Annotated in this window: 88 protein-coding genes (2 of these 88 cut by a window edge); 33 read left to right on the forward strand and 55 right to left on the reverse strand. The window is 60.3% G+C overall.

Annotation, left to right across the window (positions count from 1 at the left end):
- A protein-coding gene (locus tag AC24GY_RS04290) for a metallophosphoesterase (RefSeq protein ID WP_422323014.1) crosses the window boundary here: on the reverse strand, positions 1–475 show its 5' portion. It extends 299 nt beyond the left edge of the window; 475 of the gene's 774 nt are visible here — the first part of the coding sequence; the start codon lies at positions 473–475; its stop codon lies off the left edge, out of view.
- An 83-nt stretch (positions 476–558) separates the two neighbouring features.
- Here AC24GY_RS04290 and AC24GY_RS04295 point away from each other — a divergent pair, with 83 nt between their 5' ends.
- A complete protein-coding gene (locus tag AC24GY_RS04295; RefSeq protein ID WP_487680593.1) occupies positions 559–1,320 on the forward strand; it encodes an ABC transporter ATP-binding protein in 762 nt (253 codons plus the stop codon).
- Here AC24GY_RS04295 and AC24GY_RS04300 read toward each other — a convergent pair whose 3' ends face one another.
- From AC24GY_RS04300 to sqr, 3 genes are read right to left on the reverse strand one after another with little or no spacing between them, the layout of a single operon-like run.
- Positions 1,321–1,848, reverse strand: coding sequence for a DsrE/DsrF/DrsH-like family protein (locus AC24GY_RS04300; protein ID WP_487680595.1), 528 nt, complete (start codon positions 1,846–1,848; stop codon positions 1,321–1,323).
- A gap of 19 nt (positions 1,849–1,867) precedes the next feature.
- On the reverse strand, positions 1,868–2,179 hold the full coding sequence (locus AC24GY_RS04305) for a TusE/DsrC/DsvC family sulfur relay protein (RefSeq protein WP_487680597.1): 312 nt from the start codon (positions 2,177–2,179) through the stop codon (positions 1,868–1,870).
- Between the two features lie 21 nt (positions 2,180–2,200).
- Positions 2,201–3,430 carry a type III sulfide quinone reductase, selenoprotein subtype gene (sqr, locus tag AC24GY_RS04310; RefSeq protein WP_487680599.1) on the reverse strand — a complete coding sequence of 410 codons (1,230 nt, stop codon included), beginning with the start codon at positions 3,428–3,430 and terminating at the stop codon, positions 2,201–2,203.
- 85 nt (positions 3,431–3,515) lie between these two features.
- On the opposite strand from sqr, the gene trxA reads away from it, so the two are divergent.
- A complete protein-coding gene (trxA, locus tag AC24GY_RS04315; protein WP_487680601.1) occupies positions 3,516–3,974 on the forward strand; it encodes a thioredoxin in 459 nt (152 codons plus the stop codon).
- Positions 3,975–4,004: 30 nt separating this feature from the next.
- Positions 4,005–4,250 carry a hypothetical protein gene (locus tag AC24GY_RS04320; RefSeq protein WP_487680603.1) on the forward strand — a complete coding sequence of 82 codons (246 nt, stop codon included), beginning with the start codon at positions 4,005–4,007 and terminating at the stop codon, positions 4,248–4,250.
- Positions 4,251–4,317: 67 nt separating this feature from the next.
- Here AC24GY_RS04320 and AC24GY_RS04325 read toward each other — a convergent pair whose 3' ends face one another.
- The 12 genes from AC24GY_RS04325 to AC24GY_RS04380 all read right to left on the reverse strand — a co-directional run bounded on the left by AC24GY_RS04325 (position 4,318) and on the right by AC24GY_RS04380 (position 14,060).
- Complete coding sequence (locus tag AC24GY_RS04325) at positions 4,318–4,995, reverse strand: class I SAM-dependent methyltransferase (protein WP_422323002.1); 678 nt, start codon at positions 4,993–4,995, stop codon at positions 4,318–4,320.
- Between the two features lie 19 nt (positions 4,996–5,014).
- The gene (locus tag AC24GY_RS04330; RefSeq protein ID WP_487680605.1) at positions 5,015–5,707 is read right to left on the reverse strand and encodes an ABC transporter ATP-binding protein; all 693 of its coding nucleotides are present in this window, start codon (positions 5,705–5,707) and stop codon (positions 5,015–5,017) included.
- Positions 5,704–6,918, reverse strand: a complete 1,215-nt coding sequence (locus AC24GY_RS04335; protein WP_487680607.1) for an ABC transporter permease — start codon at positions 6,916–6,918, stop codon at positions 5,704–5,706. The genes AC24GY_RS04330 and AC24GY_RS04335 overlap by 4 nt, the downstream gene beginning before the upstream one ends.
- A complete protein-coding gene (locus AC24GY_RS04340) occupies positions 6,915–7,838 on the reverse strand; it encodes an efflux RND transporter periplasmic adaptor subunit (protein WP_487680609.1) in 924 nt (307 codons plus the stop codon). Before AC24GY_RS04340 ends, AC24GY_RS04335 begins: the two co-directional genes overlap by 4 nt.
- A 10-nt stretch (positions 7,839–7,848) precedes the next feature.
- Positions 7,849–9,519, reverse strand: coding sequence for an FAD-dependent oxidoreductase (locus AC24GY_RS04345; protein WP_487680611.1), 1,671 nt, complete (start codon positions 9,517–9,519; stop codon positions 7,849–7,851).
- Complete coding sequence (locus tag AC24GY_RS04350; protein ID WP_487680613.1) at positions 9,516–10,091, reverse strand: DUF6691 family protein; 576 nt, start codon at positions 10,089–10,091, stop codon at positions 9,516–9,518. The genes AC24GY_RS04345 and AC24GY_RS04350 overlap by 4 nt, the downstream gene beginning before the upstream one ends.
- A gap of 4 nt (positions 10,092–10,095) precedes the next feature.
- Complete coding sequence (locus AC24GY_RS04355) at positions 10,096–10,617, reverse strand: YeeE/YedE thiosulfate transporter family protein (protein ID WP_487680615.1); 522 nt, start codon at positions 10,615–10,617, stop codon at positions 10,096–10,098.
- A 21-nt stretch (positions 10,618–10,638) separates the two neighbouring features.
- Complete coding sequence (locus tag AC24GY_RS04360) at positions 10,639–11,121, reverse strand: DsrE family protein (protein ID WP_422322988.1); 483 nt, start codon at positions 11,119–11,121, stop codon at positions 10,639–10,641.
- Positions 11,118–11,543 carry a rhodanese-like domain-containing protein gene (locus tag AC24GY_RS04365; protein ID WP_422322986.1) on the reverse strand — a complete coding sequence of 142 codons (426 nt, stop codon included), beginning with the start codon at positions 11,541–11,543 and terminating at the stop codon, positions 11,118–11,120. The genes AC24GY_RS04360 and AC24GY_RS04365 overlap by 4 nt, the downstream gene beginning before the upstream one ends.
- A gap of 20 nt (positions 11,544–11,563) precedes the next feature.
- Complete coding sequence (locus AC24GY_RS04370) at positions 11,564–11,914, reverse strand: ArsR/SmtB family transcription factor (protein WP_422322984.1); 351 nt, start codon at positions 11,912–11,914, stop codon at positions 11,564–11,566.
- Positions 11,915–12,053: 139 nt separating this feature from the next.
- Complete coding sequence (locus AC24GY_RS04375) at positions 12,054–13,661, reverse strand: bifunctional metallophosphatase/5'-nucleotidase (RefSeq protein ID WP_487680618.1); 1,608 nt, start codon at positions 13,659–13,661, stop codon at positions 12,054–12,056.
- Positions 13,662–13,709: 48 nt separating this feature from the next.
- A complete protein-coding gene (locus AC24GY_RS04380) occupies positions 13,710–14,060 on the reverse strand; it encodes an ArsR/SmtB family transcription factor (RefSeq protein ID WP_487680620.1) in 351 nt (116 codons plus the stop codon).
- A 68-nt stretch (positions 14,061–14,128) separates the two neighbouring features.
- Here AC24GY_RS04380 and AC24GY_RS04385 point away from each other — a divergent pair, with 68 nt between their 5' ends.
- The 6 genes from AC24GY_RS04385 (at position 14,129) to AC24GY_RS04410 (ending at position 19,672) form a co-directional block, all read left to right on the forward strand.
- A complete protein-coding gene (locus tag AC24GY_RS04385) occupies positions 14,129–14,626 on the forward strand; it encodes a hypothetical protein (protein WP_487680622.1) in 498 nt (165 codons plus the stop codon).
- Positions 14,627–14,666: 40 nt separating this feature from the next.
- Positions 14,667–14,873 carry a YgaP family membrane protein gene (locus AC24GY_RS04390; RefSeq protein ID WP_422322976.1) on the forward strand — a complete coding sequence of 69 codons (207 nt, stop codon included), beginning with the start codon at positions 14,667–14,669 and terminating at the stop codon, positions 14,871–14,873.
- 71 nt (positions 14,874–14,944) lie between these two features.
- Positions 14,945–15,961, forward strand: coding sequence for an efflux RND transporter periplasmic adaptor subunit (locus tag AC24GY_RS04395; RefSeq protein ID WP_487680624.1), 1,017 nt, complete (start codon positions 14,945–14,947; stop codon positions 15,959–15,961).
- The gene (locus AC24GY_RS04400) at positions 15,958–19,245 is read left to right on the forward strand and encodes an efflux RND transporter permease subunit (RefSeq protein ID WP_487680626.1); all 3,288 of its coding nucleotides are present in this window, start codon (positions 15,958–15,960) and stop codon (positions 19,243–19,245) included. Before AC24GY_RS04395 ends, AC24GY_RS04400 begins: the two co-directional genes overlap by 4 nt.
- A 6-nt stretch (positions 19,246–19,251) precedes the next feature.
- Complete coding sequence (locus tag AC24GY_RS04405) at positions 19,252–19,482, forward strand: YgaP family membrane protein (RefSeq protein WP_422322970.1); 231 nt, start codon at positions 19,252–19,254, stop codon at positions 19,480–19,482.
- 22 nt (positions 19,483–19,504) lie between these two features.
- Positions 19,505–19,672, forward strand: coding sequence for a DUF6132 family protein (locus tag AC24GY_RS04410; protein WP_487680628.1), 168 nt, complete (start codon positions 19,505–19,507; stop codon positions 19,670–19,672).
- 111 nt (positions 19,673–19,783) lie between these two features.
- Here the strand turns inward: AC24GY_RS04410 and AC24GY_RS04415 are convergent, their stop codons facing one another.
- Together AC24GY_RS04415 and AC24GY_RS04420 are read right to left on the reverse strand one after the other, a co-directional pair.
- Positions 19,784–20,185 carry an RNA recognition motif domain-containing protein gene (locus tag AC24GY_RS04415; RefSeq protein WP_487680630.1) on the reverse strand — a complete coding sequence of 134 codons (402 nt, stop codon included), beginning with the start codon at positions 20,183–20,185 and terminating at the stop codon, positions 19,784–19,786.
- A 269-nt stretch (positions 20,186–20,454) separates the two neighbouring features.
- Positions 20,455–21,393, reverse strand: a complete 939-nt coding sequence (locus tag AC24GY_RS04420; RefSeq protein WP_422320533.1) for a sugar phosphate isomerase family — start codon at positions 21,391–21,393, stop codon at positions 20,455–20,457.
- Positions 21,394–21,570: 177 nt separating this feature from the next.
- On the opposite strand from AC24GY_RS04420, the gene mazG reads away from it, so the two are divergent.
- The 3 genes from mazG to AC24GY_RS04435 all read left to right on the forward strand — a co-directional run bounded on the left by mazG (position 21,571) and on the right by AC24GY_RS04435 (position 25,441).
- Entirely contained in the window at positions 21,571–22,362 is a 792-nt protein-coding gene (gene mazG / locus AC24GY_RS04425; RefSeq protein ID WP_487680632.1) for a nucleoside triphosphate pyrophosphohydrolase, read from the forward strand.
- Between the two features lie 29 nt (positions 22,363–22,391).
- On the forward strand, positions 22,392–22,646 hold the full coding sequence (locus tag AC24GY_RS04430) for a hypothetical protein (protein WP_422320531.1): 255 nt from the start codon (positions 22,392–22,394) through the stop codon (positions 22,644–22,646).
- 65 nt (positions 22,647–22,711) lie between these two features.
- Positions 22,712–25,441 (forward strand): DEAD/DEAH box helicase, encoded by a 2,730-nt coding sequence (locus AC24GY_RS04435; RefSeq protein ID WP_487680634.1) that lies wholly within the window; start codon positions 22,712–22,714, stop codon positions 25,439–25,441.
- Here the strand turns inward: AC24GY_RS04435 and AC24GY_RS04440 are convergent.
- Genes AC24GY_RS04440 through AC24GY_RS04450 form a run of 3 tightly spaced genes read right to left on the reverse strand, consistent with a single transcriptional unit; the run spans position 25,428 to position 29,045 of the window.
- Positions 25,428–27,869, reverse strand: coding sequence for an MFS transporter (locus tag AC24GY_RS04440; protein ID WP_487680636.1), 2,442 nt, complete (start codon positions 27,867–27,869; stop codon positions 25,428–25,430). The genes AC24GY_RS04435 and AC24GY_RS04440 overlap by 14 nt on opposite strands.
- A 9-nt stretch (positions 27,870–27,878) precedes the next feature.
- A complete protein-coding gene (gene ispD, locus AC24GY_RS04445) occupies positions 27,879–28,544 on the reverse strand; it encodes a 2-C-methyl-D-erythritol 4-phosphate cytidylyltransferase (RefSeq protein ID WP_487680638.1) in 666 nt (221 codons plus the stop codon).
- Between the two features lie 48 nt (positions 28,545–28,592).
- Positions 28,593–29,045, reverse strand: coding sequence for a GatB/YqeY domain-containing protein (locus AC24GY_RS04450; RefSeq protein WP_422321578.1), 453 nt, complete (start codon positions 29,043–29,045; stop codon positions 28,593–28,595).
- Positions 29,046–29,348: 303 nt separating this feature from the next.
- On the opposite strand from AC24GY_RS04450, the gene AC24GY_RS04455 reads away from it, so the two are divergent.
- Positions 29,349–30,197 (forward strand): PIG-L deacetylase family protein, encoded by an 849-nt coding sequence (locus AC24GY_RS04455; RefSeq protein WP_487680640.1) that lies wholly within the window; start codon positions 29,349–29,351, stop codon positions 30,195–30,197.
- 274 nt (positions 30,198–30,471) lie between these two features.
- Here the strand turns inward: AC24GY_RS04455 and AC24GY_RS04460 are convergent, their stop codons facing one another.
- From AC24GY_RS04460 to AC24GY_RS04510, 11 genes are all read right to left on the reverse strand, one after another.
- Positions 30,472–30,963 carry a peptidylprolyl isomerase gene (locus tag AC24GY_RS04460; RefSeq protein ID WP_422321580.1) on the reverse strand — a complete coding sequence of 164 codons (492 nt, stop codon included), beginning with the start codon at positions 30,961–30,963 and terminating at the stop codon, positions 30,472–30,474.
- A gap of 830 nt (positions 30,964–31,793) precedes the next feature.
- Complete coding sequence (locus tag AC24GY_RS04465; RefSeq protein WP_487680642.1) at positions 31,794–34,361, reverse strand: M16 family metallopeptidase; 2,568 nt, start codon at positions 34,359–34,361, stop codon at positions 31,794–31,796.
- Complete coding sequence (locus tag AC24GY_RS04470) at positions 34,358–34,771, reverse strand: Minf_1886 family protein (protein ID WP_422321575.1); 414 nt, start codon at positions 34,769–34,771, stop codon at positions 34,358–34,360. The genes AC24GY_RS04465 and AC24GY_RS04470 overlap by 4 nt, the downstream gene beginning before the upstream one ends.
- 34 nt (positions 34,772–34,805) lie before the next feature.
- Complete coding sequence (locus tag AC24GY_RS04475) at positions 34,806–36,110, reverse strand: glycosyltransferase family 4 protein (protein ID WP_487680645.1); 1,305 nt, start codon at positions 36,108–36,110, stop codon at positions 34,806–34,808.
- A gap of 351 nt (positions 36,111–36,461) precedes the next feature.
- Positions 36,462–36,803 (reverse strand): hypothetical protein, encoded by a 342-nt coding sequence (locus AC24GY_RS04480; protein ID WP_487680647.1) that lies wholly within the window; start codon positions 36,801–36,803, stop codon positions 36,462–36,464.
- Between the two features lie 22 nt (positions 36,804–36,825).
- A complete protein-coding gene (ilvN, locus tag AC24GY_RS04485; RefSeq protein ID WP_422316128.1) occupies positions 36,826–37,371 on the reverse strand; it encodes an acetolactate synthase small subunit in 546 nt (181 codons plus the stop codon).
- A 19-nt stretch (positions 37,372–37,390) separates the two neighbouring features.
- On the reverse strand, positions 37,391–38,176 hold the full coding sequence (locus AC24GY_RS04490) for a DNA-methyltransferase (RefSeq protein ID WP_487680649.1): 786 nt from the start codon (positions 38,174–38,176) through the stop codon (positions 37,391–37,393).
- 38 nt (positions 38,177–38,214) lie between these two features.
- A complete protein-coding gene (gene ilvB, locus AC24GY_RS04495) occupies positions 38,215–39,942 on the reverse strand; it encodes a biosynthetic-type acetolactate synthase large subunit (RefSeq protein WP_487680651.1) in 1,728 nt (575 codons plus the stop codon).
- Between the two features lie 262 nt (positions 39,943–40,204).
- Complete coding sequence (locus tag AC24GY_RS04500) at positions 40,205–40,447, reverse strand: hypothetical protein (protein WP_487680653.1); 243 nt, start codon at positions 40,445–40,447, stop codon at positions 40,205–40,207.
- 33 nt (positions 40,448–40,480) lie between these two features.
- Positions 40,481–41,032, reverse strand: a complete 552-nt coding sequence (locus AC24GY_RS04505; protein WP_487680655.1) for a hypothetical protein — start codon at positions 41,030–41,032, stop codon at positions 40,481–40,483.
- Between the two features lie 261 nt (positions 41,033–41,293).
- Positions 41,294–42,571, reverse strand: coding sequence for a PQQ-binding-like beta-propeller repeat protein (locus AC24GY_RS04510; protein WP_487680657.1), 1,278 nt, complete (start codon positions 42,569–42,571; stop codon positions 41,294–41,296).
- Positions 42,572–42,698: 127 nt separating this feature from the next.
- Here AC24GY_RS04510 and AC24GY_RS04515 point away from each other — a divergent pair, with 127 nt between their 5' ends.
- Positions 42,699–43,124 (forward strand): hypothetical protein, encoded by a 426-nt coding sequence (locus tag AC24GY_RS04515; RefSeq protein ID WP_487680659.1) that lies wholly within the window; start codon positions 42,699–42,701, stop codon positions 43,122–43,124.
- A 142-nt stretch (positions 43,125–43,266) separates the two neighbouring features.
- Here AC24GY_RS04515 and AC24GY_RS04520 read toward each other — a convergent pair whose 3' ends face one another.
- Both AC24GY_RS04520 and AC24GY_RS04525 read right to left on the reverse strand, forming a co-directional pair.
- Positions 43,267–45,309 carry a carbon starvation CstA family protein gene (locus AC24GY_RS04520; RefSeq protein WP_487680661.1) on the reverse strand — a complete coding sequence of 681 codons (2,043 nt, stop codon included), beginning with the start codon at positions 45,307–45,309 and terminating at the stop codon, positions 43,267–43,269.
- 111 nt (positions 45,310–45,420) lie between these two features.
- Positions 45,421–46,359 (reverse strand): ThuA domain-containing protein, encoded by a 939-nt coding sequence (locus AC24GY_RS04525; protein WP_487680663.1) that lies wholly within the window; start codon positions 46,357–46,359, stop codon positions 45,421–45,423.
- Positions 46,360–46,469: 110 nt separating this feature from the next.
- On the opposite strand from AC24GY_RS04525, the gene AC24GY_RS04530 reads away from it, so the two are divergent.
- Positions 46,470–46,964, forward strand: coding sequence for a peptidoglycan endopeptidase (locus AC24GY_RS04530; RefSeq protein WP_487680665.1), 495 nt, complete (start codon positions 46,470–46,472; stop codon positions 46,962–46,964).
- Positions 46,961–47,431 (forward strand): RNA pyrophosphohydrolase, encoded by a 471-nt coding sequence (locus AC24GY_RS04535; RefSeq protein WP_487680667.1) that lies wholly within the window; start codon positions 46,961–46,963, stop codon positions 47,429–47,431. The genes AC24GY_RS04530 and AC24GY_RS04535 overlap by 4 nt, the downstream gene beginning before the upstream one ends.
- A gap of 5 nt (positions 47,432–47,436) precedes the next feature.
- On the opposite strand, the gene AC24GY_RS04540 is transcribed toward AC24GY_RS04535, so the two are convergent.
- From AC24GY_RS04540 to AC24GY_RS04550, 3 genes are all read right to left on the reverse strand, one after another.
- Positions 47,437–47,844, reverse strand: coding sequence for a hypothetical protein (locus AC24GY_RS04540; RefSeq protein WP_487680669.1), 408 nt, complete (start codon positions 47,842–47,844; stop codon positions 47,437–47,439).
- 105 nt (positions 47,845–47,949) lie between these two features.
- Positions 47,950–49,056: a recombinase RecA gene (recA, locus tag AC24GY_RS04545; RefSeq protein WP_487680671.1), complete on the reverse strand. Its 1,107-nt coding sequence runs from the start codon at positions 49,054–49,056 to the stop codon at positions 47,950–47,952.
- Between the two features lie 134 nt (positions 49,057–49,190).
- Complete coding sequence (locus tag AC24GY_RS04550) at positions 49,191–50,186, reverse strand: type II secretion system F family protein (RefSeq protein ID WP_487680673.1); 996 nt, start codon at positions 50,184–50,186, stop codon at positions 49,191–49,193.
- 134 nt (positions 50,187–50,320) lie between these two features.
- Here AC24GY_RS04550 and ribD point away from each other — a divergent pair, with 134 nt between their 5' ends.
- Positions 50,321–51,385: a bifunctional diaminohydroxyphosphoribosylaminopyrimidine deaminase/5-amino-6-(5-phosphoribosylamino)uracil reductase RibD gene (ribD, locus tag AC24GY_RS04555; protein WP_487680675.1), complete on the forward strand. Its 1,065-nt coding sequence runs from the start codon at positions 50,321–50,323 to the stop codon at positions 51,383–51,385.
- 76 nt (positions 51,386–51,461) lie between these two features.
- Positions 51,462–52,013, forward strand: coding sequence for a D-glycero-alpha-D-manno-heptose-1,7-bisphosphate 7-phosphatase (locus tag AC24GY_RS04560; RefSeq protein WP_487680677.1), 552 nt, complete (start codon positions 51,462–51,464; stop codon positions 52,011–52,013).
- A gap of 17 nt (positions 52,014–52,030) precedes the next feature.
- Here the strand turns inward: AC24GY_RS04560 and AC24GY_RS04565 are convergent, their stop codons facing one another.
- Positions 52,031–53,452 carry an N-acetylmuramoyl-L-alanine amidase family protein gene (locus AC24GY_RS04565; protein ID WP_487680679.1) on the reverse strand — a complete coding sequence of 474 codons (1,422 nt, stop codon included), beginning with the start codon at positions 53,450–53,452 and terminating at the stop codon, positions 52,031–52,033.
- Positions 53,453–53,666: 214 nt separating this feature from the next.
- On the opposite strand from AC24GY_RS04565, the gene gpmI reads away from it, so the two are divergent.
- The 3 genes from gpmI to AC24GY_RS04580 are packed head-to-tail and all read left to right on the forward strand — an operon-like array spanning position 53,667 to position 56,068.
- Positions 53,667–55,217: a 2,3-bisphosphoglycerate-independent phosphoglycerate mutase gene (gene gpmI, locus AC24GY_RS04570; protein ID WP_487680681.1), complete on the forward strand. Its 1,551-nt coding sequence runs from the start codon at positions 53,667–53,669 to the stop codon at positions 55,215–55,217.
- Between the two features lie 9 nt (positions 55,218–55,226).
- Positions 55,227–55,733, forward strand: coding sequence for a hypothetical protein (locus tag AC24GY_RS04575; RefSeq protein ID WP_487680683.1), 507 nt, complete (start codon positions 55,227–55,229; stop codon positions 55,731–55,733).
- Complete coding sequence (locus AC24GY_RS04580; RefSeq protein ID WP_487680685.1) at positions 55,730–56,068, forward strand: low molecular weight protein tyrosine phosphatase family protein; 339 nt, start codon at positions 55,730–55,732, stop codon at positions 56,066–56,068. Before AC24GY_RS04575 ends, AC24GY_RS04580 begins: the two co-directional genes overlap by 4 nt.
- A gap of 98 nt (positions 56,069–56,166) precedes the next feature.
- On the opposite strand, the gene AC24GY_RS04585 is transcribed toward AC24GY_RS04580, so the two are convergent.
- The 3 genes from AC24GY_RS04585 to AC24GY_RS04595 all read right to left on the reverse strand — a co-directional run bounded on the left by AC24GY_RS04585 (position 56,167) and on the right by AC24GY_RS04595 (position 61,525).
- Positions 56,167–58,758, reverse strand: coding sequence for a VWA domain-containing protein (locus AC24GY_RS04585; RefSeq protein WP_487680687.1), 2,592 nt, complete (start codon positions 58,756–58,758; stop codon positions 56,167–56,169).
- Between the two features lie 261 nt (positions 58,759–59,019).
- A complete protein-coding gene (locus AC24GY_RS04590) occupies positions 59,020–60,150 on the reverse strand; it encodes an aminotransferase class V-fold PLP-dependent enzyme (protein ID WP_487680689.1) in 1,131 nt (376 codons plus the stop codon).
- A 454-nt stretch (positions 60,151–60,604) separates the two neighbouring features.
- Positions 60,605–61,525, reverse strand: coding sequence for an alpha/beta hydrolase (locus AC24GY_RS04595; RefSeq protein WP_487680691.1), 921 nt, complete (start codon positions 61,523–61,525; stop codon positions 60,605–60,607).
- Between the two features lie 517 nt (positions 61,526–62,042).
- Between AC24GY_RS04595 and AC24GY_RS04600 the strand changes: the two genes are divergently transcribed.
- Complete coding sequence (locus AC24GY_RS04600) at positions 62,043–62,435, forward strand: transposase (protein ID WP_487680693.1); 393 nt, start codon at positions 62,043–62,045, stop codon at positions 62,433–62,435.
- 166 nt (positions 62,436–62,601) lie between these two features.
- On the opposite strand, the gene AC24GY_RS04605 is transcribed toward AC24GY_RS04600, so the two are convergent.
- The 3 genes from AC24GY_RS04605 to AC24GY_RS04615 all read right to left on the reverse strand — a co-directional run bounded on the left by AC24GY_RS04605 (position 62,602) and on the right by AC24GY_RS04615 (position 67,462).
- Complete coding sequence (locus AC24GY_RS04605) at positions 62,602–66,117, reverse strand: PVC-type heme-binding CxxCH protein (protein WP_487680695.1); 3,516 nt, start codon at positions 66,115–66,117, stop codon at positions 62,602–62,604.
- A gap of 129 nt (positions 66,118–66,246) precedes the next feature.
- On the reverse strand, positions 66,247–66,618 hold the full coding sequence (locus AC24GY_RS04610) for a four helix bundle protein (RefSeq protein ID WP_487680697.1): 372 nt from the start codon (positions 66,616–66,618) through the stop codon (positions 66,247–66,249).
- A 154-nt stretch (positions 66,619–66,772) separates the two neighbouring features.
- On the reverse strand, positions 66,773–67,462 hold the full coding sequence (locus AC24GY_RS04615; RefSeq protein ID WP_487680699.1) for an RNA polymerase sigma factor: 690 nt from the start codon (positions 67,460–67,462) through the stop codon (positions 66,773–66,775).
- A gap of 86 nt (positions 67,463–67,548) precedes the next feature.
- Between AC24GY_RS04615 and AC24GY_RS04620 the strand changes: the two genes are divergently transcribed.
- The gene (locus AC24GY_RS04620) at positions 67,549–68,076 is read left to right on the forward strand and encodes a hypothetical protein (protein ID WP_487680701.1); all 528 of its coding nucleotides are present in this window, start codon (positions 67,549–67,551) and stop codon (positions 68,074–68,076) included.
- 668 nt (positions 68,077–68,744) lie between these two features.
- Here the strand turns inward: AC24GY_RS04620 and msrB are convergent.
- From msrB to AC24GY_RS04635, 3 genes are all read right to left on the reverse strand, one after another.
- Positions 68,745–69,338 (reverse strand): peptide-methionine (R)-S-oxide reductase MsrB, encoded by a 594-nt coding sequence (gene msrB, locus AC24GY_RS04625; protein WP_487680703.1) that lies wholly within the window; start codon positions 69,336–69,338, stop codon positions 68,745–68,747.
- Positions 69,339–69,402: 64 nt separating this feature from the next.
- Complete coding sequence (locus AC24GY_RS04630; protein WP_487680705.1) at positions 69,403–71,895, reverse strand: SUMF1/EgtB/PvdO family nonheme iron enzyme; 2,493 nt, start codon at positions 71,893–71,895, stop codon at positions 69,403–69,405.
- Positions 71,896–71,958: 63 nt separating this feature from the next.
- Entirely contained in the window at positions 71,959–72,639 is a 681-nt protein-coding gene (locus AC24GY_RS04635) for an RNA polymerase sigma factor (protein ID WP_422316843.1), read from the reverse strand.
- Between the two features lie 256 nt (positions 72,640–72,895).
- Between AC24GY_RS04635 and zwf the strand changes: the two genes are divergently transcribed.
- The 4 genes from zwf to AC24GY_RS04655 all read left to right on the forward strand — a co-directional run bounded on the left by zwf (position 72,896) and on the right by AC24GY_RS04655 (position 77,056).
- Positions 72,896–74,437, forward strand: a complete 1,542-nt coding sequence (gene zwf, locus AC24GY_RS04640) for a glucose-6-phosphate dehydrogenase (protein WP_487680707.1) — start codon at positions 72,896–72,898, stop codon at positions 74,435–74,437.
- 32 nt (positions 74,438–74,469) lie between these two features.
- Complete coding sequence (locus AC24GY_RS04645; protein WP_422316839.1) at positions 74,470–74,637, forward strand: hypothetical protein; 168 nt, start codon at positions 74,470–74,472, stop codon at positions 74,635–74,637.
- A 35-nt stretch (positions 74,638–74,672) separates the two neighbouring features.
- On the forward strand, positions 74,673–75,683 hold the full coding sequence (locus AC24GY_RS04650) for a glucose-6-phosphate dehydrogenase assembly protein OpcA (protein WP_487680710.1): 1,011 nt from the start codon (positions 74,673–74,675) through the stop codon (positions 75,681–75,683).
- Between the two features lie 443 nt (positions 75,684–76,126).
- Positions 76,127–77,056: a UbiA family prenyltransferase gene (locus AC24GY_RS04655; RefSeq protein ID WP_487680712.1), complete on the forward strand. Its 930-nt coding sequence runs from the start codon at positions 76,127–76,129 to the stop codon at positions 77,054–77,056.
- Positions 77,057–77,071: 15 nt separating this feature from the next.
- Here the strand turns inward: AC24GY_RS04655 and AC24GY_RS04660 are convergent, their stop codons facing one another.
- The 3 genes from AC24GY_RS04660 to AC24GY_RS04670 all read right to left on the reverse strand — a co-directional run bounded on the left by AC24GY_RS04660 (position 77,072) and on the right by AC24GY_RS04670 (position 80,226).
- Positions 77,072–77,536 (reverse strand): response regulator, encoded by a 465-nt coding sequence (locus tag AC24GY_RS04660; RefSeq protein WP_487680714.1) that lies wholly within the window; start codon positions 77,534–77,536, stop codon positions 77,072–77,074.
- Positions 77,537–78,115: 579 nt separating this feature from the next.
- Positions 78,116–78,802 carry a response regulator gene (locus tag AC24GY_RS04665; protein WP_487680716.1) on the reverse strand — a complete coding sequence of 229 codons (687 nt, stop codon included), beginning with the start codon at positions 78,800–78,802 and terminating at the stop codon, positions 78,116–78,118.
- A complete protein-coding gene (locus tag AC24GY_RS04670; protein ID WP_487680718.1) occupies positions 78,799–80,226 on the reverse strand; it encodes a sensor histidine kinase in 1,428 nt (475 codons plus the stop codon). The genes AC24GY_RS04665 and AC24GY_RS04670 overlap by 4 nt, the downstream gene beginning before the upstream one ends.
- Before the next feature lie 797 nt (positions 80,227–81,023).
- Here AC24GY_RS04670 and AC24GY_RS04675 point away from each other — a divergent pair.
- The 3 genes from AC24GY_RS04675 (at position 81,024) to AC24GY_RS04685 (ending at position 85,532) form a co-directional block, all read left to right on the forward strand.
- Entirely contained in the window at positions 81,024–82,178 is a 1,155-nt protein-coding gene (locus AC24GY_RS04675; protein ID WP_487680720.1) for a 3-dehydroquinate synthase, read from the forward strand.
- A 910-nt stretch (positions 82,179–83,088) separates the two neighbouring features.
- On the forward strand, positions 83,089–83,355 hold the full coding sequence (locus tag AC24GY_RS04680; protein WP_487680722.1) for a hypothetical protein: 267 nt from the start codon (positions 83,089–83,091) through the stop codon (positions 83,353–83,355).
- A 233-nt stretch (positions 83,356–83,588) separates the two neighbouring features.
- Entirely contained in the window at positions 83,589–85,532 is a 1,944-nt protein-coding gene (locus tag AC24GY_RS04685; RefSeq protein WP_487680724.1) for an AAA family ATPase, read from the forward strand.
- 163 nt (positions 85,533–85,695) lie between these two features.
- Here AC24GY_RS04685 and AC24GY_RS04690 read toward each other — a convergent pair whose 3' ends face one another.
- The 3 genes from AC24GY_RS04690 to AC24GY_RS04700 all read right to left on the reverse strand — a co-directional run bounded on the left by AC24GY_RS04690 (position 85,696) and on the right by AC24GY_RS04700 (position 90,003).
- Positions 85,696–87,687, reverse strand: a complete 1,992-nt coding sequence (locus AC24GY_RS04690) for a YfjI family protein (RefSeq protein WP_487680726.1) — start codon at positions 87,685–87,687, stop codon at positions 85,696–85,698.
- Between the two features lie 6 nt (positions 87,688–87,693).
- Entirely contained in the window at positions 87,694–87,966 is a 273-nt protein-coding gene (locus tag AC24GY_RS04695; RefSeq protein WP_487680728.1) for a helix-turn-helix domain-containing protein, read from the reverse strand.
- Positions 87,967–88,248: 282 nt separating this feature from the next.
- Positions 88,249–90,003: an SMP-30/gluconolactonase/LRE family protein gene (locus tag AC24GY_RS04700; protein ID WP_487680730.1), complete on the reverse strand. Its 1,755-nt coding sequence runs from the start codon at positions 90,001–90,003 to the stop codon at positions 88,249–88,251.
- A gap of 82 nt (positions 90,004–90,085) precedes the next feature.
- Here AC24GY_RS04700 and AC24GY_RS04705 point away from each other — a divergent pair, with 82 nt between their 5' ends.
- Together AC24GY_RS04705 and AC24GY_RS04710 are read left to right on the forward strand one after the other, a co-directional pair.
- Entirely contained in the window at positions 90,086–90,769 is a 684-nt protein-coding gene (locus AC24GY_RS04705; protein WP_487680732.1) for a lipoate--protein ligase family protein, read from the forward strand.
- Positions 90,766–91,122: a gamma-glutamylcyclotransferase family protein gene (locus AC24GY_RS04710; protein ID WP_487680734.1), complete on the forward strand. Its 357-nt coding sequence runs from the start codon at positions 90,766–90,768 to the stop codon at positions 91,120–91,122. Before AC24GY_RS04705 ends, AC24GY_RS04710 begins: the two co-directional genes overlap by 4 nt.
- Positions 91,123–91,587: 465 nt before the next feature.
- Here AC24GY_RS04710 and rpoD read toward each other — a convergent pair whose 3' ends face one another.
- A complete protein-coding gene (rpoD, locus tag AC24GY_RS04715) occupies positions 91,588–93,447 on the reverse strand; it encodes an RNA polymerase sigma factor RpoD (protein ID WP_487680736.1) in 1,860 nt (619 codons plus the stop codon).
- Between the two features lie 35 nt (positions 93,448–93,482).
- Complete coding sequence (gene dnaG / locus AC24GY_RS04720; RefSeq protein WP_487680738.1) at positions 93,483–95,324, reverse strand: DNA primase; 1,842 nt, start codon at positions 95,322–95,324, stop codon at positions 93,483–93,485.
- A 319-nt stretch (positions 95,325–95,643) separates the two neighbouring features.
- Between dnaG and AC24GY_RS04725 the strand changes: the two genes are divergently transcribed.
- On the forward strand, positions 95,644–115,343 hold the 5' portion of the coding sequence (locus AC24GY_RS04725; protein WP_487680740.1) for an autotransporter-associated beta strand repeat-containing protein. 10,213 nt of this gene lie beyond the right edge of the window; the window shows 19,700 of its 29,913 coding nt (coding positions 1–19,700); it begins with the start codon at positions 95,644–95,646; its stop codon lies beyond the right edge, outside the window.

Raw genomic sequence — 115,343 nt, forward strand, 5'->3', positions numbered from 1 at the left:
CATGGGCAAAGATATGCGTGTCGTTCATATGCCAGCGGCGCAGGCGCTGGCTCAGGAAGTCCCAGTGCTCCTGCGGGATGGCGTTCCAGTCCGGGAGGTCCATGACGCCGTAGGACTGCATGGTCTGCCTGCCGCCAACGCCATACCATGAACCGGGATCAATCAGCTGGCTGCGGGCATCGAGCATGAGAATCTCATGATTGCCGAGCAGCGGGACGAGCTGGACGCTTTTTTCCAGTTCCAGCAGACGGTCCAGCACGCCGCGGGTGTCCGGGCCGCGGTCCACGTAGTCGCCCAGGGTGACGATCACGTCGTCTTTCTGCGGGGCCAGCTCCTGCAGCATGAGGTCAAACGCGGTCGAGCAGCCGTGGATGTCACCAATGACCAGAGTGCGCCCGCAGCTGCGTTCACGTGTGGGGAGTTGGACTCTTGACGTATGAATGTCGGGAGTGTCGTCGCTGGCCAAAATGGGCATCGTCCAATCTTGCGCGATGAGAGCCGGACGCAACCACCGATCATCGTGTTGGCACAATCCCTTTCGCCATGCAAGGTAGGGGAATGCCACTTCCCCAGCAGCCCAGCACCAAGAACCCCGGCCAGTCGTATGCTGAGGGCGCTCAACCTATCTTTGCGGCCCGTGGGCTGCGCAAAGTGTACCACACCGGAGATCTCAATGTGGTGGCGCTCCAGGGGGTCGATCTTGATTTCCACCCCGGTGAACTGGTGGTGCTGCTGGGCGCGTCCGGCAGCGGCAAGTCCACCCTGCTGAACATTCTCGGCGGGCTGGACATCCCCACCTCCGGCTCCCTGCGCTACAAAGGCTGGGATCTCTCCGGCGGCGGGGAGCGCACATTGACACAATTCCGCCGCAACTGCGTGGGCTTCGTGTTTCAGTTCTACAACCTCATCCCCAGCCTCACCGCCCGCGAAAACGTGGCCCTCATCACGGACATCGCCCCGGACCCGATGAAGCCGGAGGATGCGCTGGACCGCGTGGGCCTGAGCCACCGCTTGGATCATTTTCCATCTCAGCTCAGCGGTGGCGAGCAGCAGCGCGTGGCCATCGCCCGTGCCATTGCCAAAAAACCCGAGGTGCTGCTGTGTGACGAACCCACCGGCGCTCTCGATGTGACCACCGGCATCACCGTGCTGGAAGCCATCGAACGCATCAATCGGGAGCTCGGCACACTGACCGTCGTCATCACACATAATGCCGCCATGGCCGCCATGGCCGACCGCGTGCTGCACCTCTCCGATGGTCACATCGTCAAGGAAAGCCGCAACGAGACGCGCGTGGACGTGTCCACCCTGCAGTGGTGATCAGGTGAAAAGGATGTGCGTCCCCGCACCGGCGGACTCCTCATAAAACTGACCCACGGTCAGCACGCCATCCACGCGGTCCATCAGGTCTTCCTTCTTCAGCTTGAACATGTCCATGGCCAGTTTGCAGGCGAAGATCTTGCCGCCGGAGTCGGAGATGAGTTCCAAGAATTCCCGCACGGGCGGGATGTCGAGCTTCTCCATCTCTTTGTTCATGAGATGCGTGGCAAAGGCGGATACGCCGGGGATGGCACCCATCACCGTGGGGAAGGGCATCGTGATGGGCAGGCCGAGCATGGGCATGGCCATGTTCAGCGCGGCATTGCCCACGGTGGAGACCTTCAGATGGTCCAAGGTCTTGTTGGCCAGGGCATTCAGGCCGAAGAAGGTGAAGAACAGCGAAGCCTCGATGCCCTCCATGCGGGCGCCGTTGGCCATGATCAGCGCGGGATAGATGCCATCCAACGAGCCGCGGCTCACGATGATGGACATCTTCTTCACGGGTTGTTTGTCGTCTGGGGTGCTCATGTTCGGAAGAGATGGGGGATTAAATGCAGCCGACGGGCTTGGGAATGCCGGCAATCTTGGAGGACTTCTTCAGCGGGCCGCCGGGGAAGAGATCGTAGAGCTCCTTCGTCGTCACCACGCCGCTTTTGCCCATGCTGCGGATGGTCAGGGCCGCGCCTTTCGCCTGCTGCTCGCGCAGGTAGCGCACCACCTTCATGTGGGCGTCCGTCAGTGCGCCGATGCCTTCCTCTGTGGCGATGGCGGCGGCTATGGCTTCATTCCACTGGGAGGCGTCGGTGAGGTAGCCCTCCTCGTTCACGTCGATTTCAGTTCCTGCGATGGTCTTTTTCATGATGGTTGGTGTGGTTGATCATTACGCTTCGGCTGGCTTCTTTTTCTGCCTGCTGATCCCCGGCAGCGGCCAGCCGCGGAGCAGGACGTTCCAGTAGATGTGGCGGAAGGCCAGCTTGCCCCAGTGGTTCACGCGGCTTTCTTCCAGCAGTCGCATGGGGCCGAAGGCGAAGGGAAACGGTCCTTCATGCGGCTCGTATTCGTAATTGAAATCAATCAGCAGCGCCTTGCCGTTGCCGGATTCAATGAAGCAGTTGGAGTGTCCGTCGAACTCCTCCTTGAGCGGCTTGCCGGCGATGTGCAGCAGAATGTTGTCCGCCAGAGTCTCGCTTTCAAAATGGGCCACGGAGCCCGCCTTGGACGCGGGCAGGTTTGTCGCATCGCCGATGATGAAGACGTCCTTGTACTCGACGGACTGCAGCGTGTGCTTTTGCGTGGCGATGAAATCCAGGTCATCCCCCAGAGCGGAGCGGCGCACGGCTTCGTCTCCCATGTTCGTCGGTGTGGTGACGAGCAGGTCATAGGGCACCTCGCGACCGTCAAAGCATACCAGCTTGTTGTTTTCTTGATCCACCTTCTCCGCCACGAAATCGGTCACGAGTTCGATGCCTTTGTCTCCGAGCAGATGCCCCAGCTTTTTTGACGCTTTCGGTTTGGTGAACGCACCGGACAGCGGCGTGACGTAGGTCAGGGTGACTTTGTCACGGATGCCCTGCTCGCGGAAAAATGTGTCTGCCAGGAAGGTGAACTCCAGCGGGGCCACGGGGCACTTGATCGGCATCTCATTGATGTGCACCACCACACGCCCGCCGGTGAAGGTTTTGAGCTTCTCGCGCAGCGCGCGTGAGCCATCCAGCGTGTAGAAATCATGCACGTTCACCCGCCACTTCGGTCCCAGCATGCCTGCCGTCTCCTCCGGTGCCGTGCGGCAGCCGGTGGCGACGATCAGCAGATCGTATTTCAGCGTACGCCCGTCCTTGATCGTCACGGCATGGTCTTCGGGGATGATTTGATCCACCTCCGCCTGCATGAACTCGACCCCTTCCGGAATGAAGTCGCGGGTTTTGCGGATGATCTCGCTCTCCTCATACTTGCCGAAGGGCAGAAAGAGCAGCCCCGGCTGGTAGAGATGCCTGTCCGAGCGGTCCACCACCGTCATGCTCCATTCGGAGGCAGGCAGCCGCCTGCGCAGGTTGTTGGCCATGATCGTGCCCGCAGTGCCGCCGCCGAGGATAAGAAGGTGCTTGCTCATGGAGAATTGGAAGGTTGAGTTGCAGTACATCTATATGCGTGTATGCGTATATACAATAATTAATCCCAACTCATTTTTGTCATTCATGAACTCTCACCTGACCGCCGATGAGCGCGGCATCATCCTGACCTGTCCCGCCTGCGGCACCTCCAACCGCATCGCCTACGCCAAAGCCGCACAGCAGGGCCGCTGCGGCACCTGCAAGGCGGAACTGCCCCATGTGGCCGCACCTGTCGAGATCACGAGTGCGGCCGACTTCGCCGCCCTCATCACGCAAAGCTCGCTGCCCGTCGTCGTTGATTTCTGGGCCCCTTGGTGCGGCCCCTGCCAGATGATGGCTCCGGAGTTTGCCAAAGCCGCCGCCAAGGCCGCAGGCACCGCCATCCTTGTCAAAGTGAACACCGACGAGCGGCAGGACATCGCCGGCCAGTTCCGCGTTCAGGGCATTCCCGCCTTTGCGCTGATCAAAGACGGCAGGCTGGTCTCACAAACCACCGGCTTTCAACCGGCGGAGCGTCTGCTGGCGTGGATGCGGCAGAGTTGAAATCCAAAGCTGTCGTGAGAACATGAGCGTATGAAATGGCACTATCGAGACAGAGTTTTTCAGGCGTACCGTTGCGAGTTGATCGGTACGCTGCTGTGGGCGTTGGTCATCGAAGTGCTCATCGCCATTGCTCTCAAGGTGATCTCTCCAGAATTGGAAGGCGTCATACCGAAATTCAATGAGGGGACAACTGCCATTCTGGGCATGATTCTAACGGGATTCACCATCTTGTTCTCCCTGCTTGCTGCTCCGCTGATGACAACCCCAATGAAGTGAGACCGGCACAAGAGCCACTTAGTGGGATGAAGCGCCCCTTGCCGCGTCTTGTGCAATCCTCACTCCATCACTTCCGCCGAAACTTCACGAAGTAGTTTTCCTTCAGCACGTCCTTCACCTCGTCGATTTTTTCAAAGCCGGCGGCGGTGATCTCGGCTTCGAAAACTTCCTGTCCGGCGCGGACGTGGCCCATCACGAAATCGCTGCTTTCACCGGGGATGCGTTTGAAGTCGATCAGCACCAGCACGCCTCCGGGCTTCAGTGCTTTGTGCAGCGTGGCGAGGCTGGCCTGCGGGAACTCGAAATGGTGATACACATCGCAGATGAACGCGAGCTCGACGCTGGCCTCCGGGAGTTCGACGCTGCGCCCGGTGCACTGAATCGTCTGCACATTCGCCGCATGGGCCTTCGTGGCTCTTGCCTGGATGTGTTCGAGGAAGTTCTTCGCGATATCGACCGCATACACTTTGCCACTTTCCCCGACCGCCTGTGAAAACGGCAGCGTGAAGAGCCCCGTGCCCGCGCCGATGTCCGCCATGGCCATGCCGGGCTTCAAACCGACGGCGGCGGCGATCTTCGCCCGCTGGTGGTAGATCTCGCGGCTCTCGGTTTCAAACTTCTGTGTCCACTCACCGACCTTGAGCTTGGGATCGAGGAACTTGTCGTTGATGCCGGGCTTCACGCTCGCGTCTTGCGCGAAGGAGGTCGTGACGAGAAGGCAAAGGAGCGGGAGGATGCGTTTCATGAAGATTGGAGGGGTGGAGTCAAAGAGATCGCTCATGGATCATGCCATCTTCCACATCCACGATGCGGTCAAAGACATCGAGCGTGCGGTGATCGTGAGTCACGACAAGGACGCCTGCGTTGCGCTCGTGGGCGACTTTGGCAAAGAGTTCCATCACCTGGCGTCCGCGCTGGCTGTCGAGCGCGGCAGTGGGTTCGTCGGCGAGGATGAGGCTGGGGTTGTTGGCCAGCGCACGGGCCACGGCAACACGTTGCTGCTCGCCACCGGAGAGGGCGACGGGCAGGTTGCCGGCTCGCTCGCCGACACCGAGGTAGTCGAGCAGTTCCATCGCGCGTGCGCGAGCGGCCTTCGGGGCGGTGTCGTTGACTTCGAGGGCGACCTGCACGTTTTCCAATGCGGTGAGAAAGGGGATGAGGTTGGCCTTTTGAAACACGAACCCAAGATGCTGGCGGCGAAAGGCGCGCAGATCGACGAGCGCCTTCGGACCATCGAGCACGGCCGCGCCACCGATCATCACCTGTCCTGAAGTGGGAGGATTGATCAGCGCCATGGCGGTGAGGATGGTGGACTTGCCGGAGCCGCTGGGGCCGAGCATGCCGACGATCTCTCCGCGTGCGATGGTCAGCGAGGCATCGCGGATGGCGACGACTTCGGTGTGGCCGCTGCCATACACTTTGCGCAGATGCTGGACTTCGACGGCGGGAGCGCTCATGCGGAGAGGACGGTGTTGGGCTCCACGCGCAGGGCTTTCCAAATGCCGAGCAGGCTGGCGAGTGTGGAGATGACGAGGACGATGAAGCCGAGTGAAATGAGGTCTGACGGCTCCACGACGACGAGACGCGGAAAGTGCGGAAACGTGAACTGCCCGATGACCCACGCCAGCGCATAACCAAAAGCGCCCATGAGAAGCGACTGCTGCAGAATGAGGCCGCCGATGACTCCATTGCGGGCGCCAATGAGCTTCAGCAGGGCGATGTCGCGAATTTTATCGAGCGTGAGCGTGTAGATGATCAGTGCGATGATGATGGTCGAAATGATGATCAGAAGAACTCGGAAAAGGCCGAGCTGACGCTTCGCCTTGTCCACCATGCCGGAGAGCAGCAGGTCCTTTTGCTCCTGAGTGGAGAAAACCGAGATGTCCGGCCAGTTCGCGAGCGTGGCACGAACGGCTGCGGCATCCGCGCCAGGCTGCAAGGTCACAAGCACGGCGCTGACCTGCGGCTTCGACAGCGCGGGAATGCTGCCGGAAGGTCCGGCGGCGCGATCCAGCAGCAGTGGCTGCAGGCGGCCGATCTCGATGCTCTCCAATCGTGCACGTCGTGCGGCGCGTTCCAGCCGCACGGCTTCTCCCGGCACGTCAGATTGAATCGCCAGCGCATCGCTCACAGTGAAAAAAGTCAGTCCGTCGCCACTGGTGCCGACCATGCCGCGCGTGTGGCCAACGACTTCATAGACATCCTTGCCGAGCCTGACTTTTTCACCCAAAGGCAGGTGCAGTGACTGATCGGCGATCATTTCATAATGCGCCTGCCGCAGCGCACGCCCTGCCACCAGCGGAATCCACGCGCCGCGATCCTCCGGCCACGAAAGGCCCTGAACCACCATGCGCAGCGGCCTGCCCTGATGCATGCGTTGAATCGTGTGCGACACGAAGCGCCGTGCTTGGGCCACGCCCGGCACCGCGCGCACGCGATCCTCCAGGCTGGCAGAAATCCGCGAGATCTCCGCAAACGGCCCGCGCGTGCCGCCCTGCACGACCCACAGATCCGCGCCCACACGGTCCACCAGCAGCGTTGCTTCATGGATGAGACCACGATAGATGCCGCCCATGCCCATCACAATCATCAGCAGCAGGCCGATGCCCAGCGTGGTAAACACAAAGCGGCCCGAGTTGTGCCGGATGTCGCGGACGGCGAGGTTCATGGCATTTGAATGAACACCTCCGCGCGCTGGCCGATGGTCCATTTCTTTGGCAGTTCATTGACGCGTACATCGACGAGAAACTCGCGCGTCTCGCGGTCTGTCTCGCGGCCGATGCGGGAGACCACGCCGGGGTAGTCCTTGCCGCTTTCGGAACGGAAAACGATGCGCGCCTTCTGGCCGGGCGCGATTTTCGAAATGGCCGTTTCATCGACCCACGCACTCACCCAGATTTCTTCCAGCGAGATAAGTTCCATCAGTGAGCCCCCCGGCACGAGCATGTCGCCCGGCTCGCGACTGCGCCGGATGATGAGCCCGTCGTAAGGTGCGCGAATTTCCGTGAAGGCCATCTGCTCCTTGCGATACAGCAGCGTCTTCTCCGCCACCAGCACCTGGGCCTGCGCCTCGGCGATGGTCGCGTTCGAGCGATTCAGATCAGCCTCCGCCACATGCAGCGCTTCCGAAGCCTTGTCCTCGTCCGTCTGGGAAACTGCGTTGGAGGTTCGCAGTCCGGTCATGCGCTTGTGATCGAGCCGGGCCTGCGCCAGCACCGCCTCCGAGCGTGCCAGATCCGCGCTCACTCGCGCCGCTGTCTGCCGCGCCGCTGCCAAAGTCGCTTCCGCGATGGCCACTTGCTGCTTGATCTCCGCGTCATCGAGCCGGGCGAGCAGCTGCCCGGCTTTCACCGCATCTCCCTGATCCACCAGCACCTCCGCCAGACGCTCTTGAATGCGTGAGCTCACCGTCGTCTTCACGCGCGCTTCCAGCGTGCCGGTGCCCATCACCTCATGCGTGATGCTGTCTTGACTCAGCCTGGGCAGCTCGACTGGCGTCGGAGCCAGCTTGAACTTGTAGAACGCCGCTCCGACCACGGCGATGACTGCAAACCAGGGCAGGAGACGACGAAGGAAGGTGTTTTTCATACAGTTCGTATCAGCGGGTTGCGGTGCTGAAGGTGCGCCATGAGCCGGCGAGGTTGCGCACTTTGAAGCCATGCTGCACGAGAAGGCGGCATGCGAAGTAGCTGCGCTGACCGCTCTGGCAGGAGGCAATGATCTCCTTGTCCTTCGGCAGTTCGCCCAGGCGTCCGCGCAGCTCATCCAGCGGGATGTGCACGGAACCGGGGATGCAGCCCTTGGCGCGCTCGTCGGCCCTGCGCACGTCCAGCACGAGGGACTTGTCAGGATCAAGCGTGGCAATCTCATGCCACTGCGCGAGCGCCACATCTCCGGCGAGCACGTTTTGCGCGGCCATGCCGGCGAGATTCACGGGATCTTTGGCGGAGCCAAACGGCGGCGCATAGGCGAGCTCCAGTTCGGCGAGATCATCCATGGTCATGCCGGCTTTGAGCGCGGTGGCCAGGACGTCGAGGCGCTTGTCCACGCCATCGCGGCCCACAGCCTGAGCGCCGAGCAGCTTGCCCGTGCCTGCATCAAAGAGCACCTTCATCGCGATGGGTTCCGCGCCGGGATAATAGCCTGCATGAGACATCGGGTGCAGATGCAGCGCCTGGTAGTTTCTGCCAGCGGCACGCAGCGTCTTTTCATTCGCGCCGGTGCAGCCTGCGGTGAGTCCAAAGAGCCTCAGCACGGCTGTGCCCTGCGTGCCGTGGTAGGCGGAACTGCGGCCCATGATGTTGTCCGCAGCGATACGGCCCTGGCGGTTCGCCGGACCAGCCAGCGGGATCAGGCTCCATTCGCCGGTGATGACATCGCGCACTTCCACGACATCGCCGACGGCATAGATCGCCGGATCGCTGGTCTGCATGCGCTCATTGACGCGGATGCCACCGCGACCGCCGATCTCCAGACCGGCGGCTTTGGCCAGGGCGCTTTCAGGTTTCACGCCCATGCCGAGAACGACGACATCCGCAGGCAGACGGCGGCCATCTTTGAGGACCACGATGGAGGCGCGCGCAGGTTCGGCATCGGTCGGTGCTTCAAATGCGGCCACGGCGCTGCCGGTGCAAAGTTCGACGCCATGCTGCTTGAGTTCCAGGTGCAGCCACGCGGCCATTTCAGGATCGAGCGGAGCCATGACCTGCGGCAATGCTTCGACAAGTGAAACGGAAACCCCGCCATGCCGGACGAGCTGCTCCGCCATTTCCAGACCGATGTAACCGCCGCCGACCACCACGGCCCGGGTGTCCTCGGTCTCGCTCATCCATGATTTGATCCGCACCACGTCAGGCACATTGCGCACCACGAAATGGCCCTCGCGCTGGATGCCGGGAATCGGCGGGGTCAGCGGTGCGGCACCCGTGGAAATGACAAGTGCGTCGTAGGGAAGGGCGTATTCGCGGCCATTCGTCAGCTCGCGGACGTTCACCACTTTGGCCTCGCGATCAATCGACACGACCTCGCTGTGCACACGCACGTCGAGGTTGAATCGCGCGTGCAGGCTCTTTGGAGTTTGCACCAGCAGATCCTCCTCATTCGGGATCTCACCGCCGACGAAGTAAGGCAGGCCGCAGTTGGCAAAGGAGACGTGGGGGCCGCGCTCCAGCACGGTGATTTCACAGGTTTCGGACAGGCGGCGTGCACGTGCGGCGGCACTGGCACCACCGGCGACACCTCCGATGATGACCAGACGTTGGGGCTTCATGAGGATTTGGATTGGGTTCTTTCAAAACGTGCGACGAGCGCAAAGACAACGGCCGCCAGCACCACCAGTCCCGCATACCACACCCATTCCGGCAGCGTGGTGAGTTCAGGCAGGCGCTTTTTGCCCAGATCCGCCACCGGCAGGATGTTCGCGGCGATCCAGTCGTAGCACAGCGCATAAGCTGCTGCGCCGACGAGCATTCCCAGGAAGCCCACGAGCGCATCCAGCTTGCCGGTGGCGATGGCGGCGATGCCCGTGCCGGGGCAGTAGCCGTAGATCACCATGCCGATGCCAAAGAGCAGCGCGCCAAGGATGACCGCGAGCATATGGGCGGGCTTGATGTGCCAGTTGGACAGCTCCTGCCCGTGCAGGATGAACAGGCCCACGCCACCCACGACGATGGCGGTGAACATGACCTTGAGCACGGTGAAGTCACGAAACAGAAACTGCTTAACGATGACATTGAAGTCCGTGACACCGCCGCGATGCAGCAGCACGCCAAAGATGAAACCAAAGAGCAGTCCGGCCCAGAGCAGACTGGAGCCGGTGATGAAGGCGAGGAATGTTTGCATGAGATCAGGATTTGGAGGTGCTGCGGAAGAGGAGGAAGGCGGTGACGATGCCGCTGATGAACATGGCGATGAAGAAGGTCCAGCTGCTCACGGCGAGCTGCAGCGAACCACTGATGCCGTGGCCGCTGGTGCAGCCATCCGCCAGCCGTGCGCCGAAGATGAGGACCACGCCGCCGAGGAAAGCGGCGAGGAATCGTTTGCCAACGGACGGGCCAAAACGCTCGCGCCAGATGGTCGGCACGCTCTCCAGCTTGAAGCTGCCGCTCACCAGCGCACTGGCCAGAGCGCCGAAAAAGGAGCCGAGCACAAACAGGCTGCCGTAGTCCCAGGCAGGCACCGCTTTTTTGGCCCAGTATGTGTTGGCCGCCACGCCATCCGCGCCCAGCACTGGCAGTGCACACGCGCCAGAAGCCTGCGCGATGCCGGTGGAGATGCCAATGGGCTTGTCAGCCAGCGTAAAGGTGAGGATGCTCAGCACGCCGATCAGCGCGCCAACGAGGTAGGGATTCCAGCGGTGAGTTTTCATGGTTGGCGGAGAGAAGAAAGGTTATTCAAACTTGATGTAGGCGAAGCCTTGCAGCTGCAGATCGATCAGACGCGGGAAGGCGCCCACGACGAGTTTGACGCCGGGCATCAGTTCGGTGGGCTTCACGCCTTTCTGCTGCATCGTGTTTTCACACAGCTCCACCTGCACGCCGCGCTTGATGAGTTCCGCAAGGAACTCGCCGTTCGGGTTGGCCGCATCCACGCCGAGGCGTTTGCGGGCTGCATCATTCACCACGGCGGCGATGCCGGTGCCGTGATAGACGAGATGCAGGTGCACCTGGTCTGCGGCGATGCCGTGTTTCTCATAGGTGTTGATGAGTTTGCGGGCGTAGAAGAGGCCCTTGTTTACGCCGTCGTGGGCCACGTCATCGGTGACCTGATAAACGATGCGCAGGTTCTCGCGCACCTGGATCGGAATGACTTCCGGTTCGGCGGCAGAGGTGGAGACGGTAAGGGCGAGGAGGGTGTAGAGCAGGTGTTTCATGGTTGGGATTCGGGTTGCCACGACATGTAGCCGCGGTGGATGTGCTGGATGTTGCGAAAGCCGAGCTGTTTCAGGACGATCACGGCCTTGCGGCTGCGAAAGCCGCCGGCGCAATACACCAGCACGGGCTTGTCCTTGTTAAGCGCGGCCACCTTGGTTTCGAAGGCTGCGTCGCCGATGGAGATGTTCACCGCGCGGGGCAGCGCGCCGCCTTCAAATTCGCCGGAGGAGCGCACGTCCAGCACCTGCGTCTCGGGGTGGTCGCGCAGCCACGCATTGGCCTGGCCGGCATTGAGGTTGGCACACACGGAGCCGGGGGCCGCTTTGAAGAGACGGCGGTCCCAGTCTCCTTCATACCAGTACCAGCCGACGATGACGGCGATGAGAATAACAAAGGTCCAGATCATATTTCGAAGGGGCATGGGGGGATGAAACAGGCTGCTCAGGCACCGCCGAGTTTTTTCACCTGTTGAGAGAGACGTTTGAGGAGGTTGTTGCAGACGTTGTCGCACAGTTCGGTGATGCTCGGATCGGCGATGAAGCAGATCGCGGTCAGGCCTTCACGGCGGCGGCCGACCATCCCCGCGTCCACCAGTGACTGCACATGGCGCGAGACATTCGCCTGCGTCAGGCCGGTGGCGGTGACGAGTTCGGTGATGTTCTTTTCGCCCTCTTCCAACGCGCGCAGAATTTTCAAGCGGCTGGGTTCGGAGAGCGTGCGGAACCAGGAGGCGATCAAAGTGAGGGCCTCCTCGGAGACCGGTGGCAGGGATTTTTTGGTGCGTGAGGCCATGGGGGATGGAATGTTTACACGTTGAATCTATATGAATGTTTACGCATATAGTTGCGTAACTGGAACAGCATGAGAGTGGTTCCGTCCACCAAAACCTTGGCCTTTGGCGTGCTTTGAAGTGTGGTGAAAAGGTGCATGGTCAGTTGATAAACTGGCTGCGGACGGCCGGAGAGATGTCCAGCGAAACGATCCGGCCGGGCTGGCCCATGATGACGGGGGAGTGCTCCTTCAAATAGCGGCGCACCGCCTGGTGTGCGTCCACATCGAGCACCTGGACATCCATCACATCGCGCATGCGGCAGACGGTGCTTTCCACATCGCCTTCGCGTTCACAGGAGGTGAGGGTGTAGAGCCGGTCCGCCTGCACCGGCTGGCCGTTGATCCGCATGTCGCTGATACGCCGGCCTTCAGGCCTGCCGGCATGGAAGCTGAAAGTGAGTCCGGATGTTCGTGGCACCCAGCCGCCGAAAAGGCGCTTCGTATTCTTGGAGAAGACATTCTCAAGCTCACGCTCGAAGAACTGCTGCAGCTGCGCGCCGCTGACCCTGCCGGTCTTCAGCCGTGAGTTGATCGGATAGTAGTTCCACAGGTCGTTTTCAGTGATGTTCCCCACGGGAATGGGGTAGGCGAAACGGAAGCCGTTGGAGAGCGCGATCTCGGTGCCGCCTGCCGCGCGCAGCGCATCGGCAAGCACGGCGTCCGCAGGCGTCTCCACCGGCGCGTAGCGGAACAGCGGTGACCGGGTGCTGCCAATGACGCGGTTCAGATTGTCGCGATAAGGCGCGAGGGATTTTTCCGCCAGTTCCTTCACAGCGGCATCCTCCTCATAGTGGCTGGCGCGGAGTTCGATGAGATTCCAGTCCCGCCGTGTGATCCTGCCATCCTGAACGAAGATTTCCAGCTTTCCCAGATGAGAGCCGAAGGCCCCTGCTTCCACCACCCAGGTGCTGCCTCGGATCACCGCCTCTTCCGTGCGTTCATGGGTGTCGGCGGAAAGAATGACATCGACACCTTTCAGGGTTTCCGCCAAAGCAATGGCTTTGGGCAGGCCAATGTGGGTCATCAGTACCACGAGATCGGCCTGACCCTCTTTTCTTGCCTCGTCCACCAGCGGCTGAAGTATGTCTGTCTCTTCATAGCGAATGCCTTTGCTGAAGGACGGGGGCTGACGCATCGGGACATCCGGATCGGTGAAACCGATGAGGGCGACTTTCAGTCCGGCAGCGTTGTGAATGACGTAAGGCTTGAACAGGCGCTGCTGCGTGTCCTCATCACGCATGTTGGCGACGACCGCCGGAGCCGTGAGCTTCTTGCTGATGTTCAGCAGCACCTTTTTGCCAAAGATCACCTCCCAGTTTCCAGGCAGCCAGTAGTCGAGTTTCAGCGCATTGATGGGATCCACCATGGTGACGCCCTCGCTCATCGCGACATGTCCGGAGCCCTGGATGGTGTCGCCAAGGTCAAGCGTGATGGTGCCCTCGGGATTGGCGGCGCGGATCTCGCGCATGAGTTTCGCGATACGCGCCACTCCTCCGGCGGTGACGATTTCATCCTTGCCTCCAGCCCAGTACATTTCCGGGTGTTCTTCCAGCTGGCCGTGGATGTCGGCGAAAAACGCGAGGGTGATTTTCTTTTCGGCGGATGGCGTCCCGGCGCGTGAAAAAGAAGCGGATGCCAGTGCCGCGAGAGTCGCGCCGCACATTTTTCGGCGCGTCAGTGTGGAGGAGGGAGTCGTGTGTTGTTGCATGCAGAGGGGGGGGATTTATCGAAATGAAATGCGTGACTGTCTCATCAATCACGAACCGCCGAGCCCCTTCACCTGATGGGTGAGGCGCTTCAGGAGGTTGTTGCAGACGTTGTCACACAGCTTGGTGATGCCGGGGTCGGCGATGAAGCAAATCACTGTCAACCCCTCGCGGCGACGTCCCACGATGCCGGCATCGACGAGAGTCTGGGCGTGGCGGGAGACGTTTGCCTGGGAGAGGCCGCTGGCCTCGACGATTTCAGAGATGCTTTTCTCGCCCTTCTCCAGCGTGCGCAGGATTTTCAGGCGGCTGGGCTCGGAGAGCGTGCTGAACCATGAGGCGACCATGCCGAGCGCCTCATCGGAGACGGTGTGGTGTTTTTTCTGGCTGCGGGCGGACATGGCGGAAAAATTGTTTGCGCTGAGTGTTTATATGCGTATAGAATCATATAGTCAAACAAAGAAACATCATGAAAACAAATTCAACCTTCGGGGTCCTGTTCATCTGCACTCTGTTCAGCACGCTCGCGGTGCTGCCCTCCTGCGCCCAGCAGGGCGGTGGGCGCGGGATGCCGCCTGAGGCACGCGAGCAGATCCACACCCTTTTTGACAATCACGCCAGCATCCACCGCGAGGTGAAGTTCACCGCCGACGGCTACACCGCCGTCACGGAAAGCGATGATCCGAAGGTGGCCGCCGCTTTGAAAAAGCATGTCGGGCAGATGCAGACGCGGCTTGCGGATGGGCTGAGCGTGCGCCGCTGGGATCCGGCCTTTGCCGAATACTGCGACCACTATACGGATATGGACCACGAATTCACGCCTACGGCCAAGGGCGTGCGCATGACAGTCAAAGGACGCACAGCAAACGCCGTCAAAATTGCTCAGAATCATGCCAAGGTCGTTTCTGCCTTTGCCGCACATGGGTGGAGCGAGCACGACAAAAAGCATGACGCCGTCACCCGCTAAATTTGCCCCCACCCAAAACTCAACCACACACACTCTCACCATGAAACTCGAAAACGCCATCCGCGCCCTCGCCGGCACCATGATCCTCGTCAGCCTGGCCCTCAGCCACTTTGTGAATCCGAACTGGCTCTGGCTCACCGCCTTCGTTGGCGCGAATCTGCTGCAGTCCGCCTTCACCGGCTTCTGCCCTGCTGAAACGATTCTTAAGAAACTCGGCGTGGGCGGTTCCTGCTGCGGAAAACACTAAATAAGAGGAGCGCTGCACAGCCTGCTTCTGTTAGCCTGAACAAGAATCCAGCCCCGCTTTTTATGACCGTCATGAAACGATTTCTCTCCTTCAGCGTACTGCTCGCCCTTGCCGCCTGTGGCAGGCATGAGGCCGCCCCTCCCGCCACGACAACCCTGCCCAGCGTCACGGTGAAAGTGCAGGTGGCCCGGCTGCAGCCGCATGTGGCGGCCGAAGAAGTCGTCGGCACGGTGCGCTCCAAACTGCGCGCTCAGGTGGAGGCCAAGATCAGCGGGCGTGTGCTGGAATACACCGCCACGCCCGGCGCGGCGGTGAAGGCGGGGGACTTGCTCGCTCTCCTGGAAAACCAGGAAATTCAGGCCAAGGTGGATCAGGCCAAGGCGTTGCTCGATCAGGCTCAGCGTGACTTTGCGCGGCAGAAGGAACTCGTCGCCAGCAATGCCACCACGCGGCAGGACTTCGATGCGGCTGATGCGCGTGTCAAAGTGGCCACTGCGGGTGTTCATGAAGCCGAAACGATGATGGGCTACGCTCGCGTGACTGCGCCCTTTGATGGCGTGGTGACACGCAAGCTCGCCGACGTGGGTGATCTGGCCATGCCGGGCAAGCATCTGCTCGAAATGGAAGCGCCGACCACGCTGCGCTTTGAAGCTGATCTGCCCGAAGCCATTCTGGACCGCATCACCATGGGGGCGAAGATGCAGGTGAAAATCGCCTCCGTGGCTAAGCCGCTCGAAGCCACGGTGAGTGAGATCGCACCGGTGGCCGATCCCGTGAGCCGCACGTTTCAGGTGAAGCTGGATCTGCCGGCGGCGGAGGGGCTGCGCACCGGCCAGTTTGGCCGTGTGGCCGTGCCGATGGCGGAAATGCAGCTGCTGATGGTTCCCAGGGCCAGCGTGATCAAGCGCGGACAGATGGAGCTGATTTTCGTTGTCAAAGAAGGGCATGCCAACCTGCGCCTCGTAAAAACGGGCAAGGCGATCAATGGCAGCATCGAAGTGCTGTCCGGCCTCGAAGAAGGCGAGCAGGTCGTGATCAGTGATGTCAGCAAACTCGCCGATGGCCAACCCGTGACGATCCAGCCATGAGCGAACCTTCCCATCATTCTGAGAACCTGGGCGTCGCCGGCCGCATCGCCGCGATGTTCATTGACTCCAAACTGACCCCGCTGGTCATCATCGCCTCTGTCATTCTCGGCGCGGCGGCCATCGTGCTGCTGCCACGTGAAGAGGAGCCGCAGATCAAGGTGCCCATGGTCGATGTCATGGTGTCCATGCCCGGCTCATCCGCGAAGGAGATCGAAGAACGTGCCACGCGGCCGATGGAAAAGCTGCTGTGGGAGGTGGCCGGGGTGGAGTACCTCTACAGCACCTCACGCGACAGCGAGAGCCTGGTCATCGTGCGCTTCAAAGTGGGTGAAGACCCCGAGCGCAGCCTGGTGAAGATCACCGAAAAACTGCGCGCGAACTTCGACCGTATCCCAATGGGAGTCACGCCACCGCTGATCAAGCCGAAAAGCATTGATGATGTGCCAATCCTCGCGCTCACCTTCCACAGCGCACGCTATGACCACCTCACGCTGCGTCGGCTGGCGGCCCAGGTGGATGAATCCGTCAAACAGGTGCCGCTGGTGGCGGAAACAAATCTGCTGGGCGGCGCGCGCCGTGCGGTGCGGGTGATGCTTGATCCCGTGAAGCTGGCCTCGCGCAATCTCAGTCCTGCGGGCCTGGTGCCCATGCTGCAGCAGGCCAACCGGCAGTTTCGCGCAGGCGGCCTGACCACCGGCAACAACGAGGTGCTCGTGGAAACCGGGGCCTTCCTGAAAACCGCGCACGATGTGGGCGATGTGGTCGTGGGCGTGTTCGGCGGCAGACCGGTGTATCTGCGCGAAGTGGCCGAGATCCATGATGGCGGCGAGGAGGCCGTGCAGTACGTACTTCATGGCACCAAGACGGACGAAGAACCTGCCGTCACGCTCAGCATCGCCAAACGCCCCGGGGCAAATGCCATCTCCGTGGCTGACGAAGTGATTCGCAAGGTGGACCTGCTCAAGGGCTCGATCATTCCCGCCGATGTCACCGTGAGCGTCACACGCAACTACGGCGAGACCGCATCGGAGAAGTCCAACGAACTGCTGCTGCACATGGGCATCGCCGTGTTCAGCGTGGCCATCCTGATCTGGCTGACTCTCGGCTGGCGGGAGAGCGGCATCGTGGCCGTGGCCATCCCGGCCACGCTGGCGCTGACGCTGCTCGTTTTTTATCTCTACGGCTTCACGCTGAACCGCATCACCCTCTTCGCGCTGATCTTCAGCATCGGCATCCTGGTGGATGACGCGATCGTCGTGGTGGAAAACATCGTGCGTCATTTCCACCTGCCGCAGAACAAGGGACGGGACTGGTCAAAGATCGCCGTCGAAGCCGTGGGCGAGGTGGGCAATCCCACCATCCTCGCGACCTTTGCGGTGATCGCCGCCGTGCTGCCGATGGCTTTTGTCGGCGGTCTCATGGGGCCCTACATGCGACCGATCCCGATCGGTGCCAGCGCGGCCATGTTCTGGTCGCTGCTCATCGCCTTCATCGTCACGCCCTGGGCTTCCATCCGCATTCTGCGCTGGGGTGGCAAGTATTCCAAGCTGACGGAAGGCGTCGCGGTGGATGACGGCCACAAGCATCTCTCGTCTGAGCACGCCGAGGACTTCTTCACCAAACTCTACCGCCGCATGATGAGTCCGCTGATTCATCACACCGGCTGGCGCTGGATGTTCCTCGTCGGCATCACGGTTCTGCTGCTCGGGGCCATGGCGACGGTCGGCCTCGGCTGGGTGAAGGTGAAGATGCTGCCCTTTGACAACAAGAGCGAGTTTCAGGTCATCCTGAACATGCCGGAGGGCACTTCGCTGGAGCAGACGACCGCCGTGGCGCGGGAGATGGCGGCGGCGATCCGCACGGAGCCGGAAGTCACCGACTACCAGATCTATGCTGGCGTTGCCTCGCCCTACAATTTCAACGGTCTGGTGCGCCACTACTTCATGCGCCGTGGCGCCAACGTGGCGGACATTCAGGTGAACCTCGTCGGCAAGCATGAACGCAAGGCGCAGAGCCATGACATCGCCAAACGTGTGCGCCCTGCTGTCGCCGCCATCGCGGCACGCTATGGCGCACGGGTCGCCATTGCTGAAGTGCCGCCGGGGCCGCCGGTGCTGCAAACGCTCGTGGCCGAGATCTACGGGCCGAACGAAGAGGCTCGTCTGAAACTCGCCGAAAAGGTGAAGAACATCTTCAAGTCCACGCCCGGCGTAGTCGATGTCGATTGGTACATCGAAGCCGACCAGCAGAAGGCGCGCTTCGTCATCGACAAGGAAAAGGCCGCGCTGCACGGCATCAGTGCCGCCACGATTTCACAGACGCTGAAAATAGCCGTGGATGGCGAAACGGTCGATCTGCTGCATCAGCCTGAGGAGAAGGAGGACGTGAACATCCGCCTGGAACTGCCGCGCTCCGCCAAGACCACACCGGAGGAGTTGCTCGCGCTGCGCGTGCGCTCTGGCGACGCGAATGCGCTGCCTGAGCCGGGAGCATCTGGCTCGCCGCTGGTGCCGCTGCGCGAACTGGTGAAGGTCGAGCACGTCACGGTGGAGAAGAGCCTCTATCACAAGAACCTGATGCCTGTGACCTACGTCATCGGCGATGTGGCCGGCGTGGTCGAAAGCCCCGTGTACGCCATTTTCAAGATGAACGAGGCGCTCAAGAAACTCGACACACGCGAGTTCGGCGGCAGCGGCGCGGAACTGCAGATCCTCAATGCCTCCATGCCCTTCAGCGATGCCGAACCCGCGCTGAAATGGGATGGCGAGTGGCACATCACCATCGAAGTTTTCCGTGATCTCGGTGCCGCGTTTGGTGCGTGTTTGATCCTCATCTATGTGCTCATGGTCGGCTGGTTCCGCAGTTTCATCACGCCTGCCATTGTGATGATCGCCATTCCGTTCTCACTGGTAGGCATTCTGCCCGCACACGGTCTCATGGATGCGTTTTTCACGGCCACCAGCATGATCGGCTTCATGGCAGGAGGTGGTATCGTGGTTCGAAACTCCATCATCCTGGTCGATTTCATCGAGCTGCGCATTCAGGAAGGCATGCCGCTGAGCGAGGCCGTGATCGACGCGGGAGCCGTGCGCTTCCGCCCCATGCTGCTGACCGCCATGGCCGTCGTCGTGGGTGCGGCGGTGATCCTTGCCGATCCCATCTTCCAGGGCCTCGCCATCGCGCTCATGGCCGGGGAGATCGCCAGCCTCTTCATCAGCCGCATGGCCGTGCCGGTGCTCTACTTCATGGCCAACAAGCATTCTCATCCTGAACCCCAAGCCTAAAACACTATGAAACCCAACATCGGAACCGTGGACCGCGCCCTGCGCGTCATCGTTGGCCTCGGCCTCATCGCCTACGGCATCGTCAATCACACCTGGCTGGGAGCCCTCGGTGCCGTCCCTCTGCTCACCGCATTCATCCGCTTCTGCCCCCTCTATGCCCCCTTCGGCATCAGCACCTGCGGCAAAGGAGGCAATGGTAAAGGTGGTGGCTGCTGCGGAGGCGGCAAGTGCTGCTGAGTCACTCCCCATTCATATTTCCATGGTACGCTTTCTCATTCCCATCGCCATCGGTGCCGCCATTGGCTCGGCATTGGGCTACTTTGGCCAGTGCAGTTCAGGCACCTGCCCGCTTACCTCGACGTGGTGGCGCGGAGCCATCTACGGCAGCGTGATGGGACTGCTGATGGCGCTTGGCTCGGGGCGCTAAGAGGACAGGCCACGTCGCAGTGTCGTTACGACACGAAAAAGCGGCATCCTGTTGCCAGGATGCCGCCGTGAATTTTCTTGGGGCCTTTGGTTGGAAGGTCAGAGGGGACGCTTAGTAGCGACCGCCACCGCCGCCGCCACCACCGTAGCCGCCACGGCCACCGCCGCCGCCGCCGCCACTCTTGCCGCCGCCACCACCACCGTAGCCGCCACGGCCACCGCCGCCGCCGCCGCCACCGTAGCCGCCGCCGCCTGCTGGACGATCTTCCTTCGGACGAGCTTCATTGATGGTCAGGTTGCGACCGCCGTAATCTTTTTCATTGAGGCCACGGATGGCTTCATTCATGGCGGTTTGGGAGTCCATGGTCACGAAAGCAAAGCCACGAGGACGACCGGAGTCGCGGTCCATCGGAAGGTGGATGTCGGTAACGGTGCCGTAGTCGGTGAAGAGAGCGCGGACGTCGTCTTCTGTGGCGGTGAAGGGCAGGTTGCCCACGTACATTTTAGTATTCATATCGATTTTCTTGAGTTCAGCCAGCCTCAATGAGGGCCGAGTAAGCTCCGTAATCGGATTTAAGAACACCAAAGGAAACGACCTGATGAACGACTTAGCTTAGCCTTTATCAGGTTAACTTGCGAGGTGACCCTCGTCCCCATTGGGGGAATAGCAAACGTTAGTTTGGATTTCGGCGAATGAGGCCGGAATGACCAACTTTGCAGCGCTCAGCAGCGCCGGGCAGCGAATGACGAATGGGCTTCCATTCGTCATTCCGCCCCAGACGATCAGTGCATTTCCACATCGCATTGGCCCAAGCCGCCGCGGTAGTAGTTGAACTGCACATTCGGATGTTCAGCGAGCAGCGACATCGGCACGGAGGCATCTGCGAGACGCTTGGAGATCAGAAGTGCGGTGAGCCGCTGACCCAGAGGATTGTCATGCTGGCCGGCATGCCAGACGCTGACTTTTTCAGCCATCCAGGTTTCCTTGGGGCCCACGGTGATGGCCTTCTGCGGCACCAGTGTGAGATTGCCCCCACCTGAGGTGCGGGCATTCTGCATGAGGGTCACCGGATGCAGATCCACGAGGCGCGTGGTCAGTTTGCGAAACTCCGCAGGCGGAGGCGGCTCGTTTTTGAATTTGCCCGTGCGCTTGGGCGGATCATTGAAGGCCCAGTTTTTGATGTCGCCTTGGCCACACTGCATCACTGCGCAGCGCACACCGCTCTGCCAGCTCTTGATGTAGGCCGCCGTGTCGGCTTTCGGGAAATGCAGCTGTGTGTCCGGCATGCAGAGTTTCTTTTGCATGCGATCAAAGCAGAGGTCGCGGTTTGCTTTTTCAAAGGAGAGCGGATGCTCCAGAGTCACTTCCTTCTTCGTGTGCTCGTCATACCACTCGTCCATGCCCCAGAAGTGGCCGTCTTTGATCGAAATGCCGAGATCATTGATCAGACGTGCCACGAGCGGGAGCTGCTCCGTGGGGCCCACCGGGCCGCAGATGCCAGCCGGGTTGTCCGGGGTGGCCTGCTTCCAGGCGTGGATGTATTCCAGCGCCTCAGCCAGGTAAAAATCCTCCAGGGTGTCAAACATCACCACTTTGAATCCAGGACGGGAAAGCTGGCGCAGATCTCGTTCCGTGAGCCGGGCGGCATCATTGATGAGATCATCTTCTAACGTGGTGTAGTCCCACCACTCCGGTGCGATATGGCTGATTTTACGCGGCATGGTATGGTTTGGTTGTTACGGGATATTCAGGGAGAACGCCCGTTTTGCCAAGCTCTCATCATGACAGGCTAAAAAAATCTCGGGGGTGCCGGGGGGAGACGATGAGGTTTAGGGCGCCCGACCACATCTTGACGGGCGCAGCCTTGACCATCCCGACGCACCGCACTACCTGCCTGCATGGACGAAATGCTCAACCACCCCGATGCCCTGACCCGCCTGCGTTACGTCGTGCACCGCCTGCGCGCACCCGGCGGCTGCCCCTGGGACATGGAGCAGACGCACACCTCCCTCATCCCCCATGTCATCGAAGAAGCCTACGAGGTGGCCGATGCCATCCGCAGCGGCGATCCGGCCCAGATTTGCGATGAACTCGGCGACATCCTACTCCAGCCCGTGCTGCATGCGGAGATCGCCAGCGAGACCGGAGCCTTCGACCTCGACACCATGGCGCACGGCCTGACTGAAAAGCTCATCCGCCGTCATCCGCATGTGTTTGGCGACACCAGCGCCGCCACCTCCGATGCCGTACTGAAGCAGTGGGATGCCATCAAACGCACCGAAAAAGGCACCGAGCACGAAGGCCTGTTGCATGGGACCGGCAACGGCCTGCCCGCGCTCATGCGCGCGCAAAAGCTGCAAAAGAAAGCCGCACGCGTCGGCTTCGACTGGCCGGATGCCACGCCCGTCTTCGCCAAGATCCGCGAAGAAGCCGCTGAACTCGAAGATGCCATCGCCTCAGGTGACAAAGCGCACATGGAAGAAGAACTCGGCGACCTGTTCTTCAGCGTCGTCAATCTCGCCCGCAAACTCGGCATTGAATCCGAGCCCGCCCTGGCCGCTGCGAATGAAAAATTCACACGCCGCTTTCACGCCATGGAAACGCATCTGCGCGAGCAGGGGCATGAACTCGGCAAGCTTTCGCTGGAGCAGATGGATGCCGCGTGGGATGAGGTGAAGCGCGGGGTTTGACAGCTCTGGAAAAATATCAATGGTCGTGCATGAAAATCACGTTCGATTTTGATGACGACAGCTACGCGGCAATAGTGGCCGCTGCTCGGCACCAAAAATGCGCAGTAGTGGATCTGCTTCTCAATGCCATCATTAGTATCCCACAACTCGAACAGCCTTTGCTTAAGTCGAGAATTGCCTGCTCAATTGATTATAAGATTTCAGTTTCAGAAGGGACTCGTCCCTTTACGATGGAAGATGTTTATGCTGTGGAAGATGACAACGATATGCGAGGTCAATCATGATTGGGCTCATTGAAGGCGACGAAGGCATGGTCGCGACCTATCCAAACGACGCTGTGCTGATCTAAATGGTCATCGAAGATTTCTCATTCCCCAAACTCTGGGCGCAGGTGCGCACGAAATCATGGCTGTGGCTGTTTCGGCGGCAGCAGATTGAGGAGGGCGGGCGGCTGCTCAAGCATGGGGACATTGGCTTCGCGGGGGTCCATGTGTGCGCGGAAAATGAAGTGGAGTTGATCGCGGGCATTGGCACGGGTTTGTTCAATTCAGCCTCCGTCACGGCGCATCTGCGGCTGCGGGAAGACGGCAGCATGGCGATGACCTCCCACTGCACCTGTGCGGTGGGCACGTTGTGCCAGCATGCGGCGGCGCTGATGCTGATGCTCGATCATGAGGAAGGACGCAGGCGCATCGAAGCCATGGCGTGCGTGCGGGAGAAAACGTCAGTTGCCACTGATGACGGATCGGAATCTCAGGTGGAACCGAAAGAGATCGAACTGCCACCGTCAGAACCCAAGCCCATCCTGCTGGTGCGGCGCATGATCGTGGACATGCCGCAGATCACGGCCAAGCGAAACATCGGCGGCTGGGCACCACGCAGCATCGCCTTCATTCAGCCCTGCGCGGAATACGACGACTGCCCGCTGCGCTTTGAGATGCTGGTCCGCAGTCCGGCGCATCAATGGCTGGATGAAAACGAGACGCGGCATACACTGGTGCGCAATCTTCGCTCGGAGCGGCTGCTCCTGACGGACTTGTCCGGCCTGGGTTTCAAATCATTCTCCGAAGCGCTGCCGGGGGCCAAGGCACCGGAGTCCACGCTGGGCTTCATGGCGGTGGCGGGTGATCAGGCCTTGTTCTGGTCGCAATTCCTCAAGGACCAGATGCCCAAGCTGCGCGAGTCCGGCTGGCGGGTGGAGGTGCCGGAGGACATCGGCTTTCAAATCCATGATGCCGGTGAAGATGCGTGGTTCACGGATCTCGCGGGGGATCAGGACGGGCGCGAATGGTTCTCGCTGGATCTCGGGGTCGAAATCGAAGGACGTCGCATTTCGATGGTGCCGCTGCTCGTCGATTGCATCGATCAGGGCCTCACCGCCGCTGTCCTGGAAAAGAATCTTGATCAACGATTCCTCCTCTCACTCGGCGGTGACCAAGGCGATGTGCTTTCTGTGCCAGCGCATCGGCTGGTGGTGCTGCTGCGTTTCTTTGATGAACTCCTCGCCACCCGGCCCGTGCGCAAGGATGGCAAGCTCCAGCTCGACAAACTGCGCGCCGCACAGCTCGCCACGCTGGATGGTCTGCCGATTCGTGCGCCCGCTGAACTGACTGCGCTCAGTCAGCAGCTCGGCAGCTTCCGTGAGATCGGTCTCATCACACCACCGGCTGGTTTGAAGGCCAGCCTGCGCGACTACCAGCGCGAGGGTGCGTCATGGATGCAGTTCCTGCGCGAGTTTGGTCTGCATGGCATTCTGGCCGATGACATGGGCCTGGGCAAAACGCTGCAGACGCTCACACACATCCTGATTGAGAAAGAAAGCGGGCGCATGAAGCATCCCTGCCTTATCGTGGCACCGACCAGCGTGCTGCGAAACTGGATCAATGAGTCGATCAAATTCACGCCCTCATTAAGCCTGCTGCTCATGCAGGGGCAGTCACGCAAGAGCGACTTCAAGCACCTCAAGCAATACGATCTCGTCGTCACCAGCTTCCCGCTCCTTGTGCGCGATGCCGATGTCATGCAGGCGCAGGAGTGGCACATCGTCGCGCTGGATGAAGCGCAGAACATCAAAAATCCCAAGAGCCTCGCGGCGCAGACCTGCAGCGGATTGAAGGCCAAGCACCGTCTTTGCCTCACAGGAACGCCGATGGAAAATCACCTCGGCGAGTTGTGGAGCCTCTTCAATTTCCTCATGCCCGGCCTGCTGAGCGATGCCGACACCTTCCGTCAGCACTATCGCAATCCCATCGAGCGTGAAGCCGATGCGGAGCGCCAGAAGCAGCTCAGCACTCGCATTCAGCCGCTGCTGCTGCGCCGCACCAAGGATGCTGTGGCCAAGGAGCTGCCGCCGAAAACGGAGATCCTGCACAGCATCGAACTCGGTCAAGCGCAGACGGATTTGTATGAAACGATCCGTGCGGCGATGGACAAGCGTGTGCGCGAAGCCATCGAGGTGAACGGGTTGGACCGCTCGCAAATCGTCGTGCTCGATGCCCTGCTCAAGCTGCGGCAGGTGTGCTGCCACCCGCAGTTGCTCAAGCAGGAGACTGCGCGTGATGTCACCGACTCAGCGAAAACTGCCTTCCTCATGGATGAACTGCTGCCCGAGCTCATTGAAGAAGGCCGCCGCATTCTCATTTTTTCGCAATTCACGGAAATGCTCGCCATCATTGAGGCCCGGTTGAAAAAAGACGGGACGCGCTATGTGAAGCTCACTGGCAGCACGAAGGATCGCGAAACACCGATCCAGGAGTTTCAGGCGGGCAAGGTGCCGGTGTTCCTCATCAGCCTCAAGGCGGGTGGCGCGGGCATCAATCTGACGACCGCCGACACGGTCATTCATTACGATCCCTGGTGGAATCCGGCGGCTGAGGCGCAGGCGAGTGACCGTGCGCACCGCATCGGCCAGAAGAATCCTGTTTTCGTCCACAAGCTCATCTGCGAGAACACCATCGAGGAGCGCATCGTCAAGATGCAGCAGAAGAAGGCCGCGCTGGTGGAAGGACTGCTCGCGGGGCGTGCGGACAAACTCCAGCTCACCCAGTCCGACATTCAGGCCCTGTTCATGGCAGAGTGAGGAAGCCCTGCTCGTCCATCTTCACGTTGGGGAGGCTGATGCTGCGATCGTCATTTGGCAGCAGGCCGCTGATGCGTATGCCGTCGCTGGTGGATTCGATGGCGAGGCCTGGCAGCAGGCGGCCGAGGGTGTTGGGTTTGCGGCCGAGCTGCTCGTCTTTGTCATTGGCGGGCATGGGCGGATTGGGAACTTCGGTGCTGATGAGGATGCCGGTGCCTGCATCAATGTAGCCGCGCAGGGCGGTGGTCTGGGGCAGGGGAGACAGATCGCTGTCGAGGCAGAAGACGAGGCGCTCCTGGCCGGTGAGCTTGCCCAGCGTGCTGCGGGTACAGAAGGCGACGATGTGGGTGGGGTGGGCTTCCGGCCCGTGATCGATGAACTTGGTGCCGGGCATCACCTGCGTTAGCGCTTTGACGGTGCGGTGGATGATGCTGCCTTCAGGTTCGAGGCTGAGGAAGACATCGCCGGCGTGATGCCATTCGATTTCAGCCAGACGCAGGGCGTTGGCGAAGGCGACTGTGTCCGCCTCGGCGTGGCTCCAGCTTTTGCGTTTGAGGAATGCCTCGCTGCTCAGCGCGAGCATGGCGTGTCGCATCACCTCAGTGGTGGCGGCACGTGCGCCCAGGGCCTCGCCAAAATGCACTTCCACGGGATAGCGCAGGTGCTTGGGGCGTTTGGTGAAGAACTTGCCGCCCTGAAAGGAGAAGATGCTGCCATAGAGACCGTCGAGGTAAACGGGCACCACCTGGGCATCGCCCTGGCGCGCCATGAGTTCGAAGCCTTTGAGCAGTTCGTTGACCATGCCATGGCGGGTGATCTGGCCTTCGGGGAAGAGGCAGACGATCTCACCCTCTTTGAGCGCGGCGGCCACGGCACGAATGGCATCCTTGGCGCGTGTGGCGGAAATCGGCACGGTGCCGATGAGGCGCATGAGCCACTTCAACCACCACAGATGGTAGAGTGCATCCCACATGACGAAGCGCACGGGGCGGCGGCTGGCGGAGCCCACGATAAGCGCATCCACATAGCTGACGTGGTTTGGCAGGAGCAGCACTCCGCCGGTGGCTGGAATGCGCTCCATGTGCACGGGCTTCACCTTGTAGGTGAAACGCACGGCGGCCAGCATGAGGAAGCGCACCAGATCCTGGGGCAGCAGACGCATGATGTACACGGCGGCGGCAAAAGTCGGGATGGCCAGCAGCAGGAACTGTGTGGAGGCCGTCAGCTCCATCCATTTCATCAGGCCGACGATGGCCACCGCCACCAGCGTGCCGAGGCAGTCCATGAGGTTCATGCCGGCGTGAATGCGGGCCTTCTCATGCTTTTCCGCCTTGTCCTGGGCGAAGGCATAGAGCGGCACCATGAAGCAGCCGCCCGCAGCGCCCGTGAAGATGATGCCTGCATACATCCAGCTGCTGCCGAGTGTGGCGAGCCCGGACCAGAGCAGCCCTGCTACAAGCCCGAAACCGCCCAGCGGAATCAGGCCCAGTTCAATGCGATTGCGGCTGACGTGGGAGGCAAAGATGCTGCCGCTGATCACGCCGATGCCAAGAATGCCGGCGACCTTGGCGAGTTCCATCGGGCCGTCACCATGTCCGGTGTCGGGATGCAGCTCCTTCGTGAGCGTGACGAGGATGAAGCTCAGTGCGTTGGAGATGAACCAGAAGTACGTCACGCCCAGTGCTGCGAGGCGGATGGAGCGGCGGCGGAAGACAATCTTGAGGCTTTCGAAATGCTCCAGCGCCATGCCTTTGCGCCAGTGGACTTCGGTGTGCGAGGGCGTGCTTTGAATGCAGATGGCGGCGACCAGTTCAAAAATGCCCATGATGCTGATGATGATCAGCGGCCAGAGCGCGGACATCCATGCATCGCCCGTTTTTTCATACTCGGTGCCATACCAGATGCCACCCGCCCACATGCCGCCGAGAATGCCTGCGAGCATGGTGACCTGCAGCCAGCCCGAAACGCGACCGAGGCGGCGTGAGCCCGCGAGCTCCTTCATGATGCCCATCTTGGCCGGACTGAGAATTGCTGCCTGCACGGCCAGCACAAAGAAGCCGACCAGACAGATTTCGAGCGAGCCCGGCACACGCTTCATCCACAGCGCCAGCGCCAGCCACACAAAGCAGATGATCTGCATGACCTGCATCCAGACGATGACCTTGCGCTTGGAAAAGCGATCCGACCAGTAACCGGCCAGCGGGGCAAAGATCATGTAGGGCAGCGAAAAGATGGCCCCGAGCCACAGCTCCATGTGGCGGCCCACCCAGGAGTCTTTCGCGATGATGATCGACAGCGCGATCAGCAGCATTTTGACAAAGTTGTCGCTGAACGAATTCATCGCCTGCACAAACAGGACGAGAACAATGGACGCCCAGTTCCGGCGTGGCAGATGCGGTGCGTTGTCGAGGGCGGCGGAGTCGAGCATGGGTGTCGTTCAATCGACAAAACGCTGAGCCAGCAGGATGTCTGCCGGGAACGTGATCTTGGGGTTCAGTTCAAAATTTTCGATGACAAAGACGGGTTCGCCGAGGTGCTGCACGGCGGAAACTTCATCAGTCACAAGCAGTCCGTCACGCACCACAGCATCATACGCTCGCACGAGCAGCTCACGCTGAAAAACCTGCGGCGTTTCCATGATCCAGGCGTTCGCGCGATCAATGGAGTCAATGATGCGGCCGGTGCTGTCGCAGCGCTTGAGGGTCTCGGTCATGGGCCGGGCACAGGCGACAGCGGCCTGCGTGCGTGCGGCCTCAACGCAGCGGGTGATCTGCGCCACCGAGATGAGGGGGCGCGCGCCATCATGCACCGCGACGATCTCACAGGCAGGATCCAAGGCCTGCAGACCGGCATGCACGGAGAGATGGCGTTCAGCACCGCCGATGATGATCTGGGTGATTTTACCGAGTCCGCTGGAGCGCCAGGCTTCGATCTCCTGGCGCAGGGCTTCGCTGGTAACCACGAGGATCTCATCAATGATCTCGCAGGCCTGAAATGCATCCAGGGTGCGCCTGAGCACAGGCACGCCGGACAGAGGCGCGAGGAGCTTGTTGAAGCCCATGCGCCGGCTGCTGCCTGCGGCAACGATGATGGCGGAGGTCATGAAGGCCGGTGAATCATTGAAACGGTGCGCGGCGGGGCCGTCACCGGTTTAAGCGAGGCGTTTGGCGACTTCGGTGGAAATCGACTTGCTGTCGGCACGGCCTGCAACGCGTTCCTGCAGCGCCTTCATCACGCCGCCCATGTCCTTCTTGGAGGTGGCGCCAAGTTCGGCGATGACAGTTTCGACGAGCTTGCCCAGTTCTTCCGTGCTCATGGCGGCAGGGAGGTATTTTTCCAGCACGGCGATTTCGGCCTTGGCGGCTTCCACGGCTTCCGGGCGGCCGGCTTTCTCGGCGCCATCCACGGAATCCTGCAGTTTCTTGATCTCCTTGCGCACCACGGCCAGGGCGTCGGTGTCGCCGAGTTCACCATCCGCGCCGAGTTTTTCGATGGCGGCGTACTTGAGGGCGGACTTCAGATTGCGGATGACGTTGAGGGCCACGGTGTCCTTGGCACGCATGGCATTTTTGAGGTCTTCGGAAATTTGGGAAATGAAGCTCATGAGAAAGGGCGGCTGGGTTGGTTGAATTGAGCGGCGATCATGGCGTGGCAGGGGCCTTTGTCCAGACGTTAGGAGAGCGAGCGGCGGGGCTTTGGCTTGGCGCAAGAAGAACAAAAATGACCCAAACGACACCAGAGACGTATGGGGCAAATGTTTTGCCACTGTGCGTGCGTCAATTCTGCCGTTTTAGCGTTCTTTGAGAGGTGTGCATTCCGCGCGCCATTGTGCGTGGGCTAATGCGGCGGCCGGATGGCATGGAATGCTCTTTGCACTCCCCGCCTTGCCGTGCATGGTCACCTTCCTGTGCAATTTCGACATCCTAAACACGACCTTTACATTCCTGACGAAACTGAACCGTGGACCGCGCTGCGCCGGGTGACGCACTTGGGCATCGTTTCCCATCAGGACGACTTGGAAATTGCCGCGTATCACGGCATCACGGAGTGTTTTCATCACAAATCCCAGTGGTTCGGCGGCGTGGTGGTCACGGATGGTGCTGGCAGCCCGCGCAAAGGCCCGTATGAATCCTACACGGATGAAGAGATGCAGAAGGTGCGCCTCATTGAGCAGCGCAAGGCGGCCTACGTGGGCGAGTACAGCTTCATGGTGCAGCTCGGCTATCCGAGTGATGACATCAAAAAGCCGAGGCACGCGCCAGCCGTGGAGGATTTGAAATTCGTTCTGGAGCATGCCCAGCCGAAGTTTCTCTATCTTCACAATCCCTGTGACAGGCATGACACGCATGTGGCCACCTTTCTGCGCTGCCTCGAAGCCATCCGCGAACTGCCGCCGGAAATGCGCCCTGAGAAAGTCTATGGCTGCGAAGTCTGGCGCAAGCTCGACTGGCTGCTCGCGGAGGACAAGGAAATGCTGTGGGTGGACAAGCACCCGCACATGCTGCGTCCGCTCCTTGGAGTGTTTGATTCGCAGATCAGCGGCGGCAAGCGCTATGACCTGGCCGAAGAGGGCCTGCGCCATGCCAACGCGACCTACTTTGACTCCCACACCACGGACAAGACCAGCCTGCTGACCTTTGCGATGGACCTGACACCGCTGACGAAGGATGACAAGATGTGTCCGGTTGAGTACGCCACGAACTACGTGAAGCGCCTTGAAGCTGACGTGCATGACCGCGTGAAAAAGTTCATGTGATAGTACGATGGGCGCTCCTGCCCGTTGATCAGCGCTCCGACATGGGCCAAAGTTCACGAGTTGTTCGAGTGCGCCTCCGGGCTGTTCAGTCGGTTTGGGGTGGGACGTAGGCGCGGGGAGCGTGCGAAGGCACTGGCCGACAGACAGGAGTGTCTGTCGTACTTCAGAGAATCTGCCTGCCTGTTTGCAGCAGGAGTATCCATCGTGCTAAAAGAAAAATGCCAGCCGGTTTCCCGGCTGGCATTGAAGTTTGGCGGTGAAGAGCTGACGCTGATTACTCAGCGATCTTGGCGCTCTTGATGATGATCGGTTCCACTGGAACGTCACCGTGGGGGCCTTTGCGACCGGTGGCGACGGCGGCCATGGCATCAACGACTTCCATGCCTTTGCTCACCTTGCCGAACACGCAGTAGCCCCAGCCATCCTGACCAGGATAGTCGAGGAAGCTGTTGTCCTTCAGATTGATGAAGAACTGCGAGCTGGCGCTGTGTGGGTTGGGCGTGCGGGCCATGGCAAGGGTGCCTTTGACGTTCTTGAGACCGTTCTTGGCTTCGTTCTCGATCTGGCCGTCCGGCTCCTTCTGCTGCATGTCGGGGGTGAAGCCGCCGCCCTGCACCATGAAGTCAGGGATCACGCGGTGGAAGATCAGGCCGTCATAGAAGCCTTTCTTCACATACTTCACAAAATTAGCGACAGAGATGGGGGCCTTGGCGGCGTCGAGTTCGAGTTCGATGGTGCCTTTGGAGGTCTCCATCACGATTTTCACTGGTTTGGCGTCACTCACGGTTTGGGCAGAGGTTGTTCCGGTCAGACCAGCAAACGTGATGACGAGAGCGGCAAGAGTCGGTGCGATTGATTTCATAGTGGGTTGGTAGGGAGGGGAATGAGCCACGAAGGGCCTGATTTGCAATGGTCAAAATCGGATCTCTCGGCGGCGGCGGTCTTGCCGCCGCCTGAAAACAACTCGGCCCGGGAGAACCCAACCAAAATTCTCCCGGGCCTTTAGGTGACCAGAGAGTCCCAACCATGAAGTGACTCTCCAGCTCGTTGTGTGTTTCCTCAGGCGAACCCGAGAAATGTTTGTGAAGCTTGCGCCCCAACTGAGTGTTTGATAAAGCAGCCAGCGGGCCAGACCTGCGCATTTTCTGCTGATTAAACAAATTCCCGGTCAGAAAGTATGGGACCGCGTCACAAAAGGAATTTGAAGGCAGCCAATCAGTGGGGGACTGCTAATCCTCCTCCCACCCGGTGTCTGAAAACAACTCGGCCCGGAAGGACCCAACCAAAATCCTTCCGGGCCTTTAGGTGACCAAGGAGTCCCAACCATGAAGCGACTCCCCAGCTCGTTGTGTGTTTCCTCGAGCGAACCCGAGAAATGTTTGTGAAGCTTGCGCCCCAACTGAGTGATTGATAGAGCAGCCGTCGGGCCAAGTTTGGCGGGGAGATTCAGAAAATTAAAATTAATTTCCAAGGGCGGGCATGACCCTTCATCTGCGGTGGAAATTTGCGTGAGCGCTGGCAGAGGGCCATGGCTCACACACGATGCAGCGGATGTGAATGAAATGCGCTGACAGGCGCACAAGCCGGAGGCTTGTGCTACTTTGGCAGCACGCGCACGATGAAGGCTTTCTTCTCGCCGAAGTACTTCGCGGCGACGCGTTGGATTTCCTTGGAACTGATGTCGGACATGATGCCGGGGAGCTTCTGAAAATGATCCCAGCCGAGGCCGTTGATTTCATTCCATGCGCAGACGTCCGCCATGCCGGTGTTGCCCTGCTGCGCACGCAGCCAGGAGGAACGCCACGTGACGCGTGCGCGATCAATCTCATCGGCATGCAGGCCGTTGTCAGCGAGGTCATTGATCTGCGCCATGAGCTCCTTCTCGGCGAGCTTCACTTTCTTGGGATCCGTGCCGACGTAGAAATAGAACGCACCCGCCCCCATGGCGGCGAAGTTTTGTGCGCCGACATAGTAGGCGAGGCCGAGCTCTTCGCGGATGCGGTTGAACAAACGGCTGCCCATGTCGCTGCAGGCTTCATCAATGAGATTGAGCGCATGCACGTCACGATCTTCAAGGCCGACGGTGCGAAAGCCGACGACGATGACGGCCTGCTCTTTGTCGAGATGTTCGGTCCAGGCGGCGGGTTTGGCGCTGGCATGGTACTCACGTCCCATGGCGATCTGGCGGTTGCCGCGCGGCAGTTTGGCGAAGGCTTTTTCCACCTGCGCTTTGATCACAGAGGCCTTCACATCGCCAAAGACGGAGATGACGCCGTTGCCGGTGGCAAAACTGGCATGCAGCATGGCGCGGCAGTCGGTGAGCTTCAGCGCGGCCACGGATTGCTCGGTGCCGAGTGCGGTGCGGTGAAAGGGCTGGCCGGCAAAGATCTCACGCCGTGCTTTGCGCATGGCGACGGTGAGCGGGTCTTCCTTCTCTTCGAGGATGTTGGCGATCTGGCGCTTTTTCACCTCGGCCAGCTGGGCCTGGGGCAGGGCGGGATTGAGGATGAGATCGGCCACGAGGTCGAGCGCGTCGGCTTCATCGCCTCGCATGACATCTGCACCGATCATGTAGCGGTGCGCGTCCGCAGAACAGATGAGGCTGCCGCCGCGATTTTCGAGTTCGGAGGCGATCTCCGCCGCAGCACGTTTCTTGGTGCCTTTGAGCAGCATCTGCGCGGAGATCTGCGTGACACCGGCGGAGAGGTCGGTTTCGGCCAAAACACCGGCAAGGAAGTTGGTGCGGACGCTGATGAGAGGCAGGCGCGGATTCTCTCCCACAAGAAGGATAAGGCCGTTTTTGAGTTTGAAACGCTGGATGTCCGGCCGTGCAGAGTCGGCGGTGGATTTGGCCTTGGTGTCAGCCTCGACATCATCGCCCACGACCACGGTGCTCATCGCTTCCGGGGTCAGGTAGCGGCGTGCGGCATCGCGGATGACATCCGGCGTGAGTGCGGAGATGGCGTTGAGGAACTGGCGCTGGTAGTCGAGCGAGCCGGAGAGCAGCCAGCCGTTGCCAAGGCTGCCTGCCTGGCCTTTGACGGTGCTCAGGGTGCGCATCTGACCGCTGAGCGTGGCGCACACGGCCTTCTGGAGCTCGGCGCGGCCCGGTCCTGTTTTTTTCAGGGTGGCAATGACTTCGAGCATGCCCTTCTTCAGCTTGTCGGCATCGGCGGGATTGCATTCGGCCTCGACATTGAAGAGGCCCACTTCAGGGGCGCACCAGGCACCGGCCCAGACGTAATGGGCGAGGCTGCGTTTCTCGCGCAGTTCCTGGTAGAGGCGTGAGCTGCGACCGGAGCCCAGCAGGAAGGCCAGCACGTCGAGGGCTGGTTTGTCCGCATGGTTTTCTCCGGGGATCTGCCAGCCAAGGGCGATGCGCGTGAGCTCGGTGGTGAAGTTTTTGGCGGCGGAGCGGCTGCCATGCTGGGGTGGCTCGGCAGGCAGCAGCACGGGATCAAAAGCACGGCGCTGCCAGTCGCCAAAGAAGCTGCGCACCGTTTCCAGCACGGCGGCGGTATCGACATCGCCAGCGATGACGATGAAGGCATTGTTGGGCACGTAGTGACGCTGCACGAAGCCGTGCACATCGGCACGGGTGATCTGATCGAAGACTTCACGATGACCGATGATGGGGTGGCGCAGCGGATGCTGGCGGAAGGCGGTGGCCTGCATCAGATGCTGGATCGTGCTGCCGGGGTCATCATTATCCATGGCCATCTCACGGCGGATGACTTCTTTTTCGCGCGTGAGTTCATCGGCATCGAATTTCGAATGGCGGATCATGTCCGCGAGGATGTCGAGATAGCCGCCCGCGTGCTCGGCGAGGCCGTCGATCCAGTACACCGTGCGGTTGAAGGAGGTGTAGGCGTTGACGTAGCCGCCCAGTGCCTGAATGCCCTGGGAAATCTGCGCCGGGTTGCGCTTCTCCGTGCCTTTGAAAAGCATGTGCTCCACGCAATGCGCGATGCCTGCGCCGGTGTGCTGCTCCTCATGCATGCTGCCGGCCTTGATCCACACCTGCACGCTGACGAGCGGGTGGGCATGGTCTTCCCGGACGATGACCTCCAGGCCATTGGGCAATGTGGTGACGCTGGCATCCAGAGAAGGGACGGAAAGGGAGGCTGCTTTGGCAGACGCAGCACGGGCGAGAACTTTTTTCATGAGGATTTTTTCTCGCGCTCTTCACGCAGCGAGGCAGGGAGGAAAGGGGTGGTAAAGGCAAGCTCGAAGTCGTAGCCGCCAGAGAAGTCTTCGAGACTGTCTCCGTCATTTTTGCCGAAGTAGCCGCAGTCGATCAGATTGTAGACGATGTTGCCCACATCTTCGCCGCGCCGGAGGCCCCATTGGTCGAGGATGATGGTGGACATGGGGCCGTATTCCTGGATCACATAGTCGCGGAAACCTGCGAGCAGTTCCTGACCGCTGACGTGCTGGTCTTCGGCGTTTTCATCGCGGAATTTTTTGGCGGCCATGTGCAGCGCATCGCGCACCAGTTCGTAGGCGGCCGGGTGGTAGCGGGGGTCTTTTTGAATCGAGCGCCGGACGGCCTCGCCAAAGGTGATGGAAGTCATGGGCGGACGAACATTGGAGCGGAGAAGGGCAGGGTCAATGCACGGCTTGGGTTGTGGCCACGGCTTCCTGCAGCATGGCTTCGAAGCGCTCGGCCATGCGGGTGGCGCTGAATTCCTGGCGGACGCGGGAAATTCCGTTTTTGGAGAGCTTTTCGCGCTGTTCGTCGTCGTTGAGCAGGGCTTCGAGGGCATCGGCCAGCGCCTTGGCGTCATCGGGCTTGCAGAGCACGCCGCCTTCGGTGGCCGCGATGAGTTCCGGGAATGCGCCATGGTCGGGCTGTACCACAGGGACGCCACTGGAGACGGCCTCGATGACATAAAGCCCGAAGGCTTCACCGTAGGTGGCGGGGACACTGAAGACGGTGAGGTCGTGGAAGAAATGCACCTTGTCTTTGAAGCTGACATTGGGGTGCCACTCCACGCGTTTCTCCAGACCGGCCGCCTTGATCTTGCGCTGCAGGCCGGCCACATATTTTTCGTCGATGGGTGTCTTGGCTCCGCCGATGCGCAGTTTCACGCGTGGCACGGTGCCGCGTTTGGCCAGGTCGATGAAGGCATCCACCAAGGTGGTAAGACCCTTGCCGTGGATCATGCGGGCAAAGTAGCCGATTGTGGGCCAGTTCGGGTCGGGAGAGGAGGTGGTGAAGGCTGTGGTGTCGATGCCATTGGGCATCACTTTCATCTGCGCGGCACTTGCATCCAGGCGCTCGCGCATCAGGTCGGCGTAGTAGCGGCTGGGGGCGATGAAGGTGCGAATGCTCCGTGCATTCCGTTGCATGGCCTCCCAGCACTGGGCGCGGTAAGGTTCCGGCAGGGTGTCCAGGAAGCTGTCTTCTCCCTGCAAAGAGCAGACGACGGGAATGCCCAGTTCTTTTTCCAATGCGGGAGCCAGACCGGTAAGCAGGCTGTTGGACAAGGAGATGACGTCAAACTTCCCATTGCCGCGGATCCATTCGAGGAGCTTGCGCCATTCGCCCCACTGGCGACCTTCGGCGCCTAGCAACGCGCCGAGGGTCATTTCTCCGAGCACCTTGGCGCTGGTCATGCCCATGCGCTTGGAGGCTCTGCGGAGGAAATCGGGCTTGTTGATCCAGTTGTGGAAAAAGCGCGGCAGTTTGTGAAACCAGGTGAACTTCTGCTGCAAAAACAACGAGATGCCGCCGATCTGCACGGGCAGCTCCTGCGAGCCGAACTCACGGTCTGTGACCAACGGCAGGTACAGCGGCGCCATGAGCGCATCATGGCCGCGCACGCGCAGGGCCTTGATCAGCGCATGGTCACGCAGGCAGCTTCCACAGTGGAAATTGCCGGTGCCGGGGGTGAGGTGCAGGATGCGCATTGAGAGTCGAAAAAGGTGGGGAACAATGAATGCCTGAGAACGATACGTTGGTCAAAATGAACGCATTTTTTAATTTCAGGGCATCGCGAAAGAAGGTGAGCCAGAGGCGCGGAGCAGGACAAATGGAGGCGATGGCGCGAAGCGTCTTGGAGTGCGGCGGCAAGCCTGGGCGCGACGCCGCTTTCGAGCTGGTGAAGGAGGATGAGGGGCCTGAGACCGCGCGTCCGGCTGACGAAAAGCGGTGTCGCCGATGCAGGCTTGCGCCGTGCATCTCTGCCACCGCACTCCACGACGCTGTCGCGTTCTTCGGGAGCCAGTGACTGCATGCTTGTTCCGTAGACAGGTCTGGCCTTAGTCGTGATCGAGCTCGGCTTTCGGTGTGAACTTGAGCTTCAGCTTCAGAAAGCCCGTTTCCTCGGTGAGCCCGCAGTCACAGCAGTTCAACCACAGGCGTTTTTGATGCATGCCAAACGAGGTCTTCTTCCCGCCGCAATGTGGGCACCGGAACCGGAACCCGCAAAACAAAGCCAGCGCCAGCAGGGCTCCGGTGAGGCCAAGAATGGCCATGATGATAGCTGCGCGGTTTGACAGAAGAATCAGCCATTCCGTGTTCGGCGAAATAAATACGAGTCCGGCACCCACCAACAGCACCGGAAGACCGATGCGGCAAAGGTGATGCCAGACTGTAAACATGAGCAGGCAACCCGGGGCGAGATTAAGTCTCAGTCAAACCACGGGCCATGACCACTTTACCGGTGCGGACGGTTTCGACGATCTCGAACTTGGTCAGCAGGCGGACGGCGGCGTCGAGCTTGTCGCTGTTGCCGCTGATCAGGGCGATGAGGCTGTCTTCCTGAAGATCGACGGTCTTGCCATTGTAGTGCTCGATGATCTGGAGGATCTCGGTGCGCTCTGCGGCGGTGGCGGCGACCTTGATGAGCACCATTTCCTTGGAGACGGCGTCGCGGTCGGTGTGCTCAACGCAGTGGATGACGTCGATGAGCTTGTTCACCTGCATGATGATCTGGTGCAGGCCTTCGGGATGACCGCTGATGCCGATGGTCATGCGGCTGAAGCGGGGGTCACGCGTCTGGGAGACGACGAGGGACTCGATGTTGAACCCACGGCGGCTGAACACGGCGCAGATGCGGCCGAGGACGCCGGGCTGGTTGTTCACCATGACGCTCAGCGTGTGGATGTTGATGATGTCAGCCTGCAGCGCTGGCTTTTTGTCGGTGGTGGCGGGGATGCGTTCGCTCATGGGATTTCGATGGTTGAATTTAAAAGAGTAGTTCGTCGGTCTTGAGCCGGTTCTGCGCGATCTCGATGTACGTGGAGTCTTTCTCGATGCCGAGCCACTTGCGCTGGAGTCGTTGCGCCGCAGCAGCGGTGGTGCCGGAACCGAGGAAGGGATCGATGACGAGGTCGCCGGCGTCGGTGGAGCATGCGATGAGTTTGTCGATGAGGTTGAGCGGCTTCTGCGAAGGGTGGCCGCACTTTTCTTTGGAGATGCCTTTCAGGCTGGGCACGCGGAGGATGTTCGTGGCGTACTTGCCTTTATCCAGGTGGGCGCGGCGGGCGTCTTTGTCCTTGTAGCGCTTGTCGCGGAGGTAGAGCTCGATGGTGGCGGCATCATACGGGATGCGCACGGCGTCCTTGTTGAACTTCACGTCGTCGCCTTTGCGCAGGACGAGGATCATCTCGTACTGCGGGGTGAAGCTGTCGCGGCGCTCGTCATAGCCCACCGCACGATCCCAGATGATGAGATCGTGAAACTGGTGCTGCTGACTGAGTCGGGACATGAGGTGCAGAAAGGTGTGCTCGCGTTTGCCTAGCTGGCCGAAGATGAAGGCGAGGCCGTCATCGCGCAGGACGCGCATGGATTCCGCCACCCACTCATCGCACCAGGCGAGGTAGTCGGCGGCAGTTTTCCATTGCGTGTCCCAGGCTTCATTTTCGAGAACGTTGAAGTAAGGCGGATCAGCGATGATGGCTTGGGCGACGGACGCAGGGAGCTTTTTGAGTTCCGTGAGGGCGTCGCCTTGGATGATGCGGTTGGATTTCATCGAGCCTTCGCCGCACTCTGGCGAGTGCGCTTACGTGATTAGGTCGAACCGGTGGGTTTTTCCATGCGCTGTTTCGGCGCTTCGGTGATCATGTCTTCCAGTGCGGCACCGGCGGGGATCATCGGGAAGACGTTCTCCGTTTTGATGCACTCGGCTTCGATGATGCAGGGGCCGTCATTGTAGTCGAGGGCCTGCTGCAGGACGCGCTCCACATCGGCCGGGCGGCGGATGTGCCAGCCTTTGATGCCGTAGGCTTCGCCGAGTTTGACGAAGTCTGGATTGCCGATGAGATCGACGCCGCTCTCGCGGTTCTCAAAGAAGAGCTCCTGCCACTGACGGACCATGCCGAGGTAGCTGTTGTTCAGGATGAGGATCTTGATGGGCAGCTTGTGGATGGCGGCGGTGGCCAGTTCAAACAGGGTCATCTGGAAGCCGCCGTCACCGGAGATGGAGACGACCAGCTTGTCCGGGCAGGCGAGCTGCGCACCGATGGCCGCAGGGAAGCCGAAGCCCATGGTGCCGGCGCCGCCGGAGCTGAGCCAGTGGTAGCTCTCGTCGTTCTTGTAGAACTGCGCGGCCCACATCTGGTGCTGACCGACGTCCGTGGAGATGATGGCCTTGCCCTTGGTGAGGGTGTAGAGTTCATCAATGACCTGCTGCATGCGGAGGCCGCCTTGCTTCTTGTAAGAGAGGGGGAACTTCTTCTTGTAGCCGTCCAGTGTGGCCAGCCAGTCTTCGGTGGGCAGTTTTTCGACCAGGGGAAGAAGATCGCTCAGCGCTGCTTTCGCATCGCCTTTGATGGCGACGTCCACCTTGATCATCTTGTGGAACTCCGCTGCATCGATGTCGATGTGGATGAGCTTGGCGTTGCGGCCGAACATGTTCGGCTTGCCGATGATGCGGTCATCGAAACGGGAGCCGACATTGAAGATGAGGTCGGCTTCGACGATGGCCTTGTTCGCATAGGCGGTGCCGTGCATGCCCAGCATGCCGAGGGACAGCGGGTGCGTTTCCGGGAAGACGCCTTTGCCGAGCAGGGTGGTGGTGACCGGGCAGTTGAGAGTCTCCGCCAGCATCAGCAGTTCCTTGTCGGCACGGGCGATCATGGCACCCTGACCGGCGAGGATCACGGGGCGCTTGGCACCTGCGATCAGGCGGGCGGCTTCTTGAATTTTGGCCTGATCAATCTTGAAGTTGTCTTCGGGATGGTAGCCGGGCAGGTCCATCGGCTCGTCAAACGTGCCGGTGAAGGGGCCCTGGCTGAAGTCCTTCGGGATGTCGATCAGAACTGGACCCGGGCGGCCCGTGGTGGCGATGTGGTAGGCCTCCTTGGCGATGCGGGGCAGCGAATTGGAGCTCTTGATCAGGTAGTTGTGCTTAACGACCGGGCACGTGATGTTGAAGATGTCGGCCTCTTGGAAGGCGTCTTTCCCCAGCATCCAGCTGACGGTCTGGCCGCAGAGGACAATCATTGGAACGCTGTCCATCTGAGCGGTCATGAGGCCGGTGATGGTGTTGCCAGCGCCGGGGCCGGAGGTGACGAGAACGACGGCCGGCTTGCCAGTGGCGCGGGCGTAACCGTCAGCCATGTGAACGGCACCCTGCTCATGGCGGACGAGAACGAACTTCATGTCCGTCTTCACAGTCTGCAGCGCGTCAAAGATCGGGATGGCAGCGCCACCGGAGTAGCCGAAGACATACTCGATGCCGAGATCTGCGAGGGTTTTGATGAGCGCCTGCGCGCCGTCCATTTTTTGCTGGCTCATGATGGTTGGGGTGAAAATTGCGATTTAGAGGGGTAAAGTGGGGTTGAATTGGAAAATAACAATCAAAAAATGGACTTTTTCGGAGTGAATTGGGCTTTGATTGATCTTGGTGGGGCTGAAAATGTCGATTTCAGGGTGATAATTTGGATTTGGCTGGATTGAATGCTCCAAAGTTTGCTGATTGGTGCACTGAATGCCAGAAAAGACACCTCGGCCCTTGGGAGAGGGCTCAAAGAGATTCATCTCTCGCCGACACACCCTGCTACCACTCCCGGCTCACCCCGAACGCTGCTGCGATGCCCATGAGCAGGAGGCTGAGCCAGAACCAGCGGTTGTCGAGCCGGTCCCACCATTGGCGCGACTCGGCTTCCATGGGTGATTCTCCCACGCGTGAGTTTTCCATCAACGTTCGCGAGCCTGCACGCAGCACTCCAAACAGCCCCATGATGCCATCCACCACGCGGATGGCAAAGAGGATGAGGTGGCCGATCAGTTCTTCGAGCATGGCGCGGAACGCTTGGGGGAGCGACAAGCGGCTTCAAGCAGCCTGACCGTTCGCTTCTCTGTGTTCTTTGAGAACCTGCCATAACAAAGCATCCAAAGTCCAGAGATCGATCTTCAATGCAGCGGCCAGTCTTTGAAGCAGCTCATTTACCTTCACATACTTTTCTCCAAGCGATGAACCCCGGTCAAATTCAGGCCAAATTCTCAGTAACTCCTTGAGAGCGGCTTCAGTGGTCCCATTCCATACTCCATACTTGTTAGGGTGACTGATCAGCAAGATGGCGGTGAGAATTCCTTTTCCCATTCCGAAGACTATTTTTTCAGCGGTGTCAAATCGCCTATTTATAGGCTGGTTTTCGTCTGTGAGAGCAGCGAGAGCCTGACGCATGAGCGGCATAGCTCCGCAAATGCGGTTCACTTGGCGCCCCAGTGTTGTCCAGTGGCAATTGTGTTCAAAGGAGAAGAATGGCCTTAATTCGGCTTCGGTTAAACGAGGCAGATGATCTGGATGAAAAAGAGGTTGGAAGTGAGCTAGGACCGTATTTTGCCGCATCACAATTTTTTGCCAAGTATCTGAGGCAGGCATGCGAACAAGGACAGAGCGGAGGTGTGCTACGACGTGGTCAAACAGAGGGGGGGGGATTCATTTCCCGGTTAGACTACCGATGATTTCTAAATGTGAAGGGCTGCAGACTGAACAATCTTTGAAAAGTAGCAGATTTTTCCGCATTACGGCAAAAGTGGATTCTCAGTTCCACCAGTTCCAAGTCAATTCTCCGGCGGACATGATTAGGCGCAGAATGAGTGATATCAGGCCGCAGGTGGCGCAGAAGCTGAGCATTGCTGTCTATTTCTTGATCCGGTACAGATTCCCCTCGGTGCGGATCAAAAGATCCGAGCCGATGACGGCGTACGAGGCGAGGCTGCGTTCGCCGAGGTCGTTTGTGGCGAGGATGCTGAAGGTCTTGCCGGGTTTCACGACGATGCCGAGGCCTTTTTCGTCCTGAAGGTAGAGCTTGCCATCGGCGGCGAGGAGGGAGGCGGAGATGGGGCCGGTGCAGCGTTCGGAGTAGTGGATGGCGCCGGTCTTGGCGTCGGCGCAGGTGAGGATGCCGTTGTCAGCCACGAAGTAGAGTTCATCGCCAATGACGGCCATGCTGGGATTGTGCGGGGCGGCTTTGTCGATGGTCCAGCCGAGGTGGGTGGCGGTGACATCGCCCTTGGAGGAGGCGTCCACTTTGATGGCGTAGAGCACGGGTTTGTCGTAGCCGCTGGAGAGGTAGATCATGCCATGCGCGTAAATTGGGCGCGGGACGACGGAGTAGCCTTGATCGTAATTGAAGTGCCAGATTTCGGTGCCGTCCTTGGGATTGAGCGCGTTCACCACGCCGCTGCCGGGAGTGATGAGCTGCTTCTGGCCGGCCACGTCGATGAGGAGCGGGGTGCAGAAGGAGAATTTCTTTTTGGCCTCGGACTGGCGGGCGAAGGTCCAGCGGGCCTTGCCAGTGGTCTTGTCGAGCGCGATGACCTTGGGCTCGGTTTCGGCATCGGCATTGAAGATGAGGAGGTCTTCAAACAGCACAGGGCTGCTGCCATTGCCGTGCACGGGGGAGTAGGCGAATTCTTGCGTGCTCCAGAGCGTCTTGCCGGTGGCGGCGTCCAGGCAGGCGGTGCCGAGGTGGCCGAAGTGGATGTAGAGCTTGCCGTCTTCAAAGATGGGCGTCGGGCTGGCGTGGCTGTTTTTGCGGTGGGCGCGGGGAGACTTGGCCTGGAAGAGCTCCACGTCCCACACGGGCTTGCCGTTGCTGGCATCCAGCGAGATCACGCGCAGAGAGCGGTCTGCAGTAGCCTCCTCCTTGCCGCTGAGAGAGACGGCGGAGGTGAGGAAAATGCGGTTGCCTGCCACCACGGGTGAGGACCAGCCAATGCCTGCGACGGGTGCGATCCACGCGATGTGCGAAGTGGGGCTCCAGGTCAGCGGCAGGTTCTTGGCGTCTGAGTGGCCCTGTGCGGCGGCTCCGCGGAACTCAGGCCAGCTGGGGGCGGTGGGCGCGGTTGGGGCGGCGCTGAGGAGCGAGGTGGAAAGGGTGAGCAGAAGCGTGGTGAGGGCGGAAGCGGTGCGCATGAGGCGGAAAGAACGCTGCGAGAGCGCGGGCGTTTTCAAAATGAGAAAGAAGACATGCTGATTTCAGGCAAGGTGCGGCATGGCTTTTTTGCATGACGCCTCTTTATGAGTGTGAGAGCGTACCCGCATGTCGGTGAAATCCATTTTCAAACATCTGCTGGCCTTAGCGGCTGCGGTGCTGCTGCCGCTGGGGTTTACCCAGCAGACGGATCACAACAGCGGAGCAAGGAGAGACAGGTGGGAGTGGGCAGGACTGCCTGTGACTTCGTGGCAGGCGGAGGAGAATCCTGAGTTTCGCTGGGTGCGAGATGTGCTGGAGCTGCCGCCCGATTATTTCGTGCAGTCCTCTGGACCTTCCCTCTTCGGATATTCCATCGGAGCGCTGCCCGGCAAATATCGGGAGACGAGATTGTTCAGGGAACTCTGGGATCAAGCATCTGTTGAAGAGAAGCTATTGGTGCGCATTGAGGCCGTGCGATGTCTGGCGGAAGGTGACTGGAAAGTGCGGGAGCAGATGATGAACGAGGCTGCGAAGCGCTGGCAAAGGGCGTGAGCAAGGCGTGCTCCGCGATTTTCGCGGGCTGGAGGATAGGCTGGGGCCGGAGAGCGCGCTTCACCTCGCGAAAGCGGTAGCTCCGATGCAGGCTTGCGCCGTGCATCTTCGCGACCGCACTCCAGGACGCTGGCGCGCTTGACTATGCCCCCTCCGGCAGCGCCACGTACGGCTCTTCGTTGAGCACGACTTTCTTCGAGCCGCTGAGGAGCTTGATCCATTCGACGAGGCAGCCGAAGAAGATGATGGCGACGGCGAGGAGGAAGAAGGCGGTGACGGCGGTGTCGACGTTGAAGTTGAACTGCTGGGCGGCCCAGGTTTTCATTTCGACGGGAGTGCCACCCTTGGCGAGTTTGTCGCCGTACATTTTTGCACCGGCGATGAAGCCCATGCGCGGGTCTTTGTCGAAGAGCTTGATGTAGCCGGCGGCGAAGGTGGCGCTCATGAGGAAGACCAAGGGGATCACCGTGACGAGGAGGTAGCGGGCCTTGCCCATCTTGATGAGGATGGTGGTGCCGAGGCAGAAGGCGATGACGGCGAGGAGCTGGTTGGCGATGCCAAACAGCGGCCAGAGGGTGTTGATGCCGCCGAGGGGATCAACCACGCCTTGGTAGAGGAAGTAACCCCAAGCGGCGACGAGCAGGGCGCTGGCGAAGACGTTGGCGGGGAGGCTGCGGGTGTTGCCCAGCGGCTTCCAGATGCCGCCAAGGAAGTCCTGCAGGATGAAGCGGCCGACGCGCGTGCCGGCGTCGATGGTGGTGAGAATGAAGAGCGCCTCAAACATGATGGCGAAGTGGTACCAGAAGGACATCCACGCCGGACCAAAGGCGCGGGCAAACATCTGCGCCATGCCGACGGCAAAGGTGGGTGCTCCGCCGACACGGCCAAACATGGTCTTTTCGCCGATGTCGGCGGCCAGTTTTTCCATGCCTGCGACGGTAACGGGGAATCCCGCATTGGAGATGACTCCAACGACTTCGGTGGGGGCCATCGTCTTGTTGATGCCGGCATTGATGGCGAAGTATTCGCCGGGTTGCAGTGCACAGGCGGCCACGAGGGCCATGAGGGCGACGAGCATCTCGGTGATCATCGCGCCGTAAGCTACGCTGCGGATGTCGGCTTCGTTGTCGAGCAGCTTGGGTGTGGTGCCGGACGAGATGAGCGCGTGGAAGCCTGAGACGGCGCCGCAGGCGATGGTGATGAAGACAAACGGGAAGACGCTGCCGAGGAAGACGAGGCCCGTGCCGTCCACGAACTTGGTGAGCTTGGGCATCTGCAAGTCAGGCGCTACCCAGATGACGACGACGGCCAGCACGGCGACGGTGCCGATCTTCATGAAGGTGCTCAGATAGTCGCGCGGAGCGAGGAGCATCCACACGGGCAGCACGGAGGCGGCGAAGCCGTAGATCATGATGGACCAGGCGATGGTCTCGCCCTTGTAGTCGAAGAAGTGCTCGATACCCCAGGCCTTGAGGTTGCTGCCCGCCCACACGCTGACCAGCAGGCCGACGATGCCGAAGATGGTGATGTTGCGCACGCTGACGCCGAAGATCGTGTGACCAAAGCCCATGATGAAGGCCAGCGGGATGGTCATGACGATGGTGAACAGACCCCAGGGGCTCTCAGCGAGCGCCTTTACGACCACGAGGCCGAGCACGGCGAGCAGGATGGTCATGATGGCGAGGACGGAGACCATGGCCACGAAACCGACCACGGGGTTCACTTCCTCCTTGAGCATCTGGCCCACCGATTTGCCGCCACGGCGGATGGAGGCAAACATGACGATGGCATCATGAACACCGCCGCCGAGGGTGGCACCGATCAAGATCCAGAGCATGCCGGGCAGGTAACCAAACTGTGCTGCGAGCACGGGGCCGACGAGAGGTCCCGGACCGGCGATGGCGGCGAAGTGGTGGCCGAAGACGACCCATTTGTTGGTCGGTACGAAGTCCTTGCCGTCCTTGTGCGTGACCGAGGGCGGGGCGCGATGCTTGTCGAGCACGAGCACCTTGGTGATGAGCCACTTGCTGTAAAAGCGATAGGCGACCGCGAATGAACACAAGCCCGCAACGACGAGCCACAGCGCATTGATGGTTTCACCTTTGTGCAGCGCGGAGAATGCGACGGAGCCTGCTCCGAGAAGGGAGATGGCGATCCAGATGAGGACTTGGAGGGGCTTGGGCATGGTGAGGAAAAGTAGTCCAGTTGCGCTGCAACTGGATTTGGACAGGAAATTTAAGGGGGGAAAGACGGACTACAACGGTCTCAGAAAGGCTCCAGTTGCGGCGCAACTGGACTACTTGGTGGCGGCCGGCTTGGCAGGCTTTGGCGGCGGCGGGGCGACGTAGGGAGGATTGGTCATTGCGCCGGGGGCGGTTTCCTTGAGGTTTGGGGGGACGTCTGCCTGCACCTCTCCGAGCGCCCATTTGACGCCGCCGATGAGGATTTCTTGGAAGGTGGGATTGGTCCAGACGTCTTCACGGTGGCCCATGGCAGTGTACCACACGCGGCCTTCGCCTTCCTTGCGTGCCCAGGTGCTGGGGTAGGCGGGGCGCTCGTATTCTTTGCCTTCCATCGCTGGGGCGTCGATGACGCTGAGTACGTGGATGTCGGAATTGAAGTCCTTGAGCGAGTACCACTCCTCCATGAAGCCATAAGTCGCGCCGACTTTTTCAAATCCGGGGAACTTGGCGTCGGTGACGGTGTTCTTGGCATCCTGCTGCTTGCCGTGCTTGATGAACTCGGCGCCGAGGAAGTGAACGTACGCGTCCGCTTTCTCGCCGTGGTTCAGGTAACGCTCAGGGCCTTTCTGCGATTCGTTGTCGGTGTGGAAGGTGTCGCTGGCGGAATGCGTGCCAATGAAGCCCTTGCCGCTTTTGACGTAGTCGAAGAGGGCCTGCTTGCCTTCTTTGGTCATGGGCGGCTGTTTGTCGGTGCCTTCGCTGCAAAGATCGCCCGTGGTGTAGAAGAAGACCGCGTCAAACTGCGCCAGATAGTCCTTGCTGAATTTGGAACCGTCCTTGGAGAATTCGAACTCCCAGCCGTTCTTGGCACCGAGTTCCTGCAGCACCTTTTCGGCATAGCTGGGCTGGCCGTTCTTCCAGGAGATGACGCTGTGCTCAAAGCCGCTGGACTTGGAAAAGAAGAGAATCTTGTGCTTGGGTGCGGGCGCGGAAAAGGCCACGACGCAGGCGGCGGCGGCCAGCATCAAGGGAGCGGCGAGTTTTTTGATCATGAGGGGCGGATTCTGGCGGGTTTTTGAAAACAAGGCAAGGCAGTGTTGCACGCCTTGTCATTTCCACCGGGCCGAATACGATGGCCTGACTGATGCGCTTTCTTTTACTTTTGCTACCTCTGCCACTTTGTGTGCTTCTCTGCCAGTGCGGCTCCAGCGCGGGATCGCGCTGGGAATACAAGTATGCCCCGGGCAAGACGGCCGTCATCATCGGCGGCAGGGCAGTGCCACCGGCCAACGCGCCTGCGGCCGTGCTGCGGGCGATCTCTGCCGGCAATCACATCTGCACCAAGCCCTACCGCCGTGGTGGCGGGCACAGGCACTTTGAAGACAGCGCGTATGACTGCTCCGGCACAACTTCGTATGTGCTGCACGCCGCAGGCAAGCTCAATGCACCCACGGTGTCCGGGGCCTTCCGCAGCTATGGAAGCAGCGGCCACGGCAAGTGGATCACCGTCTATGCGCGCAAAGGGCACGTCTTTCTGGAAGTGGCCGGACTGCGGCTGGACACAGGCTACAGTGATGCGGACAGCGACGGCCCGCGCTGGAGCAGCCGCTCACGGCCAACGAAAGGCTACACCATGCGCCATCCCTCCGGCTTATGATTCCCGTCGAAGCCATCGTTTACCGTCCGAACGTCGCCGCGATTTTGCAGCGGGAGAACGGCGACATCTTTGTGGCGGAGCGCATCAACATCAAAGGCGCCTGGCAGTTTCCACAGGGCGGCATTGATGAAGGGGAGGATGCGGAGACGGCGCTGTTTCGCGAACTGGAGGAGGAGATCGGCGTGAAGCGTGAGCTGCTGCAGATCATCCAACGACGAGACGGCTACCGCTATGCGTTTTCAAAGGGACGGCTGAAGTACGGCATCTACGGCGGCCAGGAGCAGGCCTATTTTTTGTGCCGCTTCAACGGCGTGGACACCGATTTCAATCTGGACGCCACGCACCGCGAGTTCGCGGGGTTCAAGTGGATCAAGCCGTCGGAATTCCAGATGGACTGGGTGCCCAAGTTCAAACGCCGCGTCTATCGTCAGGTGATGATGGACTTCTTTGGCATCGAGCTGGCCTGAGGGCTTCAATTCAACCCGAAGCGTCGCAGACCGCTCAGGGGCGGTACGAACCATGGCATCATGGACCGGTGCATGGGAGCGGGTGTGCAGTCATCCGCTGCCTGCACCACCAGAAGGGAGACTTTGAAGCCGTAAGAGCCGTCCGTGCGCCGCTGCGGAGAGCTGGTGACCACGAGGCATTTGAGCATGACCCACTTTGAGTCTGATGTGGTCATGGCGAGCATCGCGGGCGTCAGGGCTGAGCGCTGGATGCGCACCTGGACTTCGGCACCCAGATCAAAACGCTGGCGTGACCAGAACACGAGGCCGCAGGAAGTGATTTCGCTGAGCTCGACAACAGTCTGCCCGCCCCCGCCGACCGATGGATTCGGGTTCGCGGAGGTTTCCTGCTTTTGCTGGCCGTGCTTAGCCATACGATTCGCGGAATGACCGCAAAAAGAGGCGCACGGGGCGAGAAAAGTCAAACGACGAAGGCAGCGAACGCGGGGCGGGCTTGCACGCCCCGCATCCGGCCAAGCTTATTCGTCGTCAGGAGCGGAGGCACCTTTGGCGGCAGAGCCCTTCTCTGAGCCTGCGGATTTTTCGGCCTGCTTGGCTTTCACGGCGGCTTCGATCTCGGCATACACAGTCGCATCGTTGCGGAGGACTTCCTTGGCGGCATCGCGGCCCTGGGCGAGCTGGGTGCCTTTGTAGCTGATCCATGAGCCGCGCTTTTGCAGGATTTCATAATCCATCGCGAGATCGAGCAGTGAGCCGACATTGGAGATGCCCTCGTTGTACATGATGTCGAACTCGGCCTCGGTGTAGGGAGGGGCCAGCTTGTTTTTGACCACTTTGACCTTGGTGCGGTTGCCGGTGACGGTGCCGTCGGTGGTCTTGATGGCGCCGATGCGGCGGATGTCCACGCGCACGCTGGCGTAGAATTTGAGGGCCTTGCCGCCAGGGGTGGTTTCGGGGTTGCCGAACATGACGCCGATCTTTTCACGAATCTGGTTGGTGAAGATGCAGCAGGTGCGGGCCTTGGCGATGATGGCGGTCAGCTTGCGCAGGGCGGCGCTCATGAGGCGGGCCTGGGCGCCGACGGTGGAGTCGCCGATCTCGCCTTCGAGTTCCTGACGGGTGACAAGGGCGGCCACGGAGTCGATGACGATGACGTCGAGAGCGTTGGAGCGGACAAGGGTTTCGCAGATGCGCAGGGCTTCTTCACCGGAGCTGGGCTGGGAGACGAGCAGTTCGTCCATCTTGACGCCAAGGCGGCGGGCATAGGCGGGATCGAGTGCATGCTCCACGTCGATGAAGGCTGCCAAACCGCCGGTCTTCTGCGCTTGGGCGATGACCGTGAGGGTGAGGGTGGTTTTACCGGAGGATTCAGGGCCGTAGATTTCCACCACGCGACCGCGGGGGAAGCCGCCGGTGCCGAGCGCCTGATCGATGAGCAGGTTGCCGGTGGGGATGACGGTGATGTCAGATTTCACACCTTCGCCGCCCATGCGGAGGATGGCGCCTTCACCGTAGTCTTTTTGGATCTGCTGGATGGCCAGGTCGAGATTGCGACCGCGTGCTTCGGCAAGCTTGTCGGGTTTGGCTGCGGAAGTATCGGAAGTTTCTTTGGGTGCTCTGGCCATAATCGTGGGTGTTCAGTGTGTAATAAAAAGCTGTTCGGGCGAACAGAAAGCGCATTTAAAGCAAGCCGTAAAGCACTTTTCGTCCTTAAGCAGCGAATATTGTCGCCAAAAGATGCCAAAAGCGGTGATCCGCCTCAAAGGTTGTCGAGCTGCTGCTGCATGCCGCCGTAAAACCCGCTCATCATGGTGATGATGCGGTAGGCCACATACATCACGACGAAAGCATAGGCGATCTTTGGCAGCCACTGTGCGGCGCGCTGCACGGCATCTCCGGCTTCGATGGTCTCTGCAGCGGCCCAGCGGTTCATCTCGTGATCCAGGGTTCCGGCTTCTTCCGCCGTGGCGATGCCATGAACGAATGTGATGGGGAAGCCATGCACGTCCGCCATGGCACCGGCGATCGTTTCTCCTGCGGCGATGCGCTGGGCGGCATCCTTCGCGGCATGGCGCAGCAGGCCGCTGTGGGAGGCGCTGCCCGCGAGCTGCATGGCCTCTGTCATCCGCATGGAGGCCAGCAGGCAGGCGTGAAACACCTGGGAAAAGCGTGCCAGCGCCCAGTGCCTGCGTGCACTGCCGATCAGCGGGATGTACCCGAGCCCGCGATCCACCGCCGCCGATTCCGCGCCCAGCCGCGAGAGCCAGCGCCAGATGAGGAAAAGGGACAGCAGGATCAGCCAGAGAATTGCCAGCGGCATGAAGACGCCCCCCAGCGAGTAGGGTTTGTCCTCCATGGTTGATGTGACCATGGTCGGCAGCTCTGGCAGCACGATGCCCAGATGCGCGAGGATCAGCGGATAAATCATCGCCCCGATGGCCTGCTTCACCGCCATGTTCCAGGCTTCAAAGTAGCGCGACAGATGGCTGAAGGCATCCCCCAGGCGTCCGCTGCGCTCTCCGGCGTCGATCAGGGCAAACTCCAGGGCGTCTGAAAACGCCCCGCAATGTTCGGTGATGGAGGCCGCGACGCTCTTGCCCTCTTTCAGGCCAAGCTGCAGGCCCTGCAGCCAGGTGCGGCGCGCATGGGAAGGCTGCTGCTTGAGCAGGAGTTCGAGAGAGCGGTCCAGATGAAAGTTTGCCCCCACCAGCTTGGCCAGTTCGCGATACAGCAGGGCTTTTTCGGAGAGTTTCATCGGCGGTGTAAACTAACGCCAGCGCGTCCGTGACAGCGAGTACAAAAAGCTTCAAGACCCCCGGGATGGTTCCCATTGTGTGACACTCTTATTGCTTCTCAGGTTCGTTTCATCGCCTATCATGCGGACCCTTCATGCCGCCGCCCATCGCTCATAAAGAAACGCCCGACCAGCACTGGATGCACCTCGCCCTCGACCAGGCCCAGCTTGGTGTCGGCCTTACCAGCCCAAATCCGCCCGTGGGCGCTGTCATTGTCGCCCAGGAAAGAGTCATCGGGCGCGGCTACCACCACAAGGCGGGCGAGCCGCATGCCGAGGTGGAGGCCATCCGCGACGCGCAAAAATTAAACCCCAAGCTGCTGCGCGGTTCCACGATCTACGTCACACTCGAACCCTGCTGCACGCAGGGTAAAACACCGCCCTGCACCGAAGCGATCAAGGCCGCAGGCATCAAGCGCGTGGTCTTCGGTGCGCATGATCCCAATCCAAGCCACCGCGAGCAGTGCCGCAGCATCTTCATGCTCGCGGGCATCGAGGTCACTGCGGGCGTGCTCGATGAAGAGTGCCGGGCGATCATCCGCCCCTTTGCCAAATGGATCACCACCGGCATCCCTTACGTCATTGCCAAGGCCGGGCAGAGCCTGGATGGCCGCATCACTCGTCCAGCGGGGGAGAGCTCACTGATCACCAACGATGCCGCCCGCGCCCACGGCCGCAGACTGCGCATGCGGGTGGACGCCATCCTTGTGGGGGCCGAGACCATCCGCAAAGACAACCCCCAGCTCACGCTGCGTGATGGCAGTGCCGGCAGCGGCAAGCTGCAGCCCTGGCGCGTCGTGCTCACCCGCAGCGGCGACATTCCCCAGCACTCTCAGATTTTCACCGATGATTTCAAAGACCGTACGGTCATCATGCATGGCAAGGATCTGCCTGAAGCGCTGGCCATTCTGGGGAAACACGGCGTGCTTTCTGTCCTCATCGAGGGCGGTGGCATCATTCTTGGCAATGCCTTCCGCGATCAGCTTGTCGATGAGGTCTACTGGTACATTGCTCCGCGCCTCTGCGGTGGGGGGCGTCCATCCCTTGCAGGCCCCGCTTTGCCCGCCTCCATCGAGCTGAAAGACGTCACCGTCCGTCCCATGGGGGACAATGTCTGCTTCCATGGCTTCCCGGTGTGGCCGGGAGAGGTGCAGGAATAAAAGCCAGCTGCTGCTCTTTGCGGCTGCAGCAAAGAGCAGTTTCCTTGTCCGCGCAGTGCGGCTATGCGTGCAGCTCATGCCCACTGTTTTGCCCCTTCGTCCCGCTGTTTTCTTTGACCGCGATGGTGTCGTCAATGTCTCCCCGGGGGACGGCTATGTGCTGCGCTGGGAGGATTTTCACTTTGCGCCCGGTATCATCGAGGCGCTGGCGCTGTGCCATGAACGTGGCTACGCGACGATTCTGGTGACGAGCCAGCAGGGCGTGGGCAAAGGGCTGATGACGCAGGCGACTCTCGACGATCTGCATGCGCACATGCAAAGCGCACTGGCCCCGCATGATGCTGCACTGGATGGCATCTATGCCTGCACACATCTGGCAGGCACCTGCGCGTGCCGCAAGCCAAGCGCGGAGATGATTTTGCGCGCACGTGACGAGCATGGCATCGATCTGGCGCGGAGCTGGCTTGTCGGAGATCATGATCGCGACATCCAAATGGCCATCAATGCAGGTGTGCCACGCACGGTTCGCATTTTGAGCCATCATGAACCCAAGGTGAAGGCGGATTTCACACTGGCGGAGACGACGGAGTTGACCGCGCTGCTGCGGGAAAAGCTGCCACTGGTCTGAAGGATTACCCTTCCGGCTCAGCGCTTGACCATGGCTGACTCGAGCGCCTTGCGGTAGTTCAGCACGGCGTCGCCGATGGCAGCTGAAACCTGCTGGCGATACGTTTCGGAGGCGACGAGCTGGCATTCGGCACCGTTGGTGACGAAGCCGCCTTCAAACAAGATGCCGGGGCGCTTGCAGCCGGTGAGCACGCTCCATTGGGCACGCTTGATGCCGCGATCGACGAACTTGAAGCGGCTGATGACGCTGGCATGCACGGCGGTGGCGAGGGCGATGTTGGCGGAGTCCTGCTTGTTGCCGGTGACGCCGTTGACGTTGTAACCGCCTCCGCGGCTGATCGTGGCGGCGGCGCTCTGCGGGGTGAGAGCCCAGGTTTCGATGCCTGTGGCGGCAGCGCCGCCGGAGTTGAAGTGGAAGCTGAGGAAGATGCTCTTTGGCGTCTGGTTCGCGATGGCCACGCGCCCGCCAAGGGTGATGAAAGTATCGTTGGCGCGTGTCAGGATCACCTTGAAGCCGCGCTGCATCAGGGCCGCGCGCACGGACATGGCCATCTTCAGGGCGAAGTCTTTTTCGTAGCCGTAAATGCCACGCGCTCCGGCGTCATGGCCGCCATGGCCGGCATCGACCACGACGGTGTCGAAGAACTCGGCGTTCTGGATATGGCTGGGGTAAAGCACGGGATCGATGAGTTTGCACAGATCAAGGCGTGAGAAGAGCACCTTGCCATTGTACTCCACCACCGGAAAGCTGAGGATGAACTTGATGTTGTTGATCAGCATTTCCTGCGAGCCGATCTGCGCCTTGAGGATGAGCTTGGAGGAGCCGAGCCAGAAGTGCGTGCCCTGCGTCCGGAAGGTGGTGAAGCCATAGACGGGGTTGTAGAAATTGCGGATGCTCTCCGCCGTCACGTAGTCACGCCCGCCGATCTTGATGATCTCCCAGCCACCGTTGGCGGGAAGGACTTCGACGGCTTTGGACTTCTCCGTACTGACGGTCTTGTCGTCATCATCTTCTTTGAACTCGCCCTTCATCGGGGCTTCGTTGTCCTTGGAGGCGGATGATTTCGTGACGTCCTTGATTGGCTCTTCCTTGGGCTTGGGAGTCTCTGTTTTCGCAACGGTCTTGGCAGGAGCGGTTTTTTTGCCGATCTCCACTTTCTTGCCGCCGGTCGTGGTGATGATGACGCGTGGCGGTTTGCTGCTCGTGGGCTTCTTGGTGGCCGTTTTTTCCGGCTCTGGCTTCGGCTTGGCGGCCGGTTTTTTCTCCGGCTCGGGCGCGGGAGGGGGAGTTTCGGTCTTGCCGCCGCCGCCGAAGAGCTTCTTGAAAAAGCCCGGCTTCGCATCTTCTGCATGGGCCACGTCGAACGAGGCCGATGCAAGTGCAAGAGCGAAGGTGGCGACGAGGGCCTTGGGGAGTTGGGAGTGCGGTCCGGAAGTCATGAATGGAATGACGGCTATAACGGAGAAAGGCGGGCCTTTATACCCTGAGACGGGCCGGAGCGCAAACGATCTGACGAGCCGGGCCGGGGGTGGTCAGGATTTGCCAAGAAATGCTTAAGGTGGCCAAAAGGGTGCTTCCAGCCTTGGCTGGCCCCCTGCCGCCGCGACCCCGCCCTTGACGGAGCCGCCGCTTTGACCCATTGACCCAGTAGCTATGACCAAAAAACCTGTTGTTCTGATTATCCGTGACGGCTGGGGCATCAACCCCGGCGGCAAAGCTCAAGCCGTAGCCAATGGCGATGCCACCCTGCTGGCCCGCACCCCCTTCCATGACCACCTTTACTCCACCTACCCGATGGGCACCGTCAGCGCCAGCGGCGAGGACGTGGGCCTGCCCGACGGCCAGATGGGCAACAGCGAAGTGGGGCACCTGAATCTCGGTGCCGGCCGTGTGGTCTATCAGGACCTCACCCGTATCAACAAATGCATCCGCGATGGCGAACTGGCCTCCATGCCGGTGCTCGTGGAAGCTTTTGAAAAAGCCAAGGGCAAGCGTCTCCACTTCCTCGGTCTCATCAGCGACGGCGGCGTGCATTCCCATCAGGATCACCTGGCCGCGCTTTGCAATGCCGCGAAGGCTGCAGGCGTGAGCGATCTGATGGTGCATGCCATCACCGATGGCCGCGACACCTCCCCCACGGGCGGTGCCGCCTACATGGCCAAGCTGGAAAAAGACCTGGCTCCGAGCGGTGCTAAAATCGCCACCGTCATTGGCCGCTACTATGCCATGGACCGTGACAAGCGCTGGGAGCGCAACAAGCTCGCCTGGGACGCCATCGTCCTGGGCCGTGGTGAAGTCCGCACGGATCTGCCCAGCGCTGCCGTGCAGGCCGCGTATCCGAAAGATCCGCGTGGGGATGAATTCATGCAGCCCATGATTTTCTCCAACGCCAACGAGCAGCGCATCCGCGATGGCGATGTGATTCTGTGGTTCAACTTCCGCGCCGACCGTGCCCGCCAGCTGAGCGAAGCTTTCCTGAAAGCGGACTTCAACGGCTTCGATCGCGAAGTCACCCCGAAGACCGGCTACTACACCCTCACCGAATACGACGCCACTTACACCGACCTCGGTGCTCGCGTGATCTTTGCTCCGGAGAGCCTGAGCAACAACCTCGGCCAAGTCGTGGCCGCCGCTGGTCTGACGCAGCTTCGCGCTGCGGAGACGGAAAAGTATCCGCATGTGACCTTCTTCTTCAACAGCGGTGTCGAAGAGCCGAATCCCGGTGAAGACCGCTACCTCGCCATCAGCCCGAAGGAAGTGCCCACCTACGACAAGAAGCCGCAGATGAGCGCGCCGGATCTCACGTTTGAAGTGATGCGCCGTCTGGAAAGCTACGACCTCGTCATCATGAACTACGCCAACCCCGACATGGTGGGCCACACCGGCGTCGTCGAAGCGGGCATCCACGCCTGCGAGACCATCGATCTCGGCGTGCGTCTCATCGTGCAAAAAGTGCTCGAACTCGGCGGCAAGCTGTTCATCACCGCCGACCACGGCAACTGCGAACTCATGCGCAATCCGGATGGATCACCCAACACCGCGCATACGACGAACCTCGTCCATGGCATCTACGTCGCCGCCGATGCGAACAGCTACACCGTCGCCAACGGCAAGCTCGCCGACATCGCCCCGACGCTGCTCGACATGCTCGGCGTGAAGCCCTCGGCAGAGATGACGGGGAAGAGCTTGCTGGTGAAGAAGTGAGCAATAGCTATGGCGTTCATCCTGCTTTCAGACAGAAAAGCGAGTCCCAAGGATTCGTTTCAAGAGCTGCAAAGATTGTCGAGTGAATACCGCAGCTACATCCAATCTGTTCGAGATCGGCTCCCTCCAGGTGCGTTGAAACGGCTTGATTCGCCAGAGTGGTATGACATGACGGCTCATACCTGTCCTCACGACGCATGGCTGGAGGAATGCCGTATTGTCGAATCTGATCCTGGTGGGGAAATACCTCGGTATTGCAGCCTCGAAGTCAGATTGCTCGGTGCTTATCACGATGGCACGATTCATCTTCGTTATCCTCGTTTGTTTGGTTATAGCATCCAGGCTTCAAAGTGCGAGCGCGGCATGAATGATTGGCTTTACGACGAATTTCGTCTTTCAGACAAGGGTCATCTATTGCATGAAATCGAATGGGCTGATGGCGGTCGCTGGCTGATCGAAGCCGACGATATTGAGTTTGAATGGCGTCCGTTTGAAACGGAGACCGGATCAAAATGAAAATTCTCTTCCTCTGCTCCCGCAACCAATGGCGAAGTCCGACGGCTGAGAAGGTGTATCAAAACGATCCGCGTGTGGAAGTGCGCAGCGCTGGCACCAGCGCTTCCGCACGCTGCCGTGTTTCGGAAAAGCTGCTGCGGTGGGCGGATCGTGTGATGGTGATGGAGCACACGCACAAGCAGCGGCTGCGGGAGCAGTTTCCTGAGATCGTGCGTGATTTGAACATCGACGTGCTCGACATCCCGGATGTTTACACATTCATGAATCCGGAGCTGGTGGCGTTGATTCGGGAGCGGGTGGAGCCGCTGCTGGAGGAAAGTACTCGTGAGCTTTAGCTCACTCTGGAAAACTCCGCGCCTTCCAGAGTGAGCTAAAGCTCACGAGTACTTTGCAGGCGCTTGGACTCATCTCGCGGAGCGAGATGGCTGCTGTATCACGCCGCCTTGCGTTGAGGTACGAGCTGCCACAAACCCACCACGTGCTCCCAGCGGCGGATGGCGGTGTCGATGAGGAAGATCGTCAGCAGGGCGAGCAGCAGTGACGGCCAGAGTTCCTCATACTGCACAGCCTTGGTCGTTTCGAGATTGGGGAGACGTTTGGAATCGGTGAGGTAATCGCCGCCGGTGATGCGCACGGCTTCCTTCAGCAGCTCTTCGTTCACGGTGCCGAGACTGGCTTCGGTGGAGGGATTGTGAATGAGGCCGGTGGTGACCATCTCGGCACCTACTTGAGCGCGGATGAGATACACGCCGGCCTGCGTGGGTTTGAAGTCGGTCACGTACGTGCCGGGAGCATCCTGGCGCAGCGTCAGTTTTTGCACAGCCTTCAGCGGCGCACCCAGAGCATCTGCCGCCACATGAAAGACTTCGGCGGAGACGGTGGCGTTGTTGGCGCGCGTGCCGGCGTCGGCAAGCAGATCGACACTGATGCGTGCGTCATCGCCTTCCATGCGGGCGGAGAGATCCATGAGGCGGCCCTGCGGGGCGCGGGCGGTTTCACGCAGCACCTGGGACCAGAAGCGGCCATAGCCGCTCCAGCGCGCGATCCACAGCGAGGCCCAGCGGCTCTTCGCATCCGAGGTGAAGGCCGTGGCTTTACCAAGACCGAAGCGCCAGTGCGCGAGCAGGGGATCGCCCGTTTCAGTGACCAGCGGCACCTGCGCCGAAGTGCGGCGTGTGGTTTTCACGTAACCGAGCAGTTCGGGTGAATCCCACTTTTCAAATCCGGCGAGGATGGGGTCTTTTTCCTTCAGCTCAGGCATGAAGGGCTCCTCACGGATCATGCGGCCGGTGTGCATGAGGGTGTCCTGCGTGAAGATGCGCGTGATGCTGCTGGCATCCATCGTCGAATACGACTGCCCGCCGCCGCTGGAGGCGATGGCCTGCAGCAGCGCCACATGCGAGCCTTCACCGATGGCGACGGTGGAAATCGTCAGGCCTTCGCCGCGGCACTGCGTGGCAAGCTGTTCGTAGCCGGAGCCGGCGGTCTGGCCATCGGTGAGGATGATCATGTGCTTCACGCGTGCCTTCGTGCGCAGCAGGGCCTCGCGGCCGAGTTGAAAAGCCGGCAGCAGATTAGTGCCGCCACCGGATGCGATGGCGGCGATCTGACCGGACACCGCATTCGTGGAAGTCAGCCGCGTCATCGGCGCGACGACGTGGGCCTCCGAGTCAAAGGCCCATACGCCGAGGGAGTCATTGTGCCCGAGCACTTCCGCCGTGGCGATGGCGGCGCTCTTGGCCATCTCGAGTTTTTCTCCGGCCATGGAACCGGAGCGGTCCAGCACGATGGCGACGGCGGCGCTTTGCTTTTCTTCCTCGTCAGGTGCTTTAAGTCGAACTGGAAGCACTTCTTCAATGGGGGTGCGGTAGTAACCACCGACGCCGAATGAACCGGGCCCACCGAGCATGATGAGGCCGCCGCCGAGTTTGTCGACGTAATCGCGCAGCGCATTCATGAGTGGCTCGCCAAGCTGATGCGCTGGGACGTCGGAGAGAATCACGCCATCGTAGCCGCCGAGCATTTCAAACGTGATCGCGAGATTGCCCGGCTGACGCATGTCCAGCTCGATGCCTTCCTTCTCCATGGCCTGCATGATGTAGCGGCCTTCGGCGGCGTCGGATTCGATGTAGAGCAGTCGCAGCCTTCCGCGCACATCCACGATGGCGAGGGCGCTGTCATTGCCGGGCAAGGTGTCGCCAGTGATCCCTTCCAGCACGGCGCGGTATTGGAAGGTGTTGCGTGTGGATGGGGTGCGGCTGAAGACGATCTCCTGCGTGGCGCCGGGCTTGAGCGTGACGGGGCGCTTTTCCACCTCGATGCCGTTTTCGTAAAGCTTCAGGGTGCCGGTGCCTTCGATGGTGCTCTCAAAGGCCGCCCTCAAACTCAGGCTGGCTCCCTCAAACAACCGTGTGCGATTCGGTGTGAGCGACAGCATGCGTGCATCTGGGCGATTCGGGCCCGCCACGGGCAGCGCATGCAGTTTGATGCCGGAGACAGCCGCTTCGCGTGCCGCATCCAGCAGGCTGCCGCGTGTTTCATGGCCATCGCCAATGATGAGGATGTTGCGGCTGGCACCGGGTGGAAACAGGGCTTCCGCATATTCCACGGCGGCGGCGTAATGGCTGTCGCCACCGTTTTGTTTTTGCCATGCGGCCTGCATGGCGGGCGTGCTGCCTGCGGGCAGGAGCTCGGGCTGCGAGCCAAGTTGGACGACAAATGAATCAATCCCGCTGCCGAGCCCCGCACGCACGCGGGCCGCTTCAGCGAGCGACTTGTTCAATCCTTCCTCGCCCATGCTCTGGCTGGCATCCACGATGATGCCGAGCGCCTTGCGCCCCGTCTGCGTCACACGAGCCGGTCCGGCGAGCGCGGCGATGGCAAGCATCACGCCGATGGCGCGGGTGACCAGCAGCAGGCGTTTCCGCAGTCCGGTCATGGGATGCGATGAGCGCGATTCGATCCACAGCAGCAGAGCGACTGCGGGCAGGATGAGCAGAAGGAGTTTTGGCGATTCCCAGTCCAAGGTCTCGGAGGATAGGCTTGCGGAGTGCTAGGGCAAGAGGTGGAGTGACAGGGCGTGAAAAAAGAGTGGTGGCAGCGTGCCACAGCGCCAGGGAGCGCGGACTTCAGTCCGCAGCACTCCGCCAAAGCGCCGGGTTCTTAATGGAGCGCCATCGCACATGACGCCGAGGGCCAGCACGTTTGCGGCAATTCAGGGTGGAAAAGCGCCTTCAGCGTGCTTGCGACCTGCTGCGGACTGAAGTCCGCGCTCCACGGGGACGACTCACACCGCCCCGCGCAGCGTGCTCAGCAGCTTCTCAATGTCCTCCGCCGTGGTATAACCATGCACGGCGATGCGGATGCGGCCCACCTGATGCATGACGTGGATGTTTTGCGCGAGCAGGGCCTCATTGATGGCGGCGGTGTTTTCGTGTTTGAAAGCCACGATGCCGCTGGAGCAGCCGGGTTGCGCGGCGCTAAGCGCGGTGAGTCCCAGTTCCTTCAATCCTGCATGCACGCGGGCGACGAGCGGATCTGCATGGGCGATGATCTTGTCCATGCCGACTTTTTCAAGGTAACGCAGCGAGGCATTCAAGGCATACAGTGCGGCGAAGCTGGGCATGCCGACGGAGAAGCTGAGCGCGCCGGGCTTGATGCGGGCGCTTTCAAAGCGATCGGCATCAAAGGCATTGGCAATGTGGTACCAGCCACCGGCAGAAGTGGTGAGACGAGCGGCGGATTTTTTTGGAATGCCGATGACGCCCCCGCCATGGATGCCGAGGGTCCATTTGTGCGTGCTGGAAATCATGATGTCAGCGTCCTGGCAATCAAGCGCGACGCGGCCCAGAGCCTGAGTCACATCGACGGAGATGACCGCCTGCGGTGCGAGCTTGCGGATCATGTCACGCAGCGGAGCGAAGGGGATGCGGTGGCCGTTGTAGAAGCTCACGAGGCTGACCTGCACGAGGGCGGTGCGATCATTGAGCAGTGCTGCGAGATCGGTGAGGTCCAAGGCACCTTCGCGATTCTTCCAAAGGCGTGTGACGGGGCGTGAAGACTCCGGCGCGGTGAGCCAGGGCGTGGCTCCTGCAGGGAAATCGAGATCGGTGACGATGACTTCGTCCTTCGGCGTCAGTTGCAGCGCGTTGGCGAGGAGGTTGTAGGCTTCCGAACTGCAGGAGCAGAAGGAGACTTCATCTGTGCTGAGGCCGAGGTGCCGGGCGGTGATCTCGCGGCAGTCTTCCACACGTGGGAAATGGAAATCGCGCCCGCGCATGCCGAGCGATTTGTGGTGCATGTATTCCGCCACGGCTTCATTCACACAGAGAGGCGGGATGCTCTCGGCGGCGGTGTTGAGGTAATGAATGCCTTTGAGGCTGGGGAAATCGGCGGCGCGGGAAGATTCGGTAAGCATGCGGGGAAGAAACGTCGCTCGCGCCGCTTTTTTCGCGTGGGGAGAGGCTGAATTCACTGAACTGTCCGGGACAGCCGAAAACCGATGTGGACGGCTTTCTGCGCCGTGGCATTGGAAAGGCACATGGCACCTTCGTCTCATGCCCGGCTTCTTTGAAAGCAGGTCTGGCATTTCTGCTGCGGCAGACAGGTTCTCACGCAGGCGAACTACGCGGCGTTCCGGCCGTAGGTCGGTCGTGTTTGGCGTCCAGGACTTTCCGATGCTCTGTCACGTCCTCCGCCAAACCGCCCGACTGCGAGGACGTGCGTACGCCGTGGTGTTTGCAGCGCGCTGATGGACGGGCGGGCTTCGCCACGACCGTCCTACGACACCCGCGGCTGCCTGGCCTATTTCATCCGAAGAAAATGTTCTGCGGCAAACCGAACCTCTCTGTTCATTATTGGCTTCTCATTTCTCACTTCTCCTGCTTCAGAGCGGGCGCATTTTCTGGCACCTTGATCGAGGGCTCTCCGCCGAGGTAGCCGAGGGAGGTGAGAAACTCGTCCATCTTCTTCGCGGTGACCTGGATCCAGGGTTCCTTGTTGAAGAAGCCATGCGGCATGTCCGCTGCGGACCACATTTCGGCGCGCAGTCCGAGATTGGTGGCTTTTTTCACATACTCATCGCCACCGGCTTTGAGTTTGTCGGCGGTGCCGAAGAAGAGGATGGCGGGAGGGGTGTCTTTGCTGATGAAGCTGTTGGGCGTGATGGCTTCCGCCATCTCCAGCGTCATCGGGCCTTCGCCGGTGGCGCGCTGCTTGAAGAGCGTGGCGATGTTCATGGCTGGATTGAACAGCACCATGGCATTCGGTTTGGCGGAGATGGTCTTGTCATCCGACTCCGCATCATAGGCCGAAACCAGCGCCGTGCAGGCAGCTAGGTGCCCGCCTGCAGAGCCGCCGCCTGCGATGATCTTGGTGGGATCAATGCCGAGCTCCGTGGCATGCCCCCGCACCCAGCGGATGGCGCTCTTGGCATCTTCGACGGCTTTGTCCGGTGTCGTCTTGTGGACGTTGAGAATGCGGTAATCCGCGCTGATGGCGACGATGCCTCGGCTGGCCAGGTATTCCGCCTGCGGGACGAATTGAAGATACGACCCGCTCTTCCAGCCACCGCCAAAGAAAAACACCGCGCAAGGTCGGAGCGCGGTGGTTTGAACTTCGCCCTTGGGCGAGAAGACGTGGAGCTTCAATTCTCCCTGCGGCGTGGTTTTGTAGACGATCTCCTTTGTCGCCACTTCGGTGGTGGTCAGCTTGATCAAAGGCTTGTTCTTGCCCGCTTTCTGAGCGTGCAACGGCAAGGCGATGGCGAGGAGAAAGGGAAAGAGCAGGCGCATGGTGTGGCTGAAACGATGGGGAAGGGGCGGTTGTTTCGGAGGCTGAAGATCCTTTGAAGTACGACAGACACTCCTGTCTGTCGGTCAACGTCACCGAAAGCCCCTTCGACCGCGCATACCTCAAACAGATGTTTGCTGGTGGCAACGTGGAAGGCCTGCCTGTTGGACTATTGACTTGTCCTGCCGCCTCTTGTCTTGGGATGGCGGAAAACGGTGGAGTTTGCGTGAACGCTGATCGACAGACAGGAGTGTCTGTCGTACTTCCTGCATGCGCGTCATTGGCTGCAAGGACTTCACACCCTTCGACTGGGAGGCGGTGGGAAAATCCCATCATAGGCATTTGCCTCAACTGGACCAACCGGGTGCGATTTACTTTGTTACATTCCGGCTGGCGGACTCGGTGCCGCAGAAAATCTTGAAGCGCTGGTTGTATGAAAGGGAAGGCTGGCGGCGAAGTCATCCTGAGCCTTGGGATGAAGGTGTGCTCAAAGAATATCGGCGTCTTTTCACGGTTCGAATGGAGCGATGGCTTGATACCGGTTCCGGCGAGTGTGTGCTGCGTGATGCTCGATGTCGCACTGAGGTGGTCGAGCGCCTGCTTTTCAAACATGGCACCGATTACGATCTCGGTGACTGGGTGATGATGCCCAATCATGTCCATGTGCTGCTGCAGCCGATTGGTGACAAGCCTCTGCATGAAATCTTGAAGTCGATCAAGGGCGTCAGTGCGAGAAACCTCAATTGCCTGCTGGGAAAAACGGGCTCTCTGTGGATGGATGAGTCGTTCAGCCACATCGTCCGCAGTTTGGAGCAGTTGAAAAAAATTCAGCGTTACATCCAGATGAACCCGCAGAAAGCCGGGCTGCCCGCGACTGCTTTCAGCTACGAACAGGGCTGGGAGATCGCCTGAAGTACGACAGGCACTCCTGCCTGTCGGTCAGCGGACCGCAGTCTTTTTGCCTTACGGTTGATCCCAAACCGGCTTCACAGGCCGGTGTGGCGTGGTAGGTAGAGTTGTGGGCTGTGGCGGCTTTGCGGACCGCTGATCGACAGACAAGCGAAGCCAATCTGTCGTACTACTTCAGCGTCTGCAGCCACGCCACGAGATCAGCGAGTCCCTGCGGGCCGATGGCACCTGCGAGGCCGGGAGGCATGAGAGAGAGCTTCAATTCCTCCTTCTTGGCGATGCTGGATTTTTTGACGGGTGTGGAGGCTCCTCCGGCGATGCGCAGGGTGAGTTCAGTGTCGGTTTCGCTGATGGGGTAGCCGGTGATGGTCTGGCCTTCCTTGGTCGTGACAGTCTGGCCGACGAAGCTGTGCTCGATGGCGGCGCTGGGATACAGGATCGCGGTGAAGAGGCCTTCACTGGAAAGCTTCGCACCGATCTGCGAGAGGTCGGGGCCGAAGTCGATATACTGGCCTTTGACGCGGTGGCAGGCAATGCAACCGGCCTGCATGAACATCTGCGGGCCCTTGGCAGCATCGCCCTTGAGCTTCACGAGTTCGGGCAGCTTGGGGAAGTTTTCCAAACCCTGTGCGGCGGGGAGTGGCAGAGCTGTGGCGGCCTCGCTGCGCAGGCCGGCATCGGTGCTGCGGCTGAGTGCCAGTGCGGCCTGATCTTTGAATTCGGCGGGCAGTTTACCCTCGCTGTGCCAGCGTAGGATGTTGCGCCCGCCTTCGCCGCTGAGGGCCAGCGAGTCGATGACGGCGTGGCGCACACTCATGTCTTTTTCCTGCCAGAAGGCCTGGTTCAGCACGCCTACGGAGGCGCGGTCGCTCACGCGGCCCAGGGCGGTGACGAGTGTCTTTGCCGCAGCAGCATCGGCGTCTTTAAGGAAACGCAGCGCGCCATCCCGATTCGCCGCGATCAGCCGCGCGGCGTTCACCGACTCCGGCGCATTGGGATTGGCGACAATGTAATCGAGCAGCTCCTTCTCAAAGCCGGTGAGGTTCAGGCGCTCGACGAGGGAGATGAACTCGGGTTTGCCGATGACGGGTTTGAGGAGTGAGTCGAGGCGGGCTTTGGCCTCGGGATTGGAGGTGATGGTGTTGCGGTCGAGTAGCGCGGTGGAAGCGAGGGCCGTTTCGGCGTCGGCTTTGTGAAAGATGGTGAGGGCGGCTGCGGCGACTTCGGCGGGATATTTGGTTTGCAGAAGTTGGAGAGCGCGAAGGCAGCGCTGAGGTTGCTTGCGGAAATGCGCTGCTTGGGAGTCGCTGCTGCTCACGAGCTGGTCCGCAATAAAACCGGGGATGCTGCGATCACGATGACGCAGGATGAGTTCAGCAGAGATTTCATCATCATCCTGTTTTCCTGAGTCACCAATCAGGGCAGTTCTTGATTCTTCACGTCCTTCATTGCTGAGCCCTAGCGCTTCGACAATCCACCTATCGTATTTCCGGGACTGGGAGGCAATCCTTGCCCAAAGGTCCCGTGCATCCGTGCTTTGGTCAAACCGAAGCGCAATCGCCGCTTCCCGGCGAACCGCAGGCGAAGCGTCTTTCACGAACTTTGCGATCACCTCACGCAACATCTCAGGATGCGCTTGCTGCAGCAGACGGCGAGCGATGCGGATGGCGGTAATGCGGATGTTGGGATCGGTGTCGGCGAGGGCTTGGGTGAGGCACTCGGGAAGGGTCAGGTCGTGAGGGTTGGGTTTGTCGGAACCGGGATTGAGGCGCTCCCACTCATGAGCTGTGAGCAGCCACAGGGCACGGGCGCGATGCTGTGGGACGGATTTGGTGTCGCGGAAGAGCTTGTGAAGCTCGGGCTCAGCTTCGGAGCCGATTTCTTCGAGCTTCTTCCACGCCAGATACCTCTGCTCTTCATTCGGAGACTTCAAGGCAGCCACGGCACCTTCGGCGGTATCCAGCTTGAAACTCGGCACCGTGTACTTCTCCGCAGCTTTCGTCGTTACGCGAAACAACCTTCCTCGCGTCACATCTCCCATGCCGTGACCGCCGACGCCCGGATCGTACCAATCAGCCACGATGAGGGAGCCATCCGGTGCCACGGCCACATCGCTGGGGCGGAACCATTTGTCCTTGGTGCCTTCGAGGATGTTCACGATCTCAGCCTTGTAACCGGCACCGTCGGGCTGGGTGATGTAGGCGCGGACGATGTTGGGGCCGGCATCGCAGTGGAGGGGCTGGCCGTGGAAGATGCTGGGGAGGAGATCGCCTTCATACACCTGCATGCCGGTGGGGCTGCCAGCGCCGGTTTGCAGCAGGTTGGGGATGACGCCGGGATCGTTTTGATGCCAGTGGCGCAGGGGGATTTCGCTTTCCCAACCGAGACGTGGAGTCTGCCAGCCAGCTCCGGTCATTTCATCGGAGTAGCCGTAGTTGCCGAACTCCATGACGTAGTTGATGCGCACGCCTTTGTTGCCGTCGTCATCGTTGTCGGACTGCCACATTGTGCCGTAGCTGTCCACGGCGACTTCCCAGTTGTTGCGGAAGTTCCAGGCGAGGACTTCGACGTTGCTGCCATCCAGCTCGCAGCGGAAGACCATGCCCTGCTGGTAGGGGCGGTTGTTCTGGTTGGTGCATTTCACGCCGTGGATGTCGGTGATGAGCTTGCCGTCTTTGTCGCAGAGCTGCTTGGCGGCGTTGCCAAAGTTGAAGTAGAGGCGGCCATCGGGGCCGAAGTGGAAGGCGTGGATGCCGTGGTCATGCTGCGCGCCGCCGATCTTGGTGAACATGAGTTCTTTGCGGTCGGCCTTGTCATCGCCGTTGTCGTCGATGAGCCAGAAGACATCGTCGCCGCAGCTGATGAGGGCTTTGTTGCCGAGCACACAGATGCCGTGGGCGCTGTCCACATCATGGCCCTGATGGAAGACGGTGGATTTGTCGGCCTTGGCGTCGCCGTCGGTGTCTTCGAGGATGAGGATGCGGTCGCCCTCGGCACGTTCGCCGAGATGCTTGCGGTAGTTGACCACTTCGCAGACCCAGACGCGGCCGCGTGCATCGATGTCGATACTGGAAGGGCTTTCCATCATGGGCTCGCTGGCAAAGAGCTGCACCTGCAGCTCGGGATGCACGGTGAGTGAATCGACCGCATCGGCCGGATCGTGCGAGCTGCTGTCGCTGGCGGTGATGGGACCGGGATTCTCGGTGTAGACGCGGAACTCCACGCTGGCGCTGCCCTGCTTGGTGCCGCCTTCATCGAGTGCGCCGCGGGCTTTGAAGCGTTTCGTGCCAGCGGGCAAATTGAAGGCGATGATGCTGTTCGCATGCGTGCCGATGCCGAACTCGATGGCCTTGCCCGCGCTGCGCAGCTCGGTGCCATTGGCGTTGGCGTTCACCCTCACATTGCCCCAGCCAGATTGGGCGGATTTCCATTCGATCTCGGTGAGCTTCTTCTCACTGCCATCCGCGAGGATGAGGCGTGGCTCGGCCCAGTCCGCCCAGTCGGCGGTGAAGCCGTTGCCGCCATCGGTGACGACGAGGTAGAGCTCCTTGGCAGCTTCCAGCGACACATCGATGTCCACGCTGTGGTTGGGCGTGGCGCTGGTGATGAGCCTGGAGTTGAACAGCGGCTTCGGGGCGGCGAGCAGCAGTGTTGGGGCGAGAAGGGCGAGCAGGAAGGATTTCATGCGAAGGCGAGAGTACGCCTGAAGCATGGGGAAACTTCAATCTTCAAAAATGGGGGCTGTTCAATTGTTCACAGGCCGGAGGATTGACGATTGTCGAACAATCGATTTTTGATTTTGGAGGTGGGAGCATCACTTGCCGGAGCTTTTGTTACGCTCGGCTGTCTGAACGCTTTTGACGAATATGCTGATGAGTTCGTCACATTCGGTGAGGATGGGAGTGAGTCGCGTCTTGGAGCAGAGCGGTTTGCGCTCGATGATCTTGAGCCAGATGAGGGTTTCGCGAAGTTCTTTGAGGCAGACTTTCATCTTGTGGAGGAAGTCAGCGCGGGATTCTGCGCTTTGAGCCTCGCCGTAGTTGGGGGCGGGGGAGGTGCCGGAACGCAGCAGTTGCCCGGCGATGTGCTTGCCTGCTTTGGTGTCGGGGAGCGCTTCAACCAAGATGATGATGCGGACGGCGAAGTCGATGAGGCGGTCTTCGAGGGCGTGAGCTTGTGCTTTCATATGGGTGTGGATCTGTAGTGGATTGGGTATGGACTTCTAAAATCAAAAATCGATTGCTCGACAATCGTCAATCTTCCGGGGAAGGGCATCGTGGGCATGCGCGATTGACGATTGACGAACAATCGATTGCTGATTTTTGAAGTGACCGAGGCGCCTACTCCACATCCTCACCCAAATAAGCCGCAAGGTGCTTTCGCAATTCGGTGCGGGCGCGGAAGAGGAGGCTCTTCACGGCGGGGAGGGACATTTTCAAGACGGCGCAGATGTCCTCGTATGGCAGGTCCTGGTGGCGGCGCATGATCACGGCGATGCGCTGCTTCTCCGGCAGCGCGGCGATGGCTTTGTCCAGCGCCTGCTCCAGCTCGGTCTGCTGGGTGAGTTGATCGGCGCCGGGCGTGCTGTGATCGGTGAAGTATTTGGGCGGATCGTCCTCGTTTTCCTGCTCCATGCTCACCTCCTTGCGGCGGGAGCGGCGGCGGGTTTCATTGAAGACGAGGTTGCGGGTGATGGTGAAGAGCCAGGTGGTGAACTTGGCGGTGACTTCATAGCGCGGGGCGCTGCGCCAGACACGGATGAAGACCTGCTGCGCGATGTCGTGCGCGTCCTCGATGTTGTTCAGCATGCGGGCGCAGGTGCCGACGACGGCGTTTTGATGCAGCTCCACAAGCTGCTCAAAGGCCTTCACATCGCCCTCCTTGACGCGGAGCATGAGCCGGACGCTTTCCTGGTCGGAAGACTCCCCGGCATCGTCGGCAGCTGCCGACGGTGAATGGGAGAGGGCGTTCCGTTCCGGTTCGGGCATGAGGTAGGCTGGCAGTGTGGCTGCCATGCTAGCGAGGGTCATGCGCAATGTAAACCACGGGAGGTGCGGATTGGTTGCGCGCGAATATTTGACGTTCAATGCGCCGTCGTTAAGCGTAGCCCATTCTTATGAGCGACTTAACCTGGGACACATCTTTCCGCGAACTCTTCGAGCGCTGCTCCAAACTGCACCTTGGGGGAGACACCCGTGCGGTCAGCTGGTTCACGGAGGCGGACAAGACCTTTTTGGACGACATCGGCCACACGACCCAGGAGTTTTTCGACTTCGTCGATGATCACTGCCGGTATGGCGTGGAAGGCCCCACACTGGAGACCAGCCTGCTGGTGGCGGCGGTGCGCAGGGATTACTTCCGCGTGGTGCAAAAGGGCGAGCGCACTGGAAAAACGGTGCCGCCCAGTGCCCTTCCGCCCAAGCCAGCGGCAGTGGACGGCATTCCGTGGCTGCCACGTTTGATCGTGAAGGCACGCGCCAAACTGCGTGGAGAGATGGACCCGGACACGATGTATGTCTGCGGCGGGGACCGTGCGTTCTTTGAGCAGCACAGGCTGCATCCCGCTGATTTTTTACGCGTGACGTGGGCGGCAGGAGACGATGACCAGAAGATCATCGACTTTGTGAAGACGGGGAAGATGTGAGGCTGCTGGCGCTTTGGGCCGTAGGTCGGTCGTGTTTGGCGTCAAAAGCTGTCATGCTCCATCGCCCTCTCCGCCAAACCGCCCGACTGCGAGGGGGTTCGTTCGCCATGGAGCCTGCCGTGCGCTGATGGACGGGCGGGCTTCGCCACGACCGTCCTACGACATGGCGCGGCGCTTTGGACCGTAGGTCGGTCGTGTTTGGCGTCGAAAGCGTGGCATGCTCCACCGCCCTCTCCGCCAAACCGCCCGACTGCGAGGGGGTTCGTTCGCCATGGAGCCTGCCGTGCGCTGATGGACGGGCGGGCTGTCGCCACGACCGTCCTACGACATGACGCGGCGTTTTGGACCGTAGGTCGGTCGTGTTTGGCGTCGAAAGCGTGGCATGCTCCATCGCCCTCTCCGCCAAACCGCCCGACTGCGAGGGTGTTCGTACGTCATGGAGCCTGCCGTGCGCTGATGGACGGGCGGGCTTCACCACGACCGTCCTACGACATGACGCTGCGCTTTGGACCGTAGGTCGGTCGTGTTTGGCGTCAAAAGCTGTCATGCTCCATCGCCCTCTCCGCCAAACCGCCCGACTGCGAGGGTGTTCGTACGTCATGGAGCCTGCCGTGCGCTGATGGACGGGCGGGCTGTCGCCACGACCGTCCTACGACAACCTGCGTCTGTCACTTCTTCTCCACGCCGCCTTCTTTGGCGACTTCGTCTTTCTTCTGCTGCACGGCGGTGGAGCTGACTTCAAGAAGCTTGGGGGCTTCGCCGCCTTTGGGGACGAATTTCAAGGCGACGCCGTTGATGCAGAAGCGGCGGTCGGTGGGGGTTTTGAAGCCTTCGCCTTCGAAGACGTGGCCGAGGTGGGCGTCACAGCGTTTGCACACGGTTTCGATGCGGTGCATGCCGTGGCTGTTGTCCACTTTTTCGAGGACGCCTTTGGCCTTGGACGAGTCGTAGAAGGAAGGCCAGCCGCAGCCGGAGTGGAATTTCTCCTTGGAGGTGAAGAGCTCCGCACCGCAGCACACGCAGTAGTAGGTGCCTTCGCCCTGCTTCTCGAATTCTTCATAGGCCGCGCCATTGGGGCGTTCGGTGCCGCGCATGCGGGTCACTTGGAACTGTTCGGGGGTGAGCATTTTCTGCCAGTCATTTTCAGACTTCACGATTTCGGGCTTGGGCATGGTTTTAGAGTCGGTTTTGGGTTTGTCCTCGGCCTGGGCGATGCAGAAGGCGGCGGCAAGGGCGGAAAGAAGAGCGAGGCGAAGTTTCATGGCGTTGGGTGTGCTGATACGTGGGAGATGAGGCGAAGATTGCTTATTCCCGCAAACTTGTGCCTCAATCTTCATCCTCACGCGCCAGCTGGCCGATGTTCCAGAGCAGCAGGCGGAAGCCGGCGTCAGGATGGCGGTCGGTGGCGGTGGCCTGCCGGCGGAAGGAGGCGAGCAGCTCCTGGCGCTCTGACGTGGTGTAGGCTCCGCCGCGCAGGACGCCCTGATCGGGCATGGTGTTCCATGAATCCGACACCCATTCCCAGAGGTTGCCGGAAAGGTCATGCAGGCCACGGCCATCCGCCCGGAAGGAGCCCACGGGCGCGAGCCCCGCAAAGCCGTCGTCGTATTTGGGGATGGCGATCCTGCCCGTCTTGTCGGCGCTTTTGTCGAGGAAGTTGCCGGATTTGGCGGGCGGCGGCCAGATGAAGCCCCAGGGGTAGATGCCTTCGATGCGCAGGCTGCGTTCGGAGGGATTGTTGCCGATCTCACGCGAGAGATAGGCGGCCATGCTCCATTCATCATCGCTTGGCAGACGGTATTCCTGATCTGGTTCGAGCAGTCCCTGCGCACGCTCGCGATCCGTCAGCCAGCGGCAGAATTGCTCGGCCTCAGAACGGTTCACCATGCTGACGGGCAGGTCGGGTTCAGCATCCAGCACACGGCCATCCACCGGAGGCTGATTGGTCGCCTTGGCGAATTCGGCGAAGTCTTTGCGGCGCGTTTCAATGGTGGCCAGCATGGCTTTGCCGAGGGGCACGAATTTGATGCCGAGGCTGTTCTGCCAGGGCTTGCCAAACACCACCGAGCCGGTGGCCTTCAGGCGCAGATTGAAGCTGATGCTCTGACCCTCCTTGAGCTTGCCGGTGGCCAGCTCCGGCTTGTAACCGGGCAGGCTGATCTCGTAGCTGAAGCTGTCTGCGCGCACCTTGGGCAGGGCGAGCGGGGTGCGGCCCATGAGGCGTTCGCCGTCGAAGACTTCCGCGCCCGAAGGCGTGCTGGCGATGTTCAGGCTGCCGAACTTCACGCCTACAATTTCACAGCGAATGGCGCTGTGGCCGGGCTTGGGTTTGGAGGCGCCGGGTGTTTGTGGAATGCCCGCCGGACGCCAGGCGTACTCGTGGTCAGAATCCAGGTGTCCGCTTTGTCGATCGGTGGCGGTCATCCAGGCGCAAAAGGCGTCGGCCTCCTCCTTCGGGATCACAGCGGCGTACAAGCTGCTTTTGTCCGGCAGAGTGACGGGGGTGACTTCGTACTCGGCGGCACCGTAGGTGGCATCGAGGAACTTGCGGAACAGTTCAGCATCCAGTGGCAGGTCCGCGACGTGACGGTCCTGCTTGTACGTGAACCACTGTTTGTAGCGGTTCTGCCAGACTTTGGTGGCGGGCGTGGGTGTTTGCGGACGTGCTGGCAGCACCGGTGGCGGTTTCACCGGCACAGGGATTTCATAGCTCCATTCACGCTGGTGCTTGGCCATGACCAGGCCGCTCGCCAAGACAAAGGAGGTCAGGGTGGTGATGATGGCGGCACGGCTGAAACGGCGTACAAAGCTCTCCGGTTTGATGTCGCCGACGTGCTGCAGGGCTTCGGCAAAATCCGAGGCGGTGGCAAAGCGGCGGCTCAGGTCGGCTTCACAGGCCTGGCAGATCACGCGATTGAGGTCGATCCAGAACGGCCACTCCTCGTCGGAGAGATTGTCCGGCACCTCGGGGAATTCCATGCGGTCTTTGCCGCTGCTCATCTCATAGAGCACCTTGCCCAGGCTGTAGATGTCCGCCTGTGGCGTGCCGGGGCCTTCCGGTGGCACGAAGCCTTCGGTGCCCACAAAGGTGCGCTCCCCAAAGGCTGCGACGAGGCCGATGTCCGCCAGTTTGCAGACGCCGCCGACGAAGATGATGTTGGAGGGCTTGATGTCACGGTGCGTGAGCCCGTGGTTGTGCATGTAGTGCAGCGCATCGGCCATGTACACGCCCGCATCCCGGCAGAAGAAAGGATCCAGCCGGCCGTGGCGCTTCATGTCCGTGGTCAGCGTGCGTGGCACGTAGGTCTTCACGTCGTTGATATGCGCACCATCTTCGGCATCGTCCGCCAGCTCCATCACGCAGTAGTAAAAGCCGCGCGGTTCATTCCAGCCGACGTGCAGGATGTGCACGAGGCAGGGGTGCCCGCGCGAGATGGGCTCGAACTGCTGGATGCCCTGAAACTCGCGGTGGAAGGTGCGGGTGAGTTCAAAGTCCTCACGCCAGACGATCTTCACCGCACGCAGCGCGCCCGTGACACTCTGTGCCAGCCAGACTTCACCATAGGCTCCGGAGCCGATGCGCTTGAGCAGCGTGTAGTCGGGAATGACGATGTCATCCCGGTGCGAAGGCGGGCCGTTTTTATCGCGGCTTTTGACCTTGTCCCGCGCCGTCGGCACCGCGATGGGCGGGGCGGGCAGTTGCAGCTCGAAGGAGTCTGCCTCGAGTGCGGCCTCATCCAGGACGGGGGCGTAGGCGTCTTCATCCACGCTCTCGTGGGGAGGCGTATGCTCGGCGGGCAGGTCGGCTGGATCGCTCATGGAGCTGGCGTGGGAGGAGGGTGGCTGCATGAATCGTTCAAGCCAGCGCCCGGAAGTCTCCCACTAAAGCATCGTATTCTCAAGCCCCTGCACTTCTTTCTTCACCAGCGCACCGACCCGGTGCTTGGCCAGATAGACCTGTGCGGCATTGATTCCGAGGGCTTCAGAGGTCTTCTTGACCCCCCAGCCCTTCATCACATAACAGTCGAAAATTTGAAACTGACGGGGCGAAACCTTGGCTTTGACGCGTTCCAGCGCGGCGGCGGTGATGTTGTCACGCCACTCGCGGTCCCAGATGTTTTCCAGCAGGTTGTCCTTGTCCTGGGAGAGGCGGTCGATGACCTGACCACTGGTGTCTTCGGTGTCCGCATTGCCCTGATCGGCCAGGGAGGGCTGGCGTTTGCGGGCGCGGAACACATCCAGAATACGCCAGCGCGTCATCTGCAGCAGCCAGGCCTTGAAGGAGCCTGCACGCGGATCGTACTGGCCCTTCTGCACCTGACGGGCGATGGCAATGATCGTCTCCTGCACCACATCAAAGGCTTCTTCACGGGTGAGGCCCGCCTTGGTGCCGACGCTGAAAATGAGGCGCCAGTAGGTCTGGTAAAACTCGTTCCAAGTTTTCTGATCTTCCCAATTGTTCAGACGCTCGATCAGGCTTTTGCGGGTTTTCTCCCACAAGCCCTTGTCTTTTTTTACGTCTTCCGGAATCGGAATGTCTGGCTCAGGTGCCGGTTTGCTCATTGCCCTGTGACTGTCAACGGATGAGCCCTGCTGTCAAACCTTTGAAACTCAGAGAGCATAGAGAAAATCAGCGAAAGAGACGCCTAATTTGAGCGGGGTCCCCCCTCATGATGCCTCCAAGCGAATTCATGGCATCCATGAAGTCATTTCATCGACCCGGACTCGTTGCGGCGGCATCGTTTGTTGCCATCAGAGGGCGGCGGGTTAGTCTGGCAGTCCTGCGCCGCGTTTGTGGCGTAGTCCTTGCTTTAAAGCCATGCCCGAACTGGAAAATCCCTTTCAAGAGACTCTGCTCTCCCGCCACCGCGCGGAACCCTGCTCCGTGGTCATCTTTGGTGCCACTGGTGACCTCACTCACCGCAAGCTGATTCCCGCCATCTACAACATCGCCGCTGCTGGTGACCTGCCGCCGCAGTTCAAGGTGGTGGGTTTCGCCCGGCGTGACAAGACGGACGAGGTCTTCCGCAAAGAACTCGAAGAGGGCAACCGCCAGAACAGCCGCCAGGGCCACAACGATGAACTGTGGAAGAGCTTCTCCCAGTGCATTCACTATCACCGCAGCGAGTTCGAAGACCTCGAAGGGTACAAGTCGCTGGCGAAACTGCTCGACCAGTTTGACGCGGAACGCGGCACGCCGGCGAACCGCCTCTTCTACCTGGCCTCCGCGCCGGAGGCCTTCAAGCCCATCCTGGAAATGATCCGCGCCGCCGGATTGAACGAAGGCACGAAAGGCAAATGGGCGCGCGTGGTCTGTGAGAAGCCCTTCGGCAAAGACCTCGCCACAGCGCAGGGGCTGAACTCGGTGGTCGCCGCCACCTTTGCGGAAAAGGACACCTACCGCATCGACCATTACCTCGGCAAGGAAACCGCGCAGAACATCATGGTGCTGCGCTTTGCCAACTCCATCTTCGAGCCCAACTGGAACAGCCGTTACATCGATCACGTGCAGATCACCTGCGCGGAGAACCTCGGCATGGAAGGCGGACGTGGCGGCTACTATGACACCGCAGGTGCGCTGCGTGACATGGTGCAGAATCATCTGCTGCAGCTGGTCTCCCTCGTGGCCATGGAGCCGCCGACCGATCTCAGCGCAGACAGTGTGCGTGATGAAAAGGTGAAGGTCATCCGCGCCCTGCGTCCGCTGGTGGGGCCTGAGGAAGTGGGCAAACACGTCATCCGCGCCCAATACACCGCAGGCAGCGTGGATGGCACGCCGCGCGTGGGCTACCGGCAGGAGGACCGCGTGAATCCTGAGTCCCAGACCGAGCCGTATGTGGCGCTGCGCCTCATGATCGACACCTGGCGCTGGCAGGGCGTGCCATTTTATATTCGTGTGGGCAAGCAGCTGCCGAAGAAGGCCACGGAGATCAGCGTGCATTTCAAAAAGCCGCCGCAGATTCCCTTCGCCACCTCTACGATGCTCAAGAACAGCGAGAACACCCTCGTCATCCGCATTCAGCCGGACGAAGGCATCGCGCTGCGCATTCTGTGCAAACAGCCGGGACAGGCCATGAGCATCCAGCAGGTGAAGATGGACTTCCGCTATTCATCAAGCTTCGGCAAAGCCAGCCCCGAGGCCTACGAGCGCCTGCTGCTCGATGCCATGGCCGGTGACGCCACCTTGTTCGCCCGCCGCGATGAAGTCGAGAACGCCTGGAAGTTCATCGATGAAATCGAGAAAGCCTGGCACAAGTCCGACACACCGCCGCCCATGCACGAATACCCCGCAGGAAGCTGGGGACCGAAAGAGGCCGATGACCTGCTGCGTGCGGATGGCCGTGAATGGCGGCTGCTTTGAGTCATTTGGGATTTTCATCGTACACTTGGACCATGACCACTTTGCTTCCTGTCACGGACAACGAGCCCCCTCCTTCATGGCATCTTGAATTGTTGCAGGAAACAGAACAGAACTTGGCCGCAGGTGAGGAGCAATTGGTTTCCTTGGAGGAGGTCAAACGCCGCCTGATTGACCTGAAGCAATGCGTGCAGCCATTTTGATCCGCGCGCTCAAAAAAACCTGATTCTCCACCACCATGCCTCTCTCCACCATTAACGACTCCGACCTCGACCGCCTTGGTCTCGAAACGCCCATCGGGCGCATTGATCGTGCGCTGAAGCAGCTCTGGGAAGGGGACGAGGCCAAGACCCGTGCCTCGCTCATCAATCTGGCGATCTACACCGAAGATGGCTGCCAGCTGGTGGCTGACAACGAACTGCTCGACCACGTGGCCGCCCAGCATGCCTGCCGTGCGCTGCTCATCCTCGCGCTGCCGGAAGCCCAGCCGCCGCGCGCACGGGCCTGGATTCAGGCGCTGTGCCGCCCCTACCAGGGCAAGCAGATCGTCTGCAGCGAGCAGATCAGCTTTGTGCTGGAAGGCGGGAACGCCGCGCAGGTGCAAAACATCGTCTTTGCGCATCTCGACTCCGATCTGCCGCTCGTCGTCTGGTGGCAGGCGGATCTGTCCAAGAACTTTGAGGAGCGACTCTACAGCCGCATCGACACCCTGATCATCGACAGCGCGCGCTGGGAGGATCCTGCAAAGCAGTTTGATGCGCTGCTGGCCGCCATGAACGCGGAAAGCGGCGACTTTGATGTGCGCGATCTCGCGTGGACGCGCTCGCACTTCATGCGCACCGCCCTGGCCGCCTGCTTTCAGGACGCCACCGCCTGCCACAAGCTCTCCAAACTTCAGGTCATTCGCATTACTCATCTCAAGGGACAGCGCACCACCGCGCTGCTGCTCGCCGCATGGATCAACCAGCGGCTGCATGCTTCCCTGAGCGTGGAGCTGATCGAAAAAGACAGCGGCCCCGCCCTGCAGGGGCTCGTGCTCGAAGGTGAGGGCGTGCGTGGCGAAGTGCGGCGTGACTGCGACTCCTGCTTTGTGCGCGTCAGCGCCACCTGCGGAGAGCACACGCGTGAAGACCTGCTTCCGGCCGATGTGGACAGCGATGCCGAGCTTGTCACCGAACTGCTCTCCCGCTTCCACGGCAGCACGCTGTACTCCTCCATGCTGCCGTTTGTGCGCAGCATGTTGAAATAACGAAACGCACTCCGCACAGCCCGCCACGCTTTCCGGCCGTAGGTTGGGTGTGTTTGGCGTGCGGTGATCTCGCAATCACGCGCAGGCCTCTTCGCCAAACCGCCCGACTGCGAGGACGCTCGTACGCAGTGGTATTTGCCGTACGCTGATAGACGGGCGGGCTTCGCCACGACCGTCCTACGGCAAGGCGCGGCGCTCTGGACGTAGGTCGGCCGTGTTTGGCGAATGAAGCTCTCCGATGCATCAGCGAGCTCTCCGCCAAATCGCCCGACTGCGAGGGTGTTCGTACGCCGTGGTGTTTGCCGTACGCTGATAGACGGGCGCGCTGTCGCCACACCCGTCCTGCGAACTGCGCAGAATGCTCTCACGAAGACAACCCTGTCACAAATTCGCTCCGTAAATAACCATTCGACACCGGCCTTGGGTGTCGGAAGACTGGCGGCATGCGCCCCTGGCTTCATCTCGCCCGTATTTCCAATCTCCCGACTGCGTGGACCAACGTCATTGCAGCATGGCTGCTCGCAGGAGGTGCGCTCTTGGATGTGCGTCTTGCGTGGATGCTGCTGGCGGCTTCGCTGATCTACACGGGCGGCATGATTTTGAATGATGCGGCCGATGTGGAGTTCGACCGCGAGCACCGCAAGGAGCGGCCCATTCCCAGCGGGCAGGTGGCCGTGCGCACGGCGTGGATCGTGGGTGTCCTGATGCTCTTTGTGGGGGGCGTCATTGCGCTGGGTTATGGGGCCAATCCGCAGATCACCGGGTTGCTGCTGGGAGCCATTGTGTTTTACGATCTCTTTCACAAGCAGTGGGCGGGGTCCGTCATCGTCATGGGAGCCTGCCGTCTGCTGCTGTATCTGGTGGCAGCCTCGGCGGTGGCGCCGTTTCAATTTGCCAGCCAGAAGGGGGCCTTGTCCTTCTTCGGTGCGGAATGGCGCTACGAGACCGCCTTTCTTCCAGCGGGCCCTCTGCTGGTGCTGCCGTTTGCCCTGGCCATCGGGTGCTATGTGGTCGGCATCACCATGGCGGCGCGGTTGGAGCACAAAAACGAGGACCTGCCCGTGCCGGCTTCCTTGATGGCTTTCGCCCTGCTCTACACACCGGCCATTGTCTGCGCCATGCGGTTTTCGGCTGCGGGAGGCAGCCCGGTGCAGGTGGGTGTTCTGGGTGTGTTTGCCCTGCTGGTGGCCTATGCCACGCACACCATGCGCAAAGGCGGCCCCGCCATCGGCAAGGCCGTGGGCTGGCTGCTCGCTGGCATCGTCGTCGTGGATGCGCTCGCGATTGCAAACGTCTCGGCTCCGCTGGCGCTGGGCTTTGTGGTGCTCACGCCGCTGCTGCGTCTCTGGCAGCGCTGGGTGGCGGCAACGTAACAGCCGGGTGAGGCGCTAGAGCGGCACCGTGGCATTCACCCAATGCAGCGGAGGCAGGCCGTTGACTGCAGGCGGGCGGTGGGCTGGCTCTGGCCTGAAGCTGTGATGGCCGGCCAGAATCTGGCGCACGGCTTCCAGCTTGGTGGCGGCGCTGCTGCTGCTCAAGACACAGCCTTGGGCTCCTGCCCGCAGGACGCGGCTGGGCTCCAGCTCTGCGTCGTTGCTGGTGACAATGAGAAACTTCAGGCCCGCATGCAGCACCAGCAGATCCTTCACCAGCTCAAGGACACGATGCCCCGGCATGCTCAGGCTGATGACCACCAGATCCGGCTGCTGCTTGGAGACGGCGGCAAAGGAGCAGGAGGCGCAGGTCACGGCTGCTGCCAGGGTGAGGTCTGGCTGGGTTTCCAGCTCAGCGCGAAAGTCCGCCGAACTGACTGGGTTGTTGTCCACGATGACGATTCGATCCGGGTTTCTCATTTCAGGCTGGGGTTGGTAATTGAACGCCGGAAGCTCACGATTCTGACATGGGCCAGCCATCAAAGAATTGGAACAAAACCTTCGCATTAAGATTTTGGTGGAGCGGAGGATTTTGTCCCGAAGCCGTCTGCGAGTATTGAATCATCTCATCCCAGAGATGCGAAGTATCATCCAGGTGCTGATGAACATCCGTAAAACTCGAATGAGTGTGGTGGTTGCCTGAAGCCCAGCTCTGGGTGTGGAAGTACGACGACGATTTCATGGTTGCTGAATGCCGGTGGGGTTGATGAACAGCCCACCATGGGGGCGTTTAGACATTCGGGTATCATCGCTGGCGCCGTTTGCGCTTAGGCCATGGGCCTATCCTTCCACTGAGTCGTAACCATGCAGTCGAAGTCTTTGTACGATGCAGGCTCAAACTCACCAGCGGGTGAAGGCTCGCGGCAGCGTCCTGGACTGCGCCGGTCCTCCGGCGCTTTCGTACGTCTACAGGCCTACGGAAAGCTCCAGAGGGCTGGAGCACTCCAAAACGCTCTCGCGCTATTTTTGCTCCCTATTGCATGGTTAAGCCTGCCGCTTTCACTTCAGCACATCCCGCTGCGTCTCCACCCAGCGCACCGCCTGCCGGATCATTTCCGCACTCGTGACAAAGCCCATCTTTTCTTTGATGTGATCCCGATGCACGGAAACGGTCTTCGGACTCAAGTGCAACTGCGCCGCGATTTCCTTCGCGGTCTGCCCCTGGCCGAAAAGCTCGAAGACTTGAAACTCGCGGTCGCTCAGCTTGGTCAGCGGTGATTCAGTCGATCCACGCGGCCGGGGCGTGGCAAAGGAGGCGGCGAGGTGTGCGGCCAGCCGGTCGCTCACATAGACGCCGCCGCCGAGCACCTTGTGAATGGCATCCAGCAGCGCATTGCCGGGGCTGTCCTTGCCCACGTAGCCGCTGGCTCCGGCGCGCAGGGCGCGTGCGGCGCAGAGCATTTCATCATGCATGGAGCTGACGATGATCTTCAGCCCGGGATGCAGGGTCGCGAGATCTTTGATGAGCTCCAGACCGCCACGGCCCGGCATGTTCAGATCTGTGATGAGCAGGTCCGGCTTCTCTCTGGCCACCAGGGCGAGGGCTTCAGATTCATTCGCCGCTGTGCCGCAGATTTCAAAGCTGGGGTAGGCCTGCAGCATGAAACGATAGCCATTGATCACGGCCGGATGATCGTCCACGAGCATGAGGCGGTAGGTTGTTTCGAGGGTGTCTGCGGTTGTCATGGGGTGTTGGGGATGTGAACGGCGATGCGGGTGCCTCCTGCGGGCGGAGTGCCGTGCTCCATCCTGCCGCCCATCATTTCAGTGCGGTGCTGCATGATGCGAAACCCGATGCCGCCGCTCTTCAAAGGCGCCTCCGGCAGGCCGCAGCCGTCATCGTCGATCTCCAGCACGATGACGCCATCACGGCTCTCCAGCCCGATGCGGATCTCTCCGGCGTCCGCATGCTTCAGGGCGTTGTTCACCCCTTCCTGGGCGATCCTGTAGAGATTGCACGCCGTCGCTTCGCTGATCTCCAGGATGTGATCCGGGCACTCAAACACACAGCGCACGCCGGAGCTGCGCGTGGTGATGTCTGCCAGCGCCTGCAGCGCGTGCTCCAGACCCTGCTCCCACAGGGGCACCGGGGCCAGTCCATGCGAAAGGCCGCGCACCTCGGCCAGGGCTTCACGCAGGCTCTCGCTGGCATGCTGCGCGTGCTCCGCAAAGGCGGGGGCCTTGGCCTGCAGCTCATCGTGCAGTCCATTGATGGCCATGAGCACGGCGGTGAGCTGCTGACCGATGCCGTCATGCAGCTCATGCCCGATGCGCCGGCGCTCGTTTTCTGCGGAATCAATCACCGCGCGCTCCAGCACGGTGCGTTCTTGTTCACGGTCCGCCAGTTGCTGGGTCATTTTTCGGAATGCCTGGGAGAGCTCATGCACCTCATCGCCACCTCTCACAGGATCGATGCTGATCGTGCGGCCTTCGCCAAACTCGCGCACAGAGCGTGCCAGCCGCTCCAGACGGGTGGCCACGCCGAAGTGCAGGGTGGCCCAAAGGCCGAGGCACATGATGGCGATCACGGAGGCGGACCACTCCACCCGCTGGCGCGCATCCTGATGCGCATGCAGCACGGCATTGGCGCGGTCATATACCAGCAGGAGCCAGTGCCGGGTCTGGGCAGGGATGTCGATGGGAAACGCCGCCAGCACCGTGAAGTCCCCGTCATTCAGAGTGGCGGACTCCATGATCTTGCCGGTGCTCTGGCTGGCCCGCTGCCAGGCGGTGGCCGCCGGTGTCTCGGTGGCAGAGAGCCCATCCCACTGGGCGGAGGAACTCGCCAGCACACGGCCCTTTTCATCCACCACGGCGGCCATGCGCAGCCAGGGCTCATGGGTCCAGTCGGAGAGGCTTTCACTCAGGGCCTTGATCTCCTTCTGCACCAGGTGCTGCCGGGCCAGCTGCGTCAGCCGGGTGCCGGTGGCCTCGGCCTGCGTGGTCACATCGCTGAAATTGCGCGCCAGGTCATTGGCCAGATCCAGCTCATAGTCCAGCCACGTCGCCAGCATTCCCAGCAGCAGCAGCAGCGCTGGGATCAGGAAGCGAAGTGGCGGCGGAAAAGTCACTGCGGTGATCGTTTTTTTCTCTCCTGCATCTTCGGACACGGATGGACTGAGCAACGGTGCAGCTTCCATCACGCGAAGCCATTTCCGGGGGTGTCCTGACGGTGCGGCGGGGTTGAGTGCGAGGTTTTCATGGACGCCGAAAGGGTGAATCCGAGGGGGCATCCTTCTCAATCACCCCAGCAGGCTATTTCCACGGGTGGCCGGACAGGAGGGGCTTTTGCGCCCGGAAGGCCGGAGGCCGGGGCAAAAAAGGTGGCATCCGGGCTGCAGGGGCGCTGGTGCATGACCAGACTTGTTCTCGGATAGAGTTCGAGGTTCAGCGCGTCATGAGTGGCCGTAGGATGGGTGTGGCGACAGCCCGCCCGTCCACCAGCGTACGGCAACGCACACCGGCCTGCGAATGCCCTCGGAGTCGGGCGGTTTGGCGAAGCATGCGGTGGAGCATGGGCAGCCCTCGACGCCAAACACACCCAACCTACGGCCGGAGCGCCTGTCCGGCTCGTAGGATGGGTGTGGCGACAGCCCGCCCGTCCACCAGCGTACGGCAAACACACCGGCCTGCGAATGCCCTCGGAGTCGGGCGGTTTGGCGAAGGGGCCTGCGTGTGATGGCGAAGGCAGCACCCGCCAAACACACCCAACCTACGTCCCGAAAAGCCAGCCGTGCTATTGAGGAACAAGTCTTCTTCAAGATTCAGCCCCGAAGGAATGCGGCCCGATCAAAGCAGAGTTTTCCTTCTAAATGAGTGCGGCGGGTTAGAAAACGCTTTCGTAACACGTTTGCCCTTTCCCTTTGACCTCAACCCCGGTCGGAGCCAAAGAACCGTCCCCCCTTTGATGTTAGAGAAAAAAATCAGGCTAGAGCACACCCACCGAATCTTGTTCACGAGAGAAGTCTTCGCGCCTCGGAACCATACCATTCGTGACCTCCTTCACCTCGACCAGCCGCACAAGCTCCCCCGGGTGCTCGTGTTTGTGGACGAAGCCGTCGCCACGGCCAACCGCGATCTGCTCGACGACATCATGGCTTACGGCCAGGTGCATGCGGACACCTTCACCATGGTGGACGATCCCATCGTCATCCCCGGCGGCGAGCCCTGCAAAAACGACTTCCGCCTCGTGGAATGCTGCTGGGACGCCATCAATGAAGCCGCGCTGGACCGCCACAGCTACGTCTTCGTCATCGGCGGCGGCGCCGCGCTGGACCTCGTCTGCTTTGCCGCCTCCACGGCGCATCGCGGCATCCGCCATGTGCGCTTTCCCACCACCACCCTGAGCCAGGGAGACGGCGGCGTGGGCGTGAAGAATGGCGTGAACTACTTCGGCAAGAAAAACTGGGTCGGCAGCTTCGCCGTGCCCTTTGCCGTGGTGAATGACTTCGCCTTCCTGGAACTGCTGCCCGCACGTGGCCGCCGCAACGGCATCATCGAGGCCATCAAGGTCGCGCTCATTCGCGATCGCGCTTTCTTTGAGCAGATCGAGGCCATGGCCGGAGATCTCGCCGCGCTGAAGCAGGAGGCCCTGGAGCAGGTCATCCAGCGCAGCGCCGAGCTGCATGTGGAGCACATCGCCACCGGCGGCGATCCCTTTGAACTCGGCTCCGCCCGTCCGCTGGACTTCGGCCACTGGGCCGCGCACAAGCTGGAGCAGATCTCCAAATTCACCGTGGCCCATGGCGAAGCCGTCGCCATCGGCATGGCCGTGGACCTCGTCTACTCCCGCATGCAGGGCATCCTGAGCGAAGAGACCTGCGAGCGCGTGCTGAAGCTCATCGAAAGCATCGGCTTCGCCACCTCCTCCCCCCACCTCATGACCCCCGGCCGCTCCGGCGAGCCCGCCATCCTCGAAGGCCTGGAAGAATTCCGCGAACACCTCGGCGGCGAATTGACGGTCACTCTCGTCCCCGAAATCGGCACCAAGGTGGAAGTGCATGAGATGAACCGCGTGAAGATCCTCAACGCCGTGGTGGAACTGCAGAAGCGGGCTGCCTGAAAGTACGACAGACACTCCTGTCTGTCGGTCAGCGCCCACGCCACGTGCCAAAGTGTCCGCATTACTGCCCGCCATCCGCACGTGGAAGGATGGGCACTTCAAAAATCAGCAATCGAATGCTCTTCAATCGTCAATCGCGCATGCCCAGCGCGATCCGACTCCTGAGGATTGACGATTGTCGAACAATCGATTTTCGATTTTCGAGGTCCGGACATCAAGCCATCCGCACGCGAAGTACGACAGACACTCCCGCCTGTCGATCAGCGCCCACGCCACGTGCCAAAGTGCCCGCATCACTGCCAGCCATCCGCGCGTGGAAGCGAGCTGCGTGATCGTGTTGTAACGCCCAAAGAGCGCTGCCCTCCGGCCGTAGGTCGGCCGTGTTTGGCGAAAAAAGACACCCTTCAACACGCAAAAACCTCTCCGCCAAACCGCCCGACTGCGAGGACGCTCGTACGCCATGGAGCCAGCCGTACGCTGACAGACGGGCGGGCTGTCGCCACGACCGTCCTACGATCCGCGCAGCGCGCTGGCGGTAGGTCGGCCGTGTTTGGCGTCGAAGGCTTTCGATGCCCGGGGTTGCTCTCCTCCAAACCGCCCGACTGCGAGGACGCTCGTACGCCATTGAGCCAGCCGTACGCTGATGGACGGGCGGGCTGTCGCCACGACCGTCCTACGATCCGCGCAGCGCGCTGGCCGTAGGTCGGCCGTGTTTGGCGTCGAAGACTTTCGATGCCCGAGGTTGCTCTCCGCCAAACCGCCCGACTGCGAGGACGCTCGTACGCCATGGAGCCAGTCGTACGCTGACAGACGGGCGGGCTGTCGCCACGACCGTCCTACGGTCCGTGTGCAGAATCATACAGGGTAAAGCGTGGCTGCGTGTTCGTGATTTGATGATATGATCCCCAGCATGCAGTACGCCGTTTATGCGGACTTGTCTCGCCGACTTACCGAGCACGAACGATCCACCCTCTTTGAGGCTCTTGACGCCAACGTGCCTGGCAGCGGTTGTGTGGGATTTCAAAAGAGCCGAAATGACGAAGTGTATTTTGTGCTGGAGGCTCTTTCCGAAGCGGCAGCAAGCGCTCAGGCCGCGCACTGCATGAACCTGATTCTTAAAAAGGCCCTGGTTGAAGTTGGGTATGCACTCACCCTGCAGAAAATGCATTCCGCATGAACTGCCAAAACCGCCGAAACCGGGTATTGGCAGTTTCGGCGGTTTTGGCGGTGCTTTTTAAAAGGAGGAGTATTTTTAGCGCGGGCTGAGAGGCTGCCAGCGTCTTGGCCCGGGGGATGGAGGCAAGACATGAGGCCCCTATTCAAGAAGATGGGGGCAAGTAATAAACGGTAGCATTGCCATTCTTTATGCCTAGAAGGTAATAGCAAATGGCAGTCTTCAATCATTACCTCATGAGCCAAATCGTCTTGGAGGACGATTTTCATCCCTACATTTGTTTCGACAATAAGGACCAACCATTTGAACCTAAGCGGCTCGAAGGTCTGGGTAGAATCAATGTTTTTGTGGGTGCCAATAACTCAGGTAAGAGCCGCCTGATTAGAGGCATAGCCAAGGCCAAAACGATCACCTTTGAACCACCGGAGGATTTTTCATTCTTCGGGTCTCCTTTTCGCGAATATCACAAGTTGTTTGAAATAGTGTTTAACAAAACAAGCTTGGGACAGCACACAAATCTCAACCAAGTGGTTTCAAATCTTCGATGGGGTAATTATGTCAAAAATGTCGATCAGGCGGGCGTAAAAGGATTGGTCATTGAACAGAATCCTGGCAATTCCAAGATTAGAAGCGTTTCCACTTGGGCAAAGTCTTTTATCGAAGACGCTAATCAAAATGCACGGGGGTGGGAGTGGCAGCAATTGATGCACCCTCTCCAGTCTGCCCAGGAAAGTATCCAAAAGGCGGTAGAGATTGAATCGGCAGCTCAACAAATCCAACGCGTTTATATTCCAACACTCCGCACGATGCGGGAGCTGGGGAGCAAGGATCTATTGATCAACAGAACCTCTTTGGACTATAAGATGGAAGCCAAGGACATTTTCACTGGCCAAAGTTTATACGCCGATGTTGAACGATTGCTTCGTGGCGATCTCAAGGACAGAGAGCACCTGAGAAGTTTTGAAAAATGGATAAGCGAGGTCTTCTTCGATGATCGGCCTGTGGCTCTCATTCCTCGGCATGACCATACCACCCTGACGGTGAAGATAGGAAATGAGCCAGAAAAAGCGATTCATGATCTGGGAGATGGCATCCAGTCCCTTCTCATTCTGACTTTTCCGCTGTTTCGCTGGAGAGATAAGCATGTGCTTGCCTTCATCGAAGAGCCAGAGTTGTTTCTGCATCCATGGCTGCAGCGGGTCTTTCTGGAAACCCTCTCCCAGCGGTTTCCCAAGCACCAATATTTCCTGACCACTCATTCCAATCACTTCCTCGATCTTACCTTGGATGTTGATGATGTGTCGGTTTATACGCTTGAAAAACATGTCGATCTCCCTGCTGATGTCAGTGAGGCTCAGGTCAAATTCCACGTGCATCAAGTGAGTCGTGATCAGCGGAAACCTTTGGAGCTTCTGGGGGTGCGAAACTCATCAGTTCTGCTGTCAAACTGCACCATATGGGTCGAAGGAGTGACGGATCGTCGCTACATCGCTCACTGGTTGAAGTTGTATCAATCAGATCTCTCCAAACAGGGGGGCAAATCAAAAGTCTTCAAGGAAGACTTTCATTACAGTTTTGTGGAGTATGGAGGTGGAAACATCACGCACTTTTCATTCCTGGATGATGACGAGGAGCAGGCCGAGAAACGGATTCTTGTGGATCGGTTGTGCGCCAAGTTGTTTTTGATCACAGATGCTGATGTGGATCCAATAAGTCGTAAGAGGGGCGCAAAAACAGAGAACAGCACGCCTCCCGCAGGCGACGAGCAGCCAAGCTCTGATCCTAAGCAGTCGAGAAAGGCCCTCTTGGCGAAACGTCTTGATGATCGATATTACTGTCTTGAAAGCAGGGAAATCGAGAACCTGCTCAGTCCCAAAGTTTTGCAGAGTGTTCTCATTGCATATGGAGAAGAGAATCCTCCCCAGTTTAACCACGACCGATACCGCTCTGCGCGGCTTGGCGAATTCATTGATAAACAACTGAGTGAGAAGCGAAACCGTAAAGGCAGCTACGGCGGAGAATATGGGGTCTTGAATGGCAAGGTGGCTTTTTGCGCCAAGGCCATAGAAAGCACGACAAGCTGGGATGACGTCTCTGAGGAAGCCCAGAAGCTTGTGAAGAAAATCCACGACTTCATTAGCTCCATGAATGTCGATGTGACGCCGCCCACTCTCCAATGACTTGGCTTAGCTCTTTAACAGACTGAGTAAAAGCAAAGAGGGGAGGCATGTGACGTCTTTCTTTTGGCGAGTCTCGCTTTGTCTTCAAAACATCTCCCCCTTTTAAAAAGCACTGCCAAAACCGCCGAAACCGCCAGAACTGGGTATTGGCAGTTTCGGCAGTTCATCCCGCCTTCGACAACGCATTCCGGGCCTGTGGGTTAAGATGGTAGGTTGTGGTAGGACGACCGCCGAAAGAGCTGGAAGGCTGCACGGTGGCGATGAGCCAACGGTGCTCGGCCAGCAGCTCGCAGGCGGACTCGGCCTCTTCAGGGCGTGCCAGTCCTGACCATCCCTTCCGCCGCACATCCCTCGCCTTAAACTCCTCCGGCAACCCTGAAGTCCCATCGCACAGCTTCTTGAGCAGGGTGTGCACGGCGGTGCTCTCCGCCACGGCGCCGGAGGCGAAGACGCGGGCGGCATGGGATTCCAGGTAGCGGGCCCAGGAGAGGGCGCGCTGCAGGGCGGAGAGGCTGACGTCTCCGCCGGGGGCCTCCGCTGCGTGGATGAGCAGGGCGAGCGCGGGCACGAGCTTGCGGTACTTGCCGAGGTGCGCCTCCATGGCGGGTGCCAGCGTGCCGCTGCGCAGGCGGTGCTCCAGATCGTGCCGCCAGGTGCCAAAGAGCTCCTGAGCCTCGGGCGCAAAGCGGTAGGTGGGGATGCCATCGCGGCCTGTTTTGAGGCCCTTTTGCGTGAGCTGCGCGGTGGTGATGTTTTCGAAGGTGTGAAACACATCGGTGGCCTCCCACTCGGCCTCGGAGTCCAGCGGGCGGTCGATGTCTTCCCAGTGCTTGCTCACGTCCGGCCAGACCATGAGCGAGAAGCGCTGCAGGAAGCCATCGGCACCTGCGGTGTGGCCATTGGCCGCACGCACATGGCTGGCAATGACGCCGGGCTGGATGCTGCCGAGCAGGCTCACGGCGCAGGATTCAATGTGCCTGCGGCCACGACCGATGCGGTCAAAGGTGAAGCCCTCCTTGCCGCTCCAGGCTTGCAGCAAAAAGGCGCGCAGGGACTGGTTGCCATCCTTTTCCAAAAGGGCGAGCAGGCCCGCGAGTTCATCCTGGTATAACATGGTGCCGGTGGGATTGTCCCGCAGCACTTCGCCCAGGGCCTCGATGCTGGCGTCATTGACGATGAAGCGGCGCAGCGGCGTGGCTTCTCCCTCCGCCGGGCCGATGAGCTGCGCGTAGTCAAAGGGTTCGCCGTTTTTCGCGGCCTTGCGTGCCTCGGCTTCCAGTGCGCCACGTTTGATCTTCGCGGCGATCTCCGCCGTCTGGCGCTCCAACTCGCGGCAGTCGTACTCTTTGCAGGCGATGCGCTCCAGCTCCTTCAGCGGGCGCATGGCGGCCTGCATGGCGGGGCTTTTCATGAGCGACGGACTGCCGATGAGCATGGCCCAGAGATGGGGGAACTCGGTGTAGCCTTCGTCCTGCGTCTTGGGCTGGATGCAGAAGCGCCGGCCCGCCACGCTGGAGAGCGCGGCCATGGCGGCTACGGCAGGGAATTCCGGCGGGCACTGCATGCGCTCCGCGATGTCGCTGATCCACGCGCGGAAGGGTTCGGGCAGCCATGCGGTGTCAAAGGGCAGCACCGGCAGCAGCGCCGCGCCCAGGGGCAGCGGACGCGGGGCATCCTCTCCTGTGGAGTAAGCGATGCGCTCCATCTTTTTCAACTTCTCGCGCAGTGCCGCCGTCATCTGCTGCGGGCTCATGTCCGCCTGCCCGGCCATCTCCCCCACGCTGGCGATGAGACGGCGCTCATACGCGTAGGCGATCTGCCGCGCATGCCACTCCGCCATTTCCAGCCTGAAGATGGAGTGCCTGCCGAGCAGCAGCACCATGGCGGAGCGCACGCCCTCCATCGTGGGGCCGCCCTTGCGGCGCAGGCGCACCGCCACGCTGTCCGCGCTGATGGTTTCGCCACGGTCGTGCATTTCCAGCAGGGTGTCCCACAGGCAGCGACGCTCCGGGTCCACAAACGCGTCCGCATGCGGCAGGATGCGCCGCAGCGCAGGCAGCCACTCCTCATTGCCCTCCAGCAGCACGGCGAGGAGCTGCTCCTCGGAGTCCAGTGCCGCCGCCATGGCTCCCGTCAGTTCAGCAGGTGCATGCATGGTCGTTCAGGCTTGGGGTTGAGGGTTGTGAGCGCGGGTGGTTTGCGCCAGCGCCTGCGCCGTGGGCTGCACGTGAAAGAGCTGCCGCAGCGTGGCCTCCACCTCCGCCAGGTCATAGCGGACGGACTTGCCGATCCGGTAATGCCCCAGCACGCCGGCGCGGGTGAGCTGATCAATTCTGCTGACGCAGAGGCCGCAGTGCGCGGCGAGTTGTTTGCGGGTGATCTTCCCGGCCGGAAGGCTGGAAGCCAATGAGTGTGTCGGTGATGAATGATTCATGCCTCTGCATGAGGCTTGGGTCCGGATTTCAGAAGTCAATGTAAAAAGTGACAGGAAGTCAAATTATAGGGTAGCATAGGATAGAGTGTGGTATGAAGTGGTTTATTGGGAGGCTGGCGATCCGGTCGTTGGTTGGGTGTGTTTGGCGGGTCATGCTTTCGCAATCACTCGCGCACCTCTTCGCCAAACCGCCCGACTGCGAGGACGTTCGTACGCCATGGAGTTTGCCGTACGCTGGTGGACGGGCGGGCTTACGCCACACCCATCCTACGGTCCGCTCTCCTACAGCCTCGGCTTCTCCGGCTTGATCGGGGCGTCCGCTGAGCGCACGCCTTTCACCTGCGTTTTGCGTTTGAAGACCTTGTCGCCGTTGCAGGCGTAGAGTTCGTCGAAGTTCGCACCGCCGAAGACGACGTTGGCCAGCCACTTGCGCTGCGGCTTGGCGATGATGCCGTTCACGCGTCCGGCCTGATCGCAGAACTGGATGCCTGCGTGCGTGGCGACGTAGAGTCGGCCCTTGGTGTCCAGCGTCATGCCATCAGCCCCGCTTTCCATCAGGCCGTCGGGGATGCGCAGGTGGTGGTAGGGCTGCTTGGCGGAGAGGGTGCCATCGGCCTCGATGTGGTAGCTCCAGATGAACTGGCCGCGCATGTCGGCCACGAGCAGCAGGCTTTGGTCCGGCGTCAAACGCAGGCCATTGGGGAAGGCGATGCCGCCTTTGTCATTCGTGTCCACCACGCGCTTGTCGCCATTCGGCTTGATGAGCCACACCTGCTTGTGCGGAGGATCGGTGACGTACAGATTGCCATTCAGGCCGACGCAGAGGTCGTTCGAGTCGATGCCCTCGGCGATCACGGTCATCTTGGCTGCTTCATCGTAGGCCACGATCTGCTTGTTGCCGCTGGCGCAGGCAAACAGGCGGCCATCGGGGCCAAACATGAGGCCGTTGGCCTTGCCGGTGTTCTCGGCAAAGACGGAGACCTTGCCATCCAGCCCCACCTTGTGGATGCGGCTGTTCGGGATGTCGGTGAAGAAGACCTCGCCCTTCGCATTCACCGCCGGGCCTTCGGTGAAGCCGTAGCCTTCTCCCACGAGCTGCCATTCGCTACCAGCTCCCAGCACGTCCATCACCGGAGCTTTGGAGCCGACACCTTTGGTGATGGCCTTGGGCCAGTCCTTCCACAGCCAGCGCATGGCATCGGGGAAAATGGCGGTGGCGTGCTTGCCATTGTGGCCGCCGTCACCCCACACGTGGTTGGATTCATAGCCCGCAAACTCAAGCGCGGAGAGCATCTCCTGGTTGGCGAGGAACCAGTTTCCGCCGGTGCCGTTCGCATCGTTGCTGCCGTCTTGCAGGAAGACGCGCAGCGCCTTCGGCTCGGCTTTGCGAATCATCACCGGGTAGTCGTTGCCGCCGCGCTGATCCACATACGTACCGATGCTGCTGAACACGCGGCTGAAGGCCTCGGGCCGCTCCCATGCAGCCGTGAAGGCGGCGATGGCCCCGCTGCTGCTGCCGCCGATGCTGCGGTCATTGCCATTGTGGGAGAGGCGGATCGGGCGGCCATCTGGCAGCACGATCTTCTCCACCTCAGGCAGCAGTTCTTCGAGAATGAAGCGCGCGTAGTTCTCGCCCAGGCCGTCGTATTCCACGCTGCGGTTGAAGCGATCGAGCTGCGTGGCGGGATCTGCCGCAGGCACGCGGCCATGCATCACGAAGACACCGATGAGCACCGGGATCTCCTTTTTGGCGATGAGATTGTCGAAGACGACGGGCGCGAGATTTTGAATGCCGTCCTGGTTCACATGCACGCAGGCGGGAGTGTCGGGCGTGTATTGCTTGGGCACATACACCCAGTAGTCGCGCACGGTGCCGGGGAAGATCTTGCTGCTCTTGAATTCGAACTTCAGCACGTCGCCCTTCGGCACGCCTTCCTGGGGTTTGGAATCCGGGCCGGGCTGGTAGTCGTCCGCCGCAGGGGACAGGACGGTGAAAAGCAGGGTAAAGGAGAGCAGGAGCAGGCGGGAGGGAGGCATGATGAGAGTGCTTTAAACGCAGCAGCGGAGGCCAAAGTAACATCCGGGCTGCAAGTGTGGAAAAATGAGGCATGATGGTCGCGTGCATTCTGCCAAACCTCTCTTCAACGAACTCATCCTCCACCTCGACGCGCCGCCGCATGACGGCCCGTGGAACATGGCCGCAGACCAGGCCTGGCTGGAGCAGAGCGAGGTGCCGGTGCTGCGTGTGTATCGCTGGGATCAGCCCACGGTGACCATCGGCTATGCGCAGAATTTGGCCAAGCTGGCGGAAACCCTGCCGCCGTGGCCCGTGGTGCGGCGCTGGACGGGCGGCGGCGTGGTGCTGCATGAGAATGATTTCACGTATTCCTTCATCGTGCCGGCGGTGCATCCCTGGTCCCAGACCAATCCGCTGGACAGCTACCGCCTGATCCATGAGTCGCTGGCCAGGGCGCTGGACGATGGCAGCCGCCTCGCCGGGCCGGAAGATTTGATCGAGAACCCGTTCTGCTTTGTGGCCCCCGCCATGCACGATGTGGTGCGCGACAAGGTGAAAGTCGCCGGGGCAGGGCAGCGGCGCGGCAAGCTGGGGCTGCTGCATCAGGGCAGCGTGCAGCAGGTGCTGCTCACGGAGGACTTCTGGCCGCGCTGGGCGGGGCAACTGGCCAAAAACGTGCTGGTGAAGGAAGAGATGACCGATGCGATGATCGAACGTGCGAATGAACTGACGCAGATGCGGTACAGCCGGGGCTCCTGGCTGAATGAACGGGAGGATGCGCTGTGAGCACGCTGGTGTTTGTTTACGGCACGCTGAAGCGCGGCGGTGAAAATCATGGCTGGATCGAGGATCAGGAGTTCGTGAGCGAGGCGCACACAGCTCCGGTGTATCGCATGTATGAACTTCAGGGTTATCCCGGCATGGTTCGTTCCCCCGAGGGTGGCCTGTCGATCCAAGGCGAAGTCTGGAGTGTGGACGAGGCCGGACTCGCTCAACTGGATGTGCTGGAAGACACCGAAGGCGGGGAGTATGAGCGTGTGACAGTGCAGCTCGAGGGCGAGTGGGCGTCGCAGTCTGTGGAGGGCTACATCTACCTCCGCAGCATCGAGGGACGGCGAGATGTGGGCGCGTGCTGGTGAGAAGTAGGTCGGCCGTGTTTGGCGAAGGAGGCTCTCCGATGTCCGAGGACGCTCTCCGCCACGACCGTCCTACGGCAAGGCGCGGCGCGCTGGACGTAGGTCGGCCGTGTTTGGCGAAGGAGGCTTTTCGATGTCCGTGGACGCCCTCCGCCAAACCGCCCGACTGCGAAGGTGTTCGTACGCCGTGGTGTTTGCCGTACGCTGATAGACGGGCGGGCTTCGCCACGACCGTCCTACGATGGATGGGCGCGGCGCGCTGGCCGTAGGTCGGCCGTGTTTGGCGAAGGAGGCTCTCCGATGCATCAGCGAGTTGTTCGCCAAACCGCCCGACTGCGAGGGTGTTCGTACGCCGACACGCCCCGAGGCCGCTGGCACGCTCCGCCCGCAAAGTGTCCGCCGTACGCTGATGGACGGGCGGGCTTCGCCACGACCGTCCTACGATGGATGGGCGCGGCGCGCTGCCGATCACCCCGCACCAAAGAAACCGCCGAGCTTCCGGATGCGCGTGGGGTGGCGCAGCTTGCGGAGGGCTTTGGCTTCGATCTGGCGGATGCGCTCGCGGGTGACTTGGAACTGCTTGCCGACTTCTTCGAGGGTGCGGCCAGCACCGTCGCCGAGGCCAAAGCGTTGCTCCAGCACTTCGCGCTCGCGCGGGTTGAGGGTGTCGAGCACGTCGCGCAGCTTGTCGCGCAGCAGGTGCATGGCGGTGAGCTCCATGGGATTGCTCGCCTCCTTGTCCTCGATGAAGTCGCCGAATTCGGTGTCGCCTTCGCTTTCGCCCACCTTGGCCTGCATGGAAACGGGCTGCTGGGAAAGACGCAGCACGGCGTTCACACGATCCACGGGCAGATGAATTTCCTCGGCGATTTCTTCCGGCGTCGGGTCACGACCCAGCTCCTGCAGCAGCTGCTTGTGCACGCGCATGAGCTTGTTGATCGTTTCGATCATGTGCACCGGAATGCGGATGGTGCGGGCCTGATCGGCGATGCTGCGGGTGATGGCCTGACGGATCCACCAGGTGGCGTAGGTGCTGAACTTGTAGCCGCGCTGGTACTCAAACTTCTCCACCGCACGCATGAGGCCCATGTTGCCTTCCTGAATGAGATCGAGGAAGGAGAGGCCGCGGTTGGTGTATTTTTTGGCGATGGAAATGACCAGGCGCAGGTTGGCCTCGATCATCTCGGTCTTGGCCCGCGTGGAGCCGGACACATGCTTGAGCGTGTCGGTGATGAGGGTGCGGTAATCCGCCGCCGTCATCCAGGACTCCTGCTCAAAGGCGCTGATGGCCTGCTGCGCGGCTTCGTTGCCGGGCTGCTCCTTCAGAGCACGTTCCAGGCTGCCGAGATCGGTCAGCCGCTGCTGCAGCAGGGTGACGAAGTCCTCGGTGATCTTGGATTTGAAGTAAAACTTCTCACAGACACGGAAAAACGCGGCGCGCAGGATTTCAAACTCCTCCTGGCAGGCGGCACGTTTGCGCGGGCCGGAGTTGACGAGGGCGGCGAAGGCCTTGCTGGTCTTCTCATGCGTCTCGCGCGCCTGGTCGAGCAGCGGCTTGAGTTTTTTGAAGTAAGCTTCGCGTTCATCCGACTTGCGGTCGCTGACGAGGCGGTCAAAGCGCTCCACGCCGTTGCACAAGGCTTCAGCAAACTGCAGGTAGGCCTGGCCGATGAAGCCGATGGTGTGCAGGCACTGGCGCATGCTCAGATCGGCCTTTTCGATGCGCTTGGAAATGTTGATCTCCTGCTCGCGGGTGAGCAGGGGCACCTGGCCCATCTGGCGCAGGTACATCCGCACCGGATCGTCAAACACATCCAGCTTGGCCGAAGCGGCGTCACGTTCAGCGGTGATGCGCTCACGGGCGGCGTTGTGTCGGGCCGCCACGCCATCGACATCGTCGGTGATCTTGATTTCCATCGCACGCAGGCGTGTGATGAGGGCGTCCATCAGGTCCGGGGTGACGAATCCGGAGGGAAGGGCCTCATTGATGTCGTCCCAAGTCAGGTGGTCATGCTCACGAGCCGTGCGAATCAGATCGCGCAGCCGTGCCTGAACGTCCGGAGAGTGGATGTCGTCGTGGGTGGTGTTGGCAAAATGCGTGATGCCACCGATCTGGCCGCCTTTGGGCGGACGTCCCCGGCGGCGTTTGAGCAGCTGGCCGTCCGGTCCCACCTGGGATGCGGGCGCCTCTTTGGGCGGATGGATGCGCGGTCTGCCGCGGCCACGTTTCTGCGGGGTGGCTTCGTCCTCGACAGCAGCAGGTTCGCCTGCCTGACTGGCGGCGTTGCGAGAATGGGATCCGTTAAGTGGTTTTTTGGAGACGGCCATACTTACCTCGGTGGGGGTCCGGGACCTGCGTCAAGTCAGGGGGAGAAACTATTCGGGGTGGGTTTCGTACGGTCAAGGCATTCTTTGCGCCTTGCGATGAGTTCTATCTGCTGCTGTTGCAGGCGTTCGACTTCTTCTTCCGGCAGGTCACGCTGGCGTAATTTGGACTCAATGCTCTGAATGAGGTTCTTCATCCGCACGAGTTCCAGCGTGTACAGGGCGCTTTTCGCATCCTCAAGCCCGCCCGGCAGGCGTGGGCGTGCCTGCAGCTGGGCAAAGGCCGCCTCCTGCTGGCGCTCCAGCCCCGCCATGAAGGCAAGCTGGGAGGACTCCTCCAGCGGATCATGGCGGCTGTGCACCAGCATGGCCAGCATCTCGGTGCCGGGCACCTCGCGCAGCAGGTCTTCGCAGTCGGCCTCCCGCAGCCAGTACATGATCTCGGCATCGGCCAGAGCCATCTGGCAGAGTGCCAGAGCCGTCTTGTGCTGGGAGGCGAGCAGTTTCTTCGCCTCATCCACCACATTCACGGGAGCGTTTCCGGCAGACTGGCCGCCCTTGGCCTCCTTCGCGGCGCGATTGACCATCGCCGAGAGCTGCTCCCCGGAAATTTCGAGCAGGTTGGCCACTTTGTTCACGGCGGTGATGCGCTGGGCCACGCCGGTGAAGATGCTGATGGCAGAGGCCACCTGCTCGGCCATGCGCACGCGCTCCACCATGCTGTCAGATTTGGCGCTGGCACGCAGGCGGCGGATCTGGTACTCCAGGAAGTCCGTGGCATTTCCCAGCACGGCTTGCAGCGCCTCAGTGCCCTGTTTGCGCAGCAGCGAGTCGGGGTCTTCACCTTGCGGGAGCGAGGCCACCTTCACCGTCAGCCCGATGGGGGAGAGGATTTGGAAGGCGCGTTCAGCCGCCTTGTAGCCTGCGTTGTCGGAGTCATAGCAGAGCACGACTTCATTGCAGACGCGTTTAAGCAATTTGGCGTGGAGCTCCGTAAAGGCGGTGCCTTGCCCTGCCACCACATTTTGAAAACCGGCCTCATAGACCATGATCATGTCGATCTGGCCTTCGCACACGATGGCTTCGCCTGCTTTGGAGATGGCGCGCTTGGAGCGGTCAAAGCCGAAGAGCACCTTGCTCTTGCTGAAGAGAGAGGTTTCGGGGGAATTGAGGTATTTGGCAGTTTTGGCCTCCGGATCGAGAACACGCCCGCTGAAGGCGATCACATCCCCATGATCGTTGCGGATGGGAAACATCAGCCGGTCACGGAAACGCGGGTAGGTGCCACGGCGGCCCGAGTCCTCATCGCTCTGCACAAAGAGGCCGGCCTCCACGAGCACGCTTTCGGGGATCTTGGCCTGGGCGGCCCATTCACGGAAAAAAGCGCCGTTGGGCGGGGCGTAGCCCATCTGCCAGTTCTTCGCCACCTCGGCCGTGATGCCGCGTGATTTGAGGTAGTCGCGTGCTGGTGCGGCGATTTTATGCTTCATCAGCAGCTGGTGGAACCATTCGGAAATCTCACGGTGCGCGCGCAGCAGCAGGCTGCGGTGCTTGGCCTCCGCCTCCGCGTTGGCATCCCAGACCTCTTCCTCGATGCGGATTCCAGCGGCATCCGCCAGGCGTTTGACCGCCTCGACGAACGACAAGCCGTCGTGCTCCATGACAAAACGGATCGAAGTGCCGCCGGCACCGCAGCCGAAGCAGTGGTAGGTATTGCGCGAAGGGCTGACATTGAAGGAGGGCGTGCGCTCATTGTGAAACGGGCAGAGGCCGAGGTAGTTTGTGCCCGCCTTGCGCAGCTTCACGGAACGCCCCACCAGCGCCACGATGTCCGTGGCGGCAATCACTTGCTGGATGGTTTCTTCTGGGATGCGCGACATTTCAGGTCAGAGAAGGTGTTGAGCGGGGGCGAGGCCGCAACTGGTGAGCGACTGCAGATGCAAATAATAGAGGCCTCTGAGCCGGTGGCAGCTCTAGGCGGCATGGCAGCAAAGCGGGGTGTCTTTATTCACAGTAAAGAAAAACGGAATCAAAAAGTCCTCGGAAATTTACTAACGAACAAGCCATTTACCGATGGCTCTGAATGAGCGGGTTAGCTCAAAGTAAGCAATAAGTTCAGAAAATAACGGCTTAATTCGAAATGCGAATTAAGCCCGCCTCAATTTGTCTCCCGCAGCCCTCAGTCTATCCAACCACCAGATGAAGAAATCCAGCGTTCTCTTGGACACCTTGCGTCGTCATTTCACGCAGCCAATCGCCACCGCCCTTGCGGTATTTTTTCCTTTCTGGGCCCTTCAGGTTCAAGGGGCCACTTTATACTACAACGGCTCTGACGGGCAGTGGAACACCACGGCAACCAACTGGTCCTATGACAGCAGTCTGTCAGACACCGCGAACTGGCTCAATGGTGAGGTGGCCATCTTTGGGGGTGTCCCCGGAACCATCACCGTGGGCGGGCCGATCACTGCGGGCGGTCTGGTCTTTGGGAGCGATGGCAACGTCATCACCGGTGGCACGCTGACACTGAGCACCGTCGCTGGAGTGAGCTCTTCCGTCATCAATGTGGCCTCCTTCAAGGGTGCCCAAATTGATTCCATCATCGCGGGATCTTCAGGGCTGACGAAGACGGGCAACGGCACGCTCCGGCTCGGCAGCAATGCGAACACCTTCACCGGGGATGTGGTCATCAACGGCGGTGCGGTCGTCATCACAAATGAAGCTCAGCTTGGAGCGGGCACCACCGTCATTTCCGTCAATGGCTTGGCGAACACGGGCAATCCGGGGTACAGCGGCGGCAGTCTTGTTTTGCAGGGCGGGATTGCAGGAATGACGATCAATCGTGACATCAGTTTGTCAGGCCGTGGCCCAGGGGCCATCAACAACGGCGGCGCTCTCATCAGCGTGGGCAACAACACAATCGCCGGAAATTTGGTCATTGGCGGCACGGCTTCCCAAGGGAACGTCATTTCGACCCATGGCGTCACAACGATCTCAGGGGATGTCCAGCTTGGCAACGGCAGCACTCAGACGTTCTTTGGCAACGGCAACTTCATCATCTCAGGTCAGATAACCAGTTTTGAAGTCGCCAATGACCGGTTTTCCAAAACAGGCAATTCTTATGGAACCACGATGTGGCTGCAAAATGCGAACAACAATTTTGCCCAGTCCCTCCGCATTGATTCCGGCACCGTGCGTGTGTCCACCAACGGCGCCTTGGGGGTGAACCCCAGCACCCAGTCGGTCGATCTCAACAACGGCATCCTGGAAGTCCGCACTGACACACCCGGAGTGGGGAACGCGGATTTTTCGAAAAGAAAGATATTCAACCGTGACTTTACCAACACGGGCATCTTCGTCAGCCGCGATGTCAATGGCAGCGCCATCAACCAGACCGTGACGTTTGGGGAAACGCGGGCCACGGGGACGAATGTCAATTTCCGCATCACGGGCCGGGACGGATTCAACGTCACCCTGCTGGGTTTGAACAATTCCCCGGCGGGTGTCATGGGAACGGGCGGCGCAAGCAACACCCTGATTGAAAACAATTCGAACGGCCTCCTCACCCTCGCGACTTCCAGCCTTTGGAATCAGACGGATACAACGGCGCGCACCCTGACCATTCAGGGCAATGCCGACACCTTGCTGACCGGCAACCTTACCGCCGCAGGTGCTGCGCACGTGGTCACCAAGTCGGGAACTGGCACGCTCACCATCCAGGGCACTTCCAGCAATTTCCTGGGCAGCTTCAACGTCAATGCCGGCACCGTGGCGATCAATTCTTTCGGTGCGATCAACAGCGGCACAAGCGGGGCTCTTCAGCTCAGCAGCGGTGCTTTGAACTACCTGGGTGCCGCCGGCACGGGGGCCGGTGAAACCGTCACCAAGGCCATCAACCTGACCAGCACGACGGGATCGGGAATCATCCTGGCCAATCAGACGGGCAGCAGCCCTTCGGCGCTGATCATTGCGAACAACATTGCAGCCACCGGCGCGGGAATCAAAAATCTCTATCTGGGCGGTGAAAGCACTCTGCAAAATGAGATTCGGGGTGTGATTCAGGACAACACCACCACCAACAAGACATCGCTGGTCAAGATCGGCTCCGGCACATGGCTCTATGATCCCTCGGCCTCCAACTATGTGACTGCGGGTGCGACGGGTGTCACCACCACCGGCGGTGGCGCGGCACAGAGCAACAGCTTCACCGTTTCCAATGCCGCAAGTCTGGTCGTGGGGCAGACAGTCTCGGGAACCAACATTCCGGGCGGCTCGATCATCACCGCGATCAATGGCAACACCATCACGATCAACACCACCATCGGCACCGCTGTCGCCAACGCCACGGCGCTGACGTTTGGCACGGTGAACAATTTCACAGGCACCGTGACGGTCGCGGGTGGCACTCTTCAAATCAAGGCGACTGCCGGCAGCGGCAGTGGTTCCAATGTCATCGACAATGGTTCGGCGCTCATTTTCAACGCAGATCCATTGAACACCAATCAGGTGGCGGGCGGCACCTTTGAGTATCTGGGCTTCAGTGGCGGTGCGCTGACGGAATCACTCGGCGCTTTGACCCTGACTGCGGGTGCTGGCACCATCAAGATCACTTCGGGCGGCGGTGCCACGGGTCTGATTTTCTCTTCGCTGGCCACACCTGCCATCGGTACGGGTTTGAACATTATCGGTGATGGCACGGTGACGCTCACGGGAGTTGCGACGAGCACCGCCACGACACTGACCGGGAATGGTCGTATTTATTTTAACGGCGCTGACTTCGCCCGTTCCAATGGCGGGGTGCTGGTGGCACCCGTTTATGACACGGATGCAGGCTTCGTGACCGCTGGAGCGGCACTCACGGCTGCCAGTCACAATTTGGTGACTGGAAACACGAGTTCGGCGGCGCTTACCATCAGTTCGTTGAAAATACTCGGCAGCCAGACCGTGGACCAGACGGGGCTGCTGACGATCAACCTGGGTGCCAACACTTCAGGCGGTATTTTGCAGACGGGTGGCTCGGGCACGATCAGCGGCACAGGCGTGACTACGGGTGGCAATCAGGACCTCGTCGTTCGCGTTGATGGCCTCACAGACTCCCTTCTGATTTCGGCACCGATCACGTCCACAACGACGGGTGGCCTCACGAAGAACGGAGCAGGCACTTTGATTCTCAGCGGAGCGAATGCCGAGACGGGTACGGTCACCGTCAATGAGGGGACTTTGCAGCTCTCAGGCACTGGTTTGATCGGTGCAACCAACGTCAACCTGATGATCCGCCAAGGGGCCACTTTTGATCTCAATGGAGTGAACGTCGGCACAGCCGCATCTGGAACGAATTCAGTCAATACGTTCAATGGCGCGGGCATCATCACCAACAGTGCTGCGAGCGGTACGGCCACTCTCCGGTTCAGCAATAACAACACAGGAGGTGTCTTCACGGGCCTGATTCAGGATGGTGCCACAGCGACAGTTGCACTGGTGAAGGCCGGATCATCAAGCACGGTGGCTCTCACCGGTGCCAGCACCTTTACAGGGCCGGTGACCATTCTTGGCGGCAATCTGGACATTCCGAACATCGCCGACATCGGCGTGGCCAGTGGCATCGGCAAAGGGGATGCGACCAGCGACGCGACCAACGCCGCCAGCCTCATTCTCAATGGCGGCGCCCTGCGTTATGTGGGGACCAACTCCGGCGGTGCGGTCACCGCAACCCAGACGCCTTCCGTCAGCATCAATCGCCTGTTCACCCTGGCTGGCAACGGCACCATCGCCTCCTTTGGCAGCTACGGGAATCTGTCTGCGGCGCGTAACAACAACAATGCGGCGCTCATTTTCAACAACACCGCTGATCTGGCTTTCAGCGGGACCGGTGCGCGCACCCTCACCCTCGACGGTGACTCGCAGGGAGATAACGAAATCGACATCCATCTGATCGACAATCCCAATGGTGGCGCGCTCTCGCTGACCAAAAACGGTGGGGGTTTGTGGATTCTCAACCCATCAACCCCAAACATTTACACGGGTACGACCACCATCAATGGCGGGGCTCTGCAGGCGGTTGACGGTGCCGGCCTTTCATCCGGCAGCAATCTTCTGCTCAATGGGGGTGTGTATCAGACTTCCGGCACATTCAACCGGGCCATGGGCACGGGCGCCGGGGAGTTTCGGTTTGCCGCCTACGGTAATGGAGGTTTCTCATCCGGCACTTCCAAGCTGTCGGTGGATTTCAGCTCCTTGGGCACACCGGTGTGGGGATCGACCGCCAATTTCATCGGCGCAGGTGCGCTGATTCTCAACAACGCCACCTCCGTTGCGGACGTCGAGATCAAAGGCAATTTTGACCTCGCCGCAGGCATCAGCAAGTCCATCAATGTGACGACGACGGCCGGAAGTGCCACCGTCAATCTGACCAGCGGCACCACGGACGGACTGACCATCGGCCAGGCATTTACTGGCAACTCCAACATTCCCACCGGGCTTTATATCGCAGCCATCAACAGCTCGACTCAGTTCACCCTGAGTTCGGGCACCGGGGTCGTCGCCGCCGCCGCTATTCCAACAACAGTGACGGGAGAAGGCTGGCGTCAGATTCAGGTGGATGACAATGGCAGCACCAATCTTGATTTTGCCACGGTCTCGGGTGTGATCGGCGGTACGGGCGGTTTGGGCAAGATCGGCAGCGCCGGTCTTATTCTCGGGAATGCCAACACCTACAGCGGCAGGACAGTCATTCGTCAGGATGCAGTGTATGTGACATCCATTGGTGCCAGCGGGGCGACTTCTTCCAGTTTTGGCACGAACGTCGGTGGTGGCATTTTGGAACTGGGCAATCCCGGTTCAAACACCACCGTCAGCCTGATGTATGTGGGTGCGGGAGAAACCACCACGCGTGAGATCGACCTCACCGGCACCACGGGAACCCGGCGTATCGATTCCAGCGGCACAGGGGCGCTGATTCTCACCGATGTGCGAAACACCACTGGAACCTCGGTGAACACCATCGGTGGTGACAAGACCTTGGAAATCCGCGGCACGAACACGGACGCCAACATGATCACCTCCGTGCTCGCTGACAATGCGCAAGGGCTGGCCACGCCTGCCTTTGGGGGCGTGGGTGCCTTGCGCGTGCTCAAGGCCGACGGCGGTGTCTGGATCTTGAACGCCGCCAACACCTATACGGGTGGCACCCGGGTTGACGGCGGTCTTCTCGGCATTGGCACCACCGGTTCTCTCGGAGCAGCCGGCCCCACCGGTTTGACCTCCGCTGCGGTGAACAACTCCTCCACGATCACCCTGGCGACTGGAACCACGGCCGGTTTGGTCGTGGGCATGAACATCAATGGAACTGGCATTGCTTACGGTGACACCATCGCCAGCATCACCAGTGCCACGACGTTCACGATTTCTTCAGCTCGTACAATCCCTGTGAATGCCCAGTTGGTCTTTGGCGGACTTTTGATGTCGAACGCCGGGATCTTTGCCACCGATCCGGCAGGCTTGACGATTTCACAACCAGTGATCCTTAACAATAATTCGACGGCCGTTTTCGCCGGTGCAAATCCCATCACCATCAATGGCGATGTGATCAAAAACTCCGGCGGCAATGACAACACCCTGAGCAACAATCTTGAAGGCGGCGCGCTGCTTACCATCAACGGCAATTTCCTCAACTTCCAGAACGCGGCTGCCACGCGCCAGTTCAACATCCGCGGCTATGGTTCGACGATATGGAACGGGGACATCAAGGACAACGCCCTGCTTTCGACCTCTCTCACACGTCTTGACATTCGCATTGCCAACGAAGCCTCCTTCACCATTGGCAGTGCCACCACACTGACGGGCGGCATTCTGCTTGGTCAGGGAACGCTTGTGATCGGCAATGTCAAAGCGCTCGGAACTGCCGCCAATGCCCTGATTCTTGATGGCGGTGTTTTGACATCAGCGTTTGATCTGACCGGAGTCAACAAGCTGGTAAACGCCGTGACCATTGCCGGTGACCCGGCTGTCATCAATGGCACGCAAAGCATCGAGTTTGGCTCATCAGTGACCAACAACGGCTCCACCCGGGTTTTGCAGAATGATCTCGATGCCGGGTCTGGGGCTGTGCTCACCCTTTCGGGAGGTGTCAATCTTTCGGAATCAAGCACCAGCCGCACCATGGTCATTGCCGGCTCCGGGACGACCAACATCACAAGCGCCATTGTCAACGGCAGCACCGCCACCGCCTCGGCGGTTCTGTTTCAGGGCAACGCTTTGAATCTCTCCGGCACCAACACCTTTGGTGGAGCCCTGACAATCAATCGCGGCACCGTCACCATCAGCGGCACAGGCGGGAGCATCAACTCAGCCTCCGGCATCACGCTCAATGCCGGTGGTACACTGGCGCTGGACAACAGCGGCGGAAACAATGCCGGCGGCCGTGTGAACGGGCGCGCATTCACCTTCAATGGCGGCGCCTTGAGCCTGGTCGGCAACAACACCTCTGAATCGATCGGTGTTGCCACCGTGAACAGCATCATGGGAACCATCAGCATGTCCGGCACGGGCAGCAACACGCTGACCTTTGCCACCGCCAATTTCGCCAACTCCGGCTCGTCATGGGATCTGTCTGGAATCAGCGGATTGGGCTCCACAAACAAGGTGAAGATCACCACTTACCAGCAGGGGGGCAGCACATTCACCAACGCCATTCTGCCACGCATTGTTCTCCTGGATGAGTTTGCCGCCTATGACAGCACCAACGGTGTGGTGGCTTTCACTGCTTACAACAACACCAACAATCTGAATGGTGCGGCCAACGGCGACACGATGAACGTGACCAGTTCGGCCAATGTGTCGTTGTCGCGCACGTTAAATGCTCTGAAGATCAACGGCAGCGGCCTGTCCATCACCAGCACGGGCAACCGTGTGCTCACTTTGACCACGGGGTCTCTCATCAGCACCGGCGGTGACAACACGCTGGCTGTCTCACAGGTGAACCTGGGCGGCAGCGGCGGCTTTTTCCAGGTGCAGGCCGGCACCACACTGCATGTGACCTCCGCTTTGATCAACGGCCAGCTCAGCAAGGTGGGAGCTGGTACTTTGAGCCTTGAAAGCACCAGCTACTACAACAGCACCACCAATGTCATGGGAGGCACCCTGCAGCTCAACGCCGGGCTCAATGCCATCTTCCCGGCAGTCAATTCTCTTAACATCGGCATCGGTGCCACCGTGGATCTCAACGGCAGCTCTCAATATATCGGCAATCTGACAGGTGGCGGAAACATGCCCAGCTCGGCTGGCTCGCTGACCAACACGGCTATGACCACCAGCACCTTTGTGACCAACGGCGGTGGCACCTTCGGGGGGATCATTTCTGGCGGCATCAACCTGGGCCGCGTCGCAGGTGGCACCCTCACGCTGGAGACGGCGCAGACCTACACCGGCACCACCTCGCTTCTGGGCGGCACCACCACGCTTGAAAATGAGGGCTCGCTCCTTGCCACCTCGGCCATTGAAATCAATGGCGCCACCCTGGTCGCCACGAGCAACAGCAGCCTGCAGATGCAGAACAATGACCGCATCGGCGATGGCATCTCCATCACACTTCGGGGGGGCAACATTCAGATCAACGGCCGGGTCAACACGATGGCCACTGAAAGATTGGGCGACATCATTTTGGCGCAGGGCGCCAACAGCATTCAGGCCGCGACCGGTGGCACTGGTACGGCCGGGGCCTTCACGGCCATGGATCTGACCATTGCCAGCCTGACGCGTTCGGCTGGATCGACGGTGAATTTCCTCGGATCTACCGCGCTTGGCAGCGTCGGCAACTTCCCCCGCATCGTGTTCACATCTGCGCCCACCACCTATGGTGATGGCGTTCTGGGAGCCTGGGCCATTTCAAACTCCAACGACTATGCCGCCTACAACACCACCAATGGTGTGGGCACGGTGGGGAACGGCGGCTTTGCCGGTTATTCGGCCGTGTTTGGCAGCGGCAACATCACCGATCTTGGAACTTACTCGGTGACTCCGCTGACCACCACCCTCTCTGGCACCACCACCGCCAGCATGCTTCGATTGACCGGCAATTTCACCAACAACATTGCTTTCACCAGCGGCAGCGATGTCCTGAACCTCGAACTCGGTGGCATCTTGCGCACCAACAACGCCTTTGACACCAGCTTTGGCACCACGGCCATCCGGGGTGTGATCACTGCCGGTGGCACGGAAACGAGCGGGACTCGGGAGCTCATTGTTTATAACACCAGCACCTCCAATCCATCGTTTACCAATCCCAATTCTGCCGGTGGCATTGTTGCTGGTTCTCCCGTGGTGATCATGAATTCAACGATTGGCATCCAGCCAGGCATGACCCTGGCCAATGCTAATTTCGCCCCCGGAACCACAGTCGTTTCCGTGGACAGCCTGACGCAGATCACCCTGAGCACCAATGCCACGGCGAATGCGCAAAACCAAACTTTCACCGCGGGTTCGTTTGTCAGCGGCACCACCGCATTGGGATCGGCTCAGATCACGATGAACTCCACCACAGGCATCGCTCCGGGCATGACCCTTACCGGCACCGGCATCCCTGCGGGGACTTATGTCGTGTCGGTGGACAGTCCCACTCAGGTCACACTCAGCCAGGTGGCCACGGCCGCCGGCAGTGCGCTTACTTTCAGCGTCGGCATGAGCAACCTGATCATCAATTCAGTCATCGCAGACAATGGCGCTGGCAACAAAGTGACTTTCGTGAAGTCCGGCACTGGTATTGTCAACCTGTCTGCCAACAACACCTACACGGGCGGTACGGTCGTGGACCAGGGCACGCTCAATTTGATCGGCAGCGGGGTGGTTCTCCCTGCGGGTGGTCTGACCATCAACAACGCGGCGGTCACCATGCTGACGAATGTCGGGCAGATCGATGCATCCAATGATGTCACTTTGGTTGGCAGTTCCACCCTCACGCTGGCTGGCGGCCTGGGGCTGAACAACACGCTCAAGAGCATCACGTTCAACAACAATGGCGGCTCGGGCACACCCACCATCACGAATCAGACCAACAGCATCCTGACGCTCACTTCCTCCGCGCCGATCACTGTCACCAGCAGCAATGCCTCCACGGTTGCTACGATCAACGGCGGCTTCCTGGCCCTTGGCAGCGGTAACAACACCTTCAGCATCCAGGCACCTACACTGAACGGTCAGGCTTATACACAGCTCACTGCTTCATTGAGCATCTCCTCGGCCATCACTGGCACAGGGGCCAAAATCATTAAAACCGACAACGGCCTGCTCCAACTCAGCGGCCAGAGCACCTTTGACGGCGGAATGCTGGTGCAGGGCGGCGGGATCCTGCTCTCGGCCAGCAGCACCTCCACCGTGCCGAATTCACTTCTCTCCGGTCCGTTGGGGGTGGGCACCGTGTCGTTTGCAGACGGCACCACTCTTCTGGTGGACAACAACAGCCGTACGGTGGCCAACGCCATGAGTTTTGCTGGCAGCCCGATCTTCAACAACACCGGCACCAACTTGCCCACGCTCACCTTGAACGGCGCACTGACATTTGACACCCTGGCCACCACCGGCGTTGTGATCAATATTCCCACACCGTTTCTCAATGTGGTGCTCGGCGGCCCCATTGCCAACATCGGCTCAATCACTTCCTTTGGAGGAACGGGTGCCAACACCATCAGCAAGACCGGCCTGGGCAACATCACAGGGATTAATCTTAACGGCTACAACACCGCCGCTACGATCGACATCGGTGCATTGAACACCAGCACCTCCTTCTCACTTTTGGTCGATGGGGACAGAACCGGTTCGTTCGAGACGATTAATCTCGGTGGCATCACCTGGGAGTCCACAGTCACAGGCACTGCCTTGTCGCTTACCATCGGACGCGCGGGCACCAGCGATTACTACCCGCTGGCTGTCAACAAGGTGGTTGCGCCGAGCAGCTTTACCTCATCCTTGCTGGGCAACGGCCTCACCGTGACCAACAACAACAATTACGGCCTGCTTCTGGCTGACAATATCGCCTTCAACACGGTCTCCTCCAATCAGGGCCCCACTTTCAATGTGGTGAATGGCAGCACTTCACTGCAGCTTGATGGGTTGACCCTCAGTGGCGTGCTTTCAGGGGGGCCTACGGGTGCTTCGGCGGTGGTTCTCACCAAATCAGGCGGCGGTGTGCTGTCGTTGACCAATACGGGCAACACGTTTGGCGGTGGTGGGTCCTTCATTGACATCACAGCCGGGTTGATTGCCGCATCCTCCGACGCCGCATTGGGCAATTCAGGCAACATCATCCGTCTCAGCGGCAACAATCTTGGCTATGGTTTCCGTGCCACCGGCACCTTTGCCACCTCCCGCACTTTCAACCTCAATTCCGCCGCAGGTGAAATTGAAGTGACACAGGGCAACACGCTGACGCTGAACAGCGCTTTCACCTTTGCATCTGCCAACAATGCCTTGAGGAAGTATGACCTCGGCACCCTTGAGCTGACATCCCCTGAGACCGGCTGGAACGGGGTCATGTTTGTTCAACAGGGCGTGCTGAGAATTTCCAATGGAAACCAGCTTGGCAATGCATCGTCCACCACGAGTTCGACGGCGACCACGGGTGCCTCCGGTCAGACCGTCCTCACGCCGACCGGTGGCACAGCCAATTATGGGGTGGGCCAGCTGGTGTTCGGAACGGGAATTGCCGCAGACACGTTCATCACCGCCATCACTGGCACGACGATCACTCTCAGCGCCAATACGACTGGGGCGAATCCTACCATCACAACCTCCGCAGGTGGAATCTTGATGTCAAACGTCGGGTCTGCCCTCGAGCTGACCGGCGGAGCGACGGTTGCAGATGGCATTTTCATCAATGCCACCAACAATGCGACCAACAACGGCATCAATGGTGGCGGAGCCATCCGCAGCACGTCAGGGATCAACACCGTGTCAGGTCTCATCACCATCGCGACATCCACGGCAGACGGCCAAATGCGTGCCGTGACCCTGGCGGCGGATGCGGGTGCCACGTTGAACATTACCGGCGGCGTGCTGGGCCAGGTGGGGACAGCCGGTTCGAATCGTCATTCCTGGGTCGGGATCGGCGGTGAAGGCACCACCAACATCACCACCACAGGCTTCACCAACACGGGAACACTGGGCATTTACCAGCTCAACAAATTCGGCACCGGCACGCTGAACATTCAGGTGGCAAACGCCTTTTCTGGCAGGGATGTCATGGTCAAGCAAGGCACCTTGTCCTTGAACGGTACAGGCACCTTCGGCACGCTGGGCTCCGGCCAGGGCTCCGCTCGCACGATCTATGTGCATGACGTTGGAACCCTGGTGCTCGACAATTCCGGCACCAACGTCAGCAACCGTCTTGGAAATGCAGCGCTGAATTTCCAAGGCTCCGATTTCAGAATCATCGGCAGCAGCTCCGCCACCACGACAGAAACGACCACGGGTGCCATGAGCATCAATGCTGGCGCGCTGGTCTTCACGCTGGATGCCGGTGCAGGCCAGCAGCTGAACTTCACCACGGCGGCGGTGACGCGCAACGGCGGCTCCACCCTGCTCATCCGTGCCGATGGCTTTGGCAATGCGGCGGGTGCCAACGTGGCCACCATTCAGGGCAGCACGGCCACTTACACCTTCACGGGCCAGCTGGGAGCCACAGGCACGACCAACAAATCGATTCTGGGTTGGGCCATCGGCGACACGAGTCTGAGCGGCTCTGGCGTCGGATTTGTCACGGCAGACTCCGCCGCTGCAGGCGCCAATGCTGGAACCAACCGGCTTCGTCTTCTGAGCGGTTCCGAACAGGTCACCAGTCTCTCGACTGCTGGTACCAATGTGAATCTGACCAGTGCCGCAAATTTGGCGGCATCTCTTTCCATCAACTCCCTGCAAATTGGCAGCGGTGGCGGCATCACCCTCTCAGGCGGTGCCGTTCTGACCTTGGAAAGCGGTGCGCTGCTGGTGCAGGCCGGCAACAGCGGAATCTCCGGCACGGGAACTCTCACCGCTGCAAGCAATCGGGAATTGATTGTTTACACGGTTGGAGATCTGACCTTGGGCGTCGCTATCACTGGAACCAGCGGAGGCCTCACCAAGTCGGGCGAGGGCACCCTGACGCTTGCCGCTGGCAACACCTTTACCGGTACGGTCACGGTCAACCAGGGCACGCTGAAGCTTGATGGCACGGATTTCAGCCTGACTTCAAACCAGACGATGCAGCTTCTTGGAGGCAATCTTGACCTCAACGGCACGGTGCAGAACATCAACAACCTCCAGGCCCAGACTGGATCCTTGGCCGTCAATGACGGATTTGCAGCCAATACAGCCGGTTATGTCATCAATACTTCGGCCTCCCAGGCCACCTTGGCGCTGACCACGGCCAATGTGAGTTTCCGGGGTGCCATTGGGAATGGCAATGTGCTGCAGAGCAACATTGCTGTGGTGCGGTCCGGTGCTGCTGGTTCTTCTGTTGATTGGAATCTCTATGGCGACAACACCTACACCGGTGCCACCCTTCTCAACGGCGGACGCACTCAGCTTATTGATGGTGGAAGGTGGAGCGGAACGTCCTCCATTGAAATTTCAAACTCCACTTTGCTGGTCACCACCGGCAATATCACCGTCGAGTCGGTGAGCCTTACTGACCGCATCAATGACGCGGCTACAATCACTCTGAACGGAGCCATGTTCCAATGGCGCAGCCGGGCCTCGCTCTACAGCACGGAACAACTCGGGGAAGTCAGGCTCGGATATGGCAGCAGCATCATTGATTTCGCGGAACCTGGCTCAAATGTGAACCAGTCGGACGTCACCTTTGCCAGCTTTGCGCAGACGGCCGGCCAGCACGGCACGGTGAGGTTCGTGAATATTGACGGCAATATCTCCGCCCTGCAGCGCCTCTTCATCTCCAATCTCAATGGCGTTGCCACCACCAACATCGGTGACGGCCTCTCCAATAACATCATCGGTGGTTGGGCCACCTTTGAGCGTGAGTTTGCAACCTATACCCCAAGTCAGGGGGTTGGTGGTCTGACCAACAACGGCTATGCAGGCTACTCGCCCAGCACCATTTTCACCGGCACAGCCACGGACAATGTGCGCATCCTGCTGCCAGTTGCAGGATCGACCACGACCCTGACGGCAGACGTCACTCTCAACAGCCTGAACCTTCAGGCCAACACAGGTGCTACTGCCAGCAGCGTGCTGGATCTGGGCGGCAAGACCCTGACGCTGGCCAGCGGCGGTTTGATCGCCTCACCTGTCGCCACCGCAGCCTCTGCCAACAGCATCAACATCATCAATGGTTCCTTGACCGCCGGAACCACTTCCAGTCCGGCCGATCTCTACCTCCATGCCCTGAGCTGGCTCAATAATCAGGCGGACAACACCGGCAATGCGGATGTCACAGTCTCTGCAAACATCGTCAACAATGCGGCTGGTGGCTCGGTGGCTCTTGTGATTGATGGCAATCAGGGCCGCGGGACGCTCAACGCCACCAATGATGTGTTCATCACCGGTTCCAACACCTACACGGGTGGCACCTGGGTGAACTCAGGGCGAATCGTCCTGAACAATGCCCTGGCGGATGGAGTCACGACTTTTGCCGTGCCTGGGAATCTGACCGTATCGGGTGGCTACAGCAGCAATCCGGCGGCTTACACGGACCGCAACACGCAGGTCATTCTGGGGGCTGCCAATCAAATGGCACACACTGGCATCCTGACCATCCAGGGCGGTGCTACATTCGACACAAACAACTTCAATCAGACTGTTGGCGGCGTGGTGTTTAACAACAACGGTGGCAACTCGCCGGTCCTGAACGTTGGCACAGGTGCCTTCACCTTGAATGGCAATTTGAGCGCAACTTCCCAAAACCTCGGGGCGGTGTCACAGCTCGGCGTGGTAATGACCGCCACCACCACCAGTGGCAACGCCACGGTGACAGTCACAAGCACGGCAGGACTGGTTGTTGGTACGCCGGTCATCGGGCTTGGCGTGCCAGCCGGTGCAACGATCGCCTCGATTGTCAACGGGACACAGTTCACCCTCTCTGTGAATGCCAATGCCACCGCCACCACCAACCAGCTGGTGTTCTTCGGACTCGGGGCCGTCGATCTCAACGGAGCGGTTCGCACTTTCGATATCAGTCCTGTGCAGTGGAATGGTGAGGTTCTGTCCCCAACTCTGGCCACCTTGGATATCAGCTCTCCCTTGACGGGAACGGGAGCATCCGGCATCAACAAAACAGGCGCTGGCAATCTGACGTTCAAAGTTGCCAATACCTATGCCGGAGCCACGACGATTACGGCTGGCAAGATCACCTACGGCCTCAACGATGCGCTGCCCACCCTGACTGCCCTGACTGTGCTTGCAGGCGGCACCTTGGACATGAACGGTTTCAATGGCGCAGTTGGCTCTCTGGCCAGTGAAAGTGCTGTTGCAGGCGGCACAGTCACCAACACGGCTTCAGGCACTGTTTCGACATTCACGGCAGGAGGCGACAATTCCAGCACGACCTTTGGTGGTACGATCACCAACAGCTCCAACTCCACCCTGAACTTCACCAAAGCAGGAACCGGCACTCTGACATTGACGGGTGCCAACACCTATACGGGCCGCACCTGGATCAAAAACGGCGCGCTGAGTGTCAGCACGATCAACAACGTTTCTGGTGGCTCGAGCAGCAGCAGTCTGGGCGCGCAGACCACGGCGGCGAACGGCACATTGTCTCTCGGTTCAGGCGCGGACACTGGCACACTGATTTACACAGGGGCCGGTGAAACGACCGACCGAATTATCAATCTCGCAGGCACCACCGGTGGGGGTGTTATTCAGAATGACGGCACTGGTGCATTGACATTTACAGGCAACACCACCTCCACGGTTTCCGGGGCCAAGTCGCTGACCTTCACGGGCTCGTCCACTGGCATCTTTACCTTCACCGGTTCCATTGGGGACACGGATGGCTTCGTTCAGCGCGGTCCGGTGTCGTTGGTCAAGGATGGTGCCTCCTCCATGCTGTACCTTTCGGGTGGCAATGCCTACACGGGCAGCACCATCATCAATACCGGAGTCATTCAAATCGCGAGTGCCAGCCCAATCTCCATCATTCCAGATCGTTCTGGCGTGGTGTTGGCGAACACCGCAGGTGTCGCTCTGGATCTGAACGGCAACAGCGAAACTCTGGGATCTCTTTCCGGCGGTGGCAGCAACGGAGGCAATGTCCTGCTGACGGGCACCGGCGCTCTCACCCTGGGCTTGGACAACGCCGACGCGGTCTTCTCAGGCACCATCACGGGGGGCAGCACAGGTGGTCTTACCAAGCTGGGCAGCGGAACGCAAACTCTTGCGGGCACCACTGACTTCACCGGGGATGTGCTCATCCGCACCTACGGCGGACAGTCGGGCGGTGGGTTGATTCTTTCCGGCGGTGCGGCGCTTGCCAGCTCCGCCAATGTTCGAAATGCGGGCTGGAACACGGTTTTCGGCGTGAATTCGAACCAAACCATCACTTCACTGACCAGCACCCGCAACACCATTCTCGCTCTTGGCGGCGGGGCCACGCTGACCACGACTTACACCAATGGCACCCCCACCATCATCAGTGGTCTGGCGGATTCCGACAACACTTTCCGCGTCATTAAACTGGATTCGAGCACTGCGGGTCTGGCTGCCGGCATGCTGATCTCCGGCAGCACCGGCATGACCAACGCCACCGGCATCATCCTGCAGATCATCGATGGCAACAACGTGCTCATTAATGAGCTCCCCGGTGCGACCGTCACCAACATTCCTACTCTGACAATCACTCCCACCAGCGTGCTGAGCAGTGCCATGACAGGGCTCGGGGGCTTTACCAAAAATGGTGCAGGCGACCTTTTCCTGACCGGACTCAGCACCTATTCTGGTGCAACCACGATCAATGCAGGAACGGTCTGGGCGGGCGGCGGCATCTGGGACGGTGCCAGGTATGCCTTCCAAGATGTCTTGAGCGACAACTCTCAGATCGTCTTTGCAAATTCGGGCACTCAGAAGCTGAACTTTGCAGTCAATGCCACCAATCTTACGCCGTTTGAGCGTGTGGGTTCTCTCAGTGGCGGCAACGGCACCAGCACCACCATCAATCTCAGTGCTCTCACCACTGGAGGTTTTGGTGCCGGAACTATCGGCACCAGCATCGGTGCGCTGGCCATCGGCGGGGACAACAGCACCTCCACATACAACGGTCAGATCTTTGGTGCTGGCGGCACCTGGCTCATCAAGGAAGGTTCAGGCACCTTTACTTGGACCAATCCGGTTTCGGATGGCGCTACGTTTGATGGAACCCTCCTGGTGAACCAGGGCGGATTTAACACTTCTGGGGCGTTTGGTCTCGACGCTGCGCAAACCTTGTTCCTCGAAAACAATGGGGGCGTATTCACCTCAGGAGTCACGGTCAATGATACCATCGCCATCCTCCAGGGTGGTGGCAAAGGCGCCTCTCGTGTCTTCCCCAGTGGCAACGTCGGTGGCCTTTATGCAAATTACATCAATGGCGTGGATGGCTTGATCGTGCTCCAGACGGCAGGCATCAGGCTCATCACCAGCACCTCCACCAGCTCCGTTTTCGGGGGCGTCATTTCAGGTGCAGGGGACTTCCAGAAGGACGGTTCTTCAACATTGGAGATTCGTGGTGCCAACACCTACACCGGACAGACCATCTCCAACGGCGGCATTCTGCGCATGGGCATCTATAGTGCTTCGGCAGGTGTTGGTGCTCCAGGAACAGGCGGAAACGGCACACTGGCACTGGCCAGCAGCATTCGCAGCGTCAGTGGCATCTTGGATGTGAACGGCACCTCACAAACCGTCTCCCGTTTTGCTGCCTCATCCACCGGTGGCACCATTCAGCTCGTCAACGGTTCGCTGACGCTCATGGATCAAAACACTCAGACCATCGGGACAGTGTTCACCGGCAATCTCAACAGTGTGATCAACGTCAATTCCACCGTCGCAGGACAAACCTTGTCTTTGACGGGTAGCAGCACGGGCTTTGGTGGCACCATCAATGTGGGAACTAACGCGGCCCTGACTCTCAATGCTGCAAGTGGTGCTTTCAACAGCACGGGGATTAATGGCGCCCGTATCAATCTCAACGGCACCGGCACTCAACTCACCGTCACATTGGCTGACACCATCGGGTCGCTCGCCGGCACAGGCAATGCGGTGCTTACACTCGGGCTGACCCTCCGCGAAGCTCGCAGCGGTGCGGTCTCCGCCACTGGATTCTCTGGGGCTACAAGCGGCGCAGGTGCACTGGTTCTGAGCAACTTTGGCGGCTTGACACTCTCTGGCAACCTCGCTCACACCGGAGGCATCACGCTCTCGTCGAATTCGACCATCATTCTGAACTATGGTGCAGGAAACAACATCCTGCCATCGGTCGGGGCGCTGACTTTGAACGGCGGCACCATTCGCCTCATCAGCACGGGAACTGGAATTCTGGAGTCCGTTGCTTCCACGACCCTCAATGCAGGTGCGTCATCGGTTGAATCATTGATCCATTTCAATGCTGAGACCGAGTATAGCCAGTTTTCTGGCTTCGCAGGCATCAATCTGGGAGCCATCACGCGTGCGGCGGGTGGCACCCTGACCGTGGGCACAAGCGCTGCTGCGACGAGTACTGTCAATGGAGCCAGTGGCATCCTCGGCGGTTGGGCCACGTTTGGCGATGGCACCTGGGCTGTTTCCAACGGAGCGGGCACTGCCATATCCGGACTCACCAGCTATTCCGCAGACGCTTTCGGCACGAATCTCAATACGGACATCACCGCCGCAGGCGCAGTGGCAGGTGCCACCACGGCGACCATTCGTTTTAGCGGAGCAAATGATGCAGACATTACCGGAACGATGGCCCTTGAAACGGGCGGCATTCTTGTCAGCAGCAGCGTGGGCGCGCATACCTCCACTATTTCCGCCAGCCTCACCTCCGGCGCCGGCAATGAACTGATCATCAATCAATACAATGTCCTGGGGGATTTGGTGCTTTCCAACGTGGACGGTACTGCCAACACCATCCTCACCACCACCGGTGGCGGGCGCACCTTGCTCACGAACAACATGACCGGCACGGGCACCACCAACATTGGCTACGGCTACCTCCAGCTTGGCGACAGCACCGTTGGTGGCAGCGCTGCGGGCATGGTGGGCAGCGGAGCCATTCTGAACAACGGCACCCTCGGCTTCAACCGCAGCAACTCGCTGACCATTGCCGCTGTCATCTCAGGCGCGGGCAACCTTGAACAGCTTGGTTCCGGCACCACCACCATCACCGGCACCAATACCTTCCAAGGCCGTGTGACCGTCAGGGGTGGAATTTTGGAAATCCAAAACAACTCCGGACTTGGGGCTGCCGCCACGGCTGTCACCAACCGCTGGGCGAACCTCACTTCGGTGAATGCTGGTGGCACGCTCAAAATCAATGTCACTGCGGGCGGCACGATCACCGAACTCTTGAATCTTGATGGGGGCACGCTGGCCATCAGCAGCGGAGCAGCGCAGACTCTGTCCGCTCCTTTGGTGTTGAGAAGTGCCAGCACCATCAGTCTCAACTCCGCCTTCAATCATGTGCTCAGCGGGCAGATCATTTCGGCACCTGGAACCGGTCTCACTGTCAACAGCACCATCGTGGGGGGAGCCTTGCTGCTGACCAATGCGGCCAACCAGCTGAACGGCACTCTCACCATCGGAACCAACGCCACCGTTCAGTTTGGCAACAACTCGGCTGGGGGCATCGGCAGCCGTTCGGATATCGTCAACAATGGCACTCTCATCACGAACACCAACGACGGCCATCTGGTGCTTGGAAACAAGATCTCCGGCTCCGGCAATTTCATTCAAACTCGCAACACCGTTTATCTTACAGCGGACAACACCTACACCGGTACGACCACTGTGGGGCTCCAGTCCGTCAATGCCGGTGTCTCTCTCCGCATCGGCAATGACACCTACACCGGCTCTCTTGGCACGGGTGATGTGATCCTGCAGTCCACGACCAGTGGTTCAACCGACCTGCGCTGGCACCTGATTGCAGACACGATCGTCGCCAATAACATCACGCTCAATCCCAACACCGATGGCACCACGGCTCGCAATGCCACTTTGCTGCGCCAGGGACTGGGCAACATCACCTTGACCGGCAATCTGACCATCGGCTCCACCACGGGAGCTCCCAACACCCAGGTCGCCATTCTCCAATCTGAGAGCGGCGGCATCCTCTTCATCAACAGCACCCTCGTCAACGCTGACAGCACTCATCGGCTGAACATCATCAACAACGGCACCGTGGTGTTTGGCGGCAGCGCCAGCAACACCTACGACGGGGTGCTCTCTGGCAACAACGTTTGGGTCTTCCAGAATTCGGGCGTCACCACCCTCGCGGGTGTTAATACATTCAATACCGGCAGCACCTACATTGACAAAGGCACGGTCGTTCTCGCCAATGGTTCGGCCATCTTTGATGATAACGACACTCACGTTCTGAACGGAGCTACGCTGAGCATTGCCAATACGGAAACCATTGGCCAGCTCTACATGCAGCGCGGTGCCATCACCCTCATTGGTGCTGGTCAGACGCTGACCGTCGATGACGGCGGGACTCAGTTGATCGCAGGCTCATTCCAAGGTTCGGGCAATCTGACTCTTGGTGGTGGCAACTTCATGGCCATGTATGGCACCAATACCAACACCGGTGCGTTGCTGCTCGGCAGGCTTTCTGACAACAGCAGCGGTGGAATCCAGACCGCCAACCTCGCCAATGCCATCGGTTCCTTCAGCTCGGTCACACTCGGTGCCGGCACCGGGGCCGGTTCCATTGACTATGTCGGAGCGGGGGAAACCTATGCTGGAAA

This window comes from Prosthecobacter sp. Pr1, assembly GCF_057652315.1.

Bases quoted from the DNA above. Each gene is read 5' to 3' on its own strand.
- AC24GY_RS04300 (WP_487680595.1), bottom strand. From the start codon at position 1,848: ATGAGCACCCCAGACGACAAACAACCCGTGAAGAAGATGTCCATCATC.
- AC24GY_RS04630 (WP_487680705.1), bottom strand. From the start codon at position 71,895: ATGAGCGATCCAGCCGACCTGCCCGCCGAGCATACGCCTCCCCACGAG.
- AC24GY_RS04535 (WP_487680667.1), top strand. From the start codon at position 46,961: ATGATTCCCGTCGAAGCCATCGTTTACCGTCCGAACGTCGCCGCGATT.
- AC24GY_RS04430 (WP_422320531.1), top strand. From the start codon at position 22,392: ATGAAAATCACGTTCGATTTTGATGACGACAGCTACGCGGCAATAGTG.
- zwf (WP_487680707.1), top strand. From the start codon at position 72,896: ATGCCCGAACTGGAAAATCCCTTTCAAGAGACTCTGCTCTCCCGCCAC.
- AC24GY_RS04575 (WP_487680683.1), top strand. From the start codon at position 55,227: ATGGCGTTCATCCTGCTTTCAGACAGAAAAGCGAGTCCCAAGGATTCG.
- AC24GY_RS04295 (WP_487680593.1), top strand. From the start codon at position 559: ATGCCACTTCCCCAGCAGCCCAGCACCAAGAACCCCGGCCAGTCGTAT.
- AC24GY_RS04515 (WP_487680659.1), top strand. From the start codon at position 42,699: ATGTCGGTGAAATCCATTTTCAAACATCTGCTGGCCTTAGCGGCTGCG.
- AC24GY_RS04610 (WP_487680697.1), bottom strand. From the start codon at position 66,618: ATGAAAGCACAAGCTCACGCCCTCGAAGACCGCCTCATCGACTTCGCC.
- AC24GY_RS04370 (WP_422322984.1), bottom strand. From the start codon at position 11,914: ATGGCCTCACGCACCAAAAAATCCCTGCCACCGGTCTCCGAGGAGGCC.
- AC24GY_RS04565 (WP_487680679.1), bottom strand. From the start codon at position 53,452: ATGACTTCCGGACCGCACTCCCAACTCCCCAAGGCCCTCGTCGCCACC.
- AC24GY_RS04650 (WP_487680710.1), top strand. From the start codon at position 74,673: ATGCCTCTCTCCACCATTAACGACTCCGACCTCGACCGCCTTGGTCTC.
- AC24GY_RS04320 (WP_487680603.1), top strand. From the start codon at position 4,005: ATGAAATGGCACTATCGAGACAGAGTTTTTCAGGCGTACCGTTGCGAG.
- AC24GY_RS04685 (WP_487680724.1), top strand. From the start codon at position 83,589: ATGAGCCAAATCGTCTTGGAGGACGATTTTCATCCCTACATTTGTTTC.
- AC24GY_RS04465 (WP_487680642.1), bottom strand. From the start codon at position 34,361: ATGAAAAAAGTTCTCGCCCGTGCTGCGTCTGCCAAAGCAGCCTCCCTT.
- AC24GY_RS04695 (WP_487680728.1), bottom strand. From the start codon at position 87,966: ATGAATCATTCATCACCGACACACTCATTGGCTTCCAGCCTTCCGGCC.
- AC24GY_RS04440 (WP_487680636.1), bottom strand. From the start codon at position 27,869: ATGCTCGACTCCGCCGCCCTCGACAACGCACCGCATCTGCCACGCCGG.
- AC24GY_RS04395 (WP_487680624.1), top strand. From the start codon at position 14,945: ATGAAACGATTTCTCTCCTTCAGCGTACTGCTCGCCCTTGCCGCCTGT.
- AC24GY_RS04645 (WP_422316839.1), top strand. From the start codon at position 74,470: ATGACCACTTTGCTTCCTGTCACGGACAACGAGCCCCCTCCTTCATGG.
- AC24GY_RS04360 (WP_422322988.1), bottom strand. From the start codon at position 11,121: ATGAAACACCTGCTCTACACCCTCCTCGCCCTTACCGTCTCCACCTCT.
- AC24GY_RS04620 (WP_487680701.1), top strand. From the start codon at position 67,549: ATGAGCGACTTAACCTGGGACACATCTTTCCGCGAACTCTTCGAGCGC.
- AC24GY_RS04595 (WP_487680691.1), bottom strand. From the start codon at position 61,525: ATGCGCCTGCTCTTTCCCTTTCTCCTCGCCATCGCCTTGCCGTTGCAC.
- AC24GY_RS04325 (WP_422323002.1), bottom strand. From the start codon at position 4,995: ATGAAACGCATCCTCCCGCTCCTTTGCCTTCTCGTCACGACCTCCTTC.
- AC24GY_RS04560 (WP_487680677.1), top strand. From the start codon at position 51,462: ATGCCCACTGTTTTGCCCCTTCGTCCCGCTGTTTTCTTTGACCGCGAT.
- AC24GY_RS04520 (WP_487680661.1), bottom strand. From the start codon at position 45,309: ATGCCCAAGCCCCTCCAAGTCCTCATCTGGATCGCCATCTCCCTTCTC.
- AC24GY_RS04435 (WP_487680634.1), top strand. From the start codon at position 22,712: ATGGTCATCGAAGATTTCTCATTCCCCAAACTCTGGGCGCAGGTGCGC.
- AC24GY_RS04550 (WP_487680673.1), bottom strand. From the start codon at position 50,186: ATGAAACTCTCCGAAAAAGCCCTGCTGTATCGCGAACTGGCCAAGCTG.
- ribD (WP_487680675.1), top strand. From the start codon at position 50,321: ATGCCGCCGCCCATCGCTCATAAAGAAACGCCCGACCAGCACTGGATG.
- AC24GY_RS04470 (WP_422321575.1), bottom strand. From the start codon at position 34,771: ATGACTTCCATCACCTTTGGCGAGGCCGTCCGGCGCTCGATTCAAAAA.
- AC24GY_RS04700 (WP_487680730.1), bottom strand. From the start codon at position 90,003: ATGCCTCCCTCCCGCCTGCTCCTGCTCTCCTTTACCCTGCTTTTCACC.
- AC24GY_RS04355 (WP_487680615.1), bottom strand. From the start codon at position 10,617: ATGAAAACTCACCGCTGGAATCCCTACCTCGTTGGCGCGCTGATCGGC.
- ilvB (WP_487680651.1), bottom strand. From the start codon at position 39,942: ATGAGCCAGCAAAAAATGGACGGCGCGCAGGCGCTCATCAAAACCCTC.
- AC24GY_RS04480 (WP_487680647.1), bottom strand. From the start codon at position 36,803: ATGTTTACAGTCTGGCATCACCTTTGCCGCATCGGTCTTCCGGTGCTG.
- AC24GY_RS04380 (WP_487680620.1), bottom strand. From the start codon at position 14,060: ATGTCCGCCCGCAGCCAGAAAAAACACCACACCGTCTCCGATGAGGCG.
- AC24GY_RS04540 (WP_487680669.1), bottom strand. From the start codon at position 47,844: ATGGCTAAGCACGGCCAGCAAAAGCAGGAAACCTCCGCGAACCCGAAT.
- AC24GY_RS04690 (WP_487680726.1), bottom strand. From the start codon at position 87,687: ATGCATGCACCTGCTGAACTGACGGGAGCCATGGCGGCGGCACTGGAC.
- AC24GY_RS04335 (WP_487680607.1), bottom strand. From the start codon at position 6,918: ATGAACCTCGCCGTCCGCGACATCCGGCACAACTCGGGCCGCTTTGTG.
- AC24GY_RS04580 (WP_487680685.1), top strand. From the start codon at position 55,730: ATGAAAATTCTCTTCCTCTGCTCCCGCAACCAATGGCGAAGTCCGACG.
- AC24GY_RS04475 (WP_487680645.1), bottom strand. From the start codon at position 36,110: ATGCGCATCCTGCACCTCACCCCCGGCACCGGCAATTTCCACTGTGGA.
- AC24GY_RS04330 (WP_487680605.1), bottom strand. From the start codon at position 5,707: ATGAGCGCTCCCGCCGTCGAAGTCCAGCATCTGCGCAAAGTGTATGGC.
- AC24GY_RS04510 (WP_487680657.1), bottom strand. From the start codon at position 42,571: ATGCGCACCGCTTCCGCCCTCACCACGCTTCTGCTCACCCTTTCCACC.
- ispD (WP_487680638.1), bottom strand. From the start codon at position 28,544: ATGACCTCCGCCATCATCGTTGCCGCAGGCAGCAGCCGGCGCATGGGC.
- AC24GY_RS04525 (WP_487680663.1), bottom strand. From the start codon at position 46,359: ATGATCAAAAAACTCGCCGCTCCCTTGATGCTGGCCGCCGCCGCCTGC.
- AC24GY_RS04400 (WP_487680626.1), top strand. From the start codon at position 15,958: ATGAGCGAACCTTCCCATCATTCTGAGAACCTGGGCGTCGCCGGCCGC.
- AC24GY_RS04680 (WP_487680722.1), top strand. From the start codon at position 83,089: ATGCAGTACGCCGTTTATGCGGACTTGTCTCGCCGACTTACCGAGCAC.
- AC24GY_RS04350 (WP_487680613.1), bottom strand. From the start codon at position 10,091: ATGCAAACATTCCTCGCCTTCATCACCGGCTCCAGTCTGCTCTGGGCC.
- AC24GY_RS04655 (WP_487680712.1), top strand. From the start codon at position 76,127: ATGCGCCCCTGGCTTCATCTCGCCCGTATTTCCAATCTCCCGACTGCG.
- AC24GY_RS04660 (WP_487680714.1), bottom strand. From the start codon at position 77,536: ATGAGAAACCCGGATCGAATCGTCATCGTGGACAACAACCCAGTCAGT.
- mazG (WP_487680632.1), top strand. From the start codon at position 21,571: ATGGACGAAATGCTCAACCACCCCGATGCCCTGACCCGCCTGCGTTAC.
- AC24GY_RS04605 (WP_487680695.1), bottom strand. From the start codon at position 66,117: ATGAAATCCTTCCTGCTCGCCCTTCTCGCCCCAACACTGCTGCTCGCC.
- AC24GY_RS04635 (WP_422316843.1), bottom strand. From the start codon at position 72,639: ATGAGCAAACCGGCACCTGAGCCAGACATTCCGATTCCGGAAGACGTA.
- AC24GY_RS04500 (WP_487680653.1), bottom strand. From the start codon at position 40,447: ATGCTCGAAGAACTGATCGGCCACCTCATCCTCTTTGCCATCCGCGTG.
- recA (WP_487680671.1), bottom strand. From the start codon at position 49,056: ATGGCCAGAGCACCCAAAGAAACTTCCGATACTTCCGCAGCCAAACCC.
- AC24GY_RS04390 (WP_422322976.1), top strand. From the start codon at position 14,667: ATGAAACTCGAAAACGCCATCCGCGCCCTCGCCGGCACCATGATCCTC.
- AC24GY_RS04450 (WP_422321578.1), bottom strand. From the start codon at position 29,045: ATGAGCTTCATTTCCCAAATTTCCGAAGACCTCAAAAATGCCATGCGT.
- AC24GY_RS04600 (WP_487680693.1), top strand. From the start codon at position 62,043: ATGGAGCGATGGCTTGATACCGGTTCCGGCGAGTGTGTGCTGCGTGAT.
- msrB (WP_487680703.1), bottom strand. From the start codon at position 69,338: ATGAAACTTCGCCTCGCTCTTCTTTCCGCCCTTGCCGCCGCCTTCTGC.
- AC24GY_RS04490 (WP_487680649.1), bottom strand. From the start codon at position 38,176: ATGAAATCCAACCGCATCATCCAAGGCGACGCCCTCACGGAACTCAAA.
- AC24GY_RS04420 (WP_422320533.1), bottom strand. From the start codon at position 21,393: ATGCCGCGTAAAATCAGCCATATCGCACCGGAGTGGTGGGACTACACC.
- AC24GY_RS04410 (WP_487680628.1), top strand. From the start codon at position 19,505: ATGGTACGCTTTCTCATTCCCATCGCCATCGGTGCCGCCATTGGCTCG.
- ilvN (WP_422316128.1), bottom strand. From the start codon at position 37,371: ATGAGCGAACGCATCCCCGCCACCACCGACAAAAAGCCAGCGCTGCAG.
- AC24GY_RS04365 (WP_422322986.1), bottom strand. From the start codon at position 11,543: ATGCCCCTTCGAAATATGATCTGGACCTTTGTTATTCTCATCGCCGTC.
- AC24GY_RS04505 (WP_487680655.1), bottom strand. From the start codon at position 41,032: ATGCCTGCCTCAGATACTTGGCAAAAAATTGTGATGCGGCAAAATACG.
- AC24GY_RS04675 (WP_487680720.1), top strand. From the start codon at position 81,024: ATGTTAGAGAAAAAAATCAGGCTAGAGCACACCCACCGAATCTTGTTC.
- AC24GY_RS04590 (WP_487680689.1), bottom strand. From the start codon at position 60,150: ATGCTTACCGAATCTTCCCGCGCCGCCGATTTCCCCAGCCTCAAAGGC.
- dnaG (WP_487680738.1), bottom strand. From the start codon at position 95,324: ATGTCGCGCATCCCAGAAGAAACCATCCAGCAAGTGATTGCCGCCACG.
- AC24GY_RS04615 (WP_487680699.1), bottom strand. From the start codon at position 67,462: ATGACCCTCGCTAGCATGGCAGCCACACTGCCAGCCTACCTCATGCCC.
- AC24GY_RS04345 (WP_487680611.1), bottom strand. From the start codon at position 9,519: ATGAAGCCCCAACGTCTGGTCATCATCGGAGGTGTCGCCGGTGGTGCC.
- sqr (WP_487680599.1), bottom strand. From the start codon at position 3,430: ATGAGCAAGCACCTTCTTATCCTCGGCGGCGGCACTGCGGGCACGATC.
- AC24GY_RS04665 (WP_487680716.1), bottom strand. From the start codon at position 78,802: ATGACAACCGCAGACACCCTCGAAACAACCTACCGCCTCATGCTCGTG.
- rpoD (WP_487680736.1), bottom strand. From the start codon at position 93,447: ATGGCCGTCTCCAAAAAACCACTTAACGGATCCCATTCTCGCAACGCC.
- AC24GY_RS04375 (WP_487680618.1), bottom strand. From the start codon at position 13,661: ATGCAACAACACACGACTCCCTCCTCCACACTGACGCGCCGAAAAATG.
- AC24GY_RS04405 (WP_422322970.1), top strand. From the start codon at position 19,252: ATGAAACCCAACATCGGAACCGTGGACCGCGCCCTGCGCGTCATCGTT.
- gpmI (WP_487680681.1), top strand. From the start codon at position 53,667: ATGACCAAAAAACCTGTTGTTCTGATTATCCGTGACGGCTGGGGCATC.
- AC24GY_RS04385 (WP_487680622.1), top strand. From the start codon at position 14,129: ATGAAAACAAATTCAACCTTCGGGGTCCTGTTCATCTGCACTCTGTTC.
- AC24GY_RS04415 (WP_487680630.1), bottom strand. From the start codon at position 20,185: ATGAATACTAAAATGTACGTGGGCAACCTGCCCTTCACCGCCACAGAA.
- AC24GY_RS04305 (WP_487680597.1), bottom strand. From the start codon at position 2,179: ATGAAAAAGACCATCGCAGGAACTGAAATCGACGTGAACGAGGAGGGC.
- trxA (WP_487680601.1), top strand. From the start codon at position 3,516: ATGAACTCTCACCTGACCGCCGATGAGCGCGGCATCATCCTGACCTGT.
- AC24GY_RS04340 (WP_487680609.1), bottom strand. From the start codon at position 7,838: ATGAAAAACACCTTCCTTCGTCGTCTCCTGCCCTGGTTTGCAGTCATC.